The sequence below is a fragment of the Serratia sp. CoH_122_TC_1 genome (assembly GCF_058191755.1).
Genome location: NZ_JBXWLA010000005.1, coordinates 1 through 115,343, shown reverse-complemented (window position 1 = coordinate 115,343; position 115,343 = coordinate 1). Strand labels below are relative to the sequence as shown.

The 115,343-nt window shown below is 54.8% G+C and carries 94 protein-coding genes and 1 riboswitch (1 of these 95 running past the window's edge); of the genes, 44 read left to right on the top strand and 50 right to left on the bottom strand.

Translation table 11 applies throughout. The features are described from left to right. The 9 genes from tldD to csrD form a co-directional block, all read right to left on the bottom strand. On the bottom strand, positions 1-424 hold the beginning of the coding sequence (gene tldD / locus AC2FC2_RS08085; protein WP_209637092.1) for a metalloprotease TldD. It extends 1,022 nt beyond the left edge of the window; only the first 424 of its 1,446 coding nucleotides appear in the window; the start codon lies at positions 422-424; the stop codon falls past the left edge of the window. 7 nt (positions 425-431) lie between these two features. Further along, positions 432-1,292, bottom strand: a complete 861-nt coding sequence (gene nit1, locus AC2FC2_RS08080; protein ID WP_209637090.1) for a deaminated glutathione amidase — start codon at positions 1,290-1,292, stop codon at positions 432-434. Further along, positions 1,289-5,104 (bottom strand): AsmA2 domain-containing protein YhdP, encoded by a 3,816-nt coding sequence (gene yhdP / locus AC2FC2_RS08075; protein ID WP_490659055.1) that lies wholly within the window; start codon positions 5,102-5,104, stop codon positions 1,289-1,291. The genes nit1 and yhdP overlap by 4 nt, the downstream gene beginning before the upstream one ends. A gap of 105 nt (positions 5,105-5,209) precedes the next feature. After that, positions 5,210-6,679 (bottom strand): ribonuclease G, encoded by a 1,470-nt coding sequence (gene rng, locus AC2FC2_RS08070; RefSeq protein ID WP_209637080.1) that lies wholly within the window; start codon positions 6,677-6,679, stop codon positions 5,210-5,212. Between the two features lie 38 nt (positions 6,680-6,717). Further along, on the bottom strand, positions 6,718-7,302 hold the full coding sequence (locus AC2FC2_RS08065) for a Maf family protein (RefSeq protein ID WP_490659054.1): 585 nt from the start codon (positions 7,300-7,302) through the stop codon (positions 6,718-6,720). Between the two features lie 10 nt (positions 7,303-7,312). Beyond that, positions 7,313-7,801, bottom strand: a complete 489-nt coding sequence (gene mreD, locus AC2FC2_RS08060; protein WP_012147104.1) for a rod shape-determining protein MreD — start codon at positions 7,799-7,801, stop codon at positions 7,313-7,315. Further along, positions 7,798-8,799, bottom strand: a complete 1,002-nt coding sequence (mreC, locus tag AC2FC2_RS08055) for a rod shape-determining protein MreC (protein ID WP_490659053.1) — start codon at positions 8,797-8,799, stop codon at positions 7,798-7,800. Before mreC ends, mreD begins: the two co-directional genes overlap by 4 nt. Before the next feature lie 94 nt (positions 8,800-8,893). After that, positions 8,894-9,937 (bottom strand): rod shape-determining protein MreB, encoded by a 1,044-nt coding sequence (gene mreB / locus AC2FC2_RS08050; RefSeq protein ID WP_012147106.1) that lies wholly within the window; start codon positions 9,935-9,937, stop codon positions 8,894-8,896. Between the two features lie 412 nt (positions 9,938-10,349). Next, positions 10,350-12,281: an RNase E specificity factor CsrD gene (gene csrD / locus AC2FC2_RS08045; protein WP_209637074.1), complete on the bottom strand. Its 1,932-nt coding sequence runs from the start codon at positions 12,279-12,281 to the stop codon at positions 10,350-10,352. 295 nt (positions 12,282-12,576) lie between these two features. On the opposite strand from csrD, the gene acuI reads away from it, so the two are divergent. The 14 genes from acuI to AC2FC2_RS07975 all read left to right on the top strand — a co-directional run bounded on the left by acuI (position 12,577) and on the right by AC2FC2_RS07975 (position 29,053). Beyond that, a complete protein-coding gene (acuI, locus tag AC2FC2_RS08040; RefSeq protein ID WP_209637072.1) occupies positions 12,577-13,554 on the top strand; it encodes an acrylyl-CoA reductase (NADPH) in 978 nt (325 codons plus the stop codon). Positions 13,555-13,677: 123 nt separating this feature from the next. Beyond that, complete coding sequence (msrP, locus tag AC2FC2_RS08035) at positions 13,678-14,679, top strand: protein-methionine-sulfoxide reductase catalytic subunit MsrP (RefSeq protein WP_209637070.1); 1,002 nt, start codon at positions 13,678-13,680, stop codon at positions 14,677-14,679. Further along, positions 14,680-15,279, top strand: a complete 600-nt coding sequence (msrQ, locus tag AC2FC2_RS08030) for a protein-methionine-sulfoxide reductase heme-binding subunit MsrQ (protein WP_209637068.1) — start codon at positions 14,680-14,682, stop codon at positions 15,277-15,279. A 241-nt stretch (positions 15,280-15,520) separates the two neighbouring features. Continuing rightward, positions 15,521-15,973 carry a type II 3-dehydroquinate dehydratase gene (aroQ, locus tag AC2FC2_RS08025; RefSeq protein WP_265555877.1) on the top strand — a complete coding sequence of 151 codons (453 nt, stop codon included), beginning with the start codon at positions 15,521-15,523 and terminating at the stop codon, positions 15,971-15,973. Between the two features lie 32 nt (positions 15,974-16,005). Further along, on the top strand, positions 16,006-16,470 hold the full coding sequence (accB, locus tag AC2FC2_RS08020; RefSeq protein ID WP_020832085.1) for an acetyl-CoA carboxylase biotin carboxyl carrier protein: 465 nt from the start codon (positions 16,006-16,008) through the stop codon (positions 16,468-16,470). Between the two features lie 10 nt (positions 16,471-16,480). Beyond that, the gene (accC, locus tag AC2FC2_RS08015; protein ID WP_037416206.1) at positions 16,481-17,830 is read left to right on the top strand and encodes an acetyl-CoA carboxylase biotin carboxylase subunit; all 1,350 of its coding nucleotides are present in this window, start codon (positions 16,481-16,483) and stop codon (positions 17,828-17,830) included. Positions 17,831-17,984: 154 nt separating this feature from the next. Next, positions 17,985-18,227, top strand: coding sequence for a YhdT family protein (locus tag AC2FC2_RS08010; protein ID WP_209637623.1), 243 nt, complete (start codon positions 17,985-17,987; stop codon positions 18,225-18,227). Beyond that, the gene (gene panF, locus AC2FC2_RS08005) at positions 18,217-19,662 is read left to right on the top strand and encodes a sodium/pantothenate symporter (protein ID WP_209637064.1); all 1,446 of its coding nucleotides are present in this window, start codon (positions 18,217-18,219) and stop codon (positions 19,660-19,662) included. The genes AC2FC2_RS08010 and panF overlap by 11 nt, the downstream gene beginning before the upstream one ends. A gap of 11 nt (positions 19,663-19,673) precedes the next feature. Then, positions 19,674-20,555, top strand: a complete 882-nt coding sequence (prmA, locus tag AC2FC2_RS08000; protein ID WP_209637062.1) for a 50S ribosomal protein L11 methyltransferase — start codon at positions 19,674-19,676, stop codon at positions 20,553-20,555. 467 nt (positions 20,556-21,022) lie between these two features. Then, positions 21,023-21,988 carry a tRNA dihydrouridine synthase DusB gene (gene dusB, locus AC2FC2_RS07995; protein ID WP_037416196.1) on the top strand — a complete coding sequence of 322 codons (966 nt, stop codon included), beginning with the start codon at positions 21,023-21,025 and terminating at the stop codon, positions 21,986-21,988. A gap of 21 nt (positions 21,989-22,009) precedes the next feature. Beyond that, the gene (gene fis, locus AC2FC2_RS07990; protein WP_000462905.1) at positions 22,010-22,306 is read left to right on the top strand and encodes a DNA-binding transcriptional regulator Fis; all 297 of its coding nucleotides are present in this window, start codon (positions 22,010-22,012) and stop codon (positions 22,304-22,306) included. Positions 22,307-22,661: 355 nt separating this feature from the next. Next, entirely contained in the window at positions 22,662-23,582 is a 921-nt protein-coding gene (gene lpxP, locus AC2FC2_RS07985) for a kdo(2)-lipid IV(A) palmitoleoyltransferase (protein ID WP_209637060.1), read from the top strand. Positions 23,583-23,704: 122 nt separating this feature from the next. Then, positions 23,705-24,403 (top strand): CTP synthase C-terminal region-related (seleno)protein, encoded by a 699-nt coding sequence (locus AC2FC2_RS07980; protein ID WP_490659052.1) that lies wholly within the window; start codon positions 23,705-23,707, stop codon positions 24,401-24,403. Positions 24,404-25,108: 705 nt separating this feature from the next. Next, positions 25,109-29,053 (top strand): non-ribosomal peptide synthetase, encoded by a 3,945-nt coding sequence (locus AC2FC2_RS07975; protein ID WP_490659051.1) that lies wholly within the window; start codon positions 25,109-25,111, stop codon positions 29,051-29,053. 38 nt (positions 29,054-29,091) lie between these two features. Here the strand turns inward: AC2FC2_RS07975 and AC2FC2_RS07970 are convergent, their stop codons facing one another. Beyond that, on the bottom strand, positions 29,092-29,781 hold the full coding sequence (locus AC2FC2_RS07970) for an LrgB family protein (RefSeq protein ID WP_490659050.1): 690 nt from the start codon (positions 29,779-29,781) through the stop codon (positions 29,092-29,094). Next, positions 29,774-30,196 (bottom strand): CidA/LrgA family protein, encoded by a 423-nt coding sequence (locus tag AC2FC2_RS07965; protein WP_490659049.1) that lies wholly within the window; start codon positions 30,194-30,196, stop codon positions 29,774-29,776. The genes AC2FC2_RS07970 and AC2FC2_RS07965 overlap by 8 nt, the downstream gene beginning before the upstream one ends. A gap of 138 nt (positions 30,197-30,334) precedes the next feature. On the opposite strand from AC2FC2_RS07965, the gene AC2FC2_RS07960 reads away from it, so the two are divergent. Continuing rightward, the gene (locus tag AC2FC2_RS07960; protein ID WP_265556951.1) at positions 30,335-31,222 is read left to right on the top strand and encodes a LysR family transcriptional regulator; all 888 of its coding nucleotides are present in this window, start codon (positions 30,335-30,337) and stop codon (positions 31,220-31,222) included. Positions 31,223-31,251: 29 nt separating this feature from the next. Here the strand turns inward: AC2FC2_RS07960 and AC2FC2_RS07955 are convergent, their stop codons facing one another. From AC2FC2_RS07955 to AC2FC2_RS07935, 5 genes are all read right to left on the bottom strand, one after another. Beyond that, entirely contained in the window at positions 31,252-32,901 is a 1,650-nt protein-coding gene (locus tag AC2FC2_RS07955; RefSeq protein WP_209637049.1) for a Na+/H+ antiporter, read from the bottom strand. A 180-nt stretch (positions 32,902-33,081) separates the two neighbouring features. Further along, on the bottom strand, positions 33,082-34,443 hold the full coding sequence (locus tag AC2FC2_RS07950) for an NCS2 family permease (protein WP_209637047.1): 1,362 nt from the start codon (positions 34,441-34,443) through the stop codon (positions 33,082-33,084). A 349-nt stretch (positions 34,444-34,792) separates the two neighbouring features. Beyond that, positions 34,793-35,200: a VOC family protein gene (locus AC2FC2_RS07945; RefSeq protein ID WP_209637045.1), complete on the bottom strand. Its 408-nt coding sequence runs from the start codon at positions 35,198-35,200 to the stop codon at positions 34,793-34,795. Between the two features lie 47 nt (positions 35,201-35,247). Beyond that, positions 35,248-35,916, bottom strand: a complete 669-nt coding sequence (locus AC2FC2_RS07940; protein WP_490659048.1) for a glutathione S-transferase family protein — start codon at positions 35,914-35,916, stop codon at positions 35,248-35,250. After that, a complete protein-coding gene (locus tag AC2FC2_RS07935) occupies positions 35,913-36,356 on the bottom strand; it encodes a lipocalin-like domain-containing protein (RefSeq protein WP_209637041.1) in 444 nt (147 codons plus the stop codon). The genes AC2FC2_RS07940 and AC2FC2_RS07935 overlap by 4 nt, the downstream gene beginning before the upstream one ends. A gap of 211 nt (positions 36,357-36,567) precedes the next feature. Between AC2FC2_RS07935 and bhsA the strand changes: the two genes are divergently transcribed. After that, positions 36,568-36,828 carry a multiple stress resistance protein BhsA gene (gene bhsA / locus AC2FC2_RS07930; protein WP_209637039.1) on the top strand — a complete coding sequence of 87 codons (261 nt, stop codon included), beginning with the start codon at positions 36,568-36,570 and terminating at the stop codon, positions 36,826-36,828. 56 nt (positions 36,829-36,884) lie between these two features. Here bhsA and AC2FC2_RS07925 read toward each other — a convergent pair whose 3' ends face one another. Next, complete coding sequence (locus AC2FC2_RS07925) at positions 36,885-37,802, bottom strand: LysR family transcriptional regulator (protein ID WP_404760538.1); 918 nt, start codon at positions 37,800-37,802, stop codon at positions 36,885-36,887. A 129-nt stretch (positions 37,803-37,931) separates the two neighbouring features. Between AC2FC2_RS07925 and AC2FC2_RS07920 the strand changes: the two genes are divergently transcribed. Further along, the gene (locus AC2FC2_RS07920; protein WP_490659047.1) at positions 37,932-38,681 is read left to right on the top strand and encodes a 3-oxoacyl-ACP reductase family protein; all 750 of its coding nucleotides are present in this window, start codon (positions 37,932-37,934) and stop codon (positions 38,679-38,681) included. Between the two features lie 62 nt (positions 38,682-38,743). Here AC2FC2_RS07920 and ssb1 read toward each other — a convergent pair whose 3' ends face one another. Continuing rightward, positions 38,744-39,280, bottom strand: a complete 537-nt coding sequence (gene ssb1, locus AC2FC2_RS07915; protein WP_020837150.1) for a single-stranded DNA-binding protein SSB1 — start codon at positions 39,278-39,280, stop codon at positions 38,744-38,746. 277 nt (positions 39,281-39,557) lie between these two features. Here ssb1 and uvrA point away from each other — a divergent pair, with 277 nt between their 5' ends. Beyond that, positions 39,558-42,389 carry an excinuclease ABC subunit UvrA gene (gene uvrA / locus AC2FC2_RS07910; protein WP_209637033.1) on the top strand — a complete coding sequence of 944 codons (2,832 nt, stop codon included), beginning with the start codon at positions 39,558-39,560 and terminating at the stop codon, positions 42,387-42,389. 221 nt (positions 42,390-42,610) lie between these two features. Next, a complete protein-coding gene (locus tag AC2FC2_RS07905; RefSeq protein WP_490659046.1) occupies positions 42,611-43,663 on the top strand; it encodes an NAD(P)-dependent alcohol dehydrogenase in 1,053 nt (350 codons plus the stop codon). Between the two features lie 35 nt (positions 43,664-43,698). Here the strand turns inward: AC2FC2_RS07905 and maa are convergent, their stop codons facing one another. The 5 genes from maa to AC2FC2_RS07880 form a co-directional block, all read right to left on the bottom strand. Further along, complete coding sequence (maa, locus tag AC2FC2_RS07900; protein WP_322740295.1) at positions 43,699-44,256, bottom strand: maltose O-acetyltransferase; 558 nt, start codon at positions 44,254-44,256, stop codon at positions 43,699-43,701. 169 nt (positions 44,257-44,425) lie between these two features. Then, positions 44,426-44,779: an MmcQ/YjbR family DNA-binding protein gene (locus tag AC2FC2_RS07895; RefSeq protein ID WP_209637029.1), complete on the bottom strand. Its 354-nt coding sequence runs from the start codon at positions 44,777-44,779 to the stop codon at positions 44,426-44,428. Positions 44,780-44,783: 4 nt separating this feature from the next. Further along, the gene (locus AC2FC2_RS07890; protein ID WP_017894193.1) at positions 44,784-45,200 is read right to left on the bottom strand and encodes a secondary thiamine-phosphate synthase enzyme YjbQ; all 417 of its coding nucleotides are present in this window, start codon (positions 45,198-45,200) and stop codon (positions 44,784-44,786) included. Between the two features lie 136 nt (positions 45,201-45,336). Continuing rightward, positions 45,337-46,530, bottom strand: a complete 1,194-nt coding sequence (locus AC2FC2_RS07885; RefSeq protein WP_209637027.1) for an amino acid aminotransferase — start codon at positions 46,528-46,530, stop codon at positions 45,337-45,339. Positions 46,531-46,612: 82 nt separating this feature from the next. Continuing rightward, a complete protein-coding gene (locus AC2FC2_RS07880) occupies positions 46,613-47,080 on the bottom strand; it encodes an Lrp/AsnC family transcriptional regulator (RefSeq protein ID WP_209637025.1) in 468 nt (155 codons plus the stop codon). Between the two features lie 214 nt (positions 47,081-47,294). On the opposite strand from AC2FC2_RS07880, the gene AC2FC2_RS07875 reads away from it, so the two are divergent. After that, positions 47,295-48,062: a transporter substrate-binding domain-containing protein gene (locus tag AC2FC2_RS07875; protein WP_209637023.1), complete on the top strand. Its 768-nt coding sequence runs from the start codon at positions 47,295-47,297 to the stop codon at positions 48,060-48,062. Between the two features lie 48 nt (positions 48,063-48,110). Here the strand turns inward: AC2FC2_RS07875 and alr are convergent, their stop codons facing one another. Both alr and dnaB read right to left on the bottom strand, forming a co-directional pair. Then, a complete protein-coding gene (gene alr / locus AC2FC2_RS07870) occupies positions 48,111-49,190 on the bottom strand; it encodes an alanine racemase (protein WP_490659045.1) in 1,080 nt (359 codons plus the stop codon). Between the two features lie 17 nt (positions 49,191-49,207). Continuing rightward, positions 49,208-50,632: a replicative DNA helicase gene (gene dnaB, locus AC2FC2_RS07865; protein WP_209637019.1), complete on the bottom strand. Its 1,425-nt coding sequence runs from the start codon at positions 50,630-50,632 to the stop codon at positions 49,208-49,210. A 180-nt stretch (positions 50,633-50,812) separates the two neighbouring features. On the opposite strand from dnaB, the gene AC2FC2_RS07860 reads away from it, so the two are divergent. Continuing rightward, positions 50,813-51,802, top strand: a complete 990-nt coding sequence (locus AC2FC2_RS07860) for a quinone oxidoreductase (protein WP_490659044.1) — start codon at positions 50,813-50,815, stop codon at positions 51,800-51,802. A gap of 319 nt (positions 51,803-52,121) precedes the next feature. On the opposite strand, the gene pspG is transcribed toward AC2FC2_RS07860, so the two are convergent. Both pspG and dusA read right to left on the bottom strand, forming a co-directional pair. Next, positions 52,122-52,340, bottom strand: coding sequence for an envelope stress response protein PspG (gene pspG / locus AC2FC2_RS07855; RefSeq protein WP_265556943.1), 219 nt, complete (start codon positions 52,338-52,340; stop codon positions 52,122-52,124). 150 nt (positions 52,341-52,490) lie between these two features. Beyond that, entirely contained in the window at positions 52,491-53,510 is a 1,020-nt protein-coding gene (gene dusA / locus AC2FC2_RS07850; protein ID WP_209637014.1) for a tRNA dihydrouridine(20/20a) synthase DusA, read from the bottom strand. 207 nt (positions 53,511-53,717) lie between these two features. On the opposite strand from dusA, the gene AC2FC2_RS07845 reads away from it, so the two are divergent. The 4 genes from AC2FC2_RS07845 to zur all read left to right on the top strand — a co-directional run bounded on the left by AC2FC2_RS07845 (position 53,718) and on the right by zur (position 56,235). Continuing rightward, on the top strand, positions 53,718-54,251 hold the full coding sequence (locus AC2FC2_RS07845; RefSeq protein ID WP_209637012.1) for a tetratricopeptide repeat protein: 534 nt from the start codon (positions 53,718-53,720) through the stop codon (positions 54,249-54,251). An 89-nt stretch (positions 54,252-54,340) separates the two neighbouring features. Beyond that, on the top strand, positions 54,341-54,790 hold the full coding sequence (locus AC2FC2_RS07840; RefSeq protein ID WP_265556941.1) for an RNA polymerase sigma factor: 450 nt from the start codon (positions 54,341-54,343) through the stop codon (positions 54,788-54,790). Then, a complete protein-coding gene (locus AC2FC2_RS07835) occupies positions 54,787-55,545 on the top strand; it encodes an anti-sigma factor family protein (protein WP_404760546.1) in 759 nt (252 codons plus the stop codon). The genes AC2FC2_RS07840 and AC2FC2_RS07835 overlap by 4 nt, the downstream gene beginning before the upstream one ends. A gap of 177 nt (positions 55,546-55,722) precedes the next feature. Beyond that, positions 55,723-56,235: a zinc uptake transcriptional repressor Zur gene (gene zur, locus AC2FC2_RS07830; protein ID WP_209637008.1), complete on the top strand. Its 513-nt coding sequence runs from the start codon at positions 55,723-55,725 to the stop codon at positions 56,233-56,235. Positions 56,236-56,326: 91 nt separating this feature from the next. On the opposite strand, the gene AC2FC2_RS07825 is transcribed toward zur, so the two are convergent. From AC2FC2_RS07825 to AC2FC2_RS07810, 4 genes are all read right to left on the bottom strand, one after another. After that, entirely contained in the window at positions 56,327-56,536 is a 210-nt protein-coding gene (locus tag AC2FC2_RS07825; protein ID WP_017894203.1) for a CsbD family protein, read from the bottom strand. A 267-nt stretch (positions 56,537-56,803) separates the two neighbouring features. Next, positions 56,804-58,144 (bottom strand): MATE family efflux transporter DinF, encoded by a 1,341-nt coding sequence (dinF, locus tag AC2FC2_RS07820; RefSeq protein ID WP_209637006.1) that lies wholly within the window; start codon positions 58,142-58,144, stop codon positions 56,804-56,806. Positions 58,145-58,361: 217 nt separating this feature from the next. Beyond that, positions 58,362-58,970: a transcriptional repressor LexA gene (gene lexA, locus AC2FC2_RS07815; RefSeq protein WP_037416119.1), complete on the bottom strand. Its 609-nt coding sequence runs from the start codon at positions 58,968-58,970 to the stop codon at positions 58,362-58,364. Between the two features lie 121 nt (positions 58,971-59,091). Further along, a complete protein-coding gene (locus AC2FC2_RS07810) occupies positions 59,092-59,460 on the bottom strand; it encodes a diacylglycerol kinase (protein ID WP_061807784.1) in 369 nt (122 codons plus the stop codon). A gap of 149 nt (positions 59,461-59,609) precedes the next feature. Here AC2FC2_RS07810 and plsB point away from each other — a divergent pair, with 149 nt between their 5' ends. Then, the gene (gene plsB / locus AC2FC2_RS07805; RefSeq protein ID WP_209637004.1) at positions 59,610-62,078 is read left to right on the top strand and encodes a glycerol-3-phosphate 1-O-acyltransferase PlsB; all 2,469 of its coding nucleotides are present in this window, start codon (positions 59,610-59,612) and stop codon (positions 62,076-62,078) included. Positions 62,079-62,138: 60 nt separating this feature from the next. Here plsB and ubiA read toward each other — a convergent pair whose 3' ends face one another. Further along, complete coding sequence (gene ubiA, locus AC2FC2_RS07800) at positions 62,139-63,032, bottom strand: 4-hydroxybenzoate octaprenyltransferase (protein WP_209637002.1); 894 nt, start codon at positions 63,030-63,032, stop codon at positions 62,139-62,141. Further along, a complete protein-coding gene (gene ubiC / locus AC2FC2_RS07795; RefSeq protein ID WP_209637000.1) occupies positions 63,029-63,553 on the bottom strand; it encodes a chorismate lyase in 525 nt (174 codons plus the stop codon). Before ubiC ends, ubiA begins: the two co-directional genes overlap by 4 nt. Before the next feature lie 399 nt (positions 63,554-63,952). Here ubiC and AC2FC2_RS07790 point away from each other — a divergent pair, with 399 nt between their 5' ends. The 3 genes from AC2FC2_RS07790 to AC2FC2_RS07780 are packed head-to-tail and all read left to right on the top strand — an operon-like array spanning position 63,953 to position 67,365. After that, complete coding sequence (locus AC2FC2_RS07790) at positions 63,953-65,335, top strand: MFS transporter (RefSeq protein WP_209636997.1); 1,383 nt, start codon at positions 63,953-63,955, stop codon at positions 65,333-65,335. Between the two features lie 22 nt (positions 65,336-65,357). Further along, positions 65,358-66,359: a LacI family DNA-binding transcriptional regulator gene (locus AC2FC2_RS07785; RefSeq protein ID WP_209636995.1), complete on the top strand. Its 1,002-nt coding sequence runs from the start codon at positions 65,358-65,360 to the stop codon at positions 66,357-66,359. Positions 66,360-66,381: 22 nt separating this feature from the next. Then, complete coding sequence (locus AC2FC2_RS07780; RefSeq protein ID WP_490659043.1) at positions 66,382-67,365, top strand: nucleoside hydrolase; 984 nt, start codon at positions 66,382-66,384, stop codon at positions 67,363-67,365. A 55-nt stretch (positions 67,366-67,420) separates the two neighbouring features. On the opposite strand, the gene malM is transcribed toward AC2FC2_RS07780, so the two are convergent. The 4 genes from malM to AC2FC2_RS07760 form a co-directional block, all read right to left on the bottom strand. Continuing rightward, positions 67,421-68,323, bottom strand: coding sequence for a maltose operon protein MalM (malM, locus tag AC2FC2_RS07775; RefSeq protein WP_209636991.1), 903 nt, complete (start codon positions 68,321-68,323; stop codon positions 67,421-67,423). Between the two features lie 95 nt (positions 68,324-68,418). Further along, a complete protein-coding gene (locus tag AC2FC2_RS07770) occupies positions 68,419-69,714 on the bottom strand; it encodes a maltoporin (RefSeq protein ID WP_209636989.1) in 1,296 nt (431 codons plus the stop codon). Positions 69,715-69,743: 29 nt separating this feature from the next. Next, on the bottom strand, positions 69,744-70,853 hold the full coding sequence (gene malK / locus AC2FC2_RS07765; protein WP_209636987.1) for a maltose/maltodextrin ABC transporter ATP-binding protein MalK: 1,110 nt from the start codon (positions 70,851-70,853) through the stop codon (positions 69,744-69,746). Beyond that, positions 70,846-71,820, bottom strand: coding sequence for an alpha-amylase family glycosyl hydrolase (locus AC2FC2_RS07760; protein WP_245209954.1), 975 nt, complete (start codon positions 71,818-71,820; stop codon positions 70,846-70,848). The genes malK and AC2FC2_RS07760 overlap by 8 nt, the downstream gene beginning before the upstream one ends. A 359-nt stretch (positions 71,821-72,179) precedes the next feature. Between AC2FC2_RS07760 and malE the strand changes: the two genes are divergently transcribed. The 3 genes from malE (at position 72,180) to malG (ending at position 76,037) form a co-directional block, all read left to right on the top strand. Continuing rightward, on the top strand, positions 72,180-73,373 hold the full coding sequence (malE, locus tag AC2FC2_RS07755) for a maltose/maltodextrin ABC transporter substrate-binding protein MalE (RefSeq protein ID WP_490659042.1): 1,194 nt from the start codon (positions 72,180-72,182) through the stop codon (positions 73,371-73,373). Between the two features lie 184 nt (positions 73,374-73,557). Next, entirely contained in the window at positions 73,558-75,135 is a 1,578-nt protein-coding gene (gene malF / locus AC2FC2_RS07750; RefSeq protein ID WP_209636985.1) for a maltose ABC transporter permease MalF, read from the top strand. A gap of 11 nt (positions 75,136-75,146) precedes the next feature. After that, complete coding sequence (gene malG / locus AC2FC2_RS07745) at positions 75,147-76,037, top strand: maltose ABC transporter permease MalG (RefSeq protein WP_004948829.1); 891 nt, start codon at positions 75,147-75,149, stop codon at positions 76,035-76,037. Positions 76,038-76,267: 230 nt separating this feature from the next. On the opposite strand, the gene psiE is transcribed toward malG, so the two are convergent. Beyond that, the gene (gene psiE, locus AC2FC2_RS07740) at positions 76,268-76,675 is read right to left on the bottom strand and encodes a phosphate-starvation-inducible protein PsiE (RefSeq protein WP_020837183.1); all 408 of its coding nucleotides are present in this window, start codon (positions 76,673-76,675) and stop codon (positions 76,268-76,270) included. A 221-nt stretch (positions 76,676-76,896) separates the two neighbouring features. On the opposite strand from psiE, the gene AC2FC2_RS07735 reads away from it, so the two are divergent. After that, on the top strand, positions 76,897-78,330 hold the full coding sequence (locus tag AC2FC2_RS07735) for a capsule assembly Wzi family protein (RefSeq protein WP_490659041.1): 1,434 nt from the start codon (positions 76,897-76,899) through the stop codon (positions 78,328-78,330). A gap of 63 nt (positions 78,331-78,393) precedes the next feature. Here AC2FC2_RS07735 and pgi read toward each other — a convergent pair whose 3' ends face one another. Beyond that, positions 78,394-80,040 carry a glucose-6-phosphate isomerase gene (gene pgi / locus AC2FC2_RS07730; RefSeq protein ID WP_490659040.1) on the bottom strand — a complete coding sequence of 549 codons (1,647 nt, stop codon included), beginning with the start codon at positions 80,038-80,040 and terminating at the stop codon, positions 78,394-78,396. 273 nt (positions 80,041-80,313) lie between these two features. Between pgi and AC2FC2_RS07725 the strand changes: the two genes are divergently transcribed. The 5 genes from AC2FC2_RS07725 (at position 80,314) to AC2FC2_RS07705 (ending at position 91,882) form a co-directional block, all read left to right on the top strand. Further along, positions 80,314-82,122: a cation:proton antiporter gene (locus AC2FC2_RS07725; protein ID WP_209636978.1), complete on the top strand. Its 1,809-nt coding sequence runs from the start codon at positions 80,314-80,316 to the stop codon at positions 82,120-82,122. A 52-nt stretch (positions 82,123-82,174) separates the two neighbouring features. Next, positions 82,175-82,368: riboswitch (Lysine riboswitch) on the top strand. 109 nt (positions 82,369-82,477) lie between these two features. Next, positions 82,478-83,845, top strand: coding sequence for a lysine-sensitive aspartokinase 3 (gene lysC, locus AC2FC2_RS07720; protein ID WP_490659039.1), 1,368 nt, complete (start codon positions 82,478-82,480; stop codon positions 83,843-83,845). 159 nt (positions 83,846-84,004) lie between these two features. Continuing rightward, positions 84,005-84,922 (top strand): ketopantoate/pantoate/pantothenate transporter PanS, encoded by a 918-nt coding sequence (gene panS, locus AC2FC2_RS07715; RefSeq protein ID WP_490659038.1) that lies wholly within the window; start codon positions 84,005-84,007, stop codon positions 84,920-84,922. A gap of 413 nt (positions 84,923-85,335) precedes the next feature. Then, positions 85,336-87,012, top strand: a complete 1,677-nt coding sequence (locus AC2FC2_RS07710; protein ID WP_490307758.1) for a ShlB/FhaC/HecB family hemolysin secretion/activation protein — start codon at positions 85,336-85,338, stop codon at positions 87,010-87,012. 43 nt (positions 87,013-87,055) lie between these two features. Next, the gene (locus tag AC2FC2_RS07705; protein ID WP_490659037.1) at positions 87,056-91,882 is read left to right on the top strand and encodes a hemagglutinin repeat-containing protein; all 4,827 of its coding nucleotides are present in this window, start codon (positions 87,056-87,058) and stop codon (positions 91,880-91,882) included. A 50-nt stretch (positions 91,883-91,932) separates the two neighbouring features. Here AC2FC2_RS07705 and AC2FC2_RS07700 read toward each other — a convergent pair whose 3' ends face one another. The 6 genes from AC2FC2_RS07700 to AC2FC2_RS07675 all read right to left on the bottom strand — a co-directional run bounded on the left by AC2FC2_RS07700 (position 91,933) and on the right by AC2FC2_RS07675 (position 98,398). Next, positions 91,933-93,582: a Na/Pi cotransporter family protein gene (locus tag AC2FC2_RS07700; protein WP_209636970.1), complete on the bottom strand. Its 1,650-nt coding sequence runs from the start codon at positions 93,580-93,582 to the stop codon at positions 91,933-91,935. A 294-nt stretch (positions 93,583-93,876) separates the two neighbouring features. Continuing rightward, positions 93,877-94,869, bottom strand: coding sequence for an ABC transporter ATP-binding protein (locus AC2FC2_RS07695; RefSeq protein ID WP_209636968.1), 993 nt, complete (start codon positions 94,867-94,869; stop codon positions 93,877-93,879). A 4-nt stretch (positions 94,870-94,873) separates the two neighbouring features. Beyond that, a complete protein-coding gene (locus tag AC2FC2_RS07690) occupies positions 94,874-95,659 on the bottom strand; it encodes an ABC transporter permease (RefSeq protein ID WP_209636966.1) in 786 nt (261 codons plus the stop codon). Positions 95,660-95,676: 17 nt separating this feature from the next. Beyond that, entirely contained in the window at positions 95,677-96,516 is an 840-nt protein-coding gene (locus tag AC2FC2_RS07685) for an ABC transporter permease (protein WP_209636964.1), read from the bottom strand. Between the two features lie 11 nt (positions 96,517-96,527). Beyond that, the gene (locus AC2FC2_RS07680; RefSeq protein WP_209636962.1) at positions 96,528-97,325 is read right to left on the bottom strand and encodes an alkaline phosphatase family protein; all 798 of its coding nucleotides are present in this window, start codon (positions 97,323-97,325) and stop codon (positions 96,528-96,530) included. Between the two features lie 11 nt (positions 97,326-97,336). After that, positions 97,337-98,398: an ABC transporter substrate-binding protein gene (locus AC2FC2_RS07675; protein ID WP_490659036.1), complete on the bottom strand. Its 1,062-nt coding sequence runs from the start codon at positions 98,396-98,398 to the stop codon at positions 97,337-97,339. 305 nt (positions 98,399-98,703) lie between these two features. Here AC2FC2_RS07675 and AC2FC2_RS07670 point away from each other — a divergent pair, with 305 nt between their 5' ends. Then, positions 98,704-99,414, top strand: a complete 711-nt coding sequence (locus AC2FC2_RS07670) for a UTRA domain-containing protein (protein WP_265556928.1) — start codon at positions 98,704-98,706, stop codon at positions 99,412-99,414. A gap of 36 nt (positions 99,415-99,450) precedes the next feature. On the opposite strand, the gene metH is transcribed toward AC2FC2_RS07670, so the two are convergent. After that, on the bottom strand, positions 99,451-103,131 hold the full coding sequence (metH, locus tag AC2FC2_RS07665; RefSeq protein WP_490659035.1) for a methionine synthase: 3,681 nt from the start codon (positions 103,129-103,131) through the stop codon (positions 99,451-99,453). A 257-nt stretch (positions 103,132-103,388) separates the two neighbouring features. Between metH and iclR the strand changes: the two genes are divergently transcribed. The 5 genes from iclR (at position 103,389) to AC2FC2_RS07640 (ending at position 108,953) form a co-directional block, all read left to right on the top strand. After that, on the top strand, positions 103,389-104,219 hold the full coding sequence (gene iclR / locus AC2FC2_RS07660; protein ID WP_209636954.1) for a glyoxylate bypass operon transcriptional repressor IclR: 831 nt from the start codon (positions 103,389-103,391) through the stop codon (positions 104,217-104,219). A gap of 245 nt (positions 104,220-104,464) precedes the next feature. Continuing rightward, a complete protein-coding gene (gene gntK / locus AC2FC2_RS07655) occupies positions 104,465-105,004 on the top strand; it encodes a gluconokinase (RefSeq protein WP_209636952.1) in 540 nt (179 codons plus the stop codon). Beyond that, positions 105,001-106,338 carry a gluconate transporter gene (gene gntU, locus AC2FC2_RS07650; RefSeq protein WP_265556926.1) on the top strand — a complete coding sequence of 446 codons (1,338 nt, stop codon included), beginning with the start codon at positions 105,001-105,003 and terminating at the stop codon, positions 106,336-106,338. The genes gntK and gntU overlap by 4 nt, the downstream gene beginning before the upstream one ends. 103 nt (positions 106,339-106,441) lie before the next feature. Then, on the top strand, positions 106,442-108,256 hold the full coding sequence (gene edd / locus AC2FC2_RS07645; RefSeq protein ID WP_209636949.1) for a phosphogluconate dehydratase: 1,815 nt from the start codon (positions 106,442-106,444) through the stop codon (positions 108,254-108,256). A 55-nt stretch (positions 108,257-108,311) separates the two neighbouring features. Next, positions 108,312-108,953, top strand: coding sequence for a bifunctional 4-hydroxy-2-oxoglutarate aldolase/2-dehydro-3-deoxy-phosphogluconate aldolase (locus AC2FC2_RS07640; protein ID WP_209636947.1), 642 nt, complete (start codon positions 108,312-108,314; stop codon positions 108,951-108,953). A 31-nt stretch (positions 108,954-108,984) separates the two neighbouring features. Here AC2FC2_RS07640 and aceK read toward each other — a convergent pair whose 3' ends face one another. From aceK to metA, 4 genes are all read right to left on the bottom strand, one after another. Further along, positions 108,985-110,739, bottom strand: a complete 1,755-nt coding sequence (gene aceK, locus AC2FC2_RS07635; RefSeq protein ID WP_490307754.1) for a bifunctional isocitrate dehydrogenase kinase/phosphatase — start codon at positions 110,737-110,739, stop codon at positions 108,985-108,987. 70 nt (positions 110,740-110,809) lie between these two features. Beyond that, positions 110,810-112,117: an isocitrate lyase gene (aceA, locus tag AC2FC2_RS07630; RefSeq protein ID WP_209636943.1), complete on the bottom strand. Its 1,308-nt coding sequence runs from the start codon at positions 112,115-112,117 to the stop codon at positions 110,810-110,812. A 46-nt stretch (positions 112,118-112,163) separates the two neighbouring features. Next, positions 112,164-113,762 carry a malate synthase A gene (gene aceB / locus AC2FC2_RS07625; protein WP_209636941.1) on the bottom strand — a complete coding sequence of 533 codons (1,599 nt, stop codon included), beginning with the start codon at positions 113,760-113,762 and terminating at the stop codon, positions 112,164-112,166. Positions 113,763-114,148: 386 nt separating this feature from the next. Further along, positions 114,149-115,078, bottom strand: a complete 930-nt coding sequence (gene metA, locus AC2FC2_RS07620; RefSeq protein ID WP_209636939.1) for a homoserine O-acetyltransferase MetA — start codon at positions 115,076-115,078, stop codon at positions 114,149-114,151. Positions 115,079-115,343: the final 265 nt, after the last annotated feature.

Sequence of the window (115,343 nt, the reverse complement as noted above, 5' to 3'; positions counted from 1 at the left end):
CGACGCGATGCAGCAGGGCAATTTTCTCTTCACGCGGCAGGCTTTGCAGCGGATCGAGCACTGGATACAGGACGTTATGACTGATTTCGCCCAAGGTATGCACCTTGCCGTTACCTGCGTCACGTACGATGCTGCGCGCTGCCTGAGCACTTTGCTGTAATGCGTTCAGGGTAATTTGATCGGCATAGGCAAAGCCGGTTTTCTCGCCGCTGACGGCGCGTACCCCGACCCCTTGATCAATATTGTAAGAGCCATCCTTGATAATGCCGTCTTCAATTACCCAGGCTTCGTGGTAGCTGGACTGGAAATAGAGGTCGGCATAGTCGAGGCGGCGTTCGGCCAGTTGCCCCAAGACGGAAAACAGGTCCTGGTGGCTCAGCTTATTGGCAGCAAGTAACTGCTCACTGACAAACGTCAGGCTCATAATTTTTTTACTCTTTAATGGAGGAGTTTTTTTCAAACGGCGCGGTTAGCGACGTCTGGAATCTGTTGTGTTGCAATACCGGCATCTGTTCGCGAATGGTTTTGAGCCCGGTAATGTCGACCCGCACCTTCAATGCCGATACGGCATCCGGGTTTTCAGCCAGCACTTTGCCCCAACCGTCTACGGCCATCGAGTGGCCCCAGGTGCGACGCGTCGGCCCATGGCTGCCAACCTGTGCCGGTGCCAGGATCACACACTGGTTTTCAATCGCTCTTGCGCGCAGCAGGATTTCCCAATGCGCTTCGCCCGTCACGCGGGTAAAGGCAGCAGGAACCGAAATCAGTTCAGCGCCCTGGGCTCGCAACGCCTGATACAGTTCAGGGAAGCGCAAATCGTAGCATATGGTCATCCCTAAACGCCCGACCGGGGTATCGACGACCGTTAGCTGTTGGCCATGTTGGTAAGTGTCTGATTCCCGATAGTGACCATGAGTATCCTTGATGTCCACGTCAAACATATGCAGTTTGTCGTAACGAGCACGAATTTCACCCTGGTCATCAAACAACAGGCTGCTGGTAGTGATAAACGCGGGGTTCTCGCGGCTGATCAACGGCATGGAACCGACCAGCAACCAGACACCATAACGCCGCGCCATCTCGCGCACCGCATTCTGCAACGGCCCGTCACCCTGATGCTCTGCATGCTCACGATAAGCGGCAGAGTTGGCGAACAACAACGCGTTCTCTGGCGTCATGACCAGCTTCACCCCGGCATTGAGTTGCTTAATCTGCTGTTCAATCTGGGCCAGGTTGTCACGTACCTTATCGCCACTGCACAACTGTAACAACGCAACGTTAGCATTTCTCATGGCGCCTTATCCTCCTTTGGCTTACGCAGAACCTCGTTGATCTTCGGCTGATCCAGATCGCCGCTGATATGGTAGCGAATCAATGAAATCTTGCTCCACAGCGGCCCCAGCACCTGAGATGCGGCAAACACCGCCGCACCGACAATCGGGTTAATCACGAAAGCCGTAGCGACGCCAACGGTGGCCGAAATGGCCGGCGCGACTACCGCTTCCATATCAATCCGTCGGCGTGCCAGATCAATCTGTCCACTCATGGCGATATCCGCCGCCAGTCCGTCAACCAACAGGTTATCGGTATGCATTATGCCATCTTTCAGCCATGCCGTGCTGCGGATGGAATCAAAGTAGAAGCCTTTACCAAAGGTATCACTGAAATCGAACTGTAGCTTACGTAGCAAGGCATCGAAGCTCACCAAACGCAAGAGTTGCCCAGCGCGTCCACCGCCCATACTCTCGATCTCACCCTTGCCCATGTTGACCTTCAACGCACCGCTGAGCGTATTCATCTGTGGCTTCCACGGCTGCCCATGCCAATACAGATCAAAATCGATGTCATAAGGCGAGCCTTTCAGTGGGGTAGTTATCCCAAAGAAAGAGGTGGTTTCGTCAATCTTGCCGCCCAGCAATTTGCCTTTCAATGAGCTGCGCTCTTCCTGCGCATTTTGCTTCCACAGGCCGCTGGCGGTCATACGCCCTTTACCGGTATCGATCAAACCATGCGTAAGCAGGAGAGTATCGCCCTGATTGGCCAGATCCGCCTCGACCTTGCCAAGATTTTGCCCCATGACCCAGCACGACTTGCAGCGCAACATCAGCGAAGGCCAGTCCCGGAAAGACACTTTATCCACCGTCGCCAATGGGTTCGTTGCCGCAGTCGAAGTGCCCTTTGCAGCATCAAACTGCGGATTGTAATAGAGATAATTTATGTCAGCGCGCCATGGCCCGCGTTCAGTTATCCGCAGGCTACCATCAACTTCATCGCCCTTGGCGCTGATCAGCGTCCCCCCCAGCTGTTTCTCGGCAGAAAGCGTCAGCTTGTGCCAAGCCTGACCCCCCAACAGCAATTGTGGTGTTTTCAGCGCCACGGTGGTCGGGAAGTTGAAACCGCCTACCTGGCCTGAACTGCCACCCTGTTTCAGGGCCGGAGCCATTAACCCCAACCATTTCTCACCGTCCAACGCCGGTAAGTTAAGCGTCAGCGATTTTCCCGCGGGCAGTGGCGGAGTTCCGCTGCCTGCTGTTTGCCATGCGGCACGTGCCAACGTCACCTGCTTTTTGGCAAAGGTCCACTCGCTATTAAAATGGTTCTGTTTACCCGCGCTGCCGGTCAGCATGAATCCATTCAAGCCGCCTTTCACTTTTACGCTTAATGGTAATGGCTCACCCGAGGATTTATCCAACGGAGAAGGTAAGTGACTACTTACTTTTTTAAGGTCCGCCTCTACGCCAATGTCATAGCTGGCCGCCCCCTGATGAGGCAAGACGATAGCAACCTGGCCCTTCCAGGGCGCGCTGCCACTCAGCGTGTCGGCCACTTCCTTTGGAATGCCTGGGAATTTACCCGGCTGCCAGTCGGCATTCAGACCCACATTGACCTTGTAGTCGCTTTTACCTTCCTGCGTGTTGAAGTTTACTGCAACCGGCTGCCCGAACCAGTTGGCGGACAAAGTATCACTGCTCAGGTTACCGTTATCAAAACGGAACTTGCCGCTGACCTTTTGCAGTTCACTCTCGATCGGCTTGACCAACAGTGAATTGTTGTTCAGCGCAACCTCTCCTGTGGCACGGACCAGCTCGCCGTTCAAGGGAATATCGAGATGTAAGCGCCCACTGACATTACCGCCAATTTGCAGCTCATCCAGCGCGGCACCCAGTGAATCATGCAGTGGTGTCTGTTTGAAATAGTTATGGATCTCCGCCCCCTGGCCCGCCACATCGGCATCAACGAACAGGCGTTCTTTCAGATAATCCGGAATAATTGCGGTGACATTCTTACCGTCGACGTTGCCCAACTTAGTCTGCGGCGCATTCATCCACAACCCTTCGTTGGCAAAGTCGAGATCGATAGCCAGATCGGTCAGCGCCGGCCAATCCGGCTGGAACTGGAAGGTTGAATGGCGTAGCGGGACAAACACCTCAAACTGGCCTTCGTTTTTGCGGTACGGGAAATGCTGTGGATCGCCGTTGTAGATCAAGGTGGCGTTATCCACCTGCCCGCCCTGGATGGCACCACTGAGGTAATCGACCAAATGCTTGCCCATCAAGGGTTCAGGGAAGTAACGCCAAGCGTCTGCGCCGTCATACAAACGGATACCGGCCAGAATATTCAGCCACGGCTCCCCTTTTGCCGGCTGCTGATAGCGGAAATCACCTTTTACCCACAGTGATTTGGCTTTCACATTCAAATCCTTGCTCGCCAGCGTCCAACCCTGGTCATTGTACTGCCAGGTCAGCGCCCCCGTGGCGCTGCTCACTTCCAATGGCGCACGGAACATATCACCGTACGGCAAGGTACTGTCGGTGAGACCAAGCTGCAGGCGGCCATTTTCTACGCCACCGCTCAGGGCGCCGGAAAAGTGGTTCACCCCTGGCAGCAATTTCCAGTGCTGCCAACTGACGTCCTGCCAGCGGGCCTGGAAACGTGTTTTTTCCGGCTGCTTCAGCGGGATATCTAACGCCAGCGCGTTTAGCTTGCCTTGTGGTTGCAGGTCATTCCAGCGTTCCAGCACGTTCGGACTCAGGAAAGAGAAAGTCGGCAGCAACGCCGCCAGCCGTTCTAGCTGAATATTAGTGGCACGTACGCGCAGTTCTTCAGTCTGCCCCGGCCCCATAAACTCGGTGTTTTCCGGGAGCCACAACGTGGAAAGCCGGCCCTGCGGCCAAGCCTGACCGTCTGTGGCTAAATTAAGCTGTGGCGCATCCACCTGCCAGCCCGTGCCCTGGCGGCTGAGCGTTAACGCCAGGTTGTCCACGTCCAATCGGTGTTGCTGATCGCCCACGCTCCAATTGGCCGCGCCTTGCTTCAGCAATGCATTACCGCCGGCGATTTCGCCGTTCTGGATCTGTAGCCAGGCAGCCAGACTAAAGTCGGCGCTTTCCAAACCGGTATTGGCACGCAACCAGCGAGTAAACCAAGGCTTCATGTCGATATTATCGGCCTGCATATAAACCGTGCCGGTATTCAATAACCCCTGATTGTCACGCAGGTCCATACGTAACTGCACCACGCCGTGCTGTCCGTTCAGCGTCGACAGGCTGATCTGCCCTTCGGCACGGTGGCGATCGCGGCTGTTAAGCCAGGTAAGCTGCGGGACTTCGAATTCGGCACGGGCACCGGCGGGCGTCAGGAATGAGAGACGGCTGTCACGTAGGTCGAAATGATCTAATTGATGCAGCAGCAGATCGGTAATCTTCCCCGGTTCGATGGTGCTACCCTGATGCTCGTCCCCCCCCAGTGTGGTGTTCAGATCAAACTGGAGTTGGTAAAAGGTGAGATCGCGAAATTGCCAGCGCCAATGCAGCAATGACTGCCACACGTCTAGCGCCAGCGTAACACGTTCAATATGCAGGTTACTTTTAGGCAACGTGGCCCGCACGTTGCGCATTTCAAGCTGTGGGCCGAAGGTTTCCCAGCTCCCCTGCATGAAATCGACCTGCACAGGCACACCGGAAAGGCTTTCGACCTTTGCCAGTATTTGAGGGCGGTAGTTGTTCAGCTCAGGCAGTGCCAAACGTAATCCGCTGATCAGCAACGCCACGACGACAATCAGACTGGCGCCTGTAGCTAACAAAATCCCAGGCAGTCGCCTCACGCAGTTCTCCTTGCTTCCGCTGCCTGGCAACGGGAATATCTATGCACAGTGGGGCTCAGCATGCTGAGCCCCACCGATGCCGGACCTTGGCTACCCACAGGCGGACTACATCATGACAACGTCAAACTGTTCCTGACTGTACAAGGGTTCGATTTGTACCTTCACCTGCTTGCCGACAAAAATTTCTACTTCCGCCAACGCATGAGACTCTTCGCTTTTCAGCGCTTCCCCCACCGCCGCGGACGCGTATACCAGGAAACGATCGGAATCATAAGCATGGTGCACACGCACAATTTCGCGCAAAATTTCGTAGCACACGGTTTCCACTGTTTTCAATGTGCCGCGTCCATGACAAGTAGGACAATCATGACACAGCACATGTTCAATGCTTTCACGCGTACGTTTACGCGTCATTTCAACTAAGCCTAGCTGAGAGAAGCCGTTAATCGTGGTTTTTACCCGATCTTTACTCAGCGCCAGCTCCAGCGAGTGTAGTACCCGACGCCGGTGTTCGTCATTGTTCATGTCAATGAAGTCAATGATGATTATACCGCCCAAATTGCGCAGCCGCAGTTGGCGGGCAATAGCTTGCGTCGCTTCGATATTGGTATTGAAGATGGTTTCGTCGAGGTTACGATGGCCGACAAAAGCGCCGGTGTTGATATCCACGGTGGTCATCGCCTCGGTCTGATCGATAATCAGATAACCGCCGGACTTCAGTTCCACCTTGCGCTCTAACGCGCGCTGTATCTCATTTTCGACATCGTACAAATCAAAGATTGGCTGGCTACCGGTATAAAGTTCCAGCTTGGCAGTGATATCCGGGATGTACTCACCGGTAAACTCCACCAACAGATCGTGAGTCAGACGGGAGTCCACGCGGATCCGATCCAGCGCTGCACCCGCGAAATCACGCAGAATGCGCTGCGCCAGCGCCAATTCACCATACAGTTTGTATTTGGTCTGGTTGCGTTTTTTACGCTCCATCACCTTGGTCCACAGGCGTTTAAGGAAGGCGGCATCCTGCGCCAGCTCTTCTTCACCGATACCTTCTGCCGCGGTGCGGATGATAAAACCGCCCAGCTCATCGCAATAGCCGGCAACGGCTTTCTTCAAACGCTCGCGCTCGGCTTCGCTTTCTATACGTTGGGAAACACCAACGTGCGCCGCACCCGGCATAAACACCAGGTAACGCGAAGGCAAGGTAATGTCGGTAGTCAGGCGTGCGCCTTTAGTGCCCAGCGGATCTTTCACCACCTGCACCATCAGATCCTGCCCCTGGCGCACCAGCTCAGCAATATCCCGCACGTGGAAATTCTTCTGCTCATCACCAGCAACACACTCGGTGTGTGGCATGATATCGGAGGCGTGCAGGAAGGCCGCTTTGTCCAGGCCGATATCGACGAATGCTGCCTGCATGCCTGGCAACACGCGACTTACGCGCCCTTTATAAATATTGCCGACGATGCCACGCTTGGATTCGCGCTCGATGTGGATCTCTTGCAGGATGCCGCCATCAATATAGGCAACCCGCGTTTCAGACGGTGTGATATTAACCAGTAGCTCAGCTGTCATGCCCTCTCCTCAGAACCGGTCGATAATGGCAGCACCCATCAACCGGTTCTTACATCACGTAATGCGACAAAATTACTGAGCAGCTCATGTGTTTCGACTAACGGCAAGCCCATCACTGCGTGATAACTGCCGGTTATCGTTCTGACGAAACAACCACCCTTTCCTTGAATTCCGTAGGCGCCCGCTTTATCCATCGGTTCGCCCGTTGCAATATAGTCGCAAATATCCTGCTGTGACAGGTTGCGGAATGTCACGTCTGTCACCACTAGCTGGCACAGAACATCATGGCAATCGGCGACGGCCACTGCGGTCATCACCTGATGCTGTTTACCCGACAGCGCCGCCAGCATTTCTGCCGCATGCGCTTCGTCGCGTGGTTTTTCCAACACCCGGCCATTGAGCACGACAATGGTATCAGCCCCCAGTACCGGCCAGTCTTTCTGCGCCATTGCCACGCCCGCTTTGGCCTTGTCCTGCGCCAAACGGCGCACATAGGCTTCGGCGGCTTCCCCTTCACGCCGCTGTTCTTCTGTGTCCGTTAAGATGACTTCAAACGGAACCCCTAGAAGGATCAGTAATTCACGTCGACGGGGAGAACCAGAGGCCAGATAAAGCGAAGTCATTGATATACCCTTACTGTACGGCGAACTGACGGCGAATTTTGCGCATCAGCAGGAATAACCACGGCCACAGGATGCCGTTTACCACACTACTCCAGAACACCTCTGGGCGGAAAGAGACGTTGATCACTAAGAACTCGGCCCAGAACACCACGACGTCCATCGCCAGTGACAACAGCACGACGATCAACGCCTGTTGCCAGAGCGCCATATTGCGGAACAGTTGGAATTTGAATGCCACCAGATAGGCAATGATCCCCAACGCCAGTGCGCGAACGCCCAATGTGGAACCGAGGATCAGATCCATAATCAAGCCCAGCACAAAACCGGTACCGACATTAACCCGGTGTGGCAGCGCCATCACCCAGTAGATCAGGATCAAGGCCAGCCAGGACGGTCGGAACATATAGATCTGTTCCGGCCACGGCATGATTTGCAGCACCAGTGCCACCAGAAATGACAGCCAGATTATCCAGCGCCCGTTGCTGCGATAGCGGTTCATTGCGCAACTCCCGCGGCGGGTGCCGCGGTTGGCACAGCCGTGCCGGTGGCTGCTGCCGGCTGCGGCAACTGTGGCCCCACGGCATCTGGCGGCGGCAGAACCTGCGGCATCATCTGCATCAGGCGCTCATTGGCAACGCGATGTACTTCGTCCGGAGGCAACGGCATATCACCGTTGCGGTCAGCGCCCCATAACAACAGCAGATAGCGCAAACGTTGCAGGCCAGCCGTTGGTCGCGCTTGAATCACGGTATAGGCACGTTGGTTATCCACTTTGACCGAGGACACAACGGCCACCGGGTAGCCTTCAGGGAAGCGTCCACCCAGGCCCGATGTGACCAGCACATCACCCACGCGGATATCCGTATTGTTCGGCAGATGCTCAAGCTGTAAGTCGTCCGCACACCCACTGCCTGCCGCGATCACCCGGATATCGTTACGCAATACCTGGATTGGCAGCGCGTGTGAAGCATCGCAGATGAGCAATACGCGACTGGTCACCTTCGCCACCGCGACGACTTGGCCAACAACACCTTTATCGCTGATGACAGGTTGGCCTTCATAAACGCCATTGTCCGAACCTTTGTCGATCACCACCTGATCGCTGTAAGGATCGGAGCCGGTCGAAATCACCTGGGTGACCATTTTATGCTCGTCCTGGCGCAACGGTGAGCCTAATAGCTCACGCAAGCGGGCGTTTTCCTGCTTGAATTGACCAAGAAGAAGAATATCGCTGTTTTTCAGCAGCAGTTCCTGCCGCAGAGCCCGGTTTTCAAGCTCCAGCTGTTGGCGGGTAGCCAGCGTTTCTGAAACGCTGTCCAAAACTTTACGTGGCCCATTGGCCAGAAAATAGAAAGGGCTAACGGCCGTGTCCATGTAGTTACGTATTTTCACGAACGTACCGAGACGGCTATCGGCAACGATCAGGCAAATCGCCGCAATCACTGCCAAAAAAAGTCGTAGTTGCAGAGAAGGACCCCTGCTAAAAATCGGCTTCATAAATTATGCGTGTTCCTCGACAACAGAAAGAGGAACCGTACCTGATTTTCGCTTTGCGCAGTCATCCGATACGATTCCTCCTTCCTGGGGCTGACTATTCTTCGCTGAACAAATCGCCGCCATGCATGTCGATCATTTCCAACGCCTTGCCGCCGCCGCGGGCTACGCAGGTCAGCGGATCTTCTGCTACGACTACCGGAATACCGGTTTCTTCCATCAGCAGGCGATCCAGGTTGCGCAACAGTGCGCCACCGCCGGTCAACACCATGCCACGTTCGGAAATGTCGGAAGCCAACTCCGGCGGACACTGTTCCAGCGCCACCATCACCGCACTGACGATACCGGTCAACGGCTCTTGCAGCGCTTCAAGGATTTCATTGGAATTCAGGGTAAAGCCGCGTGGCACGCCCTCAGCCAGGTTACGGCCGCGAACTTCGATTTCATGCACTTCATCGCCTGGATAAGCAGAACCGATGCCGTGTTTGATACGTTCGGCAGTGGCTTCACCAATCAGTGAGCCATAGTTACGACGCACATAATTAATGATGGCTTCGTCGAAACGGTCACCACCGATACGCACGGAAGAGGAGTAGACCACACCATTTAGTGAGATCACGGCCACTTCAGTGGTACCACCACCGATATCAACCACCATCGAACCCGTCGCTTCAGAAACCGGCAGACCTGCACCGATTGCCGCAGCCATAGGTTCTTCAATCAGAAACACTTCACGTGCCCCCGCCCCTTGAGCGGATTCACGGATGGCACGGCGTTCAACCTGAGTTGCGCCGACCGGCACACACACCAGCACGCGCGGACTTGGCCGCATGAAGCTGTTGCTGTGGACCTGTTTGATGAAATGCTGCAGCATTTTTTCTGTCACGAAGAAATCGGCGATAACGCCGTCTTTCATCGGACGAATAGCCGCGATATTGCCGGGTGTACGTCCCAGCATCTGTTTAGCCTCATGACCCACGGCCGCAACGCTCTTGGGTGAACCGGCACGATCCTGGCGAATGGCAACCACCGACGGTTCGTTCAGTACAATGCCTTGCCCTTTAACATAAATCAGGGTATTGGCGGTACCCAAGTCGATGGACAAGTCGTTGGAAAACATGCCACGAAATTTCTTAAACATAACTAAAGGATAATCCTGCAAGCTGGGGGCGGAAAATAAAATCCGCCTACTTTACCAACCACACGAAGCAGCGACAAGGCGCAAAAACGTTCTACTTCGGTGAAAAATAGTCTGTATTGTTTCTGCTCGAATGCACGGAAATTGGATGAGGCCTGAATTCCCTGAACAAAGGCTCAGTTTACCACCCTGTCAGCGCACGAAACGGCGTAACACAGCTCATAAAATCTAACATATTCCCTGATTGCCGCTGGTGGTAAGCACCTACCAACGCTCAACAGAAAAGGACTGACAAGAGCCTATATCAAATAGGCGTCATTGTCGCAGGCAGTTTGGGGATAATCCCAAAATGACAGATAAAATAGCCCAGATGAATTGGCGCTCATTCTACGTCAATTTTTGCCAGGCTTTCAGGTTAAACGCGATAACGGCGTGAATATTTTTTACGCCCGACGTCTATTGGCTCTGGAGGCGCGAAAAAGTCGCCCTGCCCACCGAGAATCCCGCGTTCTTTCAGCGTTTGCCATTCATTGCGCGTCCGCACACTTGCAGCAAAAACCTGGGTACTGGTGCCTTCACAAGCGCCGGTCAGGCTCTGAACGAACAGCTGATTTTCATCACGCTTATCAATACTCCGCACCAGACCCGCGTGAAGCTTAACCAGTTCCACCGGTAAGGACTTGATATAAGAGGTACTGACTACGGTTAACCCCGCTTGAGAGACCACCAAACGGCACCCCAATCCTGAAAGCAATCTCAGCACAGGGCGCAAACGGTCGATATGTTGACACACATCTGCCTCTGCAAGTTCAATCAGAATTCGCCGACGATGACTTTTTTCACACTGTAGCAGGCTATCACGCAGCCAGCGCTGGAAAGTGCGCTGCAATAATGAATCAACACACAGCGTAAATGCCAACGACTCTTCAGGCCACAATGCCAACAAAGGCAGAATGCGGCTAATAAGCTGACGATCGTAGCTTTCCGCCAACCCCAACTGCTGCACTAATGGCATATATTCAGATGGGAGTAGTTCCTGCGTCCCGTCATAAATCCGACTCATGATCTCACGATGATGGACTTCCCCTTCCACCGTCACCGCCGGTTTCTGATATAACCGTGGGCCTCCCTTCGCAAGCACTTGCTCCAACAACGTTCGCCACTTGACGCTACCGCGGCCTTTTTCCGGCACCTGGCTGTCGTAAACATACCACCCGTTTTCCCCCTGCAACGTGGCATGGCGCGTTGCCTGTTCTGCGAAATCAATCACCTGCTCGGTAGTTTGCCCGCTGCGGTATGCCACGATGCCAATGTGTAAAAACGCTTCGCGATCGATGAGTGCCGTTGAAGGCAAGGCGTCAATTGCGTGAACCAGCTGCGAAGCAATACCGTCCGCTTCTTTTAATGTGCGGTGCGGCAAGAGAACGGTAAAATCGCTGTGGAAATAGCGTGCCAGCAGCGCCGCCGGATAGCGCATCACAAAGGTCGACAACAGGTTAACCAGTGAATACATCAGTTCCTGCACCACGGTGTTACCGTGGATTTCCCGCAGCGTATCGAAATCCGGTAATCGCACCATCATAACAATGCCGTGCGAGCCGGCCTCTTCCAACTGAGTGGTGAGCTGGTTATCGAAGAAGAGTCGGTTGTTTAGCCCGGTTTTGGCATCCTGAGCGGCAAAGGCGCGGATCAGCGTATCGACCCGGCTGCGCTCCTCGCGAGCCTCCGCCAGATCCGCCAACAGGCGATCGAGAGCGCCGCTAACGTTCGCAGGCCATTCACGCACGTCACCTTGCATCACGCTTTCACGTTCGCCATTCAAAATGCGGCGCGCACGGCGCTCAAGCCGATCCTCGCCATCGGCCTGTTCCCGTAACCAGCGCAAGCTGAACAGCAGGATCATCACCATCACGACGATGGACAACGTCACAGCGGCGGTGGATTGCAAGGAACGCACGTCGCTGGCGAAAGGATCAACATAAGTAATCGTCAGTGAGGCGCCAGGGTGCTGTAGCAGCGGCTGGGCGACTTGCCGATAACCGCTAAGAGACTCCCAGGGCGCTTTGACCGTCGGTAATTTATAAGAGAGAAGATTACTGCTACTGGTATCTATGCTGACCGCCACAATACCGAGCGGCCGCATCACCAAAGGCAGCCATTGTTTCTGCTCTTCGGGGGATTCACGCAGCATCGCCTGATCGAGCGAGGTCATCAGTGAGTCGAAACGACGCTCCAGACGATCTTGTGTGACGTAGAAGAAACTGTATGAACAGCCCATCAGCATCAAAAACATCGCCAGAGCAACAAGCAGGGTGATCAATGCAGAGAGTTTGGTGGTGAATCGCATCCCTGTGCCTTGTCCGTTATGGTTACGTGAATTTTCACCTTTGGAAGTATAAAGGCCCCGAATCCTCTCAAATGAATCCAACACAATACCTTGATATTTTAATGAGTCACTGGCTCAACCCAAGGGTATCCACCAACCGATCTTGCCGCTCAAGCTATCAAGCATCGCCAACGATGAAAACCTTCAATCATTATTTTTTGTCCTTTATCAGGACATAAATTTCTTATTATGCATATAGTCATTGAAATCTGATTCAGCCATCTTTGGCAAAAATGCAAACGAGAGGAAGAGTGACATGCGCGCACTGTTATTGGAACAACAAGACGATCAAACTCTAGCTCACGTCAAGGATATCGGTAGCGATCAGTTGCCCGACGGCGACGTGACGGTGAACGTCAACTGGTCCAGCCTTAACTATAAAGATGCATTGGCGATCACAGGTAAAGGCAAGATCGTACGTAATTTCCCGATGGTGCCCGGCATCGATTTCGCCGGTACCGTCCATCATAGCCGCGACGATCGCTTTAAAGAAGGCCAAAGCGTGGTGCTTACTGGTTGGGGTGTGGGCGAAAACCATTGGGGCGGCCTGGCGGAACAAGCGCGGGTCTCCGGCGAATGGTTGGTACCACTTCCACACGGGTTAGATGAACGTAAAGCCATGATCCTCGGGACCGCCGGTTTTACCGCCATGCTGTGCGTGATGGCACTGGAAGAAGGCGGCGTGCACCCCGATGATGGCAATATTTTAGTTACCGGTGCCAGTGGCGGCGTAGGCAGTACGGCGATCGCCATTCTTGCGGCACTGGGCTATCACGTCACGGCAATCAGCGGCCGTGAAAGCAATACCGAATATTTAAAAGCGCTCGGCGCCAAAGAAGTGCTATCGCGCAGTGGCTATCTCGAAGCTCCGCGCCCACTTGAGAAACAGCTGTGGGCAGGTGCCGTAGATACCGTGGGTGACACACTGCTGGCGCGCGTGTTGGCGCAAATGAACTATAACGGTACCGTCGCGGCCTGCGGTTTAGCCGGTGGCTATCACCTGCCGACTACGGTTATGCCATTTATTCTGCGCAACGTACGCCTGCAAGGCGTGGACTCGGTACACACGCCGCTGCATCGCCGTCAAACCGCCTGGGAGCGCCTGGCGGGTATCCTGCCGGATAGCTTCTATCAACAAGCTACCCAAGAAATCACGTTGGAACAGGCTCCGGCTACCGCTGCCGCGCTGCTGGAGAACAAAGTCACCGGTCGTACCCTGGTGAAAATCCGCTAATCCCAACGCCCCTCCGGCAACGGGGGGCATACCCCGCCTGCGAAATTTCATATTTTCCCTCCGCTTCTCGCATATGGCCTGCTTTCACGCCATGCTTATATCCTAAGACGCGGAGAAAATGTCATGAGTAAACAACGAAAATTGACCGAGGCCGATGTCACACCCGAGAGCGTGTTTCATCAGCGCCGCAAAGTGTTGCAGGCATTAGGCATCACCGCCGCTTCACTGGCGTTGCCCACCCCTGCACGGGCTGATTTGCTGTCATGGTTCAAAGGCCACGATCGGCCCAAGGCACCACCGGGCAAACCGCTGACGTTCACCAAGCCTGCGGCCTGGCAATCCCAGCTGGCACTGACGCCGGAAGACAAAGTTTCCGGCTACAACAATTTCTACGAGTTCGGTCTCGATAAGGCCGATCCGGCCGCCAACGCAGGCGGACTGAAGACCGAAGGCTGGAAAGTGCGCATCGACGGCGAAGTGGCTAAGCCCATCACGCTCGACATCGACGATTTAATGAAGCGTTTTCCATTGGAACAGCGTATCTACCGTATGCGCTGCGTGGAAGCCTGGTCGATGGTCGTGCCCTGGATTGGCTTTGAGTTGGGGAAGCTGATCACGCTCGCGGAGCCAAACAGCAATGCACGCTATGTCGCCTTCCAAACGCTGTACGACCCGGAGCAGATGCCGGGCCAGAAAGACCGATTTATCGGCGGTGGCCTGAAGTATCCCTATGTAGAAGGCTTGCGTCTTGATGAGGCGATGAATCCACTGGCATTGCTGACTGTCGGTGTGTACGGCAAGACACTCCCGCCGCAAAACGGTGCGCCACTGCGGCTTATTACCCCGTGGAAATACGGTTTTAAAGGTATTAAGTCGATTGTGCACATCCGTCTGGTACGCGATCAACCGCCGACGACCTGGAATGAGTCTGCGCCAAATGAATACGGTTTCTACGCCAATGTGAATCCGCATGTCGATCACCCGCGCTGGTCTCAGGCCACCGAGCGATTTATCGGCTCCGGCGGTATTTTGGACGTTAAACGCCAGCCGACGCTCCTGTTTAATGGCTATGCCGAACAGGTCGCATCGTTGTATCGCGGTCTCGACCTGCGGGAGAATTTCTAAGTGCGTTTGACCCCAACTCACATCACATGGATCAAGGTCGGCATTTATCTGGCGGCATTTCTGCCTTTCCTCTGGCTGGTGCTGTCGGTAGACCAAGGTTGGTTCAGCGCCGATCCTGCCAAAGATATTCAGCATTTTACCGGCAGAATGACGCTAAAATTGCTGCTGGCAACCTTGGCTATCGCTCCGTTGGCACGCTACGCTCGCCAACCCTTGCTGATACGCTGCCGTCGTTTGGTCGGGCTGTGGTGTTTTGCCTGGGGCACACTGCATCTGATAAGCTATTCGACGCTTGAACTGGGGTTAAGCAATATCGGCCTGCTGGGGCGCGAACTTGTCACCCGTCCGTATTTGACACTCGGCATTATCAGTTGGTTGATCCTACTGGCGCTGGCCGCGACCTCAACGCTGTGGGCTATGCGCAAACTGGGCGCCAAATGGCAGACATTGCATAATTTGGTGTATCTGGTCGCGATCCTGGCTCCGATTCACTACCTGTGGTCGGTAAAAACCTTCTCGCCACAGCCCTTTATTTACGCCCTGCTGGCGGTGTTATTACTGGCACTGCGATACAAGAAATTCCGCAATTGGTGGCGTTAACAGGCGGAACTTTTCTGTGTTCTACCCCTCATAATGCGATAACGCCACCGTCAGTTTGCTGATTTAGGGTTGAATATCTTCGCTGATAAGACCAGTATTTAGCTGCGAATTGCTACGATATCGTTATAATGCCCGACCTTGTTCCTGTTCTCAGGGTGAATTTTCCCCTTAACAGGTGACAAATCGGTGACGTCGGGTTATTTTCTACGATGATGGTTTTATTGCCGGAGATACCAGCACAATGGCGGATAAGTTTCACATTTTGCTTCTGAACGGCCCCAATCTGAATCTGCTGGGGACGCGTGAGCCGGAGAAGTACGGCAGCACGACGTTAACAGAGATTGTTAACGGATTGGAAAACCAGGCATCCACACTGGATATTACCCTGAGCCATCTGCAGTCTAACGCCGAACATGCGCTGATCGACCGCATACATGAAGCGCGCGGCAACACAGATTTTATTCTGATTAACCCTGCCGCGTTCACGCATACCAGCGTGGCGCTGCGTGATGCATTGCTGGCGGTGCAGATCCCGTTTATCGAGATCCACTTGTCCAACGTGCACGCCCGAGAACCTTTCCGCCATCACTCTTACCTCTCCGATATTGCGGTGGGTGTGATTTGCGGCCTCGGCGCGGATGGCTACACATTTGCTTTACAGGCAGCGGTTAACCGTCTGTCGAAAACCCACTAATTGCTACGCAAAAAGAGTACGGAATCACACTCATGGATATTCGTAAAATCAAGAAACTGATCGAACTGGTTGAAGAATCAGGCATTTCTGAACTGGAAATCTCTGAAGGCGAAGAGTCAGTTCGCATCAGCCGCGCCGCACCGGCGCAGGCTTACCCAATGATGCCACAGGCATACGCAATGCCGGCACAGCCGCAGCCAGCACTGGCTACTGCCGTTGCCAGCGCACCAGCCGAAACGCCTGCAGCACCAGCGGCCATGAGTGGCCACGTCGTCCGTTCCCCAATGGTGGGTACTTTCTACCGCACGCCAAGCCCGGATGCGAAAGCCTTCATCGAAGTCGGCCAGAAAGTGAACGCCGGCGACACGCTGTGCATCGTTGAAGCGATGAAAATGATGAACCAGATCGAAGCGGACAAATCCGGCGTAGTGAAAGCTATTCTGGTAGAGAACGGCCAACCGGTAGAATTTGACGAGCCACTGGTCGTCATCGAATAACGAGGCGAACATGCTTGATAAAATTGTTATCGCCAACCGTGGCGAGATCGCACTTCGTATCCTGCGTGCTTGTAAAGAGTTGGGCATCAAAACTGTTGCCGTACACTCCACAGCCGATCGCGATCTGAAACACGTACTGCTGGCTGACGAGACTGTATGTATCGGTCCTGCGCCATCAGTTAAAAGCTATCTGAATATCCCGGCTATCATCTCTGCGGCAGAAATCACCGGCGCAGTGGCGATCCACCCAGGGTATGGCTTCTTGTCTGAAAACGCCGACTTCGCCGAGCAAATCGAGCGTTCTGGCTTTATCTTCATTGGCCCGAAAGCCGAAACTATCCGCCTGATGGGCGACAAGGTTTCTGCTATCAACGCCATGAAGAAAGCCGGTGTACCTTGTGTGCCTGGCTCCGATGGCCCGCTGACCGACGACATGGACAAAAACCGTGCCTTCGCTAAGCGCATCGGCTATCCGGTCATCATCAAGGCATCCGGCGGCGGCGGCGGCCGCGGCATGCGCGTTGTGCGCAGCGACAAAGACCTCGAGCAATCCATCACCATGACCAAAGCGGAAGCCAAAGCGGCTTTCAATAACGACATGGTTTACATGGAAAAATACCTGGAAAACCCACGCCATATCGAAATTCAGATTTTGGCAGACGGTCAGGGTAATGCCATCTATCTGGCCGAGCGCGACTGCTCCATGCAGCGTCGCCACCAGAAAGTGGTTGAAGAGGCTCCGGCACCGGGCATCACCAGCGAAATGCGTCGTTATATCGGCGAGCGTTGTTCGAAGGCCTGTGTGGAAATCGGTTACCGCGGCGCGGGTACTTTCGAGTTCCTGTATGAAAACGGCGAGTTCTATTTCATCGAAATGAACACCCGTATTCAGGTTGAACACCCGGTTACTGAAATGATCACCGGTGTGGATCTGATCAAAGAGCAGCTGCGTATCGCTGCCGGTCAGCCACTGTCGATCAAACAGGACGAAGTGAAGGTTCACGGCCACGCGGTGGAATGCCGTATCAACGCCGAAGACCCGAACACCTTCCTGCCAAGCCCAGGCAAGATCACCCGTTTCCATGCACCAGGTGGTTTCGGCGTGCGTTGGGAATCTCATATTTACGCCGGTTATACCGTACCGCCGTACTATGATTCCATGATCGGCAAACTGATCACGTTCGGTGAAAACCGTGACGTGGCGATTGCCCGCATGAAGAACGCCCTGGCTGAGCTGATCATCGATGGCATCAAAACCAACGTTGAGCTGCAGCAAAAGATCATGAGCGACGAAAATTTCCAGCACGGTGGCACTAACATCCACTATCTGGAGAAGAAGCTGGGTCTGCAGGAAACCTAAGGCAGGCTATTCGCATCGCCTGACAGAAGGCCGGTTAATTGCCGGCCTTTTTCTTTTTTACTCCGGGCGAGGTAACGGCTTGGCAAAATCCGGCCTTGCCGTAGAATTCCCTACCTTTGATAAATCCATCACCGTAAACCTATGGGAGACACTGGTGGAAACTCGCTTTATTCAAGCTCACCGCGAGGCGCGCTGGGCCCTCGGCCTGACGCTGCTTTATCTGTTGGCCTGGTCGCTGGCTGCCTATCTGCCGGACAGCGAATCCGGTATTACCGGCCTGCCACACTGGTTCGAAATGGCCTGCCTGCTGGTGCCGTTGTTGTTTATCGGCCTGTGCTGGCTGATGGTCCGCGGCCTATTCCGCGATATCTCGCTGGAGGACGGTGATGCAAACTGAAGTCATTCTGCCGCTGGTCGCCTATCTGGCGCTGGTGTTCGGGCTGTCAGTTTATGCCTACAGCCGACGCCAAACGGGCAATTTCCTCAGTGAGTACTTCCTTGGCAGCCGCTCAATGGGTGGCTTTGTGCTGGCCATGACGCTGACGGCGACCTATATCAGCGCCAGTTCGTTTATCGGTGGCCCTGGTGCTGCCTATAAATATGGATTGGGCTGGGTGCTACTGGCGATGATCCAACTGCCGGCCGTATGGTTATCACTCGGTGTGCTTGGCAAGAAGTTTGCCATTCTGGCGCGGCGCTACAACGCAATCACCCTCAACGACATGCTATACGGCCGTTACCAAAGCCGACTGCTGGTCTGGCTGGCCAGCCTGAGCCTCTTGGTGGCGTTCCTGGGTGCCATGACGGTGCAGTTTATCGGCGGCGCACGTTTGCTGGAAACCGCTGCCGGTATCCCTTACGACACCGGCCTGCTGATCTTTGGCCTCAGCATCGCGCTATACACCGCCTTCGGCGGTTTCCGCGCCAGCGTGCTAAACGACGCCATGCAAGGATTGGTGATGTTGATCGGCACCGTGCTGTTGCTGGTTGCGGTGATCCACGCCGCGGGTGGCCTGCACAGCGCCGTAGATAAACTGCAACAAATTGATCCCGCACTGGTGTCACCGCAAGGCGGTGAACAGATCCTTAGCCTGCCGTTTATGGCCTCGTTCTGGATCCTGGTGTGCTTTGGTGTGATTGGCCTGCCGCATACTGCGGTGCGCTGCATTTCGTATAAAGACAGCAAAGCGGTACACCGCGGCATCATCCTCGGTACCATGGTGGTGGCGGTGCTGATGTTCGGCATGCACCTGGCCGGTGCGCTGGGCCGTGCAGTGCTGCCGGATCTGAAAATCCCGGATCAGGTAATCCCTACGCTGATGATCACCGTGTTGCCGCCGTATGCTGCCGGTATCTTCCTGGCCGCGCCGATGGCGGCAATCATGTCGACCATTAACGCTCAACTGCTGCAATCTTCCGCCACTATTATTAAAGATCTCTATCTTGGCGTGCGTCCTCAGCAAATGCAGAACGAGCGTTTGATCAAGCGCTTCTCCAGCCTGACCACGCTGGTGCTTGGCTTGCTGGTGCTGCTGGCGGCCTGGCGGCCACCGGAAATGATCATCTGGCTGAATCTGCTGGCGTTTGGCGGCCTGGAGGCCGTCTTCCTGTGGCCGCTGGTATTGGGCCTGTACTGGGAACGCGCTAACGCGCAGGGCGCCCTTAGCTCAATGGTGACAGGTGCGGTATGCTATACGCTATTGGCCAGCTTCAAGCTGCAGTTGGCGGGGCTCCATCCTATCGTGCCTTCACTGCTGCTGGGCTTGCTGGCGTTTTATATCGGTAACGTCGTCGGCGAAAAACGCCGAGTGGCGTCATCATTACCCTCTTAAAGAGAATTGTTATGCCTTGGATCCAACTCAAACTGAATACTACCGGCAGCCAGGCAGAAGACCTGAGCGATGCACTGGTTGAAAGCGGTGCGGTATCGGTGACCTTTCAGGACACCCACGACAACCCGGTGTTCGAACCGCTGCCAGGCGAGACCTTGCTGTGGGGCGATACCGATGTGATCGGGCTGTACGATGCTGAAACCGACATGACCGACGTGGTGGCAATGCTGGAACAGCATCCATTGCTGGGTGCCGGCTTCCGCCACAAGATCGAACAACTGGAAGACAAGGACTGGGAACGTGAGTGGATGGATAACTTCCACCCAATGCGCTTCGGCGAGCGTCTGTGGATTTGCCCAAGCTGGCGTGATGTGCCCGATCCTAACGCGGTCAACGTGATGCTGGACCCAGGTCTGGCGTTCGGTACCGGCACCCACCCAACCACCGCGCTGTGTCTGCAATGGCTGGACGGCCTCGATCTGGCCGGTAAAACCATCATCGACTTCGGCTGTGGTTCAGGCATCCTGGCGATTGCTGCCCTGAAGCTCGGTGCAGCACGCGCTATCGGCATCGATATCGATCCCCAAGCCATTCAGGCCAGTCGTGATAACGCACAGCGTAACGGCGTTTCAGAGCGTCTGGAGCTGTATCTGCCAAAAGACCAACCTGCAGACTTGCTGGCTGACGTGGTCGTCGCAAACATTCTGGCTGGCCCATTACGCGAGTTGGCGCCGCTGATCGGTTGCCTGCCAAAGTCGGGCGGCTATCTGGGGCTGTCAGGCGTATTGGCCACGCAGGCAAGCAGCGTGGCGCAAGCCTATGAAGACAAATTCACTCTCGATCCGGTCGCGGAACGTGAAGAATGGTGTCGTATCACGGGCCAGCGTAAGTAATCAGAAAGAGTACTCTGATAAAAAACCACCGGTAACTTAGAGCGTTACGGTGGTTTTTTTATTCTGTCTTATCACGCAATGGCGATGTCCTTATGCGCCAGTGTCACCACGGAAGTGTCACCTGAAACGACAGACTCTTCGCCAGAATGTCCCCCCAGCAATCTCAGCATAATTAGGTCAATTCTCAACGGAATCGCCTGATAGATGCCGTATATTGCGGCCTATCTCTGGCTGAATCGAGACTCATTACAGATAAAATTCTGTTGTATGGGGAATATTTTACCGCATACAAATTAAGCACTTTTCGTCAACTCATTGTTAAATATATATAATATTTTTATGAATCCTGACAAAGCGCATTTTGATTGCCGAATAACGGCCAATTGGTCAAAGTTTGGCCTTTCATCTCAACGCAAAAATGCGTAATATACGCGCCCTTGCGGACACAGTATGGTTACTCTTTGTCTATGCGCATTGGACACCACCAGCTTACAAATTGCCTGATTGCGGCCCCGATGGCCGGCATTACAGATCGCCCATTTAGAACCCTATGTCATGCAATGGGTGCTGGGATGGCTGTATCCGAAATGCTCTCCTCCAATCCGGAGGTGTGGCGGACGGATAAGTCGCGTCTGCGTATGGTACATAGCGATGAACCCGGGATCCGTTCCGTGCAGATTGCCGGATGCGACCCAGATGATATGGCTGCCGCTGCACGTATTAACGTGGCCAGCGGTGCGCAGATCATCGACATCAATATGGGATGCCCGGCCAAAAAAGTGAACCGGAAGCTTGCAGGGTCTGCATTGCTGCAGTACCCGGATCTGGTTAAACAGATCCTCCACGCAGTGGTTAATGCTGTGGATGTGCCGGTTACGCTTAAGATTCGCACCGGCTGGGCGCCAGAACACCGTAACTGTGTAGAGATTGCCCAACTGGCCGAAGATTGTGGTATACAAGCCCTGACTATTCATGGCCGAACCCGTGCCTGCCTGTTCAACGGCAACGCGGAGTACGACAGCATTCGGGCAGTTAAGCAGAGTGTTTCCATTCCAATTATCGCGAATGGAGACATTACTGACCCGCATAAAGCCAGAGCAGTGCTCGACTACACTGGGGCTGATGCCCTGATGATAGGCCGCGCTGCTCAGGGGAGACCCTGGATCTTCCGGGAAATCCAGCATTATCTGGACACTGGGGAACTGCTGCCCCCTCTGCCGCTTGGCGAGGTTAAGCGTTTGTTGATAGGGCATATTCGGGAATTGCACGGCTTTTATGGCCAAGGCAAGGGATTCCGAATTGCTCGTAAGCACGTATCCTGGTATCTCCAGGAGCACGCCCCGAATGACCAGTTTCGGCGCACATTCAACGCCATAGAGGATGCCAGCGAACAGCTGGAGGCGTTGGAGGCATATTTCGAAAATCTTGCGTAACAAAAAAGAGCTGACAGAACTATGTTCGAACAACGCGTAAATTCTGACGTACTGACCGTTTCTACCGTGAACTCACAGGATCAAGTGACTCAAAAGCCTCTGCGTGACTCGGTTAAACAAGCACTGAAGAACTATTTTGCTCAACTGAATGGTCAAGACGTTAACGACCTGTATGAGCTGGTATTGGCTGAAGTTGAACAGCCACTGTTGGACATGGTGATGCAATACACCCGTGGCAACCAGACCCGTGCCGCCCTGATGATGGGCATCAACCGTGGTACGCTGCGTAAGAAATTGAAAAAATACGGCATGAACTGATACTAGTCAGTTAGCATGTTGAAAAGGCGCAACCTCGCAAGAGGCGGCGCCTTTTTCTTATTCGGCGTTATATCAATCGTCTGTCAATACGAATGAGAATATTCGTATGCCACTCTACCTTTAGAGCTCGTATTCTGTGATAGAATACACATTCCTAGAGCCGCCTTCGCTGGCCTACAGCCATCCTTCCGAAGCCTGATAGCAGCGCGAACCGCCCTTCGAGTGTAAAGATTTAGTCAATTATGGAATCTGGCTAAACGATAGTGATGTCTGGGTGTCTGAGTGGTTGTATCGCAAGTGAGTGGATCCTTATGCGTTACAGGTTGCTGCCCCCTTAATGCATAAATGAGTTTATATGAAGCGTCCGCAAAAATTCAAATTGGCCTTGCTGCACCCGCGCTACTGGTTTACCTGGTTCGGTTTGGCTTGCCTGTTCCTGCTGGTTCAACTCCCCTACCCACTGCTGCACAAACTGGGTGTGTGGATGGGGCGCACCTCGATGCGGTTCCTTAAACGTCGGGTTTCCATTACCCGCCGTAACCTGGAACTGTGTTTCCCAGACATGGAAGAAGCGCAACGCGAGCGCAAAGTGGTCGGCAACTTCGAATCCCTCGGTATGGGCCTGCTGGAAACGGGCATGGCTTGGTTCTGGTCAGATAAACGCGTCAAACGCTGGTTCAACGTTTCCGGTATTAATCACCTGAAAATCGCACAGCAGAATCAGCGTGGCGTTCTCGTCATTGGCGTGCACTTTATGTCACTGGAGCTGGGCGGCCGTGCCATGGGGCTCTGCCAGCCAATGATGGCAATGTACCGCCCACACAACAATAAAGCGATGGAGTGGGCGCAAACCAAAGGCCGCATGCGTTCCAATAAAGCCATGCTCGATCGCAAAGATCTGCGCGGCATGGTTCAGGCTCTCAAACGCGGCGAAGCCGTGTGGTTCGCTCCGGACCAAGATTACGGCCCACGTGGCAGCGTGTTCGCTCCGCTGTTTGCTGTCGATCAAGCCGCCACCACCAGCGGTACCTTTATGCTGGCACGCATGGCCAAACCCGCGCTGGTGCCGGTCGTCTTGATTCGCCGTGAGAAAGGCCGGGGTTATGATTTATTGATCCAACCGGCACTGGAGAATTACCCTATTGGCGATGAGATCGCCGCAGCGGCATACATGAATAAAGTGGTGGAGCAAGAGATCATGCGCGCACCAGAACAGTATATGTGGCTGCACCGCCGCTTCAAAACCCGTCCAGCCGGTGCCCCGTCGCTCTACTGAGCCAACACTCGATTTCCCAAGCCCGGCAAACGCCGGGCTTTTTTGTGCGCAGCGTTTGAAAACCTGAAGATTGGCACTCAGCTTTACTGTAATCTCCTTTTTTACCCGCACAGGAAAAAGAAATGATGAAAGCTCAAGTTCGCATTGCTCTGGTCGGTGATTACCTGCCTCAGGCTGTCTCTCACCAAGCCATCCCGATTGCTCTTCAACTCACTGCTGCACACCTTGACGTCGATATTCAATCCCGCTGGCTACCTACAGAGACCATTACCGATACCTCAGTGCTGCAAGATTTTGATGCAATCTGGGTAGTGCCTGGTAGCCCATATACTCATGATGACGGCGCCTTCATGGCAATCCGCTATGCGCGTGAGCAAAACATCCCCTTCCTGGGCTCCTGTGGCGGATTCCAGTATGCCATTGTGGAATACGCCCGTAACGTCATGGGTTGGCACGATGCTGGCCATGCAGAAACTGACAGTGGCGGTCGATTGGTCATCGCGCCTCTGAGCTGTTCGTTGGTCGAAAAGAGCGGCACTATTATTTTCCAACCGGGTACGCTGGCTGCCCGCACTTATGGGAAGCTTGAAACGCACGAAGGCTATCACTGCAATTTTGGTGTTAATCCCGAGTTTGTCGCCGATTTACAGCAACATCCTCTCATTATCAGCGGCCACGACAGCGAAGGTGATGTGCGATCGGTAGAGCTGCCAGGGCACCGCTTTTACGCTGCCACTTTGTTCCAGTCCGAACGGGCCGCATTACGCAACGAACTGTCCCCGCTGGTCGTGGCATTGATCAAAACCGCAGCCAACGTTTAATCAACAAAGATTGAGATATAGGGGCCATGCCATCATGGCCCCATTAATAATGGCACTTTCTCAGACCAGCAGTAAATTGACTTATTATAAAAACATATTGTTCATTCCAATTTAATTTAATTGTCATTTTTATGCCCCCCGCTAGATGCACAGACATGAAAAACTCATCAATAATTAAATAAGTGGATAAAACTCTTATTTATTACCAAATAATATATCATTAGCAACTCTGATGCTTAAAGTGATTGGAATATCTATCGACGACATCCTGGCAGTGTTCAAATAGGTAACCTGGTACGCACGTTCACTTTTCACTGCCGAAAAACTCGAGATAAAATCGACATCAGCCATCGATACATTGCAGAATAAACCTCTCCCACCGCCAATGCTTAAGTGAAAATAAAACCATTAAAAACAACCAATTAAACAAAATAACGCAAGCTAGCCATCATTTCAAATCGGCATTATCCAGTTAAAAAACAATTTTTAATTCCCATTAATAACATGACTAATTATTAATAACGGAATAAGAAATATGTAAACAATTAAATGAATTATATGTGCATACTGAATTATTTATTCAGACAATTAAAAATGTTTAATGTAAAATTGGGCGGATTTAATATCACCTCTTATAATGTTCGAGTACTTACCGACTACGCATCTATTTAAGTCGATTCTTTCCTGTATTTTGGAGGTGGTTCCGTGTCCGCTTATTCTCTCACGACGGTACAACAGGCCGTATGGTTAGATCAGACCTTAAACCCTGATATTCCACTGTATAATGTAGGGTGCCTCTGGCGCGTGGATAAAGAGATTTCTTTCCCACTGTTTAAAGAAGCTATCCAGTATATTCAACAGCAGCATGACGCGTTACAAACCGCGCTGAAGGAAACACCACAAGGCGTCATTCAACGCCCACTCAGTCAAAAATCCATTGAACTTCACTACAACGATTTTTCGCACCAGGAAGATGCAGCCAGTCAGGCCCAGAACCATCTGCGAGAAATATTTATCCAACCTTATCAACTCTATGAAGACCTGCTATGGCGTTGTCATTTGACCAAAATAGATGATTCAACAACGCTATGGTTATTGGCGTCTCATCACCTGATTGCGGATGGCACGTCGATCTCGTTATTAAGCCGAATGATTATGGATCGGTATAAGCAGCTAAAACTGGGGCAGAAGAGTGAAATAAGCCACTCACGCTACAGCGATTTCGTGGTTAGCGATCTTGCCTACCTTCAGTCATCACGCTATCAGCGCGATCGGGATTGGTGGCTCGAACGCTTTGCAGCAGCCCCGCCATCCGTATTGGAACGCCGCCCCAATTACACCGAGCAACAAACCTATCCCAGCAGCCAAATCATCAAGCGTTTACCGCGAGAACGCTTCTTGCAGTTGGAGCGCTATGCCGCTCATCACGGTGGCTCGGCAATGCACTTCATGGTGGCTCTGCTTGCCAGTTGGTTCGCGCGCATTTGGCAGGTGGATAATGTCACCATCGGTGTGCCGGTGCATAACCGCAGCACCAGCGATCATAAACAGACGCTGGGCATGTTCTCCTCCATGATCCCGCTTAATATCAACGTGGACGTGCAAGAGCCCTTTTCCCATCTGTTACAGCATATTGGCAGCGAGCTGCGTAAATGCTACCGCCATCAGCGGTTTCCTATCGCCGAACTTAACCGCCAACTGAATTTGCACCAACAGGGAAGACGCCAGCTATTTGACATCAGCTTTTCGTTGGAAGTCTTCCCGACAGACATTGAGCTGGAGGGGAGTCAGTTTAAAGTTGAGAACATGCATCATGGCTATGAACAATTGCCATTGGGCATCTACCTACGTCACTACCACCCAGGCGATGATCCTGTACTGGAGTTTAATCTCAATCAGGCTTGGTTTAGTCATGAAGACGGTGAGCGCATTGCCAATCGCGTCGTCCAAATACTCGATACCTTGTTAGACGGCGATGCTAATCTGCCCTTGGGGCAACTGCCGCTGTTACTGCCTGCTGAACAGCAGCATATTTTTCACGAATGGAATAATACGCAGCAATCCTGGGCCACGCCGCAGGGCATTCATCAATTACTAGAACAACAGGTATTACGTACACCAAACGCGCCTGCGCTGAGCTATGAGCGGCAGCAGATAAGCTATTTGCAGTTGAACCAGCAGGCAAACCAGTTGGCCAGTTTTCTACGCCAGCAAGGGACGCAGCCTGATGACCGCATCGCCGTTTGCGTCAATCGCAGCCCTGAAATGGTGACAGCGCTGTATGCCATTTTGAAGTCTGGCGCAGCTTATGTCCCTATTGATCCCGATTATCCGCAAGACCGTTTGCGTCATATGCTGCAGGATTGCGGTGCAAAATACATCCTGATCGACCCGGCGGGCGAACAGGCATTGAATCCCATCTGCGATGTCGCTATTCCACGGCTGCACCTGCAACATGATAGCCATCTGTGGCAACAAGAACCCAAGGACAATCTTGCACCGCCAGGGTCTGAGCCACAGCGCAGCCTGGCGTATGTGATCTATACCTCAGGTTCGACCGGGAAACCCAAGGGCGTCATGAATGAACACCGCGGAGTTATCAACCGCCTGCTCTGGATGCAGCACGCTTATCCGCTGACGCACGACGATGTGGTATTGCAAAAAACACCGTTCAGTTTTGACGTCTCCGTCTGGGAGTTCTTCTGGCCGCTCATGGTCGGCGCACAGTTAGCCATTGCCAAACCTGGCGGCCATCAAGACCCCGACTACCTCAGTAGCTGTATCGCACAACACCGCGTAACCACACTGCATTTTGTCCCCTCAATGCTGCAATTGTTTCTGCGTCACGGCGAAATGGCGCAGTGTGATTCCTTGCGCCGTATCATGTGCAGTGGCGAGGCATTGCCACTTGCCACCGTGCACCGCTGCCTGCAACAGTTACCCCAGGCGGAATTGCACAATCTCTACGGACCAACGGAAGCCGCCGTGGATGTATCCAGCTGGCAATGCCACCCCAATGACGAACGGGCATTGGTGCCTATTGGCAAACCGATCGCCAACACGCAACTCCATATTCTGGATGCTCAGTTACAACCCCTTCCGCCTGGTGTTGCTGGCGAATTACATATCGGGGGTATTCAGGTTGCACGCGGTTACCTGAATCGGCCAGAGCTAAACGCCGAACGTTTTATTGCCGATCCTTTCAGCGCTGATCCTCAGGCTCGTCTGTATAAGACGGGTGACCTTGCCCGCTGGTTGCCAGATGGCAACATTGAATACCTGGGCAGAAATGACTTTCAGGTCAAGATCCATGGGGTGCGCATTGAACTGGGTGAAATAGAGCAGCAACTACGCCAATGCGAAGGCGTTGAGGACGCCGCAATACTGGCGAGAGAAGATGGGCATGGAGGAAAACGCCTGGTGGCTTATGTCGTCGCTTCGGATGAGGGCTCGCACTCAGCACAATGGCGCCTTCAGTTACAGCAACACTTGCCCGATTACATGGTGCCTTCCACCTTTGTCAGGCTCAAGGCTCTGCCACTGTCACCCAACGGTAAGTTAGATCGCAAAGCCTTGCCGGCCCCCGCACCGCTCACACAGGTTTCGTTGCAATATGAAGCCCCTCAAACCGCATTAGAACAACAGCTTGCCGCATTGTGGTCGGAATTGCTCGGCGTCACGCAGATTGGTCTGGACGATGATTTCTTTGAACTCGGTGGCCATTCGCTGCATGCCATTCAACTTTTGGTCAAACTGAAGCGCTGTGGGTATCCGGTGGTGATAAAAACCCTGTTTGCTCACCCAACGTTGCGCGCGCAAGCTCGCGCATTGACGGCAGAAACAGTCTCTGATGCCACCGCCCCGATTTCTGCTGCGCCTCTGCAGCAGTTGCTGGCGCGGCTAAATCAAACCAACTTTAACTTTAAACAGGTGATGCGCCTTAATCGGACCATTGCCGCCGACGATATCTGGATGGTTCATCCTGCGGTAACCGGGTGCGATATTTACCATGATTTGGCGATCTCGCTCGAGGGGGCTTTCAACGTCTTGGGGATCAACAATCACAATTTGTTTATCCACCCGCATATCACCTCATTGCGCGAATTGGCATCCCATTACCTTGGCCATATGAAGCTGTCACCTACCCGCCCCGTGCGCCTATTAGGGTGGTCACTTGGGGGGCTGATTGCTCTGGAAATAGCCGCGCAGCTTGAAAGCCGAGGCTTCCGTGACATCCAGGTATTTTTGCTGGATACCTTCTATCAAACGGCCTTCCAGATCCGCAGTGAGCCAGGGTTGCTGGCGGCTATGCTGGCCATGCTGGGCATTGAGGGTGACGCTGCCGCCAGAGCATTGCGTGCGGAGCCGACCGAGCTATCCCTGAATAAGGAGACGCTCAGCGCCCCCTTGCAGCACGCACGCATCACGCTTTTCAAGGCAACGGAAGACGTGAACTTGAGTATGACCGACCAGGGAGATGGGCAGGAACTTTTGGCGATTGCGGACAACGGACTGTCTTCGATTAGTCACCATTTGCACATACAGCCACTGGCCTGTAACCATCATTCCATTATTTTCAGCCATGACGAAATCGGCCGCGTGTTACGTGAGTCCACACGCTCTCCCGCTATACCGACCGACATTCGTTGACCTAACCAACAGCCTGCGGCGCATCTTGCGCCGCAGGTTTACCACATCAATTGTCCAATCAAGGGGGCGGCAATAACCGTAATAATCCCCGCTAACATCATCACCAGACTGGATACAACCCCCTCTTCTTGCCCCATTTCATACGCCTTTGCCGTTCCTGCACCGTGCGAGGATGCTCCTAACCCAGCCCCCTTCGCAAGGCGACTGCGCACCGCCAGCCGCAAAAACAGGATGTCGCCCACCGCCATGCCAAACACCCCGGTGATCACAACAAACAGGGCTACCAGATCCGGTTGCCCCCCCATTTGCTTGGCAGCCTCCAGCGCAAACGGCGTGGTGATCGAACGCACAGCCAGACTGCGCTGAACCTCTTCCGGCAGCGTCAACAAACGCGCAAGCCATACCGAGCTGTAAACCGCAACCAACACCGCCGTCAGTACCCCAGCACTGAGCGACAACCAGTGACGGCGGATAATATGCACGTTCTCGTACACCGGTACCGCAAAGGCGATAGTGGCGGGGCCTAATAACCACAGCAGCCAGTGCGTTTCGCCAATGTAATCCTGATATGAGGTATGGGTCACCACCAGCAACAGCACCAGGATCATTGGCGTCAGGACCAGCGGCATCAACAACAGAGTACGGCGGCGGCGATAAAGCCTTTTATTGGCGAAATACAATGCCAATGTCGCCAAAAAACAGAGAACACTGAGGATAAAATCATGCATCGCACTGCTTCCGGCGACGTAACCAAATCTCCAGACGGTAGACACGATCAACCACCAATCCGGTCGCCCCCAGCGTCAACATGGTGCTGATCGCAATCACCAAAAAAATCTTCCAGCCTTCCACCATCAATAATTGGGCATAGTTGACTACGGCGACCACTGCCGGTACGAAGAACAGCAGCATCTCAGCCAGCAACCAGCGAGAACCAGCCTTAACCCAGTTCAACGGCAAAATGCGCAGCAGGATCAACGCCAACATCATCAACATGCCGACAATATTGGCAGGCAGCGGCAGATGAAACTGTTGCACGAGCCGATCGGCGATCAGAAATAGCCCCGCATACAACGCAACCTGGATCGGCACCTGTAGTCGATTCAATACGCTGGGGGCAGCATGGCGTAACGCCAGTAACATGGAAACCAACCTCAAACAAAAATTCACGGTTTACAGTATACGCAGCCAGGAAACCTGGCCTGAAATGAATTAAAATCATTAATATCATGCCATCAGGGAATAGTTTCCCGCCGGTATTGCCCCTGAGGAGAACCCAACGTGGATGTCCGCACTCTGCGCTACTTCGTGGAAGTCGTGCGCCAGCAAAGCTTTACCCGCGCAGCGGAAAAGCTGTTCGTCACACAACCAACCATCAGCAAAATGCTACGTAATCTGGAAGAGGAACTGGAGTGCACGTTGCTGATCCGCGAGGGGCGTAAACTGCATCTGACCGACAGCGGCCAGGCGGTATACCAGCGTGGGCTGGCAATCCTCGATGAATTTCGCCAGTTGGAGGCGGAGCTGGAAGACATCAGCTCCGTCAAAAAAGGCGTGCTGAGACTGGGTATCCCGCCGATGGTTGGTCGGCAGATCGCCGATTTGATCCGCCAGTTCCGCCAAACCTATCCCGGCATTGAGCTGAAAATTTCCGAGTTGGGTGGGTTATCGGTTGAGCAAGCCGTGATGTCGGGCGAGCTGGATTTGGCAATGACCATATTGCCGGTTGATACGGAACAGCCGCTGACGTTCTTGCCGCTCCTCGACCATCCGATGTGTGTCGTCACACCGCGCACCCCACACTGGCTTAATCGCACCAGCATTAATATCACCGAATTGGCCGAATGGCCGATCCTGATTTATAACGAAGACTTTTCACTGTACAAAATGTTGATGAAGGCTTTCCGTCAGGCGGGTTTTGAGCCACAAATTGCCGTGCGCAGCGGGCAGTGGGATTTCTTGGCTTCAATGGTTCAGGCCGGAGTCGGTATCGCCACCTTACCGGAGCCGGTTTGTCAGTGGCTGGATAAGGAAAACCTGATCTGGCTGCCCCTGGAGCCGCGTATGGAATGGAAGGTCGGATTGATCTGGCGTCAAGGCAATTACCTGTCGCACAGCGCCCAGGCGTGGATCGCCTGCTGCCGCGACTACTGGCCACCCACCAAGTAAAAAGGGCCGCTTCCGCGGCCCGTTGGCGATTACCCTTCGCGCTCGATCAACAGCGCTTCCAGCAGGTCGAGATCGTGCAGCAGTTTTTGCAGCGTCTCATTGCTGATTTTCTGCGTGGCACGCAGATGGTACAACTCACCCCGCTCCGCACGTAGCGCCGTCAGGCGGAAGCGTCGTTCGAGGTTTTCCAGCATCAGCGCATTTTCGATATCGTCTTTGGTGGTGATACGCCGCCGCAGCGTTCCCACCACGCGCGAGCTAATCTCTTTCAACACCTGAGGATCAATGTTTTCTTCGGTATCAACGGCCAACCGTTCTTCCATTTTGTTGATACTTTCGATCGCCACTTCAGCCGCCATAGCAATCGCCATCCGTTCTTCACTCTTGCTGACGCTCTTGTCTGCCACCTGCACCCCGCGCAATAACAGCGGTAGCGCCATGACGCCGGCAATCAGCGAAAGCAAGATTACCCCGGCGGCAATAAACACAAGCTGGTAGCGTGCCGGGAAGGCCGTACCATCACTCAACAGCAAGGGAATCGACAGCACACCGGCTAACGTAATCGCCCCACGCACTCCGGCGAAGGATGCAACCCAGAGTTCACGGGTACTGAAATCACCAAACTGCAACGGCCGTTTTTTCATAAAGCGGCGGCTGGCGTTTTTCATCAACCATAGCCAGGTGAAACGCAGCACCAGCAACGCGGCGTAGATAATGGCCACATCGGCAAACAGGTACCAGGTCTGAATGGTCGGATCCAGCTCTGCCTGCAAGATAGAGGTCTCCAGGATCCCCGGCAGTTGCAGACCCAACATGATGAAGACCATGCCGTTAAACACAAACTCCAGCATCGCCCAAACGCTATTGGCCCGCAGGCGCATCGCCAGCGGGGCGTTGCGGATCACGCCAGACTGGCTGATGGTCATCCCCGCAGCAACGGCGGCCAAGATGCCAGAAACGCCGATGTGTTCGGCAATCAAATACGAGGCGAAGGGTAATAACAGCAGGAACACGATTTGCGTCGCCGGGTCATCCCCACTCCAGCGGCTCATCACACGCAACGATTTACTGTAGAGCCAAGTGACGGCGACCCCAGCCAATAGGCCGCCAATCGCCACTTTGAGGAATTCGAGCGTCGCGCCCCCGACGGTAAACACCATGGTCCCCATCGCCACTGCAATCGCAAATTTGAGTGACACCAGGCCGGACGCATCATTCATCAGCGCCTCGCCTTCCAGCACGCCCATGATCGGCTTCGGTATCCGCCCTTTACCAACAATACCGGACAGCGCCACGGCATCGGTGGGTGACAATACGGCAGCCAGCGCAAACGCCGCCACCAGCGGGATACCCGGTACCATGGCGTAAATCAGGTAACCGACACCAACCACAGTAATCAACACCAGCACCAGCGCCAGGCCCAGGATTTCGCGTCCGTGGTGCAGGAATTCTCGCGTGGGGGTTTTCCAACCATCAGCAAACAGCAAGGGTGGAATAAACAATACCAGGAACAATTCAGGGTCGAAATCGACGTGTAACCCGAAATGCGGCCAGGCCAGCAGGGCCCCGATACCGATTTGCATTAACGGCAGTGGTACCTGGAACGGCAACATGCGCGTCACCACCCCTGACAGGGAGACCACCAAAATTAAAATGAGGATTGTAAAAAAGATTTCCATGCTTTCCTTAGACTCTAGGGTTCAGACTGCATCTCTGAGTATGCCCCGATAGTAGATCACTTTTTTTACAGCGGTTAAAGCTTGTTGTGCCTTTCAAATTGCAGCACAGACAGAAGGAGACTTATCTGAAGCGGAGATAAAACATCCCCCGCCGAATCGACGGGGGAAACGACAATACGATTAAATCGCCCAGCCACCGGCATAGAACGCCACCAGGGCCACCGCGATCACGACGGTGCCAATATTCAGTCGGCGCCATTCGCCCGAGAAAATACGACCGATGACCAATGCGCTAAAGCCCAACATGATGCCGGTAACGATGTTACAGGTCAGTACGATAAATACCGCACACAGAAGGCCGGACATGGCATCAACAAAGTCGTTGAAGTCCAGTTTGGTCACGTTGCTCAACATCAGCAGGCCGACATACATCAGCGCAGGTGCGGTAGCATAAATCGGTACCAGATAAGACAACGGCGACAAGAACAAGATCAACAGGAACAACAGGCCGACTACGGTCGCCGTCAGGCCGGTTTTGCCCCCCGCCGCAGTACCCGCAGCAGACTCGATATACACTGCAGCCGGGGCTGCACCTACCAAACCGGAAAAAATGCTGCTCAGGGAATCCGACGTCAATGCTTTGCCGCCGTTGATGATTTGCCCGTCTTTATCCAACAGGTTAGCCTGACCAGCCACCGCACGAATGGTCCCGGTCGCATCAAACACCGCGGTCATCACCAATGCCAACACGCTTGGCAATACCACAGGCTGCAATGCCCCCATGATATCAAGACTGAAGATCAATGATTTGCCGTTAGCATCCGTCAGGCTAGGCATCGCGAACAAGCCCTGATATTTCACCGCCGGGTCAAACAGCAGACCAATGATCGAAATGACAATGATCACCAGCAGAATGCCACCGGGCACTCGCAGCTTTTCCAAGCCAAAAATCACCGCCAGCCCGAGCAAGGTCATCACAACCGGGAAGGACGTAAATGCGCCCAGCGCCACAGGCAAACCGTCCAGCGGGTTCTTCACCACCAGGCCCACACCGTTCGCGGCGATCAACAACAGGAACAGGCCAATGCCAATTCCGGTACCATGCGCCACGCCCATCGGCAGATTACGCAGGATCCAGGCACGAATACCGGTTACCGAGATAATGGTAAAGAGTACGCCCATCAGGAATACCGCGCCCAGCGCCACTGGAATGCTGATGTGTTGCCCCAGCACCAGGCTGAAGGCGGTAAACGCGGTCAGTGAAATCGCACAACCGATAGCCATTGGCAAATTCGCCCACAGCCCCATCAGTAACGATCCAAGACCGGCGACCAAACAGGTCGCGACAAACACCGCCGTTGGCGGGAAACCCGCCTTGCCGAGCATGCTCGGTACGACGATCACCGAATAAACCATCGCCAGGAAGGTGGTTAACCCCGCCACCACTTCCTGACGCACGGTGCTGCCACGCGCAGAAATATTAAAATAACCATCAAGCCCGCCTTTTGGTTTAACGGCGTTGTTCGCTTGAGAATTCGACATGTTGCTGTCCCCTGTGTTTCATTGCCAGCCCGTTTCAAAAGGCTTGTTGTTCCGCCCACGCATGTTTATTACGGTATCGTTTCCGTCACGTTCGCGTCCTTGCCCTTTACGCATGCTGCCAACCGGCATCACATATAAGGCAAACGTTTAACTCCCATTGCGTGAAACGGGTGATTTATGGTGGTTTATTCAAGGCAAACGATTATCCAGCCTTCTACACCCTCTGATCAACCAAAGATCGCGGCAATTCATGCAAAAAGCCTGGGGAACTATCATTATCGAAAATACGGTTTTTGTCCCATAGGTAAATCCGATGGGAATGCCCCCCAAAAACGGGGGGCCGAAGCAGCTACTGCGCCCGCGCTGCATTTTCATCCATGTACATCAGTTCCCAGATATGCCCGTCAAGATCCTGGAAACCATGCCCATACATAAAGCCGTAATCTTGCGGTTGGTTATAAGTATTACCGCCGGCGGCGATCGCCTTACGCACCACATCGTCTACCGCTGCCCGATTAGGCTGCGACAAACATATCAGCACCTCAGTCGCCTTCCTGGCATCGCTAACCGGATTCGGGGTGAACATTTTGAATTTTTCGTGGGTAAGCAGCATCACATAAATGCTGTCGCTGACCACCATGCAGGCGGCGGTGTCATCGGTAAACTGTTGATTAAAGCCGAAGCCCAGCTGGGTGAAAAAAGCAACAGATGCGGGCAGATCGCCCACCGGCAGGTTAACAAAAATTTGCGTAGCCATGGGCTACCTCCGATGAAGAGTGACCTCATCGAGTATAGCCCATCGTCTTAACTCAGCAGGTCATAAGGTCCCCCCTGATCCAGAGCGCGCTGATAGGCTGGACGTGAATGAATACGCTGCAGATAACCACGCAATTTCGGGCAAGCGTCCAGTGCGCCGCGCGCCGCCATCGCTTCCAGCGGGAAGCTCATCTGGATATCCGCCGCGCTGAACTCATTACCGACAAACCAGGTATTTTTGCTCAGGTGTTGTTCCAGATAGTCGCAATGCGGCGCGATCTGTTTGTCCAGGTACTCACGCTGCACGCCTTTGCCAATCGCCCCCGCGACGGGCCTGAGCAGCCAGGGTATGGGTGGCTGACCCAAGCGGCTGAACACCAATTTCATCACCAGTAATGGCATTAGCGAACCTTCGGCATAATGCAGCCAGTATCGGTACTGCTGACGGGCATGGTAATCGGTGGGAATAAACTGCCCCTGCGCATCGTAGGCTTCCTGCAGGTATTCAATAATGGCACCGGATTCCGCCAGCGTCAGATCACCATCGACAATCACCGGCGACTTGCCCAACGGATGGATCTTCTTCAAGGCTGGCGGCGCCAACATAGTCTGTGGATCACGCTCATAGCACTGTACCTGATAGGGCACATCCAACTCTTCCAAAAACCACAGAATACGCTGCGAACGCGAGTTGTTCAGATGGTGAACAATGATCATGAGGACGCTCCTATCCGTTGCCACACCAATTCGCCGATCTGCACGCCGTTACCAAGCTGCAGCGGTACCGTACGCAGTTGGAGACGATCGCCGGAGAAATGATAAAAGCGCTCCTGCCGGCTACCGATCCAATTGGGGAACGAGCTGCCTTCAACCTGATGCACTACCCGCTGGTCGCTCTCATCCACCTGATAGCGACCAAAATAACAAATCATATTGATAAAGGCGGCGTGGGTTTCCTGGTCAGTGCCCTGCGCCAGATCGTCGGCGACAAAGCATGGCCGGGTAGCGCTATATAGCTGCGCCGCCATGGTGCCATTGGGCTCGTAGTTAATGCGACCCAGCACCTGCTCGCCCAGCGGATGATTGACCCTGCCGTCCTCCCCTTTGAAGACAGAAGACACCAATGACCAGCTGCCAATAAACGCGTTGACTGACATGCCATTTACTCCTCTAAGGTTCCTGCTTACTCAAAGGGTAGTGGCCATTTTTCCGGTACGCCAGCGCAAGCCGCGCCGCTCAGAAATAAGTCAATTTATTTGATAGAGATTATCAAAACTCTCCGATTTTCTATTCAGCCGCGTCAGCCTATTATCTAACACATCGAGAGACGACAACCTCTCAACCCTAAAACACCCTGAGGAATGAATCATGAAAAACATCAAAATTTTTGCTACTGCTCTACTGCTGACTACCGCTTCTTTCGCTAGCGTTGCCGCTGACCAACTGACCAGCCAACCTGCTGCCGACGCCCAGAAAATCGGTGTCGTATCCGTTAGCGGTGCCTCTAACCTGAGTGCATTGGAAAGCGAATTAGCTAGCAAAGCTGCAGCGTCAGGCGCCAGCTCTTATCGCATCATTGCTGCGGGCGGCCAGAACAAACTTTACGGTACCGCAGAGATTTTCAACTGATCGTCAGACAGTTAACTGACGGAAGAAAGAAGCCCCGAAAGGGGCTTTTCTCGTTTCTAGCGGGCGTCAAAACGGGCGGCCAGCTTCTGCTGTCGGAATTGTTCGGTAATGTAATCGACAAATACTCGGGTTTTGGTTGGCAAGAACTTGGTGGTAGGGAAGTACAGGCACAGGCTACCGCGGTCGACATACCAACCTGGCAGCACCCGCATCAAGCGGCCACTTTCCAGAAAGGGCAAGGCATTTGGCATACTGATGAGTGCAATACCCAGCCCCATTTCCGCCGCCCGGGCCGCCGCTTCTGGCTCATTCACCGTCATTTTTATTGCCATAGCCGGTACCCGTTGCTCGTTATCTGCATTTCGCAACGGCAAGTTGCGGATTCGCCCTGTTTGCGGCGAACGGATAAAAATACCCGCATGTTCCGCTAACTGCTCTGGCTGCTGAAGTCTCGGGTGCCGCTGCAGATACTCGGCAGAAGCGACCAGGACGCCGTGTGCGGGCGCCAGTTCACGGGCGATCATCCCCTGTGGCAGCTCGATGCCCCCGCCCATTGCCACATCGAAATGCTCACCGATCAGGTCCACCTGACGATTATCAAAATGCCAGTCTGGAACAATCGACGGATAACGGGCGAGAAAGTCCGGCAACATTGGCAGCACAAAATGCAGACCAAAGGCGGTGCCCATACTGACCTTCAACGTCCCAACGGCGACCCCACCACTGCTGCTCACCCCTTTCAATGCACATTGGATCGACAGTAAACCGCTGCGAACGTCCTGCAAAAAACGCTCACCCTCTTCGGTCAGGGTCAATTTGCGTGTATTACGCTGAAACAGCCGCACGCCCACCAGCGTTTCCAGTTTGGTAACGTTCTTCCCCACCGCGGCAGAGCTGATACCCAGCTTGCGGCCAGCAGCGGAAAAACTGCCACTCTCTGCACTGCTGACAAAACATTCCAGATGACCAAGCATGGTTTTCCCGCTGATTTCAAACCTATGGTTTACTCTGATTATAGCTCTTTTGGGCTAGTTACCGATCCGCGCTTCTCCGATACTGAACCGGTAGATTCTTTAACCTCATCCCCACTTTGGAGAAACATCATGTCCGCAACTCTCTCTTTGAAAGGCAAAGTCGCATTCGTTCAGGGCGGTTCACGTGGCATTGGTGCCGCCATTGCCAAACGTCTGGCGCGCGAAGGCGCCGCCGTCGCATTAACCTACGTAGCCTCTGCTGATAAAGCCGATGCGGTGGTCAATGACATTATTTCCGCCGGAGGCAAAGCCCTGGCCATCAAGGCTGATAGCGCCGACGCTGCCGCACTGCAACAAGCGGTACGCCAGGTCGTAAATAGCTTCGGCAATCTGGATATTCTGGTGAATAACGCTGGCGTGCTGGCGATGGGCAGCACCGAAGAACTGCCGCTGGAAGATCTTGATCGCACTCTGGCAGTTAACGTACGCAGCGTGTTTGTCGCCAGCCAGGAAGCCGCCCGCCATATGAATGACGGCGGCCGCATCATCAATATTGGCAGCACCAATGCTGAACGTATGCCTTTTGCCGGCGGCGCAGTCTATGCCATGAGCAAATCTGCGCTGGTCGGCCTGACCAAAGGTATGGCGCGCGATCTCGGCCCGCGCGGTATCACCGTCAATAACGTTCAGCCCGGCCCTGTGGATACTGATATGAACCCGGCCAACGGTGATTTCGCCGAGCAGTTGAAAGCGATGATGGCGATCAGCCGTTATGGTAAAGATGAAGAGATCGCCAGTTTCGTCGCTTACCTCGCCGGCCCTGAAGCGGGATATATCACCGGCGCCAGCCTGAGCATTGACGGCGGCTTCTCGGCTTAATCTTTCTCAGAAAAGCAAAAAGCCCCTTTCGGGGCTTTTTTATTGGCTTCAGGCAACGGATATCAGAAAGGAATATCGTCGTCGAAGTCCATTGGTGGTTCGTTGCTGCTGGCAGCCGGTGCATTGTTCTGCGCTGGACGAGCTTGCTGGCCACCGCTGAACTGGTTGCCACCCTGTGGCTGCTGAGGTTGGCCCCAACCGCCCTGGCCACCGGAAGCCTGGCCGCCGCCTGCTGGAGCACCACCGCCTTGACGGCCGCCCAGCATCTGCATGGTGCCACCAACGTTAACCACAACTTCGGTGGTGTATTTTTCTACGCCAGCCTGATCGGTCCATTTACGGGTCTGCAGAGCACCCTCAATGTACACCTGGGAACCTTTACGCAGATATTCGCCCGCCACTTCAGCCAGCTTGCCGAACAACACAACACGGTGCCACTCGGTCTTTTCTTTCTGCTCGCCAGTTGCCTTGTCACGCCAGCTTTCGGAGGTTGCCAGGGTAATGTTGGCCACTGCACCGCCATTCGGCATGTAACGGACTTCCGGGTCTTGGCCCAGATTCCCGACCAGAATTACTTTGTTTACGCCTCTGCTGGCCATGAGAACTCTCCTGATGATTGATTTTTACACAGTATAAACGAGTAAGTTTAACACGCTCAGCCTGAAACGACACCCGTGTTGATTACTGCGTCTTGTATTCCAGAATTGTCCTTTCGATCGACTTGCTTGCATTCATGTACTGGATATTCATTCAGGTTTTTTTGTGTCATAATTATGCGTTTCGTACTGGCTGTGCCGGTTTTTTGCGCGTTCGATCACAAAACAACCTGTAAATAACCCAGACAGGCGCGGTGTATCATCAAGACGGGAAGTGTAAATGGATAATATCGAAGTTCGTGGTGCTCGAACCCATAATCTCAAAAACATCAACCTGATTATCCCGCGTGACAAGCTGATCGTCGTCACCGGCTTGTCCGGTTCAGGCAAGTCCTCGCTGGCCTTTGATACCCTGTATGCCGAAGGGCAGCGTCGCTATGTCGAATCGCTCTCCGCCTATGCACGCCAGTTCCTTTCGCTGATGGAAAAACCGGACGTCGACCACATTGAAGGTCTGTCACCGGCGATCTCCATCGAGCAGAAATCGACCTCGCATAACCCACGATCCACGGTCGGTACCATCACCGAGATCCACGATTATCTGCGCCTGTTGTTTGCCCGCGTCGGCGAACCACGCTGTCCGGAACACCATGTACCGCTGGCGGCGCAAACTGTCAGCCAAATGGTGGACAACGTACTCAACCAGCCGGAAGGCAAACGCCTGATGCTGCTGGCGCCGGTCGTGAAAGACCGCAAGGGCGAGCACACCAAAACGTTGGAAAACCTGGCGAGCCAGGGTTACATCCGTGCCCGTATCGACGGTGAGGTGTGCGATCTGTCCGATCCGCCTAAGCTGGAATTGCAGAAGAAACACACCATCGAAGTGGTGGTTGATCGCTTTAAAGTGCGTGACGATCTGTCTCAGCGTTTGGCAGAATCGTTCGAGACGGCGCTGGAGCTGTCCGGCGGTACCGCAGTGGTCGCCGATATGGACGACGAGAAAGCGGATGAGCTGCTGTTCTCCGCCAACTTTGCCTGCCCAATCTGCGGTTACAGCATGCGCGAACTGGAACCCCGTCTGTTCTCGTTCAACAACCCAGCCGGTGCCTGTCCGACCTGTGATGGTCTGGGTGTACAGCAGTTCTTCGACCCGGAACGCGTGGTGCAAAACCCCGAGCTTTCGTTGGCCGGTGGCGCAATCCGCGGCTGGGATCGCCGTAATTTCTATTACTTCCAGATGTTGCGCTCATTGGCAGAACATTACGCGTTCGACGTTGAAGCCCCCTTCAACAGCCTGGACGCCAACGTGCAAAAAGCAGTACTCAGCGGTTCCGGCAAAGAGTCGATCGAATTCAAATACATTAACGATCGCGGTGATACCACCGTGCGCCGCCATCCGTTCGAAGGCGTACTGCACAACATGGAACGCCGCTATAAAGAGACCGAGTCGAGCGCAGTCCGTGAAGAGCTGGCGAAGTTCATCAGCAACCGTCCTTGCGCCTCCTGCCACGGCACCCGTTTGCGCGAAGAAGCACGTAACGTGTTCGTTGAAGACACGACGCTGCCGGAAATCTCCGATCTCAGCATCGGTCACGCGATGACGTTCTTCCAGAACATGAAGCTCAGCGGTCAACGTGCCCAAATCGCTGAGAAAGTCCTGAAAGAAATTGGCGACCGCCTGAAGTTCCTGGTGAATGTCGGCCTGAATTACCTGTCGCTGTCACGCTCGGCAGAAACATTGTCCGGTGGCGAGGCACAGCGTATCCGGCTGGCCAGCCAGATTGGTGCTGGCCTGGTGGGCGTAATGTACGTACTGGATGAACCCTCGATTGGCCTGCACCAGCGCGACAATGAACGCCTGTTGGAAACCCTGATCCACCTGCGTAACCTCGGCAATACGGTGATCGTGGTAGAACACGATGAAGACGCCATCCGCGCCGCGGATCACGTGATCGATATCGGCCCCGGAGCCGGTGTTCACGGTGGCCAGGTCGTGGCAGAAGGCACCGTCGAGGACATCATGGCACAGCCGGAATCACTGACTGGCCAGTTCCTCAGTGGCAAACGTGAGATTGCCATTCCGGAACAACGCGTCCCCGCCGATCCAACCAAGGTGCTGAAGCTGAGCGGCGCACGGGGTAACAACCTGAAAGACGTGACGTTGACACTGCCGGTGGGACTGTTTACCTGCATTACCGGGGTTTCTGGCTCCGGCAAATCAACGCTGATCAACGACACGCTGTTCCCGATCGCGCAACGCCAACTCAACGGCGCCACCATTGCCGAACCGGCTCCCTTCCGTGACGTCAACGGTCTGGAGCATTTCGACAAAGTTATCGATATCGATCAAAGCCCGATCGGCCGTACGCCACGTTCCAACCCGGCAACCTACACCGGTATCTTTACCCCGGTACGTGAACTGTTCGCCGGCGTGCCGGAATCACGCAGCCGCGGCTACAACCCTGGCCGTTTCAGCTTTAACGTTAAGGGTGGCCGTTGCGAAGCCTGCCAGGGCGACGGTGTGATCAAGGTCGAAATGCACTTCCTGCCGGATATTTATGTGCCGTGCGACCAGTGCAAAGGCAAACGCTATAACCGTGAAACGCTGGAAGTGAAGTACAAAGGCAAAAGCATCCACGAAGTGCTGGAGATGACCATCGAAGAAGCGCGCGATTTCTTCGATGCCGTACCGGCATTGGCGCGTAAGCTGCAAACCTTGATGGAAGTCGGCCTGTCGTATATTCGTCTTGGTCAGTCAGCGACCACGTTGTCCGGCGGTGAGGCACAGCGCGTCAAACTGGCGCGTGAACTGTCCAAACGCGGCACCGGCCAAACGCTGTATATTCTGGATGAACCTACAACCGGTTTACACTTCGCCGATATTCAGCAACTGCTGGCGGTGCTGCATCAATTGCGCGATCAGGGCAATACCATCGTGGTCATTGAACACAACCTGGACGTGATTAAAACCGCGGACTGGATTGTCGACCTGGGGCCGGAAGGCGGCAGCGGCGGCGGTGAAATCCTGGTTGCCGGTACACCAGAAACCGTGGCCAACTGCGAAGCGTCGCATACCGCGCGTTTCCTCAAGCCATTACTGAAGAAGAAGTAACCCTGCCCGGCGGGCCGTTCCTGTGACGGCCCGCACTATTACCCGTTTCGGTAAAATTGAACAGAAACAGGCAAGATTTAGACATTTTCAGGCATTTCCCTCCTCGCTCACCGCTTTTATCATCAATGTTCCCTCTGTGGCCCCTTGATATACTCAGGCCGCGTCTCACCGGCATCCGCTGCCGGAAACTGTTCTCCCACTCATTGATGACTGGAGTTACCATGAACATTACGCATGCCTATGCCGCGCACGACGCCAAGTCAGCGCTAGTTCCTTTTGATTACACACCGCGCACCCTGCGCGACCACGATGTGCAAATCAACGTTCTGTTCTGTGGCGTCTGCCATTCTGATTTGCATCAGGCCCGCAACGAATGGAGCAATACGCTTTTCCCGGTAGTGCCCGGCCACGAAATCGTAGGTCGAGTGAGCGCCGTAGGCAGCCACGTTTCACGTTATAAGATCGGCGACTTGGTTGGCGTTGGCTGTATGGTGGATTCCTGCCGCAGTTGTCCGAGCTGTGACGAAGGGCTGGAGCAATACTGTGAGAACGGCTTTACCGGCACCTATAACGGACAGGATCGACAAACCGGCGCCACCACCTACGGCGGCTACTCAACCGATATGGTGGTAGATCAGGACTTCGTGCTGCGCGTACCGGAAAACCTCGATCCTGCCGGAGTGGCCCCGTTGCTGTGTGCGGGTATCACCACCTATTCCCCACTGCGCCAATGGGGCGCCGGGCCGGGTAAAAAGGTGGGGATCGTTGGCCTCGGCGGGCTGGGGCATATGGGCGTCAAATTGGCCCGGGCGATGGGGGCGCATGTGGTGTTGTTCACCACTTCCACATCTAAAGTCGAGGACGCCAAACGCCTTGGCGCGCATGAAGTGGTGATCTCACGCAATCCGGACGAGATGGCCCAACACACCAACAGCTTCGACTTTATACTCAATACGGTCGCAGCCCAGCACGATCTGAACCCGTTCCTTAACCTGCTGCGCCGCGACGGTACCCTGACGCTGGTCGGCGCACCAGAACACGACCATCCGTCACCGCAGGTGTTCAATTTGATCATGAAGCGCCGCCGTATCGCCGGTTCGCTGATCGGCGGCATTGCGGAGACTCAGGAGATGCTGGATTTTTGCGGCCAACATGGCATTACCTCGGATATTGAGCTGATCCCGATGCAGCAAATCAACCAGGCCTTCGAGCGGATGCTGAAAAGCGACGTGAAATACCGTTTCGTGGTGGACATCAATTCACTGCGCGCCTAAGCACTTCGGGCGCCCACTGTGGCGCCCGATTTTTCCTACAGTTGTTTAATGATTCGCGCCGGGTTGCCACCGACCACGCAGTTGGCTGGCACATCTTTAGTCACCACCGCACCGGAAGCCACCACCACGTTATCCCCCAGCGTAACGCCCGGATTTATCACTGCCCGACCACCGATCCACACGTTATCACCAATATGCACCGGTTTGCCAAACTCTGCCCCGCCGACACGGGTTTCTGCGTCCAATGGATGGGTAGCAGTGTAAATATGGACGCCCGGTGCCAACATGCAGTTATCACCGATATGCACTTCGCACACGTCAAGGATCACGCAATCAAAATTAGCGTAGAAGTTTTTGCCCAGATAAATGTTGTAGCCGTAATCACAGCGAAACGTCGGTTCGAGGGTTCCGCCCTGATATTGACCCAGAAGCTCCACCAACCATTGTTTACGCAATGCCCCCTCATCCGGAGATGAGTGGTTATAATGGTGTACCAACTGGCGCGCGCGCTTGCGCTCGCTGCGGAGTAACTCGTCACCAGCGTCATACAATTCACCCGCAATCATCTTGCGTTTTTCTTCACTCATGGCCATGTCATGACATCCTTTCGTCTTACGGCTTATTGATTAATGAAGCCTAGTCGTTTCAATCAAACATTAAAAAGGGAACGTTCCCATAATCAAGCTGACTTCACAATTTGGAAGATTAACTGAAGGAAGGGTGAAGATCGTAAAAGGCAGGTCTGTACCTGCCCCTTAAGATTCAAGCGCGCAGTTCTTGGCGTACGTGCTCAGGTAATCCCTGCAACACCAACTGATACGAGCTGTCGATCAAGCTATAGAACTGAGAGTTCGGCAGGTTGCCGTCGAGAAACACGGTATTCCAATGGGCCTTATTCAACCGCTCGCAGGCCACGATCTCTGGATGGTGTTCCCGCAGGCTTTCCGCCAGCTCCGGGCTGGACTTTACCGCCAGTGCCGGCCGCCCCTGCACCTCGCACACCATGGCAAACATCACGTCACCAACCTTGATCTGACTTGCCTGCCACTGGTTCTGGTCGCTCTGTTCCGCGCCCGGCTTCGCCATGCAGTATTCCAGCAGTGCTGTGTTATTCATTGGGTTATTCCCCCTGTAAAGTGGCCACAACCCGGCGTGAACCGCCGTGGATGCGGTGCTCCCCCAGCCAAATTCCTTGCCATGTGCCCAGCATCAGTCGCCCGTGACCGACAGGCAGCGTCAAGGACGTGCCCAACAGAGAGGATTTGATGTGCGCCGGCATATCGTCCGGCCCTTCATAGTCATGTTGGTAGGGTGCGTTCTCTGGCACCTGACGCAGGAAATGCTGCTCCATATCGGCTCGCACCGTAGGATCACAGTTCTCGTTCAGCGTCAGCGAAGCCGAGGTATGCTGCAACAACAGATGCAGCAGGCCAGTTTGCAGGCGGTGTAAGTGGGTTAGCTGGTCGGTAATTTCTTCAGTAACCAGATGAAAACCACGCGCTTTTGCGCTGAGGATTAGCGTTTGCTGATGCCACATAAGTGAGCGCCCCTCAATCAGTATATTCTCTCTCCAGTTTGCGGCAACTCCGGCGACAAACCGACAACAAAAAAGGGAGCGATATCGCTATCGCTCCCTTCGCATGACGATGAACGTCAGTTCACCCTAACAGCAATCACTGCACCGCGGCAAACGCCTCGGCCACCTGATGCACGTTGTTATGGTTCAAGCCAGCCATACAAACACGGCCGCTGTGGATCAGATACACACCAAACTCTTCACGCAGGCGATCAACCTGTGCCGCGCTGAACCCGGTGTAGCTGAACATACCGCGCTGTTCCAGCAGGTAATCGAAGTTACGCTGCGGTAGAGCAACTTTCAGCGCTTCCACCAGCGTTTTGCGCATCTCAAGGATACGGTTACGCATAGTCTCGACTTCTGCCAGCCACTGGGCTTTCAGTTGCGTATCGTTCAGCACCTTTGCCACCACCTGCGCACCGAAGTTCGGTGGGCTGGAGTAGTTGCGGCGAACCGTCGCTTTCAACTGACCCAGCACGCGCCCGGCAGCTTCTTCGCTTTCGCAGACCACTGACAGGCCGCCGACACGTTCACCGTACAGCGAGAAAATTTTCGAGAACGAATTGCTCACCAGGCACGGCAAGCCCGCGGCAGCAAGGGTGCGAATGGCATAAGCGTCTTCGGTAATCCCGCCGCCAAAGCCCTGGTAGGCGATATCGAGGAACGGGATCAATTCACGTTCGGCGATCACCTTAACCACGTCATCCCACTGGGCGTTTGTCAGATCAGAGCCCGTCGGGTTATGGCAGCATGGGTGCAACAGGGCAATGCTGTGTTTTGGCAGTTGTTTCAACGCGCTGAGCATTGCGTCAAATTTCACACCCAGGCTTTCGTTGTCAAAGTACGGGTAGGTGTTCACCTTGAAACCGGCACCGCCAAAGATGGCAATGTGGTTTTCCCAGGTCGGATCGCTGACCCATACCTGCGAATCCGGAAAGTAGCTTTTCAGGAAGTCGGCACCGACCTTCAGCGCACCAGAACCGCCAACGGTCTGAATGGTGGCAACGCGTCCCTGCTGCAACATCGGGTGCTCAGCACCAAACAGCAGGTGTTGAACCGCAGTACGATAAGGGTGCAGGCCTTCCATCGGCAGATAGACCGACGCCCCCTGATCCACCGCGTTCAACTGCGTTTCCGCTGCGGCAACTGCTTTCATCTGCGGGATAATGCCCTGCTCGTCATAGTAAAGGCCGATACTCAGGTTAACCTTGTGCGAACGGGGATCTTTTTTGAATTTTTCCATCAGCGACAGGATCGGGTCACCTGCATAGGCATCAACGTTCTGAAACACGGGGTTGTTCTCCTGGATTATTAGGGTTGGGGGCACAGCATTAGGCTCTAATATAGACGGAAAACGGCGTTCGGTCTGAGCTTTATCTCGCAACGGGCAACAAACCGTTTTCCTTGATACGGTTGAGCACGACCGCCGTTTTGATATGCGCCACACTTTTATGCCGCGACAGCGTCTGGCTGATGAAATCGTCCAGCGCCGGCAGATCCGCCACGGCCACTTTCAGCAGGTAGTCAGCGTCGCCTGTGGTTTTATAAGCGTCAAGAATGGCGTCCACTTCTTCCAGCATCTGGTGGAAACTGTCAATTTGCTCCTGCCCGTGCTGAGTCAGACTTACTTCAATCAGCCCTACAAGCCCCAGCCCGACGGCCTCTGGCGCCAAACGCGCGTGATAGCCGCGGATCAGCTGTGCCTGCTCCAGGCTGATGCGCCGCCGTGAGCACTGGGAAGCAGACAGCCCAACCAATTCGCTCAGTTCCTGATTGGTCAGACGGCCATTGGTCTGTAACAGCGTCAGGATTTTCATATCAAAATCGTCAATGTTGTACATAGCCACCTGTAAACTGTGTTAATAAATGTTGACGTTACAGCCTATCAGTTTTTTGACTGTGGATACCCTCCCCCCGCCGAGGTTGTGAAGCGCACAGCAGCAATGCCGAACGTTTCCACCAACTCATGGCATAAAAAGTGGGTAACTCGCGCAAGTCAGCAACAATTAACGGCTAAATTGCGCATAAAACCACGAATGTATAAAAAGGACGCCGATGAAAAAGCTATTCCCTCTCGCACTGCTGGTTGCCGCCGGGAGCGCCAGCGCCCAATCGCACCTGGATAAAGTCATTCAGCAGGGCACGCTGGAAGTGTGCACGACTGGCGATTACAAGCCCTATACCTTCCTGAAAGAAGACGGCAGCTATGAAGGTATTGATATCACCATGGCGGAATCGCTGGCCAAGAGCCTGGGAGCCAAAGTGAAATGGGTGAAAACCAGTTGGAAAACCCTGACGCCTGATTTTGTCGCCGGTAAATGCGATATCGCTATGGGTGGGATCTCTGTCACGCTGCAGCGACAGAGGCAGGTGTTCTTTGCCGATAAGCTCGATACCGATGGCAAGATCCCGTTGGTGCGCTGCACCGACGTGAAAAAATACCGCACCATAGACCAGATCAACAAGCCGTCAGTGCGCCTGCTGGAACCGGCTGGCGGTACCAACGAAGCCTTCGTGCACGCCTATCTGCCCAAGGCCAAGCTGACATTGACCCATGATAACGTGGGCATTTTCCAACAGTTAGTCGACAAGAAAGCCGATGTGATGATCACTGACGCTTCCGAAGCGTTATATCAGCAAAAGCGTTATCCGAAACTATGTGCGGTAAATCCGAACAAACCGATGCAGTACGGCGAGAAGGCCTACATGCTGCCGCGTGATGATTTGAGTTGGAAACTGTATGTGGACCAGTGGCTGCACCTGGCCAAAGCGACCGGTGAGTATCAGAGCATTATCGATCAGTGGTTGGCGGTAAAGAAGTAACGCGCAAGTGATCGGGGCCAGCACATTGTCGCTGGCCCCCTCGGGAGGCTATTCGCCGATATATTCCATCGCCACGCGCTGCGTCAGCTTGGTGATCAGTTCGTAAGCGCTGATGCCGGTGCAGGCCGCAATGCGTTCAACCGGCAACGCACGACCCCACAGCACCACTTCATCGCCCACCTTATCTGTCGCATCAGGGCCCAGGTCCACCGACATCATGTCCATCGACACACGGCCCACGATTGGCACTTCACGGCCATTAAGCCACACGGGAGTGCCGGAAGGTGCGCTGCGCGGATAACCGTCACCATAGCCCATCGCGACCACGCCCAAACGGGTATCGCCTTCACTCACCCAGGTGCCACCGTAGCCGACAGACTCACCGGCCTTGTGCTCGCGCACGGCAATCAGGTTAGATTTGAGCGTCATGGCCGGCTGCAGATCAAACTGACAGCCATTGGAACCGTCCATCGGCGAAACGCCGTAAAGAATGATCCCCGGACGGACCCATTCGTTGTGCGCGTCCGGCCACAGCAGCGTGCCACCGGAAGCCGCGATCGAACGCTGCCCCGGTTTGCCACGGGCAAAGTTCTCAAAACACTGCATTTGCTTGAGCGTCGTGTCGGATTCGGGTTCATCGGCACGGCTGAAGTGGCTCATGATATTGACGGGCTGCACGACGTTGCGGCAGGCACTCAAACGTTGATAGAAGGCCTCAGCCTGCTCCGGGCGTACGCCCAGGCGATGCATGCCGGTGTCCAGCTTCATCCACACGGGCACCGGACGTGATAACGTGGCCTGCTCCAGCGCTTCAAGCTGCTCGATACTGTGCACTGCGGTTTCGATGTTGTTGGCTACCAACACGGGCAAATCTTCGGCGGAGAAGAAGCCTTCCAGCATCAAGATTGGCTTGACGATGCCACCGGAGCGCAACATTAGCGCTTCGCCAATGCGCGCCACGCCGTAGCAGTCGGCATCTTGCAGGGTGTGCGCTGTTTCCAGCAGGCCATGTCCATAAGCGTTTGCTTTCACAACGGCAATCAGGCGACTTTGCGGCGCCTGGCGGCGCACCTGTTGCAGATTATGTCGCAGAGCGCGGCGGTCGATTACAGCGGTTGCCGCTTTCATTTCAGTTCCTTAGCTGATTATTCGTCATCATATTGTGGCCCCGCGTAGTTATCGAAACGCGACCACTGGCCGTTAAAGGTAAGGCGCACGGTACCGATAGGGCCGTTACGCTGCTTACCCAGAATAATTTCAGCAATCCCTTTCAGATCGCTGTTCTCGTGATAAACCTCATCACGGTAGATGAACATAATCAGGTCGGCATCCTGCTCGATGGAACCAGACTCACGCAGGTCTGAGTTGACCGGACGCTTGTCGGCACGCTGCTCCAGGCTTCGGTTCAGCTGCGACAGCGCCACCACCGGCACTTGCAGCTCTTTCGCCAATGCCTTCAACGAGCGGGAAATTTCGGCGATCTCCAGGGTACGGTTATCGGACAGGGCCGGCACGCGCATCAGCTGAAGGTAGTCGATCATGATCAGGCTAAGGCCGTCATGCTCACGGAAAATACGGCGCGCGCGCGAACGCACTTCGGTTGGCGTTAAACCGGAGGAGTCATCAATGTACATATTGCGCTTCTCCAGCAGGATACCCATAGTGCTGGAAATACGCGCCCAATCCTCGTCATCAAGCTGACCGGTACGGATACGCGTTTGGTCAACGCGTGACAGTGACGCCAGCATACGCATCATGATCTGGTTGCCTGGCATCTCGAGACTGAAGATCAGCACCGGTTTTTCCTGCGTCATCGCAGCGTGTTCGCACAAGTTCATGGCGAAAGTGGTTTTACCCATCGAAGGACGGGCGGCAACGATGATCAGATCCGACTTTTGCAAACCGGCGGTTTTCTTGTTGAGATCCTGATAGCCGGTGTCCACACCGGTAACGCCATCATGCGGCTGCTGATACAACTGCTCGATGCGCGCAACGGTATCCTCCAGGATGCGTTCGATACCTTTCGGGCCTTCATCTTTGCTGGCACGGTTTTCCGCAATTTGGAATACGCGTGATTCAGCTAGATCGAGCAGGTCTTCACTGCTGCGCCCTTGCGGATCATAACCGGCGTCGGCGATCTCATTCGCCACCGAGATCATCTCACGCACTACCGCACGTTCACGTACGATATCGGCATAAGCGCCAATGTTGGCAGCACTCGGGGTATTTTTCGATAACTCGGCCAAATAGGCGAAGCCACCGACAGAATCCAGCTCGCCTCGCTGTTCCAGCGATTCGGACAGCGTGATCAAATCGATCGGCCGGCTCATTTCCAGCAGGCGCTGCATCTCGGTAAATATCAGACGGTGCGGGCGACTGAAGAAGTCGTTGGCAACAACACGTTCTGCCACGTTGTCCCAGCGTTCGTTATCCAGCATCAAACCGCCCAACACGGACTGTTCCGCCTCCAGCGAATGTGGCGGCATCTTCAGCCCTTCCATCTGGCGATCTCGTGGACGATCTCTGGCCTCGTCCGCGTTTGTTTTGTTGGTTGGTTTTTTTCCTGCCATGAAGCGTATTCTTTATCCGGTTGCGAATGGAGAATCCTGACGCGAGAGTATACGTGATTTTTATCTGTGATTCCTGCGGCATAACCGATGCAAAAAAGGTATCAATCTGCGCAAGGGCAAACTGGATCACCGATACTAAAACGCGTAGGGTGAAATTAGACACCCACACGAGGTAATGAAATGGCAAAGCGCATTCAATTCTCCGCCACCGGCGGCCCGGAAGTGTTGCAATACGTTGATTTTACACCCGTAGATCCAACTGCCGGCGAGGTGCAAATCGAGAACAAAGCGATCGGCATCAACTATATCGACACTTACGTGCGCAGCGGGTTGTACCCGCCAGCCACCCTGCCCAGCGGATTGGGCACCGAAGCCGCCGGCGTCGTCACTAAGGTCGGTGCGGGTGTCACGGCACTGAAGCCCGGCGACCGGGTGGTTTACGCCCAGTCGTCACTCGGTGCCTACAGCGAAGTCCACAACGTTGCGGCTGAAAAAGTGGCGATATTGCCGCACAACTTGAGCTTTGAGCAGGGCGCAGCCGCTTTCCTTAAAGGGCTGACGGTACACTATCTCTTGCGTCAAACTCATGACGTTCAGCCAGGGGAAATATTCCTGTTCCATGCCGCCGCTGGCGGTGTTGGGCTGATTGCCTGCCAATGGGCCAAAGCGCTTGGGGCAAAATTGATTGGCAGCGTAGGCTCCGATGAAAAAGCAGAGTTGGCGAAACACGCCGGCGCTTGGGCAACCATCAATTACCATAAGGAAGACATCGCCGCGCGCGTGGCTGAGCTGACACAGGGCGAAAAAGTCGGCGTGGTGTATGACTCCGTTGGGCAAAGTACCTGGCAGACCTCGCTCAATAGTCTGAAGCGACGCGGGTTGATGGTCAGCTTCGGCAATGCCTCCGGCCCGGTTACCGGTGTCGATTTGGCGCTGCTGAACCAAAAAGGCTCGCTGTATGTCACCCGCCCTTCCCTAAACGGCTACATTACCAACCGTGCTGAACTGCAGTTTGCCAGTAATGAACTGTTTTCACTGATCGGCAGCGGAGCCATCAAGGTCGACGTGAAGGAAGAGCAGAAGTTTGCGTTGGCCGACGCACAGCGCGCGCATCAGGTGTTGGAAAGCCGCAGCACCAGCGGTTCAAGCCTGCTGATACCCGGGCGCTGAGATCGTCCAATGTGCCGTTATGACCAATAGAAAGGGCTCCGTAAGGAGCCCTTTCTATTACTGCGTTTGTAGGGGTAGAGCAGAGTCCGCCAGAGACAGGGGTTGCTTGAGCAACACGCATATTTGGTATTACTGCCTCTTGCGGTGATGAAATAGGTCGCATCGCTGCATCAACAAACATCCTAACAGCCCGGAAACGCAAAAAACATGGCTAATGCGGCGCGTTAGCATTTAAAGCACCAACCTGTGACCGCTGCCACATTCAGAGCAGGTCTGTTGCGTATATTTCAGCGTGACCGACTGATTATTCGACAAAAAGTCAGTAACGCCGGATTTGTGGTTTCTGCATCGAACGGTATATCCACACGCCCACAACAGCCAAAATCAGCCACGGTAACAGTTTAATCACCATCGCAAACAGGCCACCAATCAACATAAACGCCGCAGCAACCAGCAACGCGGCGAACACGCCCAACAACGAAATCCCGGTCACCATCAACATGACGATAAAACCGATAAGAAAGAAGAGTTCCAACATGATTTTGCTCCTTCGCAAAACGAGGTATCTGCTGAGGTATTACAAAAAGCATGCCAGAAACGTGAGAAAACTAAGTGATTGAAATTAAAAAAAAGGCATGTCGCAGCGTGCAACATGCCTGGTCAAAAACACTAATTTTTAGTCAGATTTTTATACCGTTTCCGCTATCTCGGTGCGCGGCAGGCGCACTAAATTCAGCGCCTGTTCAACCACACGCGCATCGGCCCCCGGCTTATGCGCATTTTCACTCAGGTGGCGGCGCCACTGACGTGCACCTGGGACCCCTTGGAACAAACCAAGGATATGGCGGGTGATGTGGCCCAAATAGGTACCATTTGCTAGCTCGCGCTCGATGTACGGATACAGCGACTCGATAATCGCTATGCTGTCCATAACGTCGGTCTTACGGCCAAACAGTTCACTGTCAACGCGCGCCAGAATGCCCGGGTTCTGATAGGCTTCGCGCCCCATCATTACGCCATCCAAATGCAGCAGGTGTTGTTTTGCTTCTTCCAACGTTTTCACCCCACCGTTGATGGCCAGGGTCAGCGTGGGGAAATCACGTTTTAACTGATACACACGTGGATAGTCCAACGGTGGCACTTCGCGGTTCTCTTTCGGGCTCAGGCCTGACAGCCAGGCTTTGCGCGCATGTATCGTGAACATGTCGCACTCGCCGCGCCCGGCAACGGTGCCGATAAAATCACACAAAAACGCATAGCTGTCCTGATCGTCAATGCCAATACGGGTTTTCACCGTCACAGGAATCGACACCACGTCACGCATCGCTTTGATGCAATCGGCAACCAGCGTTGCCTGCCCCATCAGACAGGCACCGAACATGCCATTCTGTACCCGATCGGATGGGCAACCGACATTGAGGTTAATTTCGTCATAACCGCGCTGCTCAGCCAGTTTGGCACAGTGCGCTAACGCAGCCGGATCGCTACCGCCTAATTGTAGCGCTACCGGGTGTTCCTCTTCGCTGTAAGCCAGGTAGTCACCCTTACCGTGGATAATCGCCCCGGTAGTCACCATCTCGGTGTACAGCAGCGTTTCCTTGGTCAACAGGCGGTGAAAGTAACGGCAATGACGATCGGTCCAGTCGAGCATCGGCGCGATGGAGAAACGATTGGCGGCGTATTTTGAGGCGTTATTGTCTGTCGTCATGCTGGGCTACTGGCTACCTGATTCTGTCTAGGATTCAACGAACGGCGTGCTGCCGCAAACGGCTATTATACCGACAATCGGCGGCATTGGGAAAACTGACGCGCCTTAAGATTAAAAAACAACCGGAAAAAATGAATAAACGGGCGCTTTCAGGTGTTATCTCAGCAAGGGTGCAGCTCCGCGCCCTCTCCCGATGAGGAAACGACCATGAACAATTTCGTTAAACGCCTGCTGCTCCCCGTCATTGCCAGTTCTCTGTTGATTTCCGGTGCCGCGCTGGCAATGGGAGGAGATGGCAGCGGCCAGACTACGCCAACCTGCCCGAAGGGCCAGATATACGATACAAAAACCAAGACCTGCACGGTGGATAAAAGCAGCATGATCAACGACAACGATCGGGCGAACTATGCTTATGCACTGGCAAAAAGTGGTCGCTACCAAGAAGCTCTCGACGTGCTTAACACGCTGAAGGATCCCAATACCGCCGTAGCCTTGAATTACCGAGGTTATGCCACCCGCAAGCTTGGCCGCACCGACGAAGGGATCAGCTACTATTTAAAATCAGTAGCACTCGATCCGAAATACCCAAAAGTCCGCGAATACTTGGGTGAAGCCTATATGGTGAAAGGGCGCCAAGACTTGGCAAAAGAGCAACTGAAGGTGATTCAGTCACTGTGCGGTACCGGTTGTGAAGAGTACAAAGATCTGGCGGCTGCCATCGATCACCATCCAGAGTCATGATGTAACAGAGCCCGGAGGCGAACATCAGCAGAGATGCGATTCGCAACGAAATCGGTCAGTATCTTTCCCGCCTGTGGCGCTATGGCCTGGTGCTTTCCCACCGGCGGGATATTGCCGATGACTTGGTGCAAGCCACCTGCGTACGCGCCCTCGAGCGCGCCGCGCAGTTTGCTGTCGGCACGCGTATGGATCGCTGGTTATTTGCAATCCTTCACTCCATTTGGCTTAACGAGATCCGCGCTCAACATATCCGCCAGGGACAAGGTTTTGTCGACGTCGACGAACTGGCCGGTGCGGAAAACAGCGAGCAGCCTATCTGGGCCAATGAAGTGATGCAGCGGGTCAACCAACTGCCGGAGGCACAGCGCAATACGCTGTTTTTGGTGTACGTCGAAGAGCTTTCTTACCGTGAGGCCGCTGAAGTGTTAGGTGTACCCATTGGTACCATAATGAGTCGCCTGGCGGCAGCGCGACTGAGGTTGGCGAACGACAGCATGCTGCAAACCCGCTCACCGCAGGCAAAAGGAGGACAATCATGAGCTCAACCTATGCTGCGGATGAACTACTGGTCGCCTATCTGGACAATCAGTTAGACCCACAACAACGCCTGCAACTGGAGCAACGCTTGGCTGGAGAACCTGCGTTGGCTGAGCGTTTGACGTTGCTGGCGCGCAGTAACCTGCCCTTTAAGCAAGCATTCGCCCCTTTGCTTGATGAGGCCCCAGTGCAACAGTTAAGTGAGGCATGGCCACTCACCGTCGCTACCCCGCAAACGGGCATCAGCCGTCGCGGTCTCATCGCTGCGGCCGTCGGCTTCTTGGCGCTCGGGATCGCAGGCGATCGCGTCTACCTGCAGTTTAATCAGCCAGAGGACAACTGGCGTGGCTTGGTCGCCCAATATATGGCGCTGTACACGCCGGAAACGCTGGCAGGTGCCGACGAATCGGCCACGCAGATTGTCGCTCAATTACAACAAACCGGCGATCGACTGGGTATTAGCCTTCCGGCACAAAAACTGGTGTTGAAGGGTGCCGAACTGAAAAACGCCCGCGTGTTGGCCTACGACGATCGACGCATCGCGCAATTGACCTGGCTAGATACGCAATATGGCGCACTGGCACTATGCATTATCCAGCAGACGGGCCAACAACAACCGGCCGAAAGCGAACGCCGCCAAGGCATGAACGTCGTCTATTGGGCCGATGGCAACCATGCCTTTATGCTGATTGGCCATAATCCAACGGGTGAAATGACCGCGTTAGCAGCCCACTTGCAACACGCTTTATCAACCTGACCCCCTTGCGCCCTCCCGCCCACTGATGAGTAAGTTGTGAATAGCGTCACATTTCTGGCGCGCAACACGCGGTCAACCGGGCAATTAACGCGCCATATCAGAGGAAAAGGGGCCGACTCTCGGCGATTTGGCTGAACCATGTTAAAATCGGCTTTTTTACGTACCGGGAAATTTGCCATGAACTCAAACACCCAGGAAAAGCTGCTGGCGCAGGCTGAACAACTCTGTCAGCAACGCAATGTGCGACTGACACCGCAGCGGCTGGAAGTGTTACGCCTGATGGCACAACAGCCCGGTGCCATCAGCGCTTATGACCTGCTCGATTTACTGCGCGTTGCCGAACCCCAGGCCAAACCGCCAACGGTTTACCGCGCGCTGGACTTCCTGTTGGAACAAGGCTTCATTCACCGGGTCGAGTCAGCCAACAGCTACGTGCTGTGTCATCACTTCGAACAACCTATGCACACTTCCGCGCTGTTTATCTGTGATCGTTGCGGTCAGGTGACAGAGCGCACAACTGAAGGGGTTGAAGATACGCTGCAAAAACTGGCCAAAGAGTCGGGGTTTGTACTGCGTCACAGCGTAGTGGAAGCACACGGCCTGTGCGCCGCTTGCGTTGAGGTAGAAGCTTGCGACAGCAAACATGATTGCGGCGAACACGACCATAGCATTGCCATCAAGAAGAAATAGACAGGGTTAGCAGGCACCTCCTTGTGTCTGCAGGCCTGGCACCAAGGGGAAGGCGCCAGACTTTCGGCCGCATCCGCTGCGGCCCATCGCGCTACCAGCGATATTTGTTATGATCTTCCCAAGACTTCACTTCTTTCTCGGCCGCCTCTTTCTGGTAGCCGTAGCGCTCCTGGATTTTACCGACAAGCTGCTCGCGTTTCCCTTCGATGACCGTCAGGTCGTCATCGGTCAGCTTGCCCCATTTTTCTTTCACTTTCCCTTTAAACTGCTTCCAGTTACCGTCGGCTTGATCTTTGTTCATAGTATCTCCGTTAACCTGTGGTGAGTCAGTTTTAACTACTGCTGGCTGAGGATACGCCCCGTTTATATTGCCAGCCACACGATTAATTATAGATGCAGATAGCGACAAACAAATAAAAACCAGAATTAAAATCCATTTTTAAATTTAAAATAAGAAAAAAACGCCAACAAACAACTTACTACACGACTTGGCTAACCGACGAGAATATGTAACAAAATACAAACAAACACATAATTAAAATTTATGTATTTGCAAGAAAGGCTATCGTCATTGTGCTGCTGAAAACCAGCTGCCACGCAGCCTGTGACGGTGCCAAATCCACCCAAGCGCGATGCCGCGCAGCGCAAGAAAGACCGCCAGCGCCAACCACAATCCATGATTGCCCAAGACAGGCACGGTCAGCAGCGTCAAACCGTAACCCGCAGCCGCCACGGCCATGCTGTTACGCATTTCTGCACCGCGAGTCGCACCAATGAACATGCCATCCAGCAAATAGCACCACACCCCAACCAGCGGTAGCACCACCTGCCAAGGTAAATAGTCATTCGCCATCGCACGCAGTTCTGGCAACGAGGTCAACGCCGCAATGATTTGCTGCCCGGCAAAGGCATAAACCACACCAAAGGCTAGCGCCACTAAACAGGCCTGCCGGCAAGCCGCGCGCCACACCTTACGCAATTGACTGTCATCTCTGGCACCATAAGCATGACCAGAATGCGCTTCTACCGCATAGGCAAAACCATCCAGTGCATAGGCGGTAAAGGTCAGCAAATTCATCAGTACCGCGTTTACTGCCACTACGTCACCGCCAAGCCTGGCGCCGAAGATAGTCAAGGATGCAAAGCACAATTGCAGCAACAATGAACGCAACATGATATCGCGGTTCAACGCAAGCAAACGCCGCAGATTACCGCGCCAGGCATGGCGCAACATCGGAACAGAAATACCGCGTATGCGCATCACTCGCCAGGACAGCCATAAACCCAGCAGCAGCGTAGCGTACTCAGAGACGGCGGTCGCCGTCGCGGCACCTTGCACATTCCAGCCCAGCCCCATGACCAACCAGATATCCAGAACGATATTCAACACATTACCGACTATCAGCAGGATGACCGGCGCCCGCACGTATTGCACGCCAAGCAACCAACCCAAGATCACCATATTTGCCAGCGCTGCCGGTGCGCTCAGCCAACGGATCTCAAGGAACAATCGTGCTTGCTTCAGCACCGCATCGTCACCGCCAACAATCTGCAGCGCCAGATCGATCAACGGATGGCGCAGCAACACGATAACGACGCCGGCCAATACTGCCAGCAACAGCGGCTGCATAAAGGCACGTGCCAATCCCTGTGGGTTTTGTGCGCCCAGCGCCTGTGCCGTCAAACCGGTGGTACTCATGCGCAAAAACAGCAACAACATAAACAGGAAGCTGGTTGCCATCGCCCCGACCGCCACGCCCCCCAAATAAACAGGGCTGTCGAGGTGACCTATCACTGCGGTATCGACCAACCCAAGCAGTGGCACGGTGATATTGGAAAAGATCATCGGTAGCGCGAGGCGCCACAAGGCTTTATCGGTATCGCTGGTGAAGGCGGAAAGCAGGCGCATAGTGGAATGTTCCCGTGTATACCCGTCATCTTTCAAGTTGCAGCGTTGTTATCTGCACTCGCTCATCCCCAGTTACTTACCTGAGTAAGCGCCTGGGGATGAGCGAGTTGGCCGCCTAGCTGCAACTTGAAAGCTATAGGGTATATAGTGAATCAGATATGACATCGCCCCAGAACTGGGGCGACTTAAATCAGAGGACGATGTGTAGGCGTGAGGATTAAACCCAGTCGCCATTGCGGATCACACCGACCGCCAGGCCTTCAATGGTGAAATTCTGCTGGCGCAGATCAACCACAATCGGTTGGAACTCGCTGTTTTCCGGCAATAACTCAACAACATTTCCGTGTTTTTTCAGACGCTTAACTGTAACTTCGTCTTCAATACGCGCCACAACGACCTGGCCGTTACGCACGTCCTGAGTTTTATGTACCGCCAGCAGATCGCCGTCGAGAATACCGATATCACGCATCGACATACCGTTGACCCGCAGCAAGAAATCCGCACTTGGCTTGAACAAGGAAGGATCCACTTTGTAGTGCCCTTCGATATGCTGCTGCGCCAACAGTGGCTCACCGGCGGCAACACGGCCGATCAACGGTAAACCTTCTTCATCTTCCATCAGCAAACGAATGCCGCGCGATGCACCAGAGACGATCTCGATGACGCCTTTACGCGCCAATGCTTTCAGGTGTTCTTCTGCAGCATTTGGCGAGCGGAACCCCAGACGCATGGCGATTTCGGCGCGCGTTGGCGGCATGCCAGTGGACGAAATATGATCGCGAATCAGATCATAGACCTCTTGCTGTCTGGTAGTTAGTGCTTTCATTCCGCCCCCTGTTTGTTTATACAGTCTTGCTGTGAGTATATACAGGTAAGTGCGGCTTGGGAACCGAAGAATGAATAAAAATCAGGGATTAGCGACCCACGTCGCAACAGGGCCACCCCATTCAGGCAAAGTGTTGCCAGAGCACCGAGCCCCAGACAAACAACGCCAAAATAATCGCCAGTGAAACTGCTGCCGACCCCATATCCTTGGACCGGCCCGAAAGCTCATGATGTTCAGTGCCAACCCGATCGACAATCGCTTCTATCGCGCTGTTGAGCATCTCGACGATCATCACCAGCAGCACCGATCCGATCAATAAAATGCGCGCTATCGCACCCACGTCCAGCCAAATCGCCAGTATGATAGCCAGTACGGTGGCGACCAGTTCTTGGCGGAACGCCGCTTCATGCTGCCAGGCAGCGGAAAAGCCTTTATAAGAGTAGCCGGCGGCTTTAATAATACGGGTCAGGCCGGTTGCTTGGTTTGCCATGTTTTTTAGTGCCTTTCACAGAGGTAAGTCATAATTAAAGAGTCTAGGCCAGGAAATGCTTCCGGCTCTCGGTTTTCCAACACCACAGATCTGCTACCCGGTTTCTGGTATGCTTGCGACGCATTGCTAACAAGAGGCTTCACGTTGTTATGTCAGGTTGGCGTAAAATTTATTATAAGCTATTGAATTTACCACTTAAATTGTTGGTAAGAAGTAAGGTTATCCCTTCAGATCCGGTCACGGAGTTAGGGTTGGATCCCTCACGGCCGATTTTGTATGTTTTACCTTATAATTCCAAGGCGGATTTACTGACGCTGCGCACCCAGTGCCTGGCGCAGGATCTGCCCGATCCTCTCAATCCGCTGGAGATAGACGGCACCGTGCTGCCTAGCCACGTGTTTATTCACGACGGCCCGCGCGTGTTCCGCTACTACACACCGAAAGAAGAATCAGTAAAACTGTTTCACGACTATCTGGATCTGCACCGCAGTAATCCGGATCTCGATATTCAGATGCTGCCTGTTTCGGTGATGTTTGGTCGCTCCCCAGGCCGCGAAGGCCACGGCACGCCACATCTACGTCTGCTCAACGGCGTACAGAAGTTCTTCGCCGTGTTGTGGCTCGGCCGCGACAGCTTTGTGCGTTTCTCCAACACCGTCTCACTGCGTCGCATGGCGACTGAACACGGCACGGACAAAACCATCGCACAAAAACTGGCGCGCGTGGCACGAATGCACTTCTCGCGTCAGCGTCTGGCTGCCGTTGGCCCAAGTCTGCCGGCCCGTCAGGACCTGTTCAACAAACTGCTGGCGTCCAAAGCGATCGAAAAAGCGGTCGAAGACGAAGCACGCAGCAAGAAAATTTCCCATGAGAAAGCCCAGCAGAACGCCATTGCACTGATGGAAGAGATCGCCGCCGACTTCTCATATGAAACGGTGCGCCTTTCTGACCGCGTGTTGAGCTGGACCTGGAACCGGCTGTATCAAGGCATCAACGTCACCAACGCTGAACGCGTGCGCCAGTTAGCGCAAGATGGTCATGAGATCGTCTATGTGCCCTGCCACCGCAGCCATATGGACTACCTGTTGCTTTCTTATGTGCTGTACCATCAAGGCTTGGTGCCGCCGCACATTGCCGCCGGTATTAACCTTAACTTCTGGCCGGCTGGCCCCATCTTCCGCCGCCTGGGCGCCTTCTTTATCCGCCGGACGTTCAAAGGCAACAAGCTGTATTCGACGGTGTTCCGCGAATACCTCGGCGAACTCTTTAGCCGCGGTTACTCCGTGGAGTATTTTGTCGAAGGTGGCCGTTCTCGTACCGGACGCCTGCTGGAACCGAAGACCGGCACCCTGTCGATGACCATTCAGGCGATGCTGCGTGGCGGTTCTCGCCCGATCACACTGGTACCGATCTACATCGGCTACGAGCACGTGATGGAGGTGGGCACCTACGCTAAAGAGTTGCGTGGCGCGACCAAAGAAAAGGAGAGCCTGCTGCAGATGCTGCGTGGTCTGCGCAAGCTGCGTAATCTCGGCCAGGGTTATGTCAACTTCGGTGATCCACTGCCGTTGACCACTTACCTGAACCAGAATGTGCCCCAGTGGCGCGACGCGATTGATCCGATCGAATCCCAGCGCCCAAGCTGGTTAACGCCGACGGTCAACGATCTGGCTGCCAAGATCATGGTGCGTATCAACAATGCCGCCGCGGCTAACGCCATGAACCTGTGTTCTACGGCGCTACTGGCTTCACGCCAGCGCTCGCTGACCCGCGAACAGCTGTTAGAACAGCTGGAATGCTATCTGCAACTGATGCGCAATGTGCCTTATGCCAGCGATGTCACCGTACCGACCCAGACGCCGGATGAGCTGCTGGATCACGCGCTGAACATGAATAAGTTTGAGGTCGAGAAGGATAATATCGGCGATATCATCATTCTGCCGCGCGAGCAGGCAGTGCTGATGACCTATTACCGCAATAATATCCATCATCTGCTGGTATTGCCTTCACTGATCGCCACCATCGTGATGCATCACCGCCGGGTTTCTCGCACCGAACTGCTGCGCCAGATCGGGTTGATTTACCCCATGCTGAAGGCGGAGTTGTTCTTGCACAACGACAAAGAACAACTGGCGGAAGTGCTGCGCCCGCTCATCGACGAAATGATCCGTCAGCAACTGATCTGCGATAAGGGTGACGCTCTGGTACTGAATCCAGCACGCATCCGGCCATTGCAATTGCTGGCAGCCGGTATCCGTGAAACGCTGCAACGCTATGCCATCACCATGTCTATCCTCAGTGCGAATCCAAGCATTAATCGCGGAGCACTGGAGAAAGAGAGTCGGATTATGGCCCAGCGTTTGTCAGTGCTGCACGGCATCAACGCACCGGAGTTCTTCGACAAAGCGGTATTCTCAACCCTGGTCGCAACGCTGCGCGAAGAAGGCTATATCAACGATATTGGCGATGCCGTACGTGAGCACACCATGGAGGTGTATAGCATGCTGAGCGATTTGATCACCCCAGAAATCAAATTGACCATTGAGAGTGTCAGCATGCCAGCGGAAACCAACGCACCGTCGGTTGCGCTCGAAGAAGCAGAAGAAAAAGACGAGTAATCCGTTGATACGGAAACGAAAAAGGCACCCAAGGGTGCCTTTTTTATTACCAGTAGCCCGTTAAGCCTGCCAATAACTCAGCGCGATACCGATAAACAGTACCAGCCCGACGTAGTTATTATCCAGGAACGCCTTGAAGCAGGCCTCGCGTTCGCGACCGGCAATCTGCTTTTGCTGATGGATAAATAGGGCACCCGCCAGCAACAGCGACCAATAAAACGCACCGCTCAACTGCGCCAGGTACCCCACCCACACCAGCAGTAGCAAGGTGGCAAACTGCAGCAATCCGATGATCAGCTTGTCGTAACGACCAAACAAAATGGCGGTGGATTTCACGCCAATCTTCAGGTCATCGTCACGATCGACCATGGCATACATTGTATCGTAAGCCACCGTCCAGCAAATATTGGCCAACAGCAATAGCCAACAGCTCAGCGGCAATGATTCGCTCACCGCAGCATAGGCCATTGGGATGCCCCAGCCAAAGGCGACACCCAACACAAACTGCGGCAGATGCGTGACCCGTTTCATAAACGGATAGGCCCATGCCAGCGCGAGCGCCGCCAGCGAAAGCCAGATGCTCATCGCATTCAACGTCAGCACCAGCCCAAAGGAGATCAGCACCAGCACCACAAACAGCACTTTGGCCTCTTTCTCGCTTACCCTGCCACTCGGCATCGGTCGCCCGGCGGTACGCTTCACGTGGCCATCGACTGCCCGATCGGCGTAGTCGTTCACCACGCAACCGGCGGCACGCATCAGGAATACCCCAACCACAAACACCAACAGGATAGACAGCGATGGCACACCCTGCCCCGCCAGCCATAGTGCCCACAGCGTCGGCCACAGCAACAACAAAGTGCCAATCGGTTTATCGATGCGCATCAGATGGCTATAAGCCCGCCACTTGCTTTGAATCACGCTTCCCTCCAAGGTATTGTCTCTCCTCATCATTCTGGGTCCGTACTCTCTGCCGTATACAGTGGCGAAGCAGGCAAAAACAATTCGGTCAGCAACAGCGGTTTGCCCGCCAGCCGCAGGCGGGAACGACGCGCCCACAGGTTCTCTTGCCGGCCAATGTGAATATAATCGCGAGTCAGCTCATTGCTGCTGAACAGATAACGCCCCAGTGGCAGCGTGCCCAAATCCACCAGCGCCAAATCCGGGCCAGTAAGCGTTTCCTGCGGGATCACCGTTCGCCCCAACAACCAAGGTTGGTTGTCGCCCAGTAACACGATTTCACGTAGCCAGTAGCGCGGGCTGTCCGGCAAGTGTTCGGCCTCGTCACCCAACTGATCGCGGGTGACAAAACATTCGCGCTGCGGTTCAACGTGCACACGCCCACAGTGACGCTCAAAACGGCGAGTCATGGACCCTAACTCCATCAACCAGTCGCTAACGGCAGCGGGCACGGGAGGATGTTGCGCAGATAACCACGTTAGCGACGGCAGGATGGAATCCCTATTGCCAGACATTGTTCTACTCCATGCCTGACGCCACGCGTGACGGCGGCGACAGGCCATACAAACTGTTAACAGATGCCCATTGTAACGCAGAAATTCAAAAGCGGCAGGCTGATTCGTGATGTAACACACCGCAAAATCACCACCGAAAAAGCACCGCAATGTCATCTTTCTGCCATCTGTTTTCTTTACCTTCGTTCACCGGAGCGATGGGTATTCTGTGATCGTCAGCAAACTTTCACCTCTGCAGCATTGTTTTATCTACGCGCGTAGATACCCTTGCATCGCAGCGTTGAATCGCCATCAGTCCAACACTTTGTCAGCAAACCTTCTTGCCGACACCAGGGAAACCATCTTTACCGCGATCACGCGATCAAGGCGTGGCGCAGACTAAAAGAGGATATCAATGCCATGAGCGAAACAACGCTTGCAACCCCACAGGCCGCCAGTGAGACGCTGGCGGCCGACGAACGTTTGGCCACCAAAGAGGGGCGCGGTCAATTCTGGCGCGCCACGTTCTCTTGTTGGCTCGGCACCGCCATGGAGTATGTCGATTTTGCCCTGTATGGTCTGGCGGCCGGCATGGTGTTCGGCGACGTGTTCTTCCCCGAAGCCACCCCAATGGTCGCATTATTGGCAAGCTTCGCTACCTATTCCGTCGGGTTTATCGCCCGGCCTATCGGCGCGTTAGTGTTCGGCTGGATTGGCGATCGCAAAGGCCGTCGAGTGGTGTTGCTCACCACGGTCGCGCTGATGGGTGTTTCCACCACGCTGATTGGGCTGATCCCCTCCTACGCACAAATTGGCGTCTGGGCACCCACTTGTCTGGTGATCCTGCGTTTTGCTCAGGGCTTCGGTGCGGGGGCCGAGCTTTCCGGTGGCGCGGTGATGCTGGCAGAATACGCACCGGCCAAGCGCCGTGGTCTGGTCGCTTCAATCATTGCCGTCGGCTCCAATAGCGGCACGTTACTGGCCTCACTGGTGTGGCTGTTGGTGTTGCAACTGGACAAAGCGGATCTGATCGCCTGGGGCTGGCGCATTCCGTTCCTCGCCAGCATCTTGATTGCCGGGGGGGCGTTGTACCTGCGCCGTCACGTGCGTGAAACCCCCGTATTTGAACGCGAGCTGCAGCAAAATCGTCAGCGGATGCTGGATAACACCCCTGTCGCACCGGATAACCGCAGCTACCTGCAACGTACCAAAGCCTTCTGGATCATGCTCGGCCTGCGTATTGGCGAAAACGGCCCATCCTATATGTGCCAGGGGTTTATCGTGGGTTACGTCGCCAAGGTGCTGATGGTGGATAAATCAGTGCCGGCGCTGGCGGTAATGATTGCTTCACTGTGCGGTTTTCTGGTTATCCCGCTTGCCGGTTGGCTGTCTGACCGTTTCGGTCGCCGCGTCACCTACCGTTGGTTCTGCCTGTTGCTGGTGCTCTATGCTTTCCCGGCATTTTGGTTGCTCGACAGCCGCGAACCGGCGATAGTGATTTCAGTGATTGTGGTCGGTATGTGTATTGCGTCACTCGGTATTTTTGGCGTGCAGGCCGCCTACGGCGTGGAACTGTTCGGTGTCAAAAACCGCTATTCAAAAATGGCATTCGCCAAGGAACTGGGTTCGATCCTGTCCGGTGGCACCGCACCGCTGATTGCTACTGCGCTGCTGGCGGGTTTCGGTCACTGGTGGCCTGTTGCCTGCTATTTTGTTGTAATGGCAGGCATTGGCTTAATCACCACCTTCTTTGCACCGGAAACCCGCGGCCGCGATCTTAACCTGCCGCAGGACGCAGTGTAATCAGGGCGCACAGGAACCCAACTTGGATAATCAATCCGCGCGGCGTATCACCCGCGCCGACGTCGCCCGCGTTGCGGGCACCTCGGTCGCGGTCGTCAGTTACGTGATCAACAACGGTCCGCGTCCGGTAGCGGAAGCCACCCGTTTGCGGGTACTGGCGGCCATCGAACAAACCGGTTACCGGCCGAACGACATTGCCCGCGCGCTGGCTTCGGGTAATACCCTGACCTACGGTTTAGTGGTGCCTGACATCTCCAACCCGTTTTTCGCCACGCTGGCACGGGCGCTGCAACGCGAGGCATTCAGCCACGGACGCGTGCTGCTGTTGGGTGACGCAGGCGACGACCGGCAGCGCGAACAGGATCTGATTAATCATCTGCTGCGCCGTCAGGTTGATGGGTTGCTCTACACCAGTGTCGATCGCCACCCATGGTTTGATCTGATCCGTGCCTCCGGCACGCCTTGCGTGATGATTGACACTATCGACAGCCATGCAGGCATTTGCGCCATACGCGTCGATGAGCGCGATGCCGCCTGCCAGGCGACACGACATCTGTTACAACACGGCTACCGGGAAATTGGCATTTTCATTGGCCCATTGAGCATGCTTAACGCCCAGGATCGCCTAAACGGCTGGCGTGATGCCTTGGCCGAGGCGGGCATTACCCCGCGTGAGGAATGGATTTTTGAAACCCCCTACACGCGTCAGGGCGGCTATCAGGCCTGCCAGAAAATGCTGCAAGCCCCCCGACCACGGGCCATCTTCACCTCCAACGAACAGCAAGCGCTCGGCTGCCTGTCGGCGCTGGCGGAACATCAGCTGCGCGTGCCGGACGATCTGGCTATCATCTGCTTTAACGGCACCCAGCAATCCGAATTCAGCATTCCGCCCCTCAGCGCGGTCGAACAGCCAATCGATGCCATGGCGAAACGGGCAATCGCCATGCTGGCTGCCGGGGCCGCACAACCGGAGCTGCATGAATTCGCCTTCCAGCTGCATATCCGCCGATCGTGCGGCTGCTAGTTTATTGATTTAGGTAACTGCTATGCGTTTGATTATTGATTGCGATCCCGGCAACGGCATCCCCGGTGCCAACGTGGATGACGGACTGGCTCTGGCATTGGCGCTGGCGGCCAGGCCGCGGCTCTCGCTGGAGTTGATCAGCATTGTGGCGGGCAACACGCCACGCAACGTCGGCTTCGCGGTGGCACACCATCTGTTGCAACAAACCGGCTATCAGGTCCCCGTCGTAGCTGGCGCCGCCTGTGCCTTGAGTGAACCGCCAGAACCCTGGCGTGCTCATCTGGATCGTGCGATTACCGATCCAGATTTAGCCCGTCTGTGGCGAGAAACGCCTTATCCGCGCGCCACAACGACAACCACACCGAATGCCGCCGTCGCCATCGGCGAGCTTATCTGCAATAACCCCGGTGAAATCACCCTGGCAGCGATCGGCCCGCTCACCAATGTCGCGCATGCTTTGCAGCTGTATCCTCAAATGGCCCAGGCCGTGAAGGAAATCGTGATTATGGGCGGGGTTTTCAATGTGGAAGGCTATATCAAGGACACCAATTTTGGATTGGATCCTGAAGCCGCCCGACAGGTACTGACGAGCGGTGCCAACATCACACTGGCCCCCTTAGACGTCACGACACAGACGATGTTGACTCAGGCAGACCTGGCACGCATGACTCAACCAGATACGCCACTGTGTCGCTATCTGCGGACGACGACCCAGCCCTGGATCGACTATTCCCGCCATACGCGCCATCTACCGGGCTGCTGGATTCATGATGCGCTGGTGATTGCCTGGCTGTTGGAGCCGGCACTGGTGACGACGGAAGAATATTTTGTGGATGTCGCGCTGGAAGGCGCCAGGACACGTGGCAGTTCGCGACGTTGGCGGCCAGACAGTTTGCGCCTGACCGTCGGCATGCCGCAGCCCACGGGCAAACCCGTACGGGTGATGCAACAGGTCGATAATTCCCGTCTGCTGGCGCTGATCGACCAAACGCTGGCCCGCGAATGAAAAAAGGTGCGCCGAGGCGCACCAATCATTGAGCCAGCATCGGCAGCGTCGGGTACTACCCCTTGCCTTTCACGCTGCTAATAAACGTTTTACGTGCTGTGGTGGAACCCAGTTTTTCCGCCTCATTCATCAGCTTCAGCGCTTTATCAATGTCTCCCGCCTTCACGGCCTGTTTGATGCCATTGTTAAAGTAGGTTTCTGTGTCATTCAACATCGGTTCCGCCGGCTTGGTTGGCGCCGGAGCCGGTGCTGCGGCAACTGCAGCAGTAGATCCCACCACCACTGGCGTCGCCGTCGGTGCCGGTTGCAGCATGCCGATCATAATATTGCCGCTGCCCTGTTCTGCGGTGACCTTCAGTTTGATGGTGCCGCCGGTGCTGTGGCTGGCAATAGGATCGGGAATATCCGGCACTGCATTACCCACACCTTGCGCATAGGCTTTCGCCGGGTTGGTCAGTTGCGTGGTTTTTGCCAGATCCTGACGGGTGGTGTACACCAGCAGGTAGATTTGTTTCTGCCCCAGCGCCGGGGTCAGTTTCAGCGTGCCTTCGAGGCGATCCGACGACATCGCGCCGGGCGGCTGATAAGGGAAGTAGCTGCTCGGGTAATACGCCGCCGGGCGCAGGTGCTCATCGAGTACCAGTACGCTTGGTGCATAAATTGCGTTGTTCTTGCTGATGCTGCTCAGCGTAACTTCCAGCGAGCCACGATCGGCTGGCAGCGTATAGGCGGCGATGGCGCCCTGAATATCGCCCTGATTGATTTGCGGGCTGACATTATCCAGTTTCACATCCTGGCTAACCGGTGGTACCAGCGGTTGCCAAGGCAGGCTTTGCAACGTACTGGTGCTAATGGCTGGTGCGACGGAGACATTGGCCGGCGTATCGGCATTGGCCGCCAATGGCGCACCAAGGGTAAGCGCCAGTGACAAGCAGAGTGACAGCAGATTCTTTTTCATTGTTATACCCCATTGTATCCGACGTGCCTCAGGCAAGAGAGTCAGTGTCGGCGAATACAGGTTGGGGAGAGCACGTGGCTCTCCCCGTTATCACATTACCACCAGATTTCCATCTGAGCGCCGAAGGTGACTTCATCGTCATTACCACGGCTGAAAGTGTGCATGCTGGTGTCGTTATAAGCGGTGCCTGAGGTGTAACCGGCGCCGGAGTCGCTGTTAGCGTAGCCCCATTTCTCATCCCACTTGGCGTAGGTAGCAAATACGCGGATAGCCGGACGTGACCAGATGCTGTTGCCTGCCTGCCACTGTTGCGCCAGGGTGACTTTGTATTGGCCGTTGCGATCGCCGGTACGCTGGGATTTGACGTTGTCGTAACCCGCTTCCAACAAGGTGCTCATGATAGGCGTCCACTTGTACATTGGACGCACGCCCACGGTGTACCACGTGGTGCCGTTGTTATTGTCGCGATCGATATCCTGGAACATAGCGACATACATCATTGCCCATTTATCGTTGAAGTCGATAGCACCGTGATCCAGCACGCGGATCATCTTGCCATTGTTGTCGATAGTGGCGCCTTGGCTACGGCCATTGTTCTGTGAGGTCATTGAATCGGTGGCATATTGCAGCACAAACTTGTTATAGCCACTCAGAATGCTTTGGGTATGTTCAGCGGTGAACATCCAACCGTCTTTGCTGGCGCCGTCCGCCAGACGGAAGTTGTCCTGCGCATTGGCGCGGCCATAATCCACACCCAACTCCAGGGTGCCGCCTGGGTTCAGCTCCAGGCCAGCCAAACGCACGTCAAAGGTGTCGTTGACCGTTGGGCGCTGCTTCCATTCATTATCCAGATAGCCGTAAGAACCACCGGATTCAGAGTTACGGGTAACGGCCGCAGACAGCTTACCGAAGCCCAGATCGATATTTTCCAGACCGGCACCTGGGCCAGAGATATCCCAGTAGTAGAAGTCAATCATGTGAACATCATGACGCTGATAGAAGCGCTTACCGGCCCACATGGTGGAGCCCGGCAGCCAGTCAATCAGGTTTTTACCCTGCACATTCACTTCACGGAAGCCGGGTGTAACGTCTTCCCAGTCAGACCGTTGTGAAACGGAATAGGCCAGATTAGTATCGAAATAGAAGCTTTTATCGCCTTCTTTCCACACTTCCTGACCCAGCTTCAATTCGGCGTAGGTTTCACATTCGTTACCGAGACGGTATTTACTGTCGGCACCGGTGGCTTTGAAGCATTGCTGCTCACCACCGCTACCGGTCCAGCCGATACCAGAACGAGCGTAACCTTTAAAATCGACGGCCATCGCCTGGGTTGTGAGAACACCAGCGGCGATTGCCAGTGCCAGAGGAAGCTTGCGCAAGGTAGTCATCATTATTCTCCTGTTATACAGACTGTGATGCTTTAAACGCCCGGCTCCTGGTGCAGCCGTTTACATGCCGTACCGTCTTCACGGAACAGATGGCAGCGGTGAGGCGGCAGGCCTATAGCGAATGTTGCACCTTCTTCTACCAGCACCACGTCGTTCTGGCGGTAAACCAGGTTTTGACGAATTGCCGGGATTTGGATGTGGATTTGCGTCTCGTTACCGAGTTGCTCCACCACCTGTACGTCGCCCGTCAGGCGAACTTCAGAGGCATCGCCAGGCAACAGATGCTCTGGACGAATACCTAATGACATGTTCGAACCGGCCTGAACCTCCGTACCTTCTACGGGTAACCACACCAGTTGGCGGTTAGGCAGTTCGACCTGGACTTGTTGCGGTTCCACAGCGGTCACTTTGACCGGCAGGAAATTCATTTTCGGCGATCCAATGAAGCCGGCGACAAAGCGGTTTGCCGGGTAGTGATACAGCTCCAGCGGCTTGCCGACCTGGGCGACACGTCCGGCGTCCAGTACCACGATCTTGTCGGCCAGCGTCATCGCTTCGACCTGATCGTGCGTGACGTAAATCATGGTGCGCTGCAGGCGCTTGTGGAGACGGGAAATCTCAATGCGCATTTGCACTCGCAGTGCGGCGTCGAGGTTCGACAGCGGTTCGTCGAGCAGGAACACATCCGGTTCCGCCACTAACGTACGGCCAATCGCCACCCGCTGACGTTGCCCACCGGACAACGCTTTAGGCCGTCGATCGAGCAAATGGGCCAATTGCAGCACTTCTGAAACCTGATTAACCCGCTGGTTGATTTCCGCTTTCTTGGCACCCGCCAGTTTTAGACCAAACGACATGTTGTCGGCCACGGACAGGTGTGGATACAGCGCGTAGGACTGGAAGACCATACCGATACCGCGCTCAGACGGCGGCACCTCATTCATGCGTTTATCGCCGATCATCAGGTCACCGGAGGTGATGTCCTCCAGCCCCGCGATCATGCGCAGCAGCGTCGATTTGCCGCAGCCCGATGGCCCGACAAACACCACAAATTCGCCGTCATTGATGGTCAGATTGACGTCTTTGGAAATCACGGCCTCGCCGAAGGCCTTATAAACGCTGCGCAATGTGACACTAGCCATGCGTTACTCCCCTGCTTTCGCAGCTAACATTTCGTGTGAAAATGGCGGACGCAAAACCCGCCAAAACCCATTGATGACCCTCTTGCTGCGCACCGTGCTGCCATGCCAGTGGCAAGGTCGCCTCAGACGGTGCGGCCGCCTGAGTATAAGGCTGCAGGTTAATCAGCGCTTCAAGGCATTGATCCTGATGGGTAATAAGTAAACGCACTACGCCATTACGTTGGCTTACGATGCTCAGTTCACCCTGTTGGATAACCGGCAACCGGCGCAATGCCAGCAGGGACTGGCAGTAACGTAAGGTGGATTGGTTGTCATACTGTTGGCGGCTGATGGCCAGCGCGCGGTGTTCGATCGCCACCTGTTGGTACCAGTGGATTTCGCCAGAGGTCACCTGTTCGGGCGCTTCATGCCATGGCATCGGCGTTTGCGCACCCAGAGGATCCTGCAGCCCGGCCGCGTGCGGCAGTCCCAACTCTTCGCCTTGATACAGGCAAATAGGGGCGGGCAACATCGCCAGCAGCGTCAAAAAAGCATCGGCGGAGCGCAAGTTGCCCTGCCCCCAGTGACTGACCACGCGAGGTTGGTCAGCGTCACCGGTACTCCACAGGCTATCTGCCAAGGTGACGCGGCGAGCATTCAATACCTCAACCAGCTTTTCCACGCTGAAAGGCACGACCTCTAACGCCAATGGGCTAAGGAGATACTGCTGATGCGCAGCAGCGGCACGACGAATATGGTTTGGCCCGTCGCAATACCACAGCGTCAGCCCTTGGGTTGCGACAGCGGCTGCATCTTGTGTCGCCAACGCTTGCGGCAGTACCAAACCGTCAATTGACAACGTGCTCAAGTACGGCAACGCCGCAATCATGCCGTGAGCGTCGCCCACACCGTCCCCGTTTCCATCACGGAAACTGACCGGATGGATCCGGTACAGGGTTGGCTGAGTGGCGGTAGGCATTGGCGACATAAATCCGGTTCCCTGCTGCACGTGGCGATAAAAATCAATGTGGCCGATAGTGCGGTAAACCCCACAAAGGGTAATCATCCGTAACAGAATTTTTCATGGGGGAGGAGATGGGAGGATGAGAGAACGACCGCAACGATGAGAAGTTCAACGCTTGAGACAAATCTGTGATCTACCTGGCAAAAATCGTCCCCCTATTTTGTGTCTGACACCACAGAATAAGGAGCAACGTTAACTGGATCACACTATGCAAGCGTGGGGCGTAGAGGGGGGGAGGATGAGAATGTGCCGCTTTGTGACCCACTATTACCGCGAAACCTCTCTCCTTGATTTACGTGCCCACAAAAAAGAAGGATTGGATTATGACTCGCAGCTTTACCACCGCCCGTACGATGGTACTTTCGGCTCTGACCACGTTGGTGCTCTCTTCTTCCGCCTTCGCCAAGATCGAGGAAGGGAAACTGGTTATCTGGATCAACGGCGATAAAGGCTATAACGGCCTGGCCGAAGTCGGCAAAAAGTTTGAGAAAGACACCGGTATCAAAGTCACCATCGAACATCCGGACAAGCTGGAAGAGAAATACCCGCAGGTTGCGGCGACCGGCGACGGCCCGGACATCATCTTCTGGGCTCATGACCGTTTTGGTGGTTACGCGCAGTCTGGCCTGCTGGCCGAGATCCACCCGTCCAAAGCTTTCCAGGACAAATTGTTCCCGTTCACCTGGGATGCAGTGCGTTATGACGGCAAGCTAATCGGTTACCCGATCGCCGTTGAAGCCTTGTCACTGATTTACAACAAAGACCTGATCAAGCAAGCCCCTAAAACCTGGGAAGAAATTCCGGCACTGGACAAAGAACTCCGTGCCAAAGGTAAAAGCGCCATCATGTGGAACCTGCAAGAACCCTACTTCACCTGGCCAATTATTGCCGCCGACGGCGGTTATGCCTTCAAATATGAGAATGGCAAGTACAACATCAAGGACGTAGGCGTCGCCAATGCCGGTTCTCAGGCTGGCCTGCAGTTCATCGTCGATTTGGTGAAAAACAAACACATCAACGCCGATACCGACTACTCGATTGCTGAAGCCGCATTCAATAAAGGCCAGACCGCCATGACCATCAATGGCCCTTGGGCATGGTCAAACATCGAGCAAAGCAAAATCAACTACGGCGTAACCCTGCTGCCGACCTTTAAAGGCAAACCATCCAAACCTTTCGTCGGCGTACTGACTGCCGGGATCAACGCCGCTAGCCCGAACAAAGAGCTGGCCACCGAATTCCTGGAGAACTACCTGCTGACCAACGAAGGCCTGGCTGACGTCAACAAGGACAAGCCGTTGGGCGCAGTGGCGCTGAAGTCTTACCAGGAACAACTGGCGAAAGATCCTAAGATTGCCGCCACCATGGAGAACTCCCAAAACGGCGAGATCATGCCTAACATCCCGCAGATGAGCGCCTTCTGGTATGCCGAACGCAGTGCGGTGATCAACGCCGTCAGCGGTCGCCAGACGGTGAAAGCCGCGTTGGATGACGTACAGACCCGTATCACCAAGTAACACACAACGTTGTGCGGGATTAACATCCCCGAAGTAATTGGAGTGACACCGCGACGGCAAGTACGCACATCCCGGCAGCACAGAGAGTTATCTGACCGGGGTGAGCGGACGCCGCCAACACAGGTGCCGCTTCAAGTATGAGGGGGGAAGTGTCCCGCTGTTGCTTCACAGAAAGGAACGCCCTATGCAATTAGCTCACGCCGGGTCGCCTGCGCGCAAAAAGTCGAAGTGGTGGCAGAGTGACATCCTGAAATGGCTGGTCATCGGCCTGTTCAGTCTGGTGACCTGCTATCTGATTGTGTTGATGTATGCACAGGGTGAATACCTGTTTGCCATTCTGACGCTCATATTAGTCAGCGCCGGGCTGTATGTTTTTGCCAATCGCCGCGCTTACGCCTGGCGCTATGTCTATCCTGGTATCGCCGGAATGGGGCTGTTTGTCCTGTTTCCGCTAATTTGTACCATCGCCATCGCCTTCACCAACTACAGCAGTACCAACCAGCTCACCTTTGAACGAGCTCAGTCGGTACTGATGCAGCGCCAGTTCCAAACCGGCAAAACCTTTACCTTCGGGCTTTATCCGGTGGAAAATCAACGTTGGCGCCTGCAGTTAACCCACCCGGACAGCGACCAACGGCTTATTTCCGATCCCTTCAGCTTTGATACCAATGCACCGCAAACGCTGAAACTGACGGAGGAAAGTGCAGAACCGGCGGGCGAACGCGCCACGCTGCGGGTGATCACGCAAAACCGCCAAGCGTTAAGCCAACTGGTCGCGTTACTGCCGGACGGCGGCGAATTGCGCATGAGTTCCCTGCGCCAATTTTCCGGCACCTCCCCGCTTTATGCACTGGATAAGGGCAGCAATACGCTGACCGACCAACAAACCCATATTCAATACCGACCGAACCCGGACATTGGCTTCTATCAAGCCATAAATGCTGACGGAAACTGGGCCAAGGAGACGCTCAGCCCAGGGTACACCGTCACCATCGGCTGGAAAAACTTCCTGCGCGTCCTACAGGACGAAGGCATCAAGAAACCCTTCGTGTCGATCTTTATCTGGACCATCGTGTTCTCGGTGATGACCGTAATCCTCACTGTTGCTGTAGGCATGGTTTTGGCCTGTGTGGTGCAGTGGGAGGCGCTGAAAGGCAAAGCGGTGTATCGCGTGATGCTGATACTGCCCTACGCGGTGCCGTCGTTTATTTCGATACTGATTTTCAAGGGGTTGTTTAACCAAAGCTTTGGTGAGATCAACATGATGCTCAGCCATCTGTTTGGTATTAAACCGGCCTGGTTCAGTGACCCCATCACGGCCAAAAGCATGATTTTGATCGTCAATACCTGGTTGGGCTATCCCTACATGATGATCCTGTGTATGGGGCTGCTGAAGGCGATTCCAGACGATTTGTACGAGGCTTCGGCAATGGACGGCGCGACCCCGATGCAGAACTTTTTCCGTATCACGTTGCCTCTGCTGATCAAACCGCTGACCCCACTGATGATCGCCAGCTTTGCCTTCAACTTTAATAACTTTGTCTTGATTCAACTGTTGACCAACGGCGGGCCTGACATGATTGGTACCACCACACCGGCCGGCTATACCGACCTGTTGGTCAGCTATACCTACCGTATCGCCTTCGAAGGCGGCGGCGGGCAGGACTTCGGGCTGGCAGCCGCCATTGCCACACTGATCTTCCTGCTGGTGGGCGCCCTGGCGATCCTGAATCTTAAAGCCAGCAAGATGAACTTCGACTAGGGAGAAAAATAATGGCCATGGTCCAACCCAAATCCCAGCGCTTGCGCCTGTGGATGACCCATACTCTGATGCTGTGTTTTATCGCCCTGATCATGTTCCCGCTACTGATGGTGGTCACTATCTCGCTGCGCTCCGGCAACTTCGCCACCGGCAGCCTGATACCGGAACAGATTTCATGGGACCACTGGCGGTTGGCGCTCGGCATGAGCGTGACCCACGCCGACGGCAGCGTCACCCCGCCACCGTTCCCGGTCCTGCTGTGGTTGTGGAATTCGATCAAGATCGCAGTGATCACCGCCATCGGCATCGTCACGCTGTCCACTACCTGCGCCTACGCGTTTGCCCGCATGCGTTTTCGCGGCAAGAGTACACTGCTGAAAAGCATGCTGATTTTCCAGATGTTCCCGGCGGTACTGTCATTGGTGGCGTTGTATGCCCTGTTCGATCGTCTGGGCCAATACATCCCGTTTATCGGTCTGAACACCCACGGTGGGGTGATCTTCGCCTATATGGGCGGCATTGCGCTGCACGTCTGGACCATCAAGGGCTATTTCGAAACTATCGACAACTCGCTGGAAGAAGCGGCGGCACTGGACGGTGCCAGTCCGTGGCAGGCCTTCCGCCTGGTGCTGTTACCGCTGTCGGTACCGATTCTGGCGGTGGTGTTTATTCTGTCGTTTATCGCTGCGATCACCGAAGTACCGGTCGCCTCTCTGCTGCTGCGTGACGTCAACAGCTACACGCTGGCGGTGGGCATGCAGCAATATCTCAACCCGCAAAACTATTTGTGGGGCGACTTTGCCGCTGCGGCGGTACTGTCGGCCATCCCGATTACCGCCGTATTCCTGCTGGCACAGCGCTGGTTGGTGGGAGGCCTGACGGCCGGTGGGGTGAAAGGTTAAGTTTGTGCCGCTGCAATACGTTTGATGTACTTCAGTTTTTTCCGATCAATACCTGTGTCTTCGGCGGCCCCAACGGGCCGCCATTTTTATGGAACCGCCAAAATAATGGGCGTTGCAACAAGGCAGCAAGCGGATAAATCCCCAGGAGATTACTCTGATAGGTGACGGGGGTACACACCGGTAGCTAACGCTGCTGCTGCTGCTGCTGCTGCTTCAAGTATGAAGGATATTTATTCGCGCTTTAAGCGGTCGGTATTGGCCAGATACAGCGTCACCACCAGCAACAATATCGCGGCGGAATAAATTAACGTATCTATTGGGTTTTCATGATCCACAATGATCAGCCGGATGATGGCAGTGATGCCGATATAAATAAAGTAGCGTAACGGGAAGTGATAGCCCGACTCAAAATACTTCACAATCAAGGCGATAAATTCAAAGTAAAGGAAGTAAATCACAATCCCTTCAATCAGCAGATAGGACGTCGATTCCTCGTTGTTTACAAACAAAACCTTCGCCAAATGAATGGTTTCTTTCACCAGAAAGACGATCAGGATCGCCGCCAGCAGCAGCAGCCCAACGTTCAGCACCCGTTGCAGCCCTTTGGCCACCATTACGGAGCGGGAGGTTTTTGCCATAATTGTTCCCCATAAATACCATTAAAATTATCCGCGGATCCTAACATAGGCATTATCTTAAAAATTAATATCTCTTCAGAATCATAAAAAAATAAATATTATTCAATTAGTTAAAAGAAAATGTTTCATAGGGATATATTTGTAGCAAATTGAAATGTCCACTATCATGGGTCATAGAACTTTACATAAAACAAACAACTTGAATTAACAAGGGAATATTTATGCGCGCTAAACTTAATGGACTGGTCGCGGCGGGCCTGTTTACCTGTGCATTGACCGGTCACGCCGCCGGCTTGGTCACTCCTGATAACGATCTGCGTAACGACCTGGCCTGGTTGTCCGACCGCGGTGTCATTAACGTTAGCTTGTCCACTTGGCCGCTGAGCCAGGAAGAGATCAGCTCGGTTATCTCGCAAGCCAAACCGGTTACTAATACCGAGAAAAATGTCATCGACCGTGTTCAACGCCGGGTTGATGCCCTCAAGGCCAATATTCGTGTCAGTGGTTACGCCTCGACCGACAAACCCGGCACGCCACAGGGCTTTGGTCAAAACGAATATGCCGATGACCGCCTGACTATTGGCGCGGGTGCCAACGGTGAGTTCTGGGACGTACGCGTTCAAGGCTCTGTCGAAGGCGACCAACGCGTCAGTGACGGTTCCAAATTCAACCTGAACGGCTCCTATGGCGCAGTGAAAATCTGGAACCAGTGGTTGTCCTTCGGTGAAGTGTCCCAGTGGTGGGGCCCAGGTTATGACGGCAGCTTGATCCGCTCAGATGCAGCCCGTCCCGTCGCCGGTTTCATGCTGCAACGCGCCGACCAATCGCCGTTTGAAACCCCTTGGCTGTCCTGGATTGGCCGTTGGCAGTACCAACTGACAGCAGGTCAGTTGTCGCAATACACTGCCGTACCTGATGCCAAATTGATTGGTGGTCGCTTTACCATGATGCCGACCAACTTCCTTGAGTTGGGCGCTTCGCGCATCATGATGTGGGGAGGTGAAGGTCGTCCGCAATCCTGGAGATCCTTCTGGGATGGGGTCACCGGAAACGACAACAGCGGCGATCCGAAAAATGATCCAAGTAATCAACTTGGTGGCTTCGACTTCAAGCTAAAACTGCAACCACTCATTGGTCTGCCAATCAGCCTTTACGGCCAGGTTACTGGTGAAGATGAAGCAGGTATGCTGCCGTCTCACAATGCTTACTTGTTAGGGTTAGAGGGGCATCCGGAATGGGGCTCAACTACTATCAATTGGTCTATTGAAGGCGCTGATACCCGATCAGAATTCAGTACTAAGGACGTAATTTATCAGCATTATGTATACCGGGGAGGTTATTACCAACAAGGTTACCCATTAGGCCATGCCATGGGTGGCGACGGTCAGATGCTATCAGGTCGCGTAGAGTTAGCGTTGGACGACGGGCAGCGTTGGAGTACTCGACTTGTTTATGCAAAGGTTAATCCGAGCAATCAGAGTTACAACCAAGCATTCCCGAAATCTGACACGCTGAAAGGCATTCAGCTCGGCTGGGGCTATACCTTACCCTCCGAGGTCAAGTTTGATACCAGCCTGTGGTACACCAATAGCCATGCCAGCACCGCCGATGACGTAGGTGCAGGTATCAGTTTCGAAGTACCCATCAATCTGTAATCCTTCAGACGTAAAAAAACCCGCCGCGGCGGGTTTTTTTATTGGCATCAATTCAAATGGTGTTTAACGCCATGCTTTGAAGCGGTTGATCAGCGCATTGGTAGAGCTATCATGGCTGCTTACCGCTTCGTCACCTGCCAGTTCTGGCAAAATGCGGTTAGCCAGTTGTTTGCCCAGCTCAACACCCCACTGATCGAAAGTGAAGATGTTCAGGATCGCGCCCTGGGTGAAGATCTTGTGCTCATACAGCGCAATCAGGCTCCCCAGGCTGAACGGCGTGATTTCACGCAGCAGGATGGAGTTGGTTGGGCGGTTGCCTTCAAACACCTTGAACGGTGCAACGTGTTTAACCTCTTCCGGCGTTTTGCCTTGGGCCGCGAACTCTTCTTCTACCACGTCCAGCGATTTACCAAACGCCAGGGCTTCGGTCTGTGCGAAGAAATTCGACAGCAGTTTGGCGTGGTGGTCGCTCAGCGGGTTGTGGCTGATGGCCGGCGCGATAAAGTCGCAAGGCACCAGTTTTGTCCCCTGATGAATCAGCTGATAAAACGCATGTTGGCCATTGGTGCCTGGCTCGCCCCAGATGATAGGACCGGTCTGGTAATCCACTGGGTTGCCATTACGATCGACATATTTACCGTTAGACTCCATATTGCCCTGCTGGAAATAAGCAGAAAAACGGTGCATGTACTGGTCATACGGCAGAATGGCTTCGGTTTCTGCACCGAAGAAATTGTTGTACCAGATACCAATCAGCGCCAGCAGCACCGGCAGGTTTTTCTCTGCCGGGGTTTGTGCGAAGTGTTTGTCCATCGCATGCGCGCCGCTCAGCAACTGTTCGAAGTTCTCGTAACCCACTGACAGTGCAATCGACAGACCAATTGCCGACCACAGGGAATAACGGCCACCGACCCAGTCCCAGAATTCGAACATGTTGGCAGTATCGATACCGAACTCACCGACGGCCTTGCCGTTGGTGGACAGCGCCGCGAAATGCTTCGCCACGTGTTTTTGATCGCCCGCAGTGCTCAGGAACCAGTCGCGCGCGCTGTGGGCGTTGGTCATGGTTTCTTGCGTGGTGAAGGTTTTGGACGCCACCAGGAACAGCGTCGTTTCCGGATTCAGCGCCTTGAGCGTTTCGGCGATATGAGTCCCGTCAACGTTAGAAACAAAGTGCATATTCAGGTGGTTTTTGTACGGGCGCAGTGCCTCGGTCACCATATAAGGGCCGAGATCAGAACCACCGATACCGATGTTCACCACGTCGGTAATGGCTTTGCCGGTGTAACCTTTCCAGTCACCGCCAATCACGCGGTCGCAGAACTGTTTCATTTTAGCCAGCACCGCGTTCACTTCCGGCATCACATCTTTGCCGTCAACGATAATCGGGCTGTTGCTACGGTTGCGCAAGGCAACATGCAGCACCGCACGGTCTTCGGTGCGGTTAATTTTCTCACCGGCAAACATGGACGCGATCGCACTTTGCAGATCGGTCTCTTTCGCCAGTGCCTGCAGCTTCTCCAGGGTTTCCGCGGTGATGCGGTTTTTAGAGTAATCCACCAGCATCTGATCGTCGAAGGTAGCGGAAAACTTGGAGAAACGCTCACTGTCCTGAGCAAACAGATCGCCGATCTGTACGTCTTTCATCTGTTCAAAATGTTGCTGCAGGGCTTGCCAAGCAGCGGTTTGACTAGGATTGATATTTTTCATAGCAACACTCTTAGGCTTGAGAATAAATGTGACGTGGTTGTCCGATTGTAGCCTGTTCGACTGTGATTATGATCTCTTTTCTTGCGATAGGTGCTAACTGTTAAACCCAGCCGCATCGTTTCAGCTCTTCCCCTATACTTTTGGATAATAGCCTGTTATCAGGGTTACTTAACTGTCACTAAACTGTGGCAGATTATCACCACGTCATTGACGTAATTAGGCTAAGGATGCGCGGCCAACCAGGCTGTAGTTTGAAAGACGAAGGACATGATTATGGAATTATCTGCCCCATTGATGTTGGTGGTTATTGGATTGAGCTCGCTGCTGGCGCAATGGGTCGCCTGGGTGTTGCGCCTGCCGGCTATTTTGCCACTGTTGGTATTTGGCATTGTGTTAGGCCCCGTGGTCCATCTGGTTCAACCGGATGCACTGTTCGGCGATCTTCTGTTCCCGCTGGTGTCGCTGTCGGTCGCCATTATTCTGTTTGAAGGCGCGCTGACGCTACGCGTCGAGGAGATACGCGGTCTCGGCGGCGTGGTGCGCAATTTGGTCACCATCGGCATGCTGATGACCTTCCTGGTGATCGGCGTAGCCTGCTGGTGGCTGCTCGACTTTCCGCCGGAGCTGGCGGCACTGATCGGCGCAGTCACCGTCGTTACCGGTCCAACCGTCATTGCCCCGCTGATGCGCGTCGTGCGGCCAAATGCCAATATCAACCAGGTGCTGCGCTGGGAAGGCATCGTGATCGACCCGGTCGGCGCCATCTTTACGCTGCTGGTGTTTGAATTTATCGTGCTGAAGCAGCATTCGGAATCCTATACCCACCTGTTCTACACGCTGGGCATTACCGCCGCTGTCGGCATGGTCGCTGGCGCATTGTTCGGCTACCTGTTGGGCCTGGCACTCCGCCGTGTTTGGCTGCCACGCTACCTGCAAAACCTTGCAGTATTGGCCATTATGCTTACCGCTTTTGGCGTGTCTAACGCCATCGCTGACGAATCCGGCCTGCTGACCGTTACGGTGATGGGCATCTGGCTGGCCAATATGCGCGATGTGGATACCAGTGACATATTGGCCTTCAAAGAAGAACTGTCGGCAATCCTGATTTCGGCGCTGTTTATCATTTTGGCCGCGCGGCTTGATATCCAGGCACTGTGGAACATGGGCTGGCCGCTGCTGGGTCTGCTTCTGGTGGTGCAGTTTATCGCGCGCCCACTGTGTATTGCGGTATCAACCTGGCGCTCGTCCTTGCACTGGCGCGATCGTCTCCTGCTGTGCTGGATCGCCCCGCGCGGCATCGTCGCCGCAGCGGTAAGTTCATTGTTCGCCCTGACATTGCAACGCAGCGGCTACCCCGGCGCCGATCGTCTGGTCACGGTGGTGTTCGCCGTTATCATTGGTACCGTGGTGTTGCAAAGCCTGACCAGCGGCATGATGGCGCGCTGGTTGCGGGTACAGCAACAAAAACCCCGTGGGGTGCTGATCGTCGGAGCCAATAGCGTGGCACGCATGCTGGCGCAGGCGCTGATGAAAATGAATATCCCGGTCATTGTCACCGACAGTAGCTGGGAATATTACCGCCAGGCACGAATGGACGGCATTCCCGCGTATTATGGACATGCTTACTCCGAACACGCCGAAAACTTCCTTGATCTCAGCGATACCGCGCAAGTGTTAGCACTGTCGCCCAACCGCCATCAGAATGCACTGGCGGTCTATCACTTCGGCCATATTTTTGGCGACGGGCAGGTGTTTGCTATCCGCTCCGGCGCCCCGCTGAAAGGCCGCGGCAACAGTGGCGAAAGCTCACGCTTCCGTCGGCATGAAGTTTTGTTTAACCAAGAGGCCACTTACGGCCGGTTAAGCAGTCTGATCGCCCAAGGTGCCACCATCAAGGCCACCAAGCTGAACGAGAACTTTGGCTGGTTGGAATATCTTGAAAAACATCAGGGTGTTATTCCGTTATTCAGTCAGCGGGAAGACGGTACGTTGCAGCCGATAGGCACCGGTTTCGTCCCGGCGATACCCTGTACGCTGATTGCGCTGGTACAAGATGAAAATCCCTCAACGTCTGGACGTTGACAGCAGCGCGATTACCAGCTATTCCTAACAGCCTACTTGCACATCCCGTGTGCAAGCCAGAAGAGGTGCGTCGCCCAGGTAGAGTGTCAGAGGAGCCGTTCTCCAATGACGACGCTTGAGGGGGAGCGACGCCGAGGTAAGGTGATGCGCGGCATTCATCATATCGGCTACAGGGGCTGAATCCCCTGAGTTGTCACCAGGGATTGTCCGTAAGGGCAGTCAGCAAGGTGGGGCGCTTCTGGGTGTATCGTAGCGTTAACCTCTACGCCTGCCCCCTGTTTATCGCTCCTCCCTTGTGCCAAGGCTACGAAAAAAGCGCTCTCTGAATAGAGCCACCCTGACACGAGGTTTTTACATGAACCAAGCAGCACCCCAGAATTCCACCGTTGTCGCCAAATTCGGCGGCACCAGCGTTGCTGATTATGAAGCCATGAATCGCAGCGCCGACGTCGTGCTATCCAATCCGGCCGTGCGTCTGGTGGTCTTGTCCGCGTCCGCGGGCGTCACCAATCTGTTGGTGGCTCTGGCCGAAGGCAGTGATGCCGACAAGCGCAACTATCAGCTCGATGAAATTCGCCGAATTCAATACGCCATTCTTGATCGCCTCGACAATCCGGACGTGATCCGCGATGAAATCGACCGCATGCTGGAGAACATCGCCATGCTGTCTGAGGCCGCGGCGCTGGCGACCTCAACGGCACTGACCGACGAACTGGTCAGCCACGGCGAATTAATGTCTACCCTGCTCTTCGTTGAGATCCTTCGCGCTCGCAACGTACAGGCGGAATGGTTTGACGTCCGTAAAGTCATGCACACCGATGACCATTTCGGGCGTGCCACACCGGATAGCGCAGCGCTGAGTCAATTAGCCCAAACGTTACTCAAGCCACGCCTGCAGGAATGTTTAGTGGTTACTCAAGGCTTTATCGGCAGTGAGCCCAAAGGCCGCACAACGACGCTGGGCCGTGGCGGCAGCGATTACACTGCAGCACTGTTGGGTGAAGCGCTGAGCGTCAGTCGCGTGGATATCTGGACCGACGTACCGGGCATCTACACCACCGATCCACGCGTAGTACCCGCAGCGAAGCGTATTGATAAAATCGGTTTCGAAGAAGCGGCAGAAATGGCGACCTTTGGTGCAAAAGTTTTGCACCCAGCCACCCTATTGCCTGCGGTACGCAGCGATATCCCCGTGTTTGTCGGCTCGAGTAAAGACCCTTCCGCCGGGGGTACCCTGGTGTGCAACACCACCGAGAACCCACCGCTCTTTCGTGCATTGGCGCTGCGCCGTAAACAAACCCTGCTGACGCTGCACAGCCTTAACATGCTGCACGCACGCGGTTTTCTGGCCGAAGTGTTCAACATTCTGGCACGCCACAATATCTCGGTAGACTTGATTACCACTTCCGAAGTCAGCGTCGCGCTGACCATGGATACAACGGGTTCAACCTCCACGGGCGGCAGCCTGTTAACGACCTCACTGCTGACCGAGCTATCGTCGCTGTGTCGGGTGGAAGTCGAAGAAAATCTGGCTCTGGTGGCGTTGATCGGCAATAAGCTTTCCCAGGCCTGCGGCGTGGGTAAAGAGGTGTTCGGCGTGCTCGACCCGTTTAATATCCGCATGATTTGCTACGGTGCCAGCAGCTATAACCTGTGCTTCCTGGTGCCGGGTAACGACGCCGAGCAAGTCGTACGCACCCTGCATCACAATCTGTTCGAATAATTTTAATAATATCTGCGCCAATAGGCGTATATCGTCGTAGCCAGTTTGGGTTCGGCCAGCGCACGGGAACCGGAACGTACACAAAGTACGTAAGGATTCCGAGCACTGCCCGGACTCAAAATGGCAAGTAAGATAGCCTATTGAAGGAAAAGCGCATTCATGCTGGCAAAATTTACCCGATTATTCCCCCTGTGGGCGGTGCTGCTCGCCGTCGCGGCCTACTTCACACCCACCACCTTTACCGGGATCGGCCCCTACGTCAGCCCATTGCTGATGCTGATCATGTTCGCCATGGGCGTCACGCTGCGGCTGGATGACTTTAAGCGCGTATTATCTCGTCCTGGTCCCGTGGCGGCGGGGATCTTCCTGCATTACCTGATCATGCCGCTGGCGGCCTGGTTACTGGCAATGCTGTTTCATATGCCACCGGATCTTTCCGCCGGCATGGTGCTGGTCGGCAGCGTCGCCAGCGGGACCGCCTCCAACGTGATGATCTATCTGGCAAAAGGTGATGTGGCGCTGTCCGTGACCATCTCGGCGGTTTCCACGCTGGTAGGCGTATTCGCCACGCCACTGCTGACCCGTCTGTATGTCGATACCGAGATCAGCGTCGACGTCATGGGGATGCTGCTCAGTATTCTGCAGATCGTGGTGATCCCTATCGGTCTGGGGTTGATCGTCCATCACACCTTTACCAAAACAGTCAAACGCATTGAGCCGATCCTGCCTGCGCTTTCTATGATCTGCATTTTGGCCATCATCAGCGCCGTGGTGGCCGGTAGCCAGAGCCACATTGCTTCGGTTGGGCTGGTCGTGATCATCGCGGTGATCCTGCATAACACGATCGGGTTACTGAGCGGTTATTGGGGCGGTAAGCTATTCGGCTTTGATGAGTCCACCTGCCGTACACTGGCGATTGAGGTGGGTATGCAAAACTCCGGGTTGGCTGCCACGCTGGGCAAAATCTACTTCTCACCGCTGGCTGCACTGCCGGGAGCTCTGTTCTCTGTGTGGCATAACCTGTCCGGTTCGCTGTTGGCAGGTTACTGGTCCGGTCGGCCGATCAACAAAAAATAATTTCACGTCGGGACGCAGTTCAATGACTGCGTCCATCTTCCTACGAAATTTCGTATTTCCACTGGTCGGATTGTCAGAATTATCCCCATCCTCTATTATCGCACCGATAAATAAAAATTCAGATTCTTCTTAATGCTGCCGATAACCGTTTATAACGATGGGAACGGTAAATAACGATTAATTTACTTTTTTAATTACCTCCTTATGGGTAATAAACACAAATTTATAAAAATAAAAAACAAGCAGACTAATTATTATTTAGAAATATAAAAACCCACATTCTTATTTGCCACAAGCAAAAAAGAACCCCGCAATGTGATCGTCACTCGCTGTCTCGGGCTGGCCGCTGGCCGTCCGTTTATTGACCTCATGGATTGAGCAGGCCGCTCTGCGGCTTCTCATAATGGATTACAATGATAAAAAAAACCGCTGCTTTGGCGCTGCTGTTCAGTACCGCACTCCCTGCCGCTTCCCTGCCGGAAATGGAACATTTCTCGCCGATGGGTGAATCACGCCGTGCGCTGCAAGACAGTACGCGTGAGGTGAATCAACAGATAGAACAACGACGCTACCAACAGCTTAAACAGCAGCAATTACTGGCAGAGCCAGAGCCTGCTGTCCCCGCGCTGCCGCGATCGGCCCAATGTTTGCCAATCGGTGGAGTGTACCTGCAGGGTATTACCTTGCTGTCAGAGAAAGATTTGGCAGCGTTGACCGCATTACCACAGCGTTGTATCAGCAGTAATGACATCAACCTGCTGACGCGTGAATTAACCCGTTTATACCTTGATAAAGGCTATATCACTGCCCGCGTACAATTTATTCGCCCCAATGCTGAGGGAGAATTAGGGCTACGGATCACAGAAGGATTCATCGAGAAAATAGAAGGCAGCGATCGCTGGGTCAATAGCCAATTATTATTCCCTGGATTGGAAGGGCAACCCCTGAAATTAACCCAGCTTGATCAGGGATTGGATCAAGCCAATCGTTTGCAATCGAACAAAACCCGATTGGATATATTACCGGGCAGCCAAACCGGTGGATCAATTATTCGGTTGCACAACCAACATACCAAGCCCTGGCTGTTGTCTGCCACACTGGACAATTATGGTCAAAAAAATACCGGTCAGTGGTTAGCCCGTAGTACGGCAACGCTAGACAGCCCGTTCGGCCTGTCCGACTTCGTCAGCCTTAACGTTGCCGGTACGCTGAAAGATCCGTCGCAGCGTTATAATCGCGCCTATACCCTGCTCTATTCCCTGCCTTATGGTGCTTTTACCTTCAGCGGCTTTGCCAGCTATTCACAATACCTGAATCGCCAACAGCTGGTGTTCAACAGCTATAAACTGCATGGCCAGACCCAACAATATGGCCTGCGCAGCGATTATGTGTTCTACCGCGATCGCGACCAGATTAACGCGCTGAGCGGCCAACTGACCCATAAGCGTATTGCCAACTATTTTGACACCGCCCGTATCAACCTCGGTAGTCCGACGCTCAGTCTGTTTGAACTCGGGGTCAACCACCTGCAAATCCTACCCAGCGGCCTGATCAGCGCCAACCTTAGCGTAGAGCAAGGATTGCCTTGGTTTGGCGCAGATCGTCCCAACGGCGCCAATCAGCCCGATGCCCAATTCACCAAAGCCAAGCTGTTCACCAATCTCACTCAACGTTTCACGTTGGCAGGCTCCCATTACCAACTGAGTCACCTGCTATACGGACAATACAGCCGCGATCGTTTACCCGGTGTGGAATGGCTCAGCCTGACAGATCGTAGCGCAGTCCGTGGCTTCAGCCGCAGCACGCTGTCCGGTGATAACGGCTGGTATCTGCAAAATACCCTGTCTCGTCACTTCAACCTGGGTCAAAGCACGCTTACCCCACGTATCGGCGGCGACGTCGGCCGGGTGCTCCCCCGTGACAATCGGCCTTCAGGCTGGCAAAGCAGCGCCGGATTGAGCGCCGGTGCCACCCTGCGTTATCAGCGAGCAACGCTCGACGTCGAAGCCAGCCGTGGTTGGTTATTGTCCAGCCACGCAATGCCTGACGATCCCATCCAGGTGCTGGCGCGTTTTTCGTACACATTTTAATCAGTGGTTTTGCAGTAACACAGTGATATATGGAGATACATGGATGAAAAATAATAATTTCAGGCTTTCAGCGGCGGGTAAGTTGGCCGCCTCACTGGCGATCATTTTCGCCTCACTCGGTACCGCATATGCCGGTGAGATCGTTGCGGCCAACGGCGCTAACGGTCCGGGTGTTTCCACCGCGGGTAACGGCGCGCAGGTGGTCAATATTGTGACGCCCAACGATCACGGGCTGTCGCACAACCAATATCAGGATTTCAACGTCAACCAACCCGGCGCAGTGCTGAATAACTCGCTCGACGCCGGATTGTCTCAACTGGCGGGCCAATTGGGTGCCAACCCCAACCTGAATAACCAAGCGGCTAGCGTGATCCTTAATGAAGTGATCAGCCGCAACCCGTCGCTGTTACACGGTCAGCAAGAAATCTTTGGCATGGCAGCCGACTATGTGTTGGCCAACCCGAATGGGATCAGTTGCAGTGGTTGCGGCTTCATCAATACCAGCCGTTCCTCACTGGTAGTGGGTAATCCGCTAGTGGAAAACGGCATGCTGCAGGGTTACAGCACGCTGGGTAATCGCAATACCCTGAGTCTGGACGGCAAACTGAACGCCGGCGGCGTACTGGATTTGATCGCCCCACGCATCGACAGTCGCGGCGAGGTCATGGTCACCCCGGCATTCGATAAAAAAAGCGGAAAAAGGGTGTCCGATATCAACGCCATTAGCGGACATAACCGCGTATCGCGCGATGCGCAGGTGCTCAGCAGCACACAACCGGTAAGCGCGCTCGACAGCTACTATCTTGGCAGTATGCAAGCCGGACGCATCAACATCATCAACACGGCAGCCGGCAGCGGCGTGAAGCTGGCTGGCAAGCTACAAGGTAGCGACGAGATCCGGGTGAAAGCCGACAACATCCGCGCAGAAAGCCAGATTCGTGACGTGAGCAGTAACCGCAACAGCGGTGAGAACTACCAAAACTACCGTGGCGGCATCTACATCAATGACCGCAGCACGGGCCAACAACTGACCCGTACTGAACTCAAAGGCAAAAACATCAGCCTGGTGGCCAATAACAACAACCACCTGACCGCGACCGACATTCGCGGCGAAGAGATCAAGCTGCAAGGTGCCAGCCTGACGCTTGACGGTCAGCAATTAAAGCAGACTCAGGGCCACACCAACGATCAATGGTTCTACTCCTGGCAGTACGATGTCACCCGTGAAAATGAGCAGCATCAACAAGCGGGCAGCAGCATCAACGCTAGCAAGAATGCCACGCTGAGCGCCACCACACAGGATGTAAAGCTGCTTGGCGCCAGTGTTACGGCGGGTGACGCGCTAAACATCGAAGCCAAGCGCGATGTACAGCTCAGCGGGTTGATCGAACGGGATAAAACCAGCGAACGGGGGTATCAACGTAACCATACCTCCAGCCTGCGCACCGGCAGTTGGAGCAACAGCAACGAAACCGAAAACCTGAAGGCCAGCGACTTGCAGGCCGGTGGCGACCTGACGCTGACGGCCGGCAACACGTTGGGGACGCAGGGTGCCAAAGTACACGCGGGGCGCAACCTGACGGCGAACGCCAACGAACGCATCACCATAGATGTACAAAAAACCGCCAACGCGAAGGCCGTTCGCGACAATAAAACCTCATGGGGTGGTATCGGTGGCGGCAGTGATCAAGACAACAGCAACCGCCACGAAGTCAACAACGCCTCCGAACTGACCGCCGACGGTACTCTGCGACTGAACGGTCACCAGGGCGTAACCATTACCGGCAGTAAAGTGCGAGGCAAACAAGGCGGCTTTGTCGAAGCCACCGCTGGCGGCCTGCGGATCGATAACGCCCTCAGCACCACCGTTGACAAGGTTGATGCCCGCACCGGCACGGCCTTCAACATTACCAGCAGCTCGCAGAAGTCCAATAATAGCCACCAAAAATCCACCGCCAGTGAACTGGTTTCCGATACCAACCTGCAATTGGTCAGCAAACGGGACACCGATGTGGTAGGCAGCAAGGTGACCAGCACCGGTAAGCTGGATATCAACGCTGGCGGCAATATCAACGTCAGTAGCGGGGAGCAGCAGCAACGCATCGATGAACAAAAAACCGCGCTCGCCATCAACGGCTATGCCAACGAGAAAAGCGATAAGCAATACCGCGCCGGTTTCCGCATCGAACATACCAGCGACAGTGAAAAAACGACCCGCAGCGAGCAACAGAGCTCGACGTTGAGCGGCAGCAGCGTAGCGCTGAAAGCGGACAAAGACGTCATCTTCAGCGGATCTAAACTGGTGACCACACAAGACGATGCCAGCATCAGCGGCAACAATGTCGCCTTCCTCGCAGCCGAAAACAAAACCACCAGCGATACCGAGCACACCAAAATCGGCGGCGGGTTTTACTACACCGGCGGCATCGACAAAGTCGGTTCTGGTATTGAAGGCGGTTACGAGAACAGCAAAACGCACGCCCAAAGCAGCAAAGCCGTGGTTTCTGGCAGCGACATTGCGGGCAATCTGACGATTAATGCCAAAGACAAACTGACCCAGCAAGGCGCTCAACACCAGGTTGGCGGTAAGTATCATGAAAATGCCAACAGTGTTGACCATCTGGCCGCCGTCAACAGCGAAAGCAGCAACACCCGCAAAACCGACGTCGGCGTAGACATCGGCGCCAACGTGGATTACAGCGCTGTCACCCGCCCGGTTGAACGTGCCGTCGGGAAAGTCGCCAAATTGGACGCTAACGGCGTGATTAACGATATTGGCACCATCGGCGCGCCGAATGTCGGACTGGATATTGGTGCCAATGGCGGCAGCAGCGAGAAGCGTAGCAGCAGCTCGCAGGCCGTGGTCAGCAGCATCACCGCCGGGGAAATTGATGTCAAAACCACCGGTAAGCTGCAGGACAACGGAACGAAATACCAGGCGACCCAAGGCGGCGTGACGCTTGCGGCAGACAGCCACCACAGCGAAGCGGCGCAAAACAGCCAGCAGGAAAGCAGCAGCGAAACCCGCGGTAGCGCAGGCGTACGCGTTTATACCACCACCGGCAGCGATCTGACCGTCGATGCCAAAGGTGAAGGGGGTAACAAGCACAGCGAAAGTAACGGCAGCCAAGCAGTCACCGGCAGCATCACCGCGGCTAACGGCATCGACGTTAAGGTCAAACAGGACGCGGTGTATCAGGGCACCTCGCTGGATGCCGGTAAGGGAAAAGCCAAGGTAAAATCGGAGGGTGGCGACATCCGTTTTGAGCAAGCCACCGATCGCAGCCATGAAAGCCACAGCGGCTTTAATGTCAAAGTATCAGCCAAAGGCGGCTCCACGCCGGAAACCAAAAACGTCGGTGTTGGGCTTGGCGGTAGTCACAGCAAAGGGGAAAGCGACAGCAGCAGCGCGCAAGTCAGCAACATCACCGGCAAACAGGGGGTAGAACTGGATGCCGGCCGCAGTCTGACGCTGCAGGGCAGCGATGTCGCCAGCCAGGGGGATATCTCGTTGAAGGCAGGCAAGCAGGTCGCCCTGCAGGCGGCCGAATCGCAGCAGACGCGTAAGGACGACACCCTCTCCGGCAATATCGATATTGGCGGCAACAGCACCGATAGCGACAAAAAGAGCGCGGGCGGTATTTCCCTCGGCGGCGCATTTGACATTGCCAAAGTGGATGAGTCCTCCACGACTCAGCAAGGTGGCAAGATCGCCAGCGGCGGCGCAGTGAACATTACCGCCAACGGCAATGACGAGCGTGCAGTGCATCTGCAAGGTACCGAGGTCAAAGGTAGCCACGTTGAGCTGAACGCCAAAAACGGCGGCGTGGTGCTGGAATCGGCACAAAACCAGGAACAGAAAAATAACTGGAATCTGGGGCTGAAGGCTAACGCCAAAGGCGGTCAATCGTTCAACAAAGACACAAACGGCAAGATTGATACCACCAGCGGCAGCGACACCCATACTCTGGGAGCCGGAGTGAAAGTCGGCGTGGATAAGCTACAAAAAACCACCCAGGGCAACAGCCTAATCAATGCCGGAGAAGTCACGCTCAATAGTGGTAAAGATACCACCTTAGCCGGCGCTCAGATCAATGCTGAAAGTGTACAGGGCAACATTGGCGGCGATCTGCACGTCGAGAGCCGCAAAGACAGTGAAAGCAGCGTGAAGGTCAATGTCGATGTCGGTCTGAACCACACCAACGATCCGGCCAGCAGCATCACATCCAAACTGTCAAAAGTGGGCACGCCACATTATGCCGGTAAGGTGAAGGAGAAGCTGGAGGGCGGCATCAACAAGGTCGCTGACGCTACCACCGACAAGTACAACAGCGTGGCTCGTCGTCTCGATCCGAAGCAGGACACTACCGGTGCCGTCAGCTTCAGCAAGGCCGACGGCGGTAAGGTTACGCTGCCGGAAAACCTGGTGGGTGAAAAAGAGAAGGCACCGCTATGGGATCGCGGCGCTCGCTTCCTCGGCAACAAATCCAAGGAGAGCCTGACCGGTCCCGCCGGGCTGCAAGGCCAATTCAAGGTGAACGCCGATGTCGTCAACAACGATGCCGTTGGCGTGAAATCCGCCATCACCGGGAAAAATGGCGTAGCGCTGAACGTACAGGGTACGACCCATTTGACCGGTGGTGAAATCCGCAGCCAACAAGGCGAGGTAACACTGGGTAACGGTAAGCTGGAACAGCAGGATGTGAAAGGCAATCGCTATCAGGGTGGTGGGCACCTTGATGCCACGGCGTCTGCTGGCGGGCTGCTGGGGATCGCGGGTAAAAGCGTGGTGAACCTGGAAACGCCGGTCGGCGGCTACGGCAATAGCCAAGCTGCCGACGCTAAGGCTGGCGTCTTTTCAGGTAAGTAAGTTGCGGTAAATAGCTGGCGTCATGCCCCCGGCTAAACCGGGGGCATTTTTTACAGCGTGCTCGGCGTATCCTCCCACTCACGCTCATCATCCTTTTCATCCTGATCCAGCACGTTATAGGCCACCGCACAGAACAGCGAGTTCAGGCGTTTCATATCTCCCAGCAGCCCAAGATGCAGCGAACTGGTTTCGATGCTCTGTACGTTTTGTTGGTGCAGACGGTCAACGTGTGCATGCGCATAGCGGCGGTCCAAAATGCGGAAACGATGCTTGGAACGGCGCAACCGCTTGGCGCTGGTAACGTCACCCGACAGGAACACCGACAGGCCGAGCCGTAGATTGGCAATCAGCCGCTCATGCAATGCGTCCAATTCCGCCAAGCCTTCCGTTGAGAACGCACGCCGCGCCGCGTGCGATTTCGCCCCCACATCACCGGCCATGCGTTCGATAATGTCGCCCGCTTGCTCCAAATTAAGCGCCATTTCGATGATTTCAGCCCAGCGGCGGGAATCTTCTTCGCCCAAATCCTCCTTCTGGATCTGCGCCAAATACAGCTTGATGGCGGTATACAGCACATCGACATCGTCGTCGAGCCGCCGCACCTCCTTATCCTGTCCTTGCTTACCGTGCAGCACTTCACGCTGCAAAATCATCATGTGTTCCACCACGTCACCCATGCGCAACGTTTCTCGCGCCGCATTGGCCAACGCCAACGTCGGCGTGTCCAGCGCACTGGCATCAAGGTGTCGCGGCCGCAATCGCGGATCGTCAGCAGCCACGTCCGCGATTAACGTTTCGCACAGACGCGCCATCGGCCCAGCCAACGGAATTAACACCAGGCAACGGATCAGGTTATAAAAGACGTGAAAATAGATCACCAACTCTTCGTTCTCTCCGGGCAGGCGGGTCATGATATCGGCCAGATAAGAGACAAAGGGCAGGACCAGCACGCAGCCGATCAGCTTGAACAGCAGGCTGCCAAGCGCGACCCGACGCCCGGCAGCATTCTGGCCACTGGTATTGATCACCGCCAGTAGGCCGCTACCAAGATTGGCACCGATCACCAGGCACAGAGCGACCTTCAGCGAGATCACGCCTGACGCCGTCAGCGTCGCTGTCAGCAATACCGCAGCCAGGCTGGAATAGCTGACAATGGCGAATAAGGCACCGGTCAGGGCATCCAGCATCACATCACCGGTCAGTGATGAAAACAGCACCTTCACGCCCGCTGCCTGGGTGATAGGGGTGGCAGCGGCGACGATCAGCTCCAGCGCCAGGACAATCAGCCCGAGACCAATGCACACCCGGCCCATTTGACCTACTCGGGTTTGCTTGCGGCTAAGAAACAGGAACACGCCGACCAGGATCAGCAGCGGTGACAACCAGGAAAGATCGAAAGTCAGTATTCGCGCCATCAGCGCAGTACCGACGTCGGCGCCGAGCATGATAACCAATGCCGGCGTGAGCCCCACCAGTCCCTGTGCGACAAACGACGTGACCAGCAGCGCGGTGGCATTGCTACTTTGTACCAACGCGGTTACGCCAATGCCGGAGACGAACGCCAGCGGTTTTCTCTCCACGCTGTCGCTCAACACCCGGCGCAAATTAGCGCCATAAACCCGCATGATCCCGGTGCGCACGATGTGAGTGCCCCACACCAACAGCGCCACAGAGGAAAGCAGGTGAAGAAGGGTCAACACGGAAAATACGCTCCATTAACGCCGGCAGGAAAGATCAAATCCATACCCTGTGAATTTCGGGCTGCAGGACGGCGGCAAACGGGTGAATCCCCAGGAGCTTACTCAAGTAAGTGGCTGGGGGGGAAACCCTGCGGCCAACACATCTGCTGCGCGAAAGGCGACGGGTATAGCAAGCTATCCTGCCTGCCAGGCGTGCATAGGGCAGGACAGCGGCAACAGGCTGCAGACCGCTATTGGAGGGTTAACGCAACGGCAGGAATTACCCTGGAGTTATCATTGAATGCCGCAGCGATGTCATGCAACTTCCCGTAATGTAACAGTTTCTAAGTGTAGCCCAATTTCGCTGCCGTCAGCATGCAAATCAGCGACTGAACGGTTAAGCACGTCCACCAGCAGCTCAACACCACGCACCTGCACGCGATAGCGTACTACGTTGCCCAGCAGGCTGTGGTTCAGGATAACCGCAGCAATTCCCTGCCCTGCTGGGAGTATGCCAATGGACTCTGGGCGAACAGCCACCTTACCGTGATATGCGCTACCGGTCAAAACAGACGCCTGTTCAGCACTTAACACATTGTAATTGCCGATGAATCCAGCGGCGAAGACATCGGCCGGCTGGGTATACAGGGTTTCCGCATCGCCGCTTTGCACAATTTGCCCTTTGTTCATCAGCACAATGCGATCCGACAGCGTTAACGCCTCCTCCTGATCGTGGGTGACGAAGATCGCCGTCAGGTTCAGTTCGCGCTGGATCCGGCGGATCTGTTCACGCAAATGTTTACGGATCCTGGCATCCAGCGCCGAGAGTGGCTCATCGAGCAACAACAACCGCGGGCGCGTCACCAGCGAGCGCGCCAGTGCCACCCTTTGGCACTGGCCACCGGAAAGCTGATGTGGATAACGTTTGGCCAGCTCGGTCAACTCCACCAACGCCAGGACTTCCTGCACCCGCTGTTGGATCTGCGCACCGCCCAATTTTTGCATCTTCAGGCCAAACGCCACATTGCCTTCAACAGTCATGTTCGGAAACAACGCGTAGCTTTGGAACACCATGCCAATACCGCGTTTTTGCGGCGGCACCGGCACCAGATCCTGACCTTGCAGCACTATCTGTCCGCTATCGACTGACGTCAGCCCCGCCAGGCAGCGCAGTAGCGTGGATTTGCCGCAGCCGCTCGGCCCGAGCAGGGTGACAAATTCCCCTTCCTCAGCGGTGAAGTCGATATCTTGAAACACCTGGGTTTGGCCGTAGTGTTTGTTAAGTCGGGTGACGTTGAGATAAGCCATGCGGTTAACCCTTAGTTTTATTCAGTAAATTCGCCAACCAGGTAACAATCAGCACCACGGCGAAATAAGAAATGACCAGTGCGCTGGTAAAATGGCCGCTGCCGTTACGCATGTTATAGAGGTAGACCTGCAGCGTTTCATATTGGCTACCCACCAGCAGGTTGGCGAAAACAAATTCGCCAATCAGGAAAGAGAACGACAGCAAAACGGCAATCATGCCGCCCTTGCGCAGATTAGGCAGCACCACCAACAGTGCGGCTTGCCAGGTGCTGGCGCCTAGCAGATGTGCAGCATCCATCAGATCCCGTAGGTTAATCGCCTGCATGTTGTTGCTGATAGCACGGTAAATAAACGGCAGCGCAATGGCGAAGTAGCAACCGATCAGGATCCACGGCGTTCCTAACAACGGCAGCGGATCGGTGGCAAACAGTTGCATCAACCCCACCGCGGACACCACCGGCGGGACAGCGAACGGCAGCAGAATCAGCACGTTCATCACGGCATCCAATTTTGGGAAGTAGTAAGCAATAACGAACATCATCGGCAATATCACTGCCACCGCCAGCACCAGGGTGCCGAAACAAATCAATAGCGAATGCCACAACGCCAGCAAGAAGCGCGGATCGCTCCATAGCGCGACCAGCCATTTCAGGGTCAAACCGTCCGGCAGGATGGTGGCGCCCCATTGGGTAGCCAGTGCGTAAATCAGCGTCGCCGCCAGCGGCAACAGCAGGATCAGCAGCAGTAAGCTGCTCACCACGCGGTGATAACCGGTTTCAAAACGGGACATGTCGGCCCTCCAGAACGTTATGAGCGTGCATTGAGGTAGCTCCGACGTAATAGCCATTGGTGAATCAAGGTGATGAACGCCATCATCGCCACCAACAGCATCGCCAGCGCACTGGCCAGATTAGGATCAAGGGAAATATCCCCCGCGACCAATGCCGAAATACGGATCGGAATCACGTTGAAATTACCGGTGGTCAGCGCGTATACCGTGGCATAAGCGCCCAGCGCATTCGCCAGCAGAATGACAAAGGTGCCCATCAACGCCGGTGCCAGCACGGGCAGGCCAATATGTCGCCAATAGCGCCACGGGCTGGCCCCCAGCAACGACGCTGATTCACGCCAGTCTTCGCGCAATGCGTCGAATGCCGGGTACAGCAGCAGCACGCCCAACGGGATCTGGAAGTAGGTGTAAAGCACGATAAGCCCGGTTTTGGAGTAAAGGTTAAACCCCTCCATCAAACCGTATTTACGGAGTAACAACGTCAGGCAGCCATTTAGCCCCAGCAGAATGACAAAGGCGAACGCCAGCGGCACGCCCGCAAAGTTGCTGGTCATGTTAGTGAACGACATCACGAAGTCATGAAATCGGGTCTGGCCCAGCTGGCGCAGTGAGTAACTGCCAACTAATGCAATCAGCAGTCCGTAAACGCTCGACCAGAGGGAAATCTCCAGCGAGAACTGAAACGCCTGCAAATAGAACGGCGAGGTCAGCACATCAACATAGTTGCCCAGCCCCCAGCCACTGCTCTGGCTGAAAAAACTGTTGACCGCAATCCATACCAGCGGTGCGATTTGGAACGCGCCGAACAACAGGATGAACGGCAGCAAGCACAGCGCGGCAATCCACTTAGCTTTCATGTTATTCGCCCTTATACCAACAACGCACGGCAACGCGGCTTGTCGTGTGTCACTTGCAGCACCTCACACAGCGTGCCACACAGGTCGGTTTGCTGCGGGTTGGCATCGTTCTGGCTGAATGCACTGCCAAAGACAAACAGCGGCACCTGGCGCTCTTCGGGCAAAACACCGCCGTGGCTGCGGTCATCATTCATGCCGTGATCGGCGGTGATCATCACCTGATAATCGTCGGCTAACCAGCCTGCCAAATAGCGCGACAGCACGCCGTCAGCATTGCGGGCCGAATTGCGGTATTGCGGTGAAGACAGACCAAAGCGATGGCCTGCGTCGTCGATGTTCATCGGATGAATCAGCAAAAAGTCGGGTTGATGGCGGAGGCGTAAGCTTTCGGCGTCATCAAACAGATGGGAATCCGGGTAGCGATCGTCATAATAAAAATGGCCGTGCTGGATCGGTAATTCAGCATCGTCGGTATGGCGATCGCGCGCGGCGTCGAACGGGGTACGGTTATATAACTCACTGAACCAATGGTAGGCGGCCGCAGCGGTCGTCAGGCCAGCAGCACGCGCATAGTGGAACACGCTTTGCTGGTGCGACAAACGCGACACCTGGTTATGCACTACACCGCTCTCCACCGGCGGCACGCCGGTGAGGATGCATTCATACAGCGGTCGGGAGAGCGAAGGTAACTCGCTCTCCACTTGATACAACCGTCCACGTCCTGCCGCACATTCGGCCTGCAGATAACCCATAGCGTCATGCGCCACCTGGTAGTTCAGACCATCCAACAGCACGAGGATCGTTTTCATGATGGCTTAACTCACTGCTGCATAAACATAATGACATTTTCCTGCCACTGACGCGGCAGCGTTTTCGCGCTTTGTTCCCAGGCAGCCGGATCGGCGATTGGGTGAGCGTTTTTATACTGTTCGGCTGGCAGCAGCTTGGCTTTTACATCGTCAGGCAGCGTCAGATGCTCCGCACGGATTGGTCGGGCATAACCACGCGCCAGGTTGATCTGGCCTGCATCAGAGAAAATGTATTCACGCGCCAGCTTGGCGGCGTTCGGGTGCTTGGCGTACTTGTTGATGATGGTGGTGTAGCCGGAAGTGATGGAGCCGTCAGACGGGATCAGCACTTCAAAACGGGTCTTGTCGATCTGATCGCGGTAATTCAGACCGTTAAAGTCCCATACCACGCCAACCTGCACTTCACCTTTTTCCAGCGAGGCGATCACGGGGTTAGTCAGGCTCAAACGCCCTGCCTTGGCCAGCTTGCCGAAGAATTCCAGGCCCGGCTTCAGGTTCTTCTCATTACCGCCCATGGCATAGGTAGCCGCCAGCACGCCGCTAGCCGCCTGCGAGGCAGTGCCGACATCACCGATAGTGACCTGATAAGTGCCCTTCAGCAGATCGGCCCAGCTGTGCGGGATCTCTTTTACTTGTTGTTTGTTGATAATAAAGGCGATGGTGCCCGTGTAGGCCAGCGCCCAGTGGCCATCTTTGTCCTTCGCCCAGGCCGGTACCTGATCCCAGGTGGAGGGTTTGTACGGCTGCGTCACCCCTTTCTGGACCGCAATCAGACCGAATGCCGCGCCCACATCACCAATATCCGCAGTGGCGTTGCCCTTCTCTGCATCGAACTTGGCGATTTCCTGCGCTGAACTCATGTCGGTATCGACATGCTTCAGGCCATATTTGCTCAACAAGTCTTGCCAGGTGCCTTTCCAGTTTGCCCAGCTGTCCGGCATGCCGACACTGTTAACTTCACCTTCTTTCTTGGCTGCCTGCTCCAACGCCGCCAGATCGGTATCTGCGGCCCAGCTCATCTGGCTGGTCAGTACAATGGCACTGCTTAACACAGAAGCGCACAAACGTTTCATAACTGATGCTCCGGGTGGTAGTGTGTAGAGGCGCTGGACTAGTCCAGCAAGAACCAAGCCAATCTAACGGACGAATGTGATAATTATATGTCAGTCTAAAAAAGCAGCATTTTTATCGCATCTAGCGCGTCCCGGAGCCTGTCGTTGGTCTACCTTTAGCGGGGCATACCCTATGAACGTCAAGTTGCGGCCAGGCGCCCAGATCACTCGTCCCCAGGCGCTTACTTTAGTCAGTCAATGGGGTAAGCGACGCTGCAGCTTGAAAGTCGACGGGTATAAACGCACTGAAATGGGGCATCTGTGGCATGAGTGAAGGAACAACAACCGTGGCAGCCATTTGCCAGACACTGGCTGCCCGTATCGCCGAGGGGGAATTCAACGCCGGTGGCAAGCTGCCTTCTGAGCGCACCCTGAGCGAACAGTTCTCCACCACCCGCATCACCTTGCAGGAAGCGCTCGGCCAGTTGGAGGCTCAGGGTGTCATTTACCGTCAGGTCAGGCGCGGCTGGTTTATCTCGCCGCCCCGGCTGGTGTATAACCCCTTACAGCGCAGTCATTTTCATGCCATGGCACAGCAGCAGGGGCGTGATGCCCATACAGAGGTTATCGACACCGCCACCGTGCCGCTGTGCGCTGCCTTGAGTCAAAAGCTCACTTTGCCGGCCGGCACCGAGGTTTACCGTATTCGTCGGCTACGCTATATCGACGGCCGCGCGGTGTTGTACTGCGAGCATTACCTTAATCCCGCCTACTTTGCCGGTATTTTGGACGAAGACTTAACCCAGTCGCTCACAGGGCTGTATGCCGAGCGCTATGGGATTCGTTATGGGCGAGTCCGTTTCGATATGCTGCCGACACTGCTGCCACAGGAAGCGGCAGAAATGCTCAAAGTGACCTACGGCAGCCCGGCGCTGTTTATTACCCGGGTTAACCGCGATCAGCACGACCGGGTGATTGATTGTGATTTGGAGTATTGGCGTTACGACGCGCTGCACATTGACGTGGAAGCGCAATGACAGGGGCGCGAACCGCACCCCCAAAGAGAAGATGAATCAGTCGGCGTCGTAGCCAAGGTTAGGCGCTAACCAGCGTTCAACCTCACTGACGCTCATGCCTTTACGCGTCGCGTAATCCTCTACCTGATCGCGTTGGATCTGCGCCACCGCAAAATACTTGCTCTGCGGATGACTGAAATACCAACCAGACACGGCTGCCCCTGGCCACATGGCGAAAGATTCGGTCAGCACCATACCGGTATGGCGGTTAACGTCCAGCAAGCGCCAAATTTCCGCTTTTTCGGTGTGCTCCGGACAGGCCGGATAACCCGGCGCCGGACGGATACCCTGATAATTTTCGCGGATCAGCTCTTCATTGCTCAGGTTTTCTTCGGTAGCAAAACCCCAGTGCAGCTTACGCACCTGTTCATGCAGGTATTCAGCAAACGCCTCCGCCAGGCGATCCGACAATGCTTTCACCATGATTTTGTTGTAATCATCGTGTTGTGCATCATAGGCCGCCGCCAGCTCATCTTCCTCCAGCCCCCCCGTCACGGCAAAAGCACCGAAGTAATCAGCCTTACCGCTGCTTTTCGGCGCGACAAAGTCTGCCAGGCAGTAGTTCGGGAAATCGGTTTTCTCCGTTTGCTGGCGCAGATGGCGGCTGACCACCAGCACCTCTTCGCGATTTTCGTCGCGATACACTTCAACGTCGTCACCAACCCGGTTCGCCGGGAACAGCCCGTACACACCGCGCGGGTTGAGGCTGCCATTAGCGGCCAGCATATCCAGCATCTGGTTGGCGTCGGCGAACAGCCGTTTGGCCTCTTCGCCCACCACGTCATCTTCCAAAATCCGCGGATATTTACCCGCCAGCGACCAGGTCATAAAGAACGGTGTCCAGTCGATGTACTGGCGCAGCGTCTCGATACTGGCTTCGACCGGGTAGACGCCCAACTGCTTCGGTACTGGCGGCTGATAGTTTTCCCAGTCCAACACCATGGCGTTATCGCGCGCTTTCTGCAGATCAACCGGCGGAGTGCGCGGTTTTTTACGTGCGTGCTGAATGCGCACGGTTTCATATTCTTTACGGGTTCGCGCCACAAAATCGTCGCGCTGTGTGTCGGAAAGCAATGCCGACACCACGCCCACGGTACGGGATGCGTTCTGCACGTAAGTCGTCGAGCCGCTGTAGTTCTGCTCGATCTTGACGGCGGTATGCGCCTTGGAGGTCGTCGCACCGCCGATCAGCAACGGCAGAGTGAAGCCCTGACGCTCCATTTCTTTCGCCACGTTGACCATCTCGTCCAACGACGGCGTGATCAACCCGGATAAGCCGATGATGTCCACGTTCTGCTCACGCGCAGTCTTCAGGATTTTCTCCGTCGGCACCATCACGCCCAAATCGACAATTTCGTAGTTGTTGCACTGCAGCACCACGCCAACGATGTTTTTACCGATGTCGTGCACATCCCCCTTCACCGTCGCCAGCAGGATTTTGCCCGCCGTAGAGCCTTTCTGCTTGCTGGCCTCAATGTAGGGTTCCAGATAGGCCACCGCCTGTTTCATTACGCGAGCGGACTTCACCACCTGCGGCAGGAACATTTTGCCTTCGCCGAACAGATCGCCAACCACGTTCATGCCCGCCATCAGCGGCCCTTCGATCACTTCGATCGGACGATCCGTCCGCTGCCGGGCTTCTTCGGTATCCAGCTCGATAAACTCGGTGATACCTTTCACCAGCGAGTATTCCAGCCGTTTTTCTACTGCCCAGCCGCGCCATTCCGCCTGCTGCACCGCCACGTCGTTGTCTTTGCTGCCGCGGTATTTTTCCGCCAGTTCCAGCAAGCGCTCGGTCCCGTCGTCGCGGCGGTTGAGGATCACATCTTCTACCGCATCACGCAGCTCGGCAGTCAGATCATCGTAGATCGCCAGTTGCCCTGCGTTGACAATCCCCATGTCCATACCATTACGGATCGCGTGGTACAGGAATACCGCGTGGATCGCTTCACGCACAGGATCGTTGCCGCGGAATGAAAACGACACGTTGGACACGCCGCCGGAAATCATCGCATGCGGCAGGTGAGTTTTGATGTCGGCGCACGCTTCGATAAAGTCGACGGCATAGTTGTTATGCTCTTCGATACCGGTAGCGACGGCAAAAATGTTCGGGTCAAAAATAATGTCTTCCGGCGGGAAACCAACACGCTCGGTCAAAATCTTATAGGCACGGCGACAAATCTCGAATTTGCGCTCACGCGTATCGGCCTGACCCACTTCGTCAAACGCCATCACCACGACGGCAGCACCATAACGGCGTACCAGTTTGGCATGGTGAATAAAGGCCTCTTCGCCCTCTTTCATCGAGATAGAGTTAACGATACCTTTGCCCTGGATGCACTTCAGGCCCTTTTCGATCACTGACCATTTGGAGGAGTCAATCATGATCGGCACCCGGGCAATGTCCGGCTCGCCAGCGATCAGGTTAAGGAAACGCACCATAGCCGCTTCGGCGTCGAGCATCCCCTCATCCATGTTGATATCGATAATCTGAGCGCCGCTTTCCACCTGCTGACGGGCAACGGCCAGCGCTTCACTGTATTTTTCTTCTTTGATCAATCGCTTGAAGCGCGCTGAACCGGTGACGTTGGTACGCTCACCAACGTTGACGAACAACGTTTTGGCGTCAATGTTCAAGGGTTCGAGACCCGCCAGACGGCAAGCTACCGGGATCTCCGGCAGTTGGCGCGGCGGCACGCCCGCCACGGCCTTGACCATGGCGGCGATGTGCTCCGGCGTGGTCCCACAGCAGCCGCCGATAATATTCAGGAAGCCGGCCTGCGCCCACTCGCCGACCTGTTTCGCCATCTCTTGCGCGTCCAGATCGTATTCACCGAACGCATTAGGTAAACCGGCGTTGGGGTGCGCAGTGACGTAGCTTTCCGAGATACGCGACAGTTCGGCAACGTATTGACGCAGTTCGTCCGGGCCCAACGCGCAGTTCAGACCAAAGCTCAGCGGCTTGACGTGACGCATCGAGTTATAGAAGGCTTCGGTAGTCTGCCCGGACAGGGTACGGCCGGAGGCATCGGTGATGGTGCCGGAAATCATGATCGGCAGCGAGACACCCAAGGCTTCGAATTCGGTTTCCACCGCAAAGGCGGCAGCCTTGGCGTTCAGGGTATCGAAGATGGTTTCGATCATAATCAGATCGACGCCGCCTTCCACCAGCGCACGGGTCGATTCGCGGTAGGCGTCCACCAGTTCATCGAAAGAAACATTACGGAACGCCGGATCGTTAACGTTCGGAGAAATAGAGGCAGTGCGGTTGGTCGGGCCCAGTACCCCTGCCACATAGCGCGGTTGCTCTGGCGTGCGCGCAGTCCACTCATCAGCACAGGCACGTGCCAGGCAGGCGGCCTGATAGTTAATCTCGGCGGACAGCGACTCCATATGGTAGTCGGCCATCGCGATAGAAGTGGAGTTGAAGGTATTGGTTTCGAGAATGTCGGCCCCGGCTTCCAGGTAGCCGTAGTGAATGGCGGTTATCACGTCGGGCTTGGTCAACACCAGCAGGTCATTATTGCCTTTCAGATCGCTCTGCCAGTCGGCAAAACGCTCACCGCGAAAGTCGCTCTCTTCCAGACGATAGCTCTGGATCATGGTGCCCATGCCGCCGTCCAACACTAAAATGCGCTGCGCTAACTGCTGGCGCAGTTGTTCTACTCGATTAGTCACCCATGATCCCCTTTATCTTTCAGGCCACACTCTTTCACCGACACTCAAATGTTGCATACCCTATGGATTTCAAGTTGCGGCTTGAAAGACGACGGGTATCGACCATCCTAGCACAGCTTGTAGGGGCAAAGTGGCGCACGGCAATTGAGAGTTTTTCAGGTTGGCGGGTAACAGATCCGATGAGCAGATTGACGACTTGCAATTCATACGCAAAAAACGAAAATGAATTCCATCATACGGAAAAAGGAATGTGGATTATGGTCACCCCTGCTCCCGCCAAGCGTGGCAAAAAGCCCCGTGCTGCATCCCCGAGCGCCAGTGCGGCAACCGGCCAGGTGCAGTCGTTAACCCGTGGCCTGAAGTTATTGGAATACATTGCTGAAGCTCAGGGCAACGTCGCGTTGACCGATCTGGCTCAACAAGCCGGGTTACCCAACTCTACGACCCATCGGTTGCTCACCACCATGCAACAGCAAGGATTTGTACGGCAGGTCGGTGATTTAGGCCTGTGGACCCTCGGTTCTCATGCCTTTGTCGTTGGCAGCAGCTTCTTGCAGAGCCGCAATCTCTTGGCCATGGTGCACCCAACGCTACGCCGCCTGATGGAAGAGTCCGGCGAAACCGTCAACCTGGCCGTGCTGGATACCAGTGAGTACCAGGCGATTATTATCGATCAGGTTCAATGCACCGCGCTAATGCGTATGTCCGCGCCGATCGGCGGAAAACTGCCGATGCACGCTTCCGGTGCCGGCAAAGCCTTTCTTTCTACCCTGCCGGATGAGCAGGTCACCCAACTGCTGCATAAGAAAGGTATGCAAACCTATACTCAGCACACCCTGACACCGCACAACCTGAAGGAAGGGTTGGCGCAAATCCGCAAACAAGGCTTTTCGTTTGACGACGAAGAACATGCACTCGGCCTGCGTTGCGTGGCAGCCTGCATCTTCGATGAACATCGAGAGGCCTTTGCCGCTATCTCCATTTCCGGTCCGGTGTCACGCATCACCGACAACCGGGTGATCGAGCTGGGCGCATTGGTGATCCACGCAGCAAAAGAAATCAGCCTGGAGTATGGTGGCGTACGTTAAGCGTAACTCCCGGCGCTGGGCGCAAACTCTGCGCCCATGATTTTCTCGTTGTTGTCAGCATGTAAAACGCTGCCCCGATCCTGTTTCTCTCGCCCAGTAAAAACTTGAAGCCGATCACAGTTAACGATCCTGCCTGTTAAAGGCGATTGCAACTGGCGAAACTTCCTCCGACAATGTTACCGATAACATGTTACCGGTAACAACAAGCGCGCGGTAACGCCATGTGTCGTTTTTGGAGCTAAGCCATGACCAATAATCAAAACCGTATTTACGTCATTATGGGCGTTTCCGGCAGCGGTAAGTCCGCCGTGGCCGCCGCCGCCGCCCGCCAGCTGTCTGCCGGGTTCCTCGACGGTGATTTTCTGCACCCCCGCAGCAACATCCTAAAAATGGCCGCTGGTGAGCCACTCAACGATGACGACCGTGCCCCCTGGCTGGCCGCACTCAACGACGCCGCTTTCGCCATGCAACGCACGAATAATGTTTCGGTTATCGTCTGTTCAGCGCTGAAAAAACACTACCGCGATCGCCTGCGCGCCGGTAATGGCAATTTGTCGTTCATCTACTTGCACGGTGACTTCCCGGTTATCGAAGCCCGTCTGGCGGCCCGTAATGGCCACTTCTTTAAACCCCAGATGCTGGTGACACAGTTTGCCGCGCTGGAACAGCCGGGGGCCGACGAGAGCGACGTCATGTCCGTCGACATCAACCAACCCCTGGAAGGCGTTATCGCCGATACCCTGAAGCACATTCAGAGCTTCCTGCCACAGGACGTCTGCGCGTGAATACTGTAACGCTGGTCGGTACTGCAGTCGGCTCGGTTCTTTTACTGCTGTTTTTGGTGATGAAGGCGCGCATGCACGCCTTCGTCGCGTTAATGCTGGTGTCTATTGCCGCGGGTATTTTCTCCGGCATGCCGCTGGACCGCATCGCCGATACCATGCAGAAAGGTATGGGCGATACGCTGGGCTTCCTGGCTATTGTCGTCGCGTTGGGCGCGATGTTCGGTAAGATACTGCATGAAGTCGGTGCGCTCGATCAAATTGCGGCACATTTGCTGAAACGTTTCGGCCAAAGTAAAGCCCATTACGCACTCGGCATTGCCGGATTGATCTGTGCCCTGCCGCTGTTTTTTGACGTAGCCGTGGTGCTACTGATCGGCATCGTGTTTGCCGTAGCGCGCCGCACCGACGGCAACATCGTTAAGCTGGCCATTCCCCTGTTTGCCGGCGTCGCCGCCGCCGCGTCATTCTTGCTGCCGGGGCCGGTACCGATGCTGCTGGCCTCACAAATGAAGGCCGATTTCGGCTGGATGATTGCCATCGGCCTGGTCGCCGCCGTCCTCGGCATGCTGATTGCAGGCCCATTATACGGCAGCTTTATCAGCCGTTACGTTAACTGGTCAATGCCGAAGGATGAAAACGAGCCAACGCTGAACACCGCCAACCTGCCGTCATTTGGCCTTAGTCTGGCGTTGGTTCTCTGCCCACTGGTGTTGGTCGGTATGAAGACCATTGGTGCCCGTCTGGTAACGCCAGGCTCACAGTTACAGCAGTGGCTGGAGTTTATTGGCCACCCGTTTACGGCCATTTTGATCGCCTGTCTGATTGTGATTTACGGCCTGGCAAAACCACGCGGCATGACCAACGAACAAACGCTGGCCATCTGCTCTGCGGCGGTGCAGCCTGCCGGGATTATCCTGCTGATGACGGGCGCTGGTGGCGTCTTCAAACAAATTTTGGTGGATTCCGGCGTTGGCCCTGCCTTGGGTGACGCCATGATCGGCACCGGCTTGCCGATCGCCGTGGCCGCTTTCGCGCTGTCCGCCATGGTACGCGTCATTCAAGGATCTGCCACCGTAGCCTGTTTGACCACTGTCGGCCTGGTGCTACCGGTAACCAGCCAATTGGGCCTCGGCGGCGGGCAACTGGCCGCGTTGGCTATCTGTATTGCCGGCGGGTCCATCGTACTCAGCCACGTCAACGATGCCGGTTTCTGGTTGTTCGGTAAATTTACCGGCGCCAATGAGCTGCAAACGCTGAAAACCTGGACGGTGATGGAAACCATTCTGGGTAGCGTGGGTGGCATCATCGGCATGATTGCTTTCACGCTGTTTTAAATACCCACAACATCGCCCCCGGCCTTTGCACACCAGGGCTGCAATTCCACACCGGGGGCACCGCCACAGGCGGCATATATAACAATAGCCATGTGAGGAAGGTATGATCAATCCAATCCTGTCCCGTGTCACACAACGCATTATCGACCGTTCTAAACAGAGCCGCACCGCCTACCTGGCACGCATTGATGCAGCTCGCTCACACACCGTACACCGCGCACAACTGGCCTGCGGCAACCTGGCGCACGGCTTCGCTGCCTGCCAACCGGATGACAAAACCGCGCTGAAAAATATGGTGCGCAGCGATATCGCCATCATCACCGCCTATAACGATATGCTGTCCGCCCACCAGCCTTACGAAAACTATCCGCAACGGCTAAAGCAGGCATTGCATGCGGTAGGCGCGGTTGGTCAGGTGGCCGGTGGTGTTCCGGCAATGTGCGACGGTGTGACCCAGGGTCAGGATGGTATGGAGCTGTCGCTGATGAGCCGTGACGTGATCGCCATGTCCTCCGCCATCGGCCTGTCACACAATATGTTCGACGGCGCGTTGTTCCTCGGTATTTGCGACAAAATCGTGCCAGGCTTGGTGATGTCTGCCCTGTCCTTTGGTCATTTACCGTCGCTGTTTGTGCCAGCCGGCCCGATGAGCAGCGGCTTGCCGAACAAAGAGAAAGTGCGCGTACGCCAACTTTACGCCGAAGGCAAAGCCGATCGCCTGGCGTTGCTGGAGGCCGAGGCAGCGTCTTATCATGGCATCGGCACCTGTACCTTCTACGGCACCGCCAATACCAACCAAATGGTCATGGAAGTGATGGGGCTGCACCTGCCAGGAGCCTCCTTTGTTCACCCGGATACGCCACTGCGCAATGCACTCACCGATGCCGCTGCGCGTCAGGTGACCCGCCTGACCGAAACCGCAGGCAACTACCTGCCAATTGGCCAACTGGTGGATGAAAAAGTGGTGGTGAACGGCATTATTGCGCTACTGGCCACCGGCGGCTCTACTAACCTGACCATGCATATGGTGGCGATGGCTCGCGCCGCCGGCATTATCATTAACTGGGATGACTTCTCCGAGTTGTCAGACGCCGTGCCGCTGCTGTGCCGCATCTATCCGAATGGCCCGGCGGACATCAACCAATTCCAAGCCGCAGGCGGCGTCGCACTGGTGGTGCGCGAGCTGCTTAAGCACGGCCTGCTGCACGAGGATGTACACACCGTTGCCGGCTTTGGTCTACAGCGTTACACCCAAGAACCGTGGCTGGATAACGGCCAGTTGGCCTGGCGTGAAGGCGTGGATCATTCACTCGATACCCAAGTGATCGCCAGCATCGCCGAGCCTTTTGAACACCACGGCGGCACCAAGGTATTGGCCGGCAACCTTGGCCGAGCCGTCATGAAAACCTCGGCGGTCCCGGCAGACAACCAGATTATCGAAGCGCCGGCAGTCGTCTTTGAAAGCCAACATGACATCGTACCGGCGTTTGAGGCTGGCAAGTTGGATCGCGATTGCGTGGTGGTTGTCCGCTTCCAGGGGCCACAGGCCAATGGTATGCCCGAGTTGCACAAACTTATGCCGCCGCTTGGCGTGCTGATGGACCGCGGATTTAAAGTCGCGCTGGTCACCGATGGCCGCCTGTCCGGCGCTTCCGGCAAAGTCCCTTCTGCCATCCACGTGACCCCGGAAGCCTACACCGGCGGCATGCTCGCCAAGGTGCAAAACGGCGACGTGATCCGCGTGAACGGCCGCACCGGCGAATTGGCATTATTGGTCGATGCCGACATTTTGGCTAAGCGCGCCCCTTATCAGCCTGACCTGAGTGCGGAACATATCGGCTGTGGCCGTGAACTGTTCGGTGCCTTACGCAGCCAGCTTTCCGGTGCTGAACAAGGCGCCTGCTGCATTAAATTTTAACCCGTCGCATGGCCGTGTAGCCCAACGGCGGCGGTCAAACTGGAGAAAACCGTTAATGAACAATTGGAAAACAAGCGCAGAGCAGATCCTGATGTCAGGCCCAGTGGTACCGGTGATTGTCATCAACAAACTGGAGCACGCGGTGCCGTTGGCAAAAGCCCTGGTTGCCGGTGGCGTACGTGTATTGGAAGTGACGCTGCGCACCGCTTGCGCGATGGATGCGATTCGCGCCATTGCCAAAGAAGTACCAGACGCAATTATCGGGGCCGGTACCGTCATTAACGCGCAGCAGCTGCAGGAAGTGACCGACGCTGGCGCGCAGTTTGCCATCAGCCCGGGACTGACCGCCGATTTGCTGAAGGCAGCTACCGCGGGTTCGATCCCGTTAATTCCCGGCATCTGCACCGTCTCGGAACTGATGTTGGGCATGGACCACGGCCTGCGTGAGTTTAAATTCTTCCCGGCAGAAGCCAACGGGGGCGTAAAAGCACTGCAGGCGATCGGCGGCCCATTCCCACAGGTGCGCTTCTGTCCAACCGGCGGCATTTCACCGAGTAACTACCGTGACTACCTGGCGCTGAAAAGCGTGCTGTGCATCGGCGGTTCCTGGCTGGTGCCGGCAGATGCCTTAGAAAAAGGCGACTACGCACGCATCACCGAATTGGCACGTGCCGCCGTTGCAGGTGCGAAAGCCTAATCGTATCGGGCGCGGTATACCAACCGCGCCCTTAGGCCGTTGCCGATGTCGCGGGCAACGCCACACCGCTGCGTTGGCTGAAACGTCGTTTTTTGCGGTAAGCAAAGACGTCTTCCACATGGCCATCGCGAATACGTTGCTGTAGCCCGCGCCAATAGTTGGCCTCAAACAGATCGCTGTGCATCTCTTCAAACACCTGCCGGATACGGCGGTCGCCACACAGGAAATGCCTGAACTCCTCTGGAAACACATCATTCGGCGACACGCTATACCATGGCTCGTTAGCCAGCTCATCTTCCGGGTAACGCGGCGGCGGTATATCGCGGAAATTCACCTCAGTCATATAGCAAATCTCATCATAGTCATAGAACACCACCCGTCCGTGTCGGGTCACGCCGAAGTTCTTGAACAGCATATCGCCGGGAAAAATATTGGCGGCGGCCAATTGCTTGATCGCATTACCGTATTCTTCAATTGCGTCGCGCATCTGTTGCTCATTGGCCTGCTCAAGATACAAATTCAGCGGCGTCATGCGTCGTTCCATGTACAGGTGTTTGATCACGATGCGATCGCCCAGATCCTCCAGCTTGTCCGGCACTTCTCGTTGTAATTCGGCCAAGAGCTCCGGACTGAGACGCGCCTTGTCGACGATAAAATTTTCGTATTCCTGGGTATCGGCCATGCGCCCGACGCGGTCGTGCTCTTTTACCAACTGATAGCAGGCCATGACCTGTGCCTGCGTGACCTCTTTTTGCGGCGCGAACTCGTCTTTGATCACCTTGAACACCCGATCAAACGACGGCAGGGTAAACACCAGCATCACCATACCTTTGACCCCAGGGGCAATAATGAACTGCTCTTGAGAACCCGCCATAAACGTCAGGTATTCGCGGTAACATTCTGTTTTTCCGTGTTTCTGGCAGCCGATGGCCATATACAGCTCGGCGGTCGTCTTACTCGGCAAGATCTCGCGCAACCATTCGACCATGGCGGCTGGCAGGGGGGCGTACACCATGAAATACGACCGGGCAAAACCAAACACGATGCTGGCTTCCGCCTTGCTGGTCAGGCAGGTATCGATAAACAATGCGCCGGAATCACTGTGATGAATCGGCAGCAGGAAAGGATAGACCCTGTCTGCCACACGCAGCTTCCCGACCAGCCACGCCGCCTTGTTACGATAAAACAACTCATTGGCAATCTGGAACGTTGCACCAGCCAATTGCTGTGCACTGAAGTTCTGCTGCAACGCGAGCGTAATGTAATCAATATCGCGCGATACGTTTTCCCACGGCAGTCGCAAAGGCAAATCGGTCAGCAGGGTATATAACATCTCCGACAGATCGCCATTGGCGGTGAAATCCCGTGAGAGCGGGCGCGGGATATCACGAAAGCGCCCTTCCGGCTGAGAACTGAACACAAACAGCTTTTCCGGCGTCAGATCTCGGTGCCTGAATAAACGGCAGTAGACTGAATTGAAGAAGCTTTCGGCAATCTCAAAGCGCGGGTACTCCGGCAGCAGATCGGTATATACCGCTTTCACCCGACTTGGGAAATCCGCGTCAAAATACTTTTGCCCGGTGATGCATTTCAACTGCTCCACCACCAGACCCACATGATGGTCATACAGGTGGATACGCTTTTTCATCGCCAGCTGCACCGCCGGCCAATCAGCCCGTTCAAAACGCTGCTGCGCACCGGCAGTCACTTCCAGGAAGCGGCCATATTGTGCATCAAAGCCCTGTAGGATCGTCTGTGCGATCAACAGCTCCAGTTTTGCCGCCATCCTTACCTCCCGCCAGGAAACAGAGCCTGCATAAGCAGGCTCTGGGGTACCTATTATCAGCGTGACTGCATCAGAACTGCTGCTCTTCCGTCGAACCGGTCAATGCCGTTACCGAAGAAGCTCCGCCCTGAATAATGGTGGTCACCTTGTCGAAGTAACCGGTGCCCACTTCCTGTTGGTGTGAAGCAAAGGTATAACCGCGAGCCACGGCATCGAACTCCGGCTGTTGGACTTTCTCGACGTAGTGCTTCATGCCCTCGCCCTGTGCATAAGCGTGTGCCAGGTCAAACATGTTGAACCACATGCTGTGGATGCCCGCCAGCGTGATGAATTGGTACTTGTAGCCCATCGCCGACAGCTCCTGCTGGAAACGGGCGATAGTCTGATCGTCCAGATTCTTTTTCCAGTTGAATGACGGTGAACAGTTGTACGCCAACAGCTTTCCAGGGAATTTGGCATGAATTGCATCGGCAAAACGCTTGGCTGCCTCCAAATCCGGGGTCGAGGTTTCGCACCACACCAGATCAGCGTAGGGGCAGTACGCCAGACCACGGCTGATCGCTTGCTCAATGCCTGCATGGGTGCGGAAGAAGCCTTCGGCGGTGCGTTCGCCGGACACGAACTCGCTGTCGTAAGGATCGCAGTCGGAGGTCAGCAAATCTGCGGCATCCGCATCAGTACGTGCGATGACCAGCGTCGGTACGCCGAGTACGTCTGCCGCCAAACGGGCAGCAACCAGTTTTTGGATCGCTTCCTGGGTTGGCACCAGCACTTTGCCGCCCATATGACCGCACTTCTTCACCGCGGCCAGTTGATCTTCAAAGTGAACCCCGGCAGCACCGGCTTCAATCATTGCTTTCATCAATTCAAAAGCATTCAGCACGCCACCAAAACCGGCTTCGGCATCGGCAACAATCGGCAGGAAATAGTCGGTGTAACCTTTGCTGCCCGGCTCAATTTTATTGGCCCACTGGATCTGATCCGCGCGGCGGAAGGTATTGTTGATCCGCTCAACCACTGCCGGGACAGAATCAACAGGATAGAGCGATTGGTCCGGGTACATTGCAGACGCGGTATTGGCATCCGCCGCCACCTGCCAGCCAGACAGGTAGATTGCCTCAATACCCGCCTTGGCCTGTTGCAGCGCCTGGCCGCCCGTCAACGCGCCCAGGCTGTTGACATAACCCTTGCGTGATTTACCGTGCAGTAGCTCCCACAGCTTGGCGGCACCGTTTTGCGCCAGTGTACAAGCCGGGTTAACCGAACCACGCAGATTAATGACATCTTCTGCACTGTACGGACGGGTGATACCTTCCCAGCGGGCCGATTTCCATTCCTGTTCCAGTTGTTGAATCTGTTGAGCACGAGAGGTAGACATAATTTTATCCTTTTCAATAATGTAGGGTTAATGGTCAGGAACAGATTTAGGCCAGGAGCTCATAGCCAGGTAACGTCAGGAAATCGATCAGCTCATCCGAAATCGTGATTGTCTCCATCAGGCGTGCGGCCTCGGTAAAACGCCCATGGCTAAAACGTTGCTCACCGAGTTCTTCTTGGATAACGAGAACTTCTTCGGCCAGCATCTGACGGAACAGTGCTTTAGTGACTAATTGCCCATTGCTGAGAGATTTTTCATGATGGATCCACTGCCAGATTGAGGTACGGGAAATTTCCGCCGTTGCCGCATCTTCCATCAGGCCGTAAATCGGTACGCAGCCATTGCCAGAGATCCAAGCTTCGATGTATTGCACCGCCACGCGGATATTGGCACGCATGCCCGCTTCGGTTCGTTCACCCTCACAGGGTTCCAGCAACTGTGCAGCACTGATCGGCGCATCGTTTTCACGCAGCACTTCCAATTGGTTACGGCGCTCGCCGAGCACCCGGCTGAACACGTCCATAACGGTATCTGCCAGCCCTGGATGCGCTACCCAGGTGCCATCATGGCCGTTATTGGCCTCCAGCTCTTTATCCGCCCGTACCTTATTCAACACCCAGGCATTCTTCTCGGCGTCTTTACTTGGGATAAACGCCGCCATGCCGCCCATCGCGAAAGCACCGCGCTTGTGGCAAGTCTTGATCAGCAGCCGGGAATAGGCGCTGAGGAATGATTTGTCCATGGTGACCGACTGACGATCCGGCAATACCCGGTCAGCATGATTTTTCAACGTTTTGATATAGCTGAAGATGTAATCCCAGCGGCCACAGTTCAGCCCAACAATATGATCTCGCAGGTGATACAGGATCTCGTCCATTTGGAACACCGCGGGCAAGGTTTCGATCAGCACCGTCGCCTTAATGGTGCCACGCGGCAGATCAAAACGATCTTCGGTAAAGCTGAAGACCTCACTCCACCAAGCCGCTTCCTGCCAAGACTGGGTCTTCGGCAGATAGAAATAAGGGCCGCTGCCTTTGGCCAGCAATTGACGATAGTTGTGGAAGAAATACAGCGCGAAGTCGAACAGGCCACCGGGGATGGCTTCCCCCTGCCACAGCACGTGTTTTTCCGGCAGGTGCAAACCACGCACTCGGGCAATCAAGACCGCAGGGTTAGGCTTCAGCTGATAAATTTTTCCAGCGTCGTTGGTATAAGAGATGGTGCCGTTCACCGCGTCATGAAGATTGATTTGGCCATCGATCACTTTGTCCCAGCTTGGCGCCAGTGAGTCTTCAAAGTCCGCCATAAATACCTTCACATTGGCATTCAGGGCGTTGATTACCATCTTGCGTTCAACCGGACCGGTGATCTCGACCCGACGGTCGCGCAGATCCTCGGGTATACCGCGGATCTTCCACTCACCATTACGAATGGAATCAGTTTCCGAAATGAAACCCGGGAGTTCGCCTTGATCGATCTTTTGTTGCCAGCAGGCGCGCGCAGCCAAAAGCTTGTTGCGCTGTGGAGTAAACTTACTCACCAGTTCCGCCAGGAATTCGACCGCGTCATCCGTCAACACCTGCCGCTCAGCAGCGCCAAAACCCTGCGTAAACGTTAACTCCGTGCCTACTATCTGTTGCGTCATTGTCTTGCTCCTTCCCATCATTACGCACCGTTGCTGTAAGCCAAGACGGCGCATCTTCATCAGAAATCAGTACGGATCAGGACGAATAAAAGGATCCTCAACTGGTCAGACGTCTTCTTTCTGGATCTAAGAATACTCAACTATAAATAAAAATCAAAAACGATTTCCATTTTATTATTAAATATTTTATTAACCTTTCATTATCAATCGGTTAATAAAAACAACAACAATACTGAGTAAGGAAACCGGTTCCATTAGTGTAGAAAGCCAGGGTTAATTGCTTGTTATAGAATGGTTTTTTCTGGAATTGGGAGGATATAAAGGAAGATTTTTCGGGTAGGCATGACGTCGGCGGCCTCGATTCAGCCGCCGATAAGAAAGAAGTGTTACTCGAGGGTCGGGTTCATATGACGCAGATCGTACGGGGTGATCTGGTAAACATAGTAGTTGAGCCAGTTAGTGAACAACAGGTGTCCATGGCTGCGCCAAGAGGCTTTTGGTGTGAGTTCGGGGTTGTCGTCGGGGAAGTAATTCAGTGGCACAACAGGATCAAGACCGGCTTCGTTATCACGACAATACTCGCCAGCCAGCGTTAAAGCATCATATTCCGGATGACCGGTTACAAATGCCAGTCGTTTATCCTTGCTGGCAAATAAGTAAGCCCCAGTTTGCTCCGACTCTGCCAAGATATCCAGATCCGTGTACTGACGAATAATTTCCGTCGGGAAATCCGCATAGCGCGAATGCGGCGCCAGGAAGGTGTCATCAAAGCCACGGGTCAGCAGCGCATGTTGTTGCAGTGTTTGATGCTGATAAACACCAGAGAGCTTTACCTCTCTCGTCATCTTCGGGATACCGTACAGAATATTCAATGCGGCCTGGACGGCCCAACACACGAACAATGTGGACGTCACGTGGTTCTTTGCCCAATCGATAACCCGTTCAATCTGGGGCCAATAGGCCACGTCACAAAAATCAACCAGTCCTAACGGGGCCCCCGTCACTATCAGACCATCAAAGTTCTCATCCTGAATGTCTTCAAAATCACAGTAAAAATTGTTCAGATGCTCGGCAGGCGTGTTCTTCGATTCGCGGCTGTCGACACGTAACAACTGAATGTCAATTTGCAGCGAAGAGTTGGAAAGCAGGCGTAAAAACTGATTTTCCGTCTCGATTTTCTTTGGCATCAGGTTAAGGATCAGCACTTTCAACGGCCTGATTTCCTGGTTTTTTGCCCGTGAGGATGTCATCACAAAGACATTCTCATTGCGCAAGAAACTAACTGCAGGTAACTCATCAGGAACACGAATCGGCATTGCTTAACCCTCACACATCCGTTTAAACGTTTAGACTTCTAGATGCCCGAAGATAACGCTTTTTTAGCACAAAGTCGAGTATTCAACGGGAAGGTGAAAATGTTTCATTTCATGGGAAGAGGCGGGGGAAACTTACATTTTTGGTTGATACAAAGCAAAAAGGCCATCCTTGCGGATGGCCTCTTGGCTTAATTGATGCCTGGCAGTGTCCTACTCTCGCATGGGGAGACCCCACACTACCATCGGCGCTACGGCGTTTCACTTC

What these genes read in the sequence shown, in the direction of transcription:
- fis (WP_000462905.1), top strand. Translation starts at nt 22,010, where the DNA reads ATGTTCGAACAACGCGTAAATTCTGACGTACTGACCGTTTCTACCGTG.
- ubiA (WP_209637002.1), bottom strand. Translation starts at nt 63,032, where the DNA reads ATGATGAGGAGAGACAATACCTTGGAGGGAAGCGTGATTCAAAGCAAG.
- pspG (WP_265556943.1), bottom strand. Translation starts at nt 52,340, where the DNA reads ATGTTGGAACTCTTCTTTCTTATCGGTTTTATCGTCATGTTGATGGTG.
- aceK (WP_490307754.1), bottom strand. Translation starts at nt 110,739, where the DNA reads ATGGCGGCAAAACTGGAGCTGTTGATCGCACAGACGATCCTACAGGGC.
- AC2FC2_RS07790 (WP_209636997.1), top strand. Translation starts at nt 63,953, where the DNA reads ATGAGCGAAACAACGCTTGCAACCCCACAGGCCGCCAGTGAGACGCTG.
- AC2FC2_RS07825 (WP_017894203.1), bottom strand. Translation starts at nt 56,536, where the DNA reads ATGAACAAAGATCAAGCCGACGGTAACTGGAAGCAGTTTAAAGGGAAA.
- AC2FC2_RS07770 (WP_209636989.1), bottom strand. Translation starts at nt 69,714, where the DNA reads ATGATGACTACCTTGCGCAAGCTTCCTCTGGCACTGGCAATCGCCGCT.
- aroQ (WP_265555877.1), top strand. Translation starts at nt 15,521, where the DNA reads ATGGCGGATAAGTTTCACATTTTGCTTCTGAACGGCCCCAATCTGAAT.
- nit1 (WP_209637090.1), bottom strand. Translation starts at nt 1,292, where the DNA reads ATGAGAAATGCTAACGTTGCGTTGTTACAGTTGTGCAGTGGCGATAAG.
- mreD (WP_012147104.1), bottom strand. Translation starts at nt 7,801, where the DNA reads ATGAACCGCTATCGCAGCAACGGGCGCTGGATAATCTGGCTGTCATTT.
- AC2FC2_RS07725 (WP_209636978.1), top strand. Translation starts at nt 80,314, where the DNA reads ATGGAATTATCTGCCCCATTGATGTTGGTGGTTATTGGATTGAGCTCG.
- aceB (WP_209636941.1), bottom strand. Translation starts at nt 113,762, where the DNA reads ATGACGCAACAGATAGTAGGCACGGAGTTAACGTTTACGCAGGGTTTT.
- dinF (WP_209637006.1), bottom strand. Translation starts at nt 58,144, where the DNA reads ATGCGCCTGCTTTCCGCCTTCACCAGCGATACCGATAAAGCCTTGTGG.
- AC2FC2_RS07875 (WP_209637023.1), top strand. Translation starts at nt 47,295, where the DNA reads ATGAAAAAGCTATTCCCTCTCGCACTGCTGGTTGCCGCCGGGAGCGCC.
- dnaB (WP_209637019.1), bottom strand. Translation starts at nt 50,632, where the DNA reads ATGGCAGGAAAAAAACCAACCAACAAAACAAACGCGGACGAGGCCAGA.
- AC2FC2_RS07690 (WP_209636966.1), bottom strand. Translation starts at nt 95,659, where the DNA reads ATGTCCCGTTTTGAAACCGGTTATCACCGCGTGGTGAGCAGCTTACTG.
- AC2FC2_RS07970 (WP_490659050.1), bottom strand. Translation starts at nt 29,781, where the DNA reads ATGCATGATTTTATCCTCAGTGTTCTCTGTTTTTTGGCGACATTGGCA.
- AC2FC2_RS07680 (WP_209636962.1), bottom strand. Translation starts at nt 97,325, where the DNA reads ATGAAAACGATCCTCGTGCTGTTGGATGGTCTGAACTACCAGGTGGCG.
- AC2FC2_RS07890 (WP_017894193.1), bottom strand. Translation starts at nt 45,200, where the DNA reads ATGTGGCATCAGCAAACGCTAATCCTCAGCGCAAAAGCGCGTGGTTTT.
- iclR (WP_209636954.1), top strand. Translation starts at nt 103,389, where the DNA reads ATGGTCACCCCTGCTCCCGCCAAGCGTGGCAAAAAGCCCCGTGCTGCA.
- gntK (WP_209636952.1), top strand. Translation starts at nt 104,465, where the DNA reads ATGACCAATAATCAAAACCGTATTTACGTCATTATGGGCGTTTCCGGC.
- dusB (WP_037416196.1), top strand. Translation starts at nt 21,023, where the DNA reads ATGCGCATTGGACACCACCAGCTTACAAATTGCCTGATTGCGGCCCCG.
- AC2FC2_RS07895 (WP_209637029.1), bottom strand. Translation starts at nt 44,779, where the DNA reads ATGAATAACACAGCACTGCTGGAATACTGCATGGCGAAGCCGGGCGCG.
- dusA (WP_209637014.1), bottom strand. Translation starts at nt 53,510, where the DNA reads ATGACGACAGACAATAACGCCTCAAAATACGCCGCCAATCGTTTCTCC.
- AC2FC2_RS07810 (WP_061807784.1), bottom strand. Translation starts at nt 59,460, where the DNA reads ATGGCAAACCAAGCAACCGGCCTGACCCGTATTATTAAAGCCGCCGGC.
- malG (WP_004948829.1), top strand. Translation starts at nt 75,147, where the DNA reads ATGGCCATGGTCCAACCCAAATCCCAGCGCTTGCGCCTGTGGATGACC.
- malK (WP_209636987.1), bottom strand. Translation starts at nt 70,853, where the DNA reads ATGGCTAGTGTCACATTGCGCAGCGTTTATAAGGCCTTCGGCGAGGCC.
- prmA (WP_209637062.1), top strand. Translation starts at nt 19,674, where the DNA reads ATGCCTTGGATCCAACTCAAACTGAATACTACCGGCAGCCAGGCAGAA.
- lpxP (WP_209637060.1), top strand. Translation starts at nt 22,662, where the DNA reads ATGAAGCGTCCGCAAAAATTCAAATTGGCCTTGCTGCACCCGCGCTAC.
- AC2FC2_RS07945 (WP_209637045.1), bottom strand. Translation starts at nt 35,200, where the DNA reads ATGGCTACGCAAATTTTTGTTAACCTGCCGGTGGGCGATCTGCCCGCA.
- AC2FC2_RS07710 (WP_490307758.1), top strand. Translation starts at nt 85,336, where the DNA reads ATGATAAAAAAAACCGCTGCTTTGGCGCTGCTGTTCAGTACCGCACTC.
- uvrA (WP_209637033.1), top strand. Translation starts at nt 39,558, where the DNA reads ATGGATAATATCGAAGTTCGTGGTGCTCGAACCCATAATCTCAAAAAC.
- AC2FC2_RS07760 (WP_245209954.1), bottom strand. Translation starts at nt 71,820, where the DNA reads ATGTCGCCAATGCCTACCGCCACTCAGCCAACCCTGTACCGGATCCAT.
- AC2FC2_RS07940 (WP_490659048.1), bottom strand. Translation starts at nt 35,916, where the DNA reads ATGATCATTGTTCACCATCTGAACAACTCGCGTTCGCAGCGTATTCTG.
- psiE (WP_020837183.1), bottom strand. Translation starts at nt 76,675, where the DNA reads ATGGCAAAAACCTCCCGCTCCGTAATGGTGGCCAAAGGGCTGCAACGG.
- maa (WP_322740295.1), bottom strand. Translation starts at nt 44,256, where the DNA reads ATGGCCATGAGTGAAGAAAAACGCAAGATGATTGCGGGTGAATTGTAT.
- AC2FC2_RS07950 (WP_209637047.1), bottom strand. Translation starts at nt 34,443, where the DNA reads ATGTCGAATTCTCAAGCGAACAACGCCGTTAAACCAAAAGGCGGGCTT.
- AC2FC2_RS07905 (WP_490659046.1), top strand. Translation starts at nt 42,611, where the DNA reads ATGAACATTACGCATGCCTATGCCGCGCACGACGCCAAGTCAGCGCTA.
- csrD (WP_209637074.1), bottom strand. Translation starts at nt 12,281, where the DNA reads ATGCGATTCACCACCAAACTCTCTGCATTGATCACCCTGCTTGTTGCT.
- lysC (WP_490659039.1), top strand. Translation starts at nt 82,478, where the DNA reads ATGAACCAAGCAGCACCCCAGAATTCCACCGTTGTCGCCAAATTCGGC.
- malF (WP_209636985.1), top strand. Translation starts at nt 73,558, where the DNA reads ATGCAATTAGCTCACGCCGGGTCGCCTGCGCGCAAAAAGTCGAAGTGG.
- ssb1 (WP_020837150.1), bottom strand. Translation starts at nt 39,280, where the DNA reads ATGGCCAGCAGAGGCGTAAACAAAGTAATTCTGGTCGGGAATCTGGGC.
- accC (WP_037416206.1), top strand. Translation starts at nt 16,481, where the DNA reads ATGCTTGATAAAATTGTTATCGCCAACCGTGGCGAGATCGCACTTCGT.
- mreC (WP_490659053.1), bottom strand. Translation starts at nt 8,799, where the DNA reads ATGAAGCCGATTTTTAGCAGGGGTCCTTCTCTGCAACTACGACTTTTT.
- metA (WP_209636939.1), bottom strand. Translation starts at nt 115,078, where the DNA reads ATGCCGATTCGTGTTCCTGATGAGTTACCTGCAGTTAGTTTCTTGCGC.
- AC2FC2_RS07955 (WP_209637049.1), bottom strand. Translation starts at nt 32,901, where the DNA reads ATGGAAATCTTTTTTACAATCCTCATTTTAATTTTGGTGGTCTCCCTG.
- bhsA (WP_209637039.1), top strand. Translation starts at nt 36,568, where the DNA reads ATGAAAAACATCAAAATTTTTGCTACTGCTCTACTGCTGACTACCGCT.
- malM (WP_209636991.1), bottom strand. Translation starts at nt 68,323, where the DNA reads ATGAAAAAGAATCTGCTGTCACTCTGCTTGTCACTGGCGCTTACCCTT.
- lexA (WP_037416119.1), bottom strand. Translation starts at nt 58,970, where the DNA reads ATGAAAGCACTAACTACCAGACAGCAAGAGGTCTATGATCTGATTCGC.
- AC2FC2_RS07845 (WP_209637012.1), top strand. Translation starts at nt 53,718, where the DNA reads ATGAACAATTTCGTTAAACGCCTGCTGCTCCCCGTCATTGCCAGTTCT.
- AC2FC2_RS07835 (WP_404760546.1), top strand. Translation starts at nt 54,787, where the DNA reads ATGAGCTCAACCTATGCTGCGGATGAACTACTGGTCGCCTATCTGGAC.
- AC2FC2_RS07670 (WP_265556928.1), top strand. Translation starts at nt 98,704, where the DNA reads ATGAGTGAAGGAACAACAACCGTGGCAGCCATTTGCCAGACACTGGCT.
- AC2FC2_RS07935 (WP_209637041.1), bottom strand. Translation starts at nt 36,356, where the DNA reads ATGTCAGTCAACGCGTTTATTGGCAGCTGGTCATTGGTGTCTTCTGTC.
- AC2FC2_RS07685 (WP_209636964.1), bottom strand. Translation starts at nt 96,516, where the DNA reads ATGAAAGCTAAGTGGATTGCCGCGCTGTGCTTGCTGCCGTTCATCCTG.
- edd (WP_209636949.1), top strand. Translation starts at nt 106,442, where the DNA reads ATGATCAATCCAATCCTGTCCCGTGTCACACAACGCATTATCGACCGT.
- AC2FC2_RS07880 (WP_209637025.1), bottom strand. Translation starts at nt 47,080, where the DNA reads ATGTACAACATTGACGATTTTGATATGAAAATCCTGACGCTGTTACAG.
- msrP (WP_209637070.1), top strand. Translation starts at nt 13,678, where the DNA reads ATGAGTAAACAACGAAAATTGACCGAGGCCGATGTCACACCCGAGAGC.
- AC2FC2_RS07860 (WP_490659044.1), top strand. Translation starts at nt 50,813, where the DNA reads ATGGCAAAGCGCATTCAATTCTCCGCCACCGGCGGCCCGGAAGTGTTG.
- AC2FC2_RS07965 (WP_490659049.1), bottom strand. Translation starts at nt 30,196, where the DNA reads ATGTTACTGGCGTTACGCCATGCTGCCCCCAGCGTATTGAATCGACTA.
- mreB (WP_012147106.1), bottom strand. Translation starts at nt 9,937, where the DNA reads ATGTTTAAGAAATTTCGTGGCATGTTTTCCAACGACTTGTCCATCGAC.
- AC2FC2_RS07735 (WP_490659041.1), top strand. Translation starts at nt 76,897, where the DNA reads ATGCGCGCTAAACTTAATGGACTGGTCGCGGCGGGCCTGTTTACCTGT.
- AC2FC2_RS07640 (WP_209636947.1), top strand. Translation starts at nt 108,312, where the DNA reads ATGAACAATTGGAAAACAAGCGCAGAGCAGATCCTGATGTCAGGCCCA.
- rng (WP_209637080.1), bottom strand. Translation starts at nt 6,679, where the DNA reads ATGACAGCTGAGCTACTGGTTAATATCACACCGTCTGAAACGCGGGTT.
- AC2FC2_RS07980 (WP_490659052.1), top strand. Translation starts at nt 23,705, where the DNA reads ATGATGAAAGCTCAAGTTCGCATTGCTCTGGTCGGTGATTACCTGCCT.
- zur (WP_209637008.1), top strand. Translation starts at nt 55,723, where the DNA reads ATGAACTCAAACACCCAGGAAAAGCTGCTGGCGCAGGCTGAACAACTC.
- accB (WP_020832085.1), top strand. Translation starts at nt 16,006, where the DNA reads ATGGATATTCGTAAAATCAAGAAACTGATCGAACTGGTTGAAGAATCA.
- AC2FC2_RS07675 (WP_490659036.1), bottom strand. Translation starts at nt 98,398, where the DNA reads ATGAAACGTTTGTGCGCTTCTGTGTTAAGCAGTGCCATTGTACTGACC.
- malE (WP_490659042.1), top strand. Translation starts at nt 72,180, where the DNA reads ATGACTCGCAGCTTTACCACCGCCCGTACGATGGTACTTTCGGCTCTG.
- alr (WP_490659045.1), bottom strand. Translation starts at nt 49,190, where the DNA reads ATGAAAGCGGCAACCGCTGTAATCGACCGCCGCGCTCTGCGACATAAT.
- panF (WP_209637064.1), top strand. Translation starts at nt 18,217, where the DNA reads ATGCAAACTGAAGTCATTCTGCCGCTGGTCGCCTATCTGGCGCTGGTG.
- AC2FC2_RS07780 (WP_490659043.1), top strand. Translation starts at nt 66,382, where the DNA reads ATGCGTTTGATTATTGATTGCGATCCCGGCAACGGCATCCCCGGTGCC.
- AC2FC2_RS08065 (WP_490659054.1), bottom strand. Translation starts at nt 7,302, where the DNA reads ATGACTTCGCTTTATCTGGCCTCTGGTTCTCCCCGTCGACGTGAATTA.
- aceA (WP_209636943.1), bottom strand. Translation starts at nt 112,117, where the DNA reads ATGTCTACCTCTCGTGCTCAACAGATTCAACAACTGGAACAGGAATGG.
- AC2FC2_RS07695 (WP_209636968.1), bottom strand. Translation starts at nt 94,869, where the DNA reads ATGGCTTATCTCAACGTCACCCGACTTAACAAACACTACGGCCAAACC.
- ubiC (WP_209637000.1), bottom strand. Translation starts at nt 63,553, where the DNA reads ATGTCTGGCAATAGGGATTCCATCCTGCCGTCGCTAACGTGGTTATCT.
- AC2FC2_RS07925 (WP_404760538.1), bottom strand. Translation starts at nt 37,802, where the DNA reads ATGCTTGGTCATCTGGAATGTTTTGTCAGCAGTGCAGAGAGTGGCAGT.
- AC2FC2_RS07920 (WP_490659047.1), top strand. Translation starts at nt 37,932, where the DNA reads ATGTCCGCAACTCTCTCTTTGAAAGGCAAAGTCGCATTCGTTCAGGGC.
- plsB (WP_209637004.1), top strand. Translation starts at nt 59,610, where the DNA reads ATGTCAGGTTGGCGTAAAATTTATTATAAGCTATTGAATTTACCACTT.
- pgi (WP_490659040.1), bottom strand. Translation starts at nt 80,040, where the DNA reads ATGAAAAATATCAATCCTAGTCAAACCGCTGCTTGGCAAGCCCTGCAG.
- panS (WP_490659038.1), top strand. Translation starts at nt 84,005, where the DNA reads ATGCTGGCAAAATTTACCCGATTATTCCCCCTGTGGGCGGTGCTGCTC.
- acuI (WP_209637072.1), top strand. Translation starts at nt 12,577, where the DNA reads ATGCGCGCACTGTTATTGGAACAACAAGACGATCAAACTCTAGCTCAC.
- AC2FC2_RS07705 (WP_490659037.1), top strand. Translation starts at nt 87,056, where the DNA reads ATGAAAAATAATAATTTCAGGCTTTCAGCGGCGGGTAAGTTGGCCGCC.